84 protein-coding genes are annotated in these 85,862 nt (G+C 64.1%); 33 read left to right on the top strand and 51 right to left on the bottom strand.

From position 1 onward, the window contains the following. Window positions 1-54: 54 nt before the first annotated feature. Window positions 55-1,110, top strand: a complete 1,056-nt coding sequence (locus tag AC1DUR_RS15230) for an IS630 family transposase (protein ID WP_477719683.1) — start codon at window positions 55-57, stop codon at window positions 1,108-1,110. Between the two features lie 175 nt (window positions 1,111-1,285). Here AC1DUR_RS15230 and AC1DUR_RS15225 read toward each other — a convergent pair whose 3' ends face one another. Next, complete coding sequence (locus AC1DUR_RS15225) at window positions 1,286-1,924, bottom strand: NAD-dependent epimerase/dehydratase family protein (protein ID WP_477721725.1); 639 nt, start codon at window positions 1,922-1,924, stop codon at window positions 1,286-1,288. Continuing rightward, window positions 1,857-3,596, bottom strand: coding sequence for a DEAD/DEAH box helicase (locus AC1DUR_RS15220; RefSeq protein ID WP_477719681.1), 1,740 nt, complete (start codon window positions 3,594-3,596; stop codon window positions 1,857-1,859). Before AC1DUR_RS15220 ends, AC1DUR_RS15225 begins: the two co-directional genes overlap by 68 nt. A gap of 370 nt (window positions 3,597-3,966) precedes the next feature. Between AC1DUR_RS15220 and ettA the strand changes: the two genes are divergently transcribed. From ettA to AC1DUR_RS15205, 3 genes are all read left to right on the top strand, one after another. Beyond that, a complete protein-coding gene (gene ettA / locus AC1DUR_RS15215) occupies window positions 3,967-5,628 on the top strand; it encodes an energy-dependent translational throttle protein EttA (protein WP_477719680.1) in 1,662 nt (553 codons plus the stop codon). Window positions 5,629-5,772: 144 nt separating this feature from the next. Then, window positions 5,773-6,309, top strand: coding sequence for a DUF1415 domain-containing protein (locus tag AC1DUR_RS15210; protein ID WP_477719679.1), 537 nt, complete (start codon window positions 5,773-5,775; stop codon window positions 6,307-6,309). Window positions 6,310-6,478: 169 nt separating this feature from the next. Then, complete coding sequence (locus tag AC1DUR_RS15205; RefSeq protein ID WP_477721724.1) at window positions 6,479-6,865, top strand: hypothetical protein; 387 nt, start codon at window positions 6,479-6,481, stop codon at window positions 6,863-6,865. 175 nt (window positions 6,866-7,040) lie between these two features. Here the strand turns inward: AC1DUR_RS15205 and AC1DUR_RS15200 are convergent, their stop codons facing one another. From AC1DUR_RS15200 to AC1DUR_RS15155, 10 genes are all read right to left on the bottom strand, one after another. After that, entirely contained in the window at window positions 7,041-8,462 is a 1,422-nt protein-coding gene (locus AC1DUR_RS15200; protein ID WP_477719677.1) for a TAXI family TRAP transporter solute-binding subunit, read from the bottom strand. A 192-nt stretch (window positions 8,463-8,654) separates the two neighbouring features. Further along, complete coding sequence (locus AC1DUR_RS15195; protein ID WP_477719676.1) at window positions 8,655-8,981, bottom strand: copper-binding protein; 327 nt, start codon at window positions 8,979-8,981, stop codon at window positions 8,655-8,657. A 135-nt stretch (window positions 8,982-9,116) separates the two neighbouring features. Further along, window positions 9,117-9,413 carry a copper-binding protein gene (locus tag AC1DUR_RS15190; RefSeq protein ID WP_477719675.1) on the bottom strand — a complete coding sequence of 99 codons (297 nt, stop codon included), beginning with the start codon at window positions 9,411-9,413 and terminating at the stop codon, window positions 9,117-9,119. 11 nt (window positions 9,414-9,424) lie between these two features. Further along, entirely contained in the window at window positions 9,425-9,925 is a 501-nt protein-coding gene (locus AC1DUR_RS15185) for a DUF411 domain-containing protein (protein ID WP_477719674.1), read from the bottom strand. Further along, on the bottom strand, window positions 9,906-10,430 hold the full coding sequence (locus AC1DUR_RS15180) for a cupredoxin domain-containing protein (protein ID WP_477719689.1): 525 nt from the start codon (window positions 10,428-10,430) through the stop codon (window positions 9,906-9,908). The genes AC1DUR_RS15185 and AC1DUR_RS15180 overlap by 20 nt, the downstream gene beginning before the upstream one ends. A 79-nt stretch (window positions 10,431-10,509) precedes the next feature. Next, entirely contained in the window at window positions 10,510-11,922 is a 1,413-nt protein-coding gene (locus tag AC1DUR_RS15175) for a multicopper oxidase family protein (RefSeq protein WP_477719673.1), read from the bottom strand. A gap of 31 nt (window positions 11,923-11,953) precedes the next feature. Next, complete coding sequence (locus AC1DUR_RS15170) at window positions 11,954-13,369, bottom strand: TolC family protein (protein ID WP_477719672.1); 1,416 nt, start codon at window positions 13,367-13,369, stop codon at window positions 11,954-11,956. An 11-nt stretch (window positions 13,370-13,380) separates the two neighbouring features. Then, entirely contained in the window at window positions 13,381-13,719 is a 339-nt protein-coding gene (locus AC1DUR_RS15165; RefSeq protein WP_477719671.1) for a hypothetical protein, read from the bottom strand. Window positions 13,720-13,831: 112 nt separating this feature from the next. After that, on the bottom strand, window positions 13,832-14,278 hold the full coding sequence (locus tag AC1DUR_RS15160) for a hypothetical protein (RefSeq protein ID WP_477719670.1): 447 nt from the start codon (window positions 14,276-14,278) through the stop codon (window positions 13,832-13,834). Between the two features lie 97 nt (window positions 14,279-14,375). Further along, window positions 14,376-15,002 carry a cation efflux transmembrane domain-containing protein gene (locus AC1DUR_RS15155; RefSeq protein WP_477719669.1) on the bottom strand — a complete coding sequence of 209 codons (627 nt, stop codon included), beginning with the start codon at window positions 15,000-15,002 and terminating at the stop codon, window positions 14,376-14,378. A gap of 253 nt (window positions 15,003-15,255) precedes the next feature. On the opposite strand from AC1DUR_RS15155, the gene AC1DUR_RS15150 reads away from it, so the two are divergent. The 4 genes from AC1DUR_RS15150 (at window position 15,256) to AC1DUR_RS15135 (ending at window position 19,085) form a co-directional block, all read left to right on the top strand. Beyond that, window positions 15,256-16,314, top strand: coding sequence for a DMT family transporter (locus AC1DUR_RS15150; protein ID WP_477719668.1), 1,059 nt, complete (start codon window positions 15,256-15,258; stop codon window positions 16,312-16,314). 13 nt (window positions 16,315-16,327) lie between these two features. After that, window positions 16,328-16,798, top strand: coding sequence for a Cd(II)/Pb(II)-responsive transcriptional regulator (locus tag AC1DUR_RS15145; RefSeq protein ID WP_477719667.1), 471 nt, complete (start codon window positions 16,328-16,330; stop codon window positions 16,796-16,798). A 64-nt stretch (window positions 16,799-16,862) separates the two neighbouring features. Further along, complete coding sequence (locus tag AC1DUR_RS15140; RefSeq protein WP_477719666.1) at window positions 16,863-17,684, top strand: creatininase family protein; 822 nt, start codon at window positions 16,863-16,865, stop codon at window positions 17,682-17,684. Window positions 17,685-17,738: 54 nt separating this feature from the next. After that, window positions 17,739-19,085, top strand: coding sequence for a YVTN family beta-propeller repeat protein (locus AC1DUR_RS15135; RefSeq protein WP_477719665.1), 1,347 nt, complete (start codon window positions 17,739-17,741; stop codon window positions 19,083-19,085). Window positions 19,086-19,128: 43 nt separating this feature from the next. Here AC1DUR_RS15135 and AC1DUR_RS15130 read toward each other — a convergent pair whose 3' ends face one another. The 6 genes from AC1DUR_RS15130 to AC1DUR_RS15105 form a co-directional block, all read right to left on the bottom strand. Continuing rightward, the gene (locus tag AC1DUR_RS15130) at window positions 19,129-19,938 is read right to left on the bottom strand and encodes an amino acid ABC transporter ATP-binding protein (RefSeq protein ID WP_477719664.1); all 810 of its coding nucleotides are present in this window, start codon (window positions 19,936-19,938) and stop codon (window positions 19,129-19,131) included. Beyond that, the gene (locus AC1DUR_RS15125) at window positions 19,922-20,575 is read right to left on the bottom strand and encodes an amino acid ABC transporter permease (protein ID WP_477719663.1); all 654 of its coding nucleotides are present in this window, start codon (window positions 20,573-20,575) and stop codon (window positions 19,922-19,924) included. The genes AC1DUR_RS15130 and AC1DUR_RS15125 overlap by 17 nt, the downstream gene beginning before the upstream one ends. A gap of 94 nt (window positions 20,576-20,669) precedes the next feature. Further along, entirely contained in the window at window positions 20,670-21,332 is a 663-nt protein-coding gene (locus tag AC1DUR_RS15120; RefSeq protein WP_477719662.1) for an amino acid ABC transporter permease, read from the bottom strand. A 149-nt stretch (window positions 21,333-21,481) separates the two neighbouring features. Further along, window positions 21,482-22,282 (bottom strand): transporter substrate-binding domain-containing protein, encoded by an 801-nt coding sequence (locus tag AC1DUR_RS15115; RefSeq protein WP_477719661.1) that lies wholly within the window; start codon window positions 22,280-22,282, stop codon window positions 21,482-21,484. Beyond that, window positions 22,279-23,058, bottom strand: coding sequence for a GntR family transcriptional regulator (locus AC1DUR_RS15110; RefSeq protein ID WP_477719660.1), 780 nt, complete (start codon window positions 23,056-23,058; stop codon window positions 22,279-22,281). The genes AC1DUR_RS15115 and AC1DUR_RS15110 overlap by 4 nt, the downstream gene beginning before the upstream one ends. A gap of 375 nt (window positions 23,059-23,433) precedes the next feature. Further along, window positions 23,434-24,423, bottom strand: coding sequence for a Bug family tripartite tricarboxylate transporter substrate binding protein (locus AC1DUR_RS15105; protein WP_477719659.1), 990 nt, complete (start codon window positions 24,421-24,423; stop codon window positions 23,434-23,436). A gap of 300 nt (window positions 24,424-24,723) precedes the next feature. Here AC1DUR_RS15105 and AC1DUR_RS15100 point away from each other — a divergent pair, with 300 nt between their 5' ends. Further along, window positions 24,724-26,418: a long-chain fatty acid--CoA ligase gene (locus tag AC1DUR_RS15100; RefSeq protein WP_477719688.1), complete on the top strand. Its 1,695-nt coding sequence runs from the start codon at window positions 24,724-24,726 to the stop codon at window positions 26,416-26,418. 45 nt (window positions 26,419-26,463) lie between these two features. On the opposite strand, the gene AC1DUR_RS15095 is transcribed toward AC1DUR_RS15100, so the two are convergent. Continuing rightward, complete coding sequence (locus tag AC1DUR_RS15095; RefSeq protein WP_477719658.1) at window positions 26,464-27,021, bottom strand: YaeQ family protein; 558 nt, start codon at window positions 27,019-27,021, stop codon at window positions 26,464-26,466. A 147-nt stretch (window positions 27,022-27,168) separates the two neighbouring features. On the opposite strand from AC1DUR_RS15095, the gene AC1DUR_RS15090 reads away from it, so the two are divergent. Next, window positions 27,169-28,170 (top strand): LLM class flavin-dependent oxidoreductase, encoded by a 1,002-nt coding sequence (locus AC1DUR_RS15090; RefSeq protein WP_477719657.1) that lies wholly within the window; start codon window positions 27,169-27,171, stop codon window positions 28,168-28,170. A gap of 89 nt (window positions 28,171-28,259) precedes the next feature. Further along, window positions 28,260-29,279 (top strand): methionine synthase, encoded by a 1,020-nt coding sequence (locus AC1DUR_RS15085; protein ID WP_477719687.1) that lies wholly within the window; start codon window positions 28,260-28,262, stop codon window positions 29,277-29,279. A gap of 34 nt (window positions 29,280-29,313) precedes the next feature. On the opposite strand, the gene AC1DUR_RS15080 is transcribed toward AC1DUR_RS15085, so the two are convergent. Next, window positions 29,314-29,967 (bottom strand): TetR/AcrR family transcriptional regulator, encoded by a 654-nt coding sequence (locus AC1DUR_RS15080; RefSeq protein ID WP_477719656.1) that lies wholly within the window; start codon window positions 29,965-29,967, stop codon window positions 29,314-29,316. Window positions 29,968-30,025: 58 nt separating this feature from the next. Here AC1DUR_RS15080 and AC1DUR_RS15075 point away from each other — a divergent pair, with 58 nt between their 5' ends. The 8 genes from AC1DUR_RS15075 to AC1DUR_RS15040 all read left to right on the top strand — a co-directional run bounded on the left by AC1DUR_RS15075 (window position 30,026) and on the right by AC1DUR_RS15040 (window position 36,039). Next, window positions 30,026-31,165, top strand: a complete 1,140-nt coding sequence (locus AC1DUR_RS15075; protein ID WP_477719655.1) for a DUF2855 family protein — start codon at window positions 30,026-30,028, stop codon at window positions 31,163-31,165. A gap of 26 nt (window positions 31,166-31,191) precedes the next feature. Next, entirely contained in the window at window positions 31,192-31,710 is a 519-nt protein-coding gene (locus AC1DUR_RS15070; protein ID WP_477719654.1) for a cupin domain-containing protein, read from the top strand. 166 nt (window positions 31,711-31,876) lie between these two features. After that, window positions 31,877-32,530, top strand: coding sequence for a glycine zipper 2TM domain-containing protein (locus AC1DUR_RS15065; RefSeq protein WP_477719653.1), 654 nt, complete (start codon window positions 31,877-31,879; stop codon window positions 32,528-32,530). Between the two features lie 22 nt (window positions 32,531-32,552). Further along, window positions 32,553-33,005 (top strand): hypothetical protein, encoded by a 453-nt coding sequence (locus tag AC1DUR_RS15060; RefSeq protein ID WP_477719652.1) that lies wholly within the window; start codon window positions 32,553-32,555, stop codon window positions 33,003-33,005. A gap of 160 nt (window positions 33,006-33,165) precedes the next feature. After that, window positions 33,166-33,447, top strand: coding sequence for a DUF427 domain-containing protein (locus tag AC1DUR_RS15055; protein WP_477719651.1), 282 nt, complete (start codon window positions 33,166-33,168; stop codon window positions 33,445-33,447). A 147-nt stretch (window positions 33,448-33,594) separates the two neighbouring features. After that, window positions 33,595-34,311, top strand: a complete 717-nt coding sequence (locus AC1DUR_RS15050) for a class II aldolase/adducin family protein (protein WP_477719650.1) — start codon at window positions 33,595-33,597, stop codon at window positions 34,309-34,311. Window positions 34,312-34,361: 50 nt separating this feature from the next. Beyond that, entirely contained in the window at window positions 34,362-35,348 is a 987-nt protein-coding gene (locus tag AC1DUR_RS15045; protein ID WP_477721723.1) for a Bug family tripartite tricarboxylate transporter substrate binding protein, read from the top strand. 253 nt (window positions 35,349-35,601) lie between these two features. Beyond that, on the top strand, window positions 35,602-36,039 hold the full coding sequence (locus AC1DUR_RS15040; protein WP_477719648.1) for a universal stress protein: 438 nt from the start codon (window positions 35,602-35,604) through the stop codon (window positions 36,037-36,039). A gap of 74 nt (window positions 36,040-36,113) precedes the next feature. Here the strand turns inward: AC1DUR_RS15040 and AC1DUR_RS15035 are convergent, their stop codons facing one another. The 9 genes from AC1DUR_RS15035 to AC1DUR_RS14995 form a co-directional block, all read right to left on the bottom strand. Then, window positions 36,114-36,770: a dioxygenase family protein gene (locus AC1DUR_RS15035; RefSeq protein ID WP_477719647.1), complete on the bottom strand. Its 657-nt coding sequence runs from the start codon at window positions 36,768-36,770 to the stop codon at window positions 36,114-36,116. A gap of 102 nt (window positions 36,771-36,872) precedes the next feature. Beyond that, window positions 36,873-37,556, bottom strand: a complete 684-nt coding sequence (locus tag AC1DUR_RS15030; RefSeq protein ID WP_477719646.1) for an RluA family pseudouridine synthase — start codon at window positions 37,554-37,556, stop codon at window positions 36,873-36,875. A 64-nt stretch (window positions 37,557-37,620) separates the two neighbouring features. Continuing rightward, window positions 37,621-37,920 carry a VF530 family protein gene (locus AC1DUR_RS15025; protein WP_477719645.1) on the bottom strand — a complete coding sequence of 100 codons (300 nt, stop codon included), beginning with the start codon at window positions 37,918-37,920 and terminating at the stop codon, window positions 37,621-37,623. A gap of 7 nt (window positions 37,921-37,927) precedes the next feature. Further along, the gene (locus AC1DUR_RS15020) at window positions 37,928-38,068 is read right to left on the bottom strand and encodes a hypothetical protein (RefSeq protein WP_198140941.1); all 141 of its coding nucleotides are present in this window, start codon (window positions 38,066-38,068) and stop codon (window positions 37,928-37,930) included. 31 nt (window positions 38,069-38,099) lie between these two features. Then, window positions 38,100-39,422, bottom strand: a complete 1,323-nt coding sequence (locus tag AC1DUR_RS15015; protein WP_477719644.1) for an NAD(P)/FAD-dependent oxidoreductase — start codon at window positions 39,420-39,422, stop codon at window positions 38,100-38,102. Window positions 39,423-39,524: 102 nt separating this feature from the next. Next, window positions 39,525-40,649: an ABC transporter permease gene (locus AC1DUR_RS15010; RefSeq protein WP_477719643.1), complete on the bottom strand. Its 1,125-nt coding sequence runs from the start codon at window positions 40,647-40,649 to the stop codon at window positions 39,525-39,527. Further along, the gene (locus AC1DUR_RS15005; protein ID WP_477719642.1) at window positions 40,646-41,617 is read right to left on the bottom strand and encodes an ABC transporter ATP-binding protein; all 972 of its coding nucleotides are present in this window, start codon (window positions 41,615-41,617) and stop codon (window positions 40,646-40,648) included. Before AC1DUR_RS15005 ends, AC1DUR_RS15010 begins: the two co-directional genes overlap by 4 nt. Window positions 41,618-41,636: 19 nt before the next feature. Further along, complete coding sequence (locus AC1DUR_RS15000; protein WP_477719641.1) at window positions 41,637-42,617, bottom strand: HlyD family secretion protein; 981 nt, start codon at window positions 42,615-42,617, stop codon at window positions 41,637-41,639. Further along, on the bottom strand, window positions 42,614-43,258 hold the full coding sequence (locus AC1DUR_RS14995) for a TetR/AcrR family transcriptional regulator (protein ID WP_477719640.1): 645 nt from the start codon (window positions 43,256-43,258) through the stop codon (window positions 42,614-42,616). The genes AC1DUR_RS15000 and AC1DUR_RS14995 overlap by 4 nt, the downstream gene beginning before the upstream one ends. A 62-nt stretch (window positions 43,259-43,320) precedes the next feature. Here AC1DUR_RS14995 and AC1DUR_RS14990 point away from each other — a divergent pair, with 62 nt between their 5' ends. Then, window positions 43,321-44,577 (top strand): MFS transporter, encoded by a 1,257-nt coding sequence (locus AC1DUR_RS14990; RefSeq protein WP_477719639.1) that lies wholly within the window; start codon window positions 43,321-43,323, stop codon window positions 44,575-44,577. A gap of 40 nt (window positions 44,578-44,617) precedes the next feature. Here AC1DUR_RS14990 and AC1DUR_RS14985 read toward each other — a convergent pair whose 3' ends face one another. Both AC1DUR_RS14985 and AC1DUR_RS14980 read right to left on the bottom strand, forming a co-directional pair. After that, window positions 44,618-45,904, bottom strand: a complete 1,287-nt coding sequence (locus tag AC1DUR_RS14985) for a c-type cytochrome (protein ID WP_477719638.1) — start codon at window positions 45,902-45,904, stop codon at window positions 44,618-44,620. Continuing rightward, window positions 45,901-46,674, bottom strand: coding sequence for a c-type cytochrome (locus AC1DUR_RS14980; RefSeq protein ID WP_477719637.1), 774 nt, complete (start codon window positions 46,672-46,674; stop codon window positions 45,901-45,903). Before AC1DUR_RS14980 ends, AC1DUR_RS14985 begins: the two co-directional genes overlap by 4 nt. Before the next feature lie 190 nt (window positions 46,675-46,864). Here AC1DUR_RS14980 and AC1DUR_RS14975 point away from each other — a divergent pair, with 190 nt between their 5' ends. After that, window positions 46,865-48,319 (top strand): aminotransferase-like domain-containing protein, encoded by a 1,455-nt coding sequence (locus AC1DUR_RS14975; RefSeq protein ID WP_477719636.1) that lies wholly within the window; start codon window positions 46,865-46,867, stop codon window positions 48,317-48,319. 10 nt (window positions 48,320-48,329) lie between these two features. Here the strand turns inward: AC1DUR_RS14975 and AC1DUR_RS14970 are convergent, their stop codons facing one another. The 3 genes from AC1DUR_RS14970 to AC1DUR_RS14960 all read right to left on the bottom strand — a co-directional run bounded on the left by AC1DUR_RS14970 (window position 48,330) and on the right by AC1DUR_RS14960 (window position 50,699). After that, complete coding sequence (locus AC1DUR_RS14970) at window positions 48,330-49,133, bottom strand: alpha/beta fold hydrolase (RefSeq protein ID WP_477719635.1); 804 nt, start codon at window positions 49,131-49,133, stop codon at window positions 48,330-48,332. After that, a complete protein-coding gene (locus tag AC1DUR_RS14965) occupies window positions 49,130-50,227 on the bottom strand; it encodes a M14 family zinc carboxypeptidase (protein ID WP_477719634.1) in 1,098 nt (365 codons plus the stop codon). Before AC1DUR_RS14965 ends, AC1DUR_RS14970 begins: the two co-directional genes overlap by 4 nt. Before the next feature lie 136 nt (window positions 50,228-50,363). Continuing rightward, a complete protein-coding gene (locus AC1DUR_RS14960; RefSeq protein WP_477719633.1) occupies window positions 50,364-50,699 on the bottom strand; it encodes a 2Fe-2S iron-sulfur cluster-binding protein in 336 nt (111 codons plus the stop codon). 233 nt (window positions 50,700-50,932) lie between these two features. Between AC1DUR_RS14960 and AC1DUR_RS14955 the strand changes: the two genes are divergently transcribed. Further along, window positions 50,933-51,454, top strand: coding sequence for an N-acetyltransferase family protein (locus tag AC1DUR_RS14955; RefSeq protein WP_477719632.1), 522 nt, complete (start codon window positions 50,933-50,935; stop codon window positions 51,452-51,454). Between the two features lie 44 nt (window positions 51,455-51,498). Here AC1DUR_RS14955 and AC1DUR_RS14950 read toward each other — a convergent pair whose 3' ends face one another. After that, the gene (locus tag AC1DUR_RS14950) at window positions 51,499-51,666 is read right to left on the bottom strand and encodes a hypothetical protein (protein ID WP_477719631.1); all 168 of its coding nucleotides are present in this window, start codon (window positions 51,664-51,666) and stop codon (window positions 51,499-51,501) included. A gap of 292 nt (window positions 51,667-51,958) precedes the next feature. Between AC1DUR_RS14950 and AC1DUR_RS14945 the strand changes: the two genes are divergently transcribed. After that, on the top strand, window positions 51,959-52,300 hold the full coding sequence (locus AC1DUR_RS14945; RefSeq protein ID WP_477719630.1) for an ElaB/YgaM/YqjD family protein: 342 nt from the start codon (window positions 51,959-51,961) through the stop codon (window positions 52,298-52,300). A gap of 562 nt (window positions 52,301-52,862) precedes the next feature. On the opposite strand, the gene AC1DUR_RS14940 is transcribed toward AC1DUR_RS14945, so the two are convergent. Beyond that, entirely contained in the window at window positions 52,863-53,792 is a 930-nt protein-coding gene (locus AC1DUR_RS14940) for a LysR family transcriptional regulator (RefSeq protein ID WP_477719629.1), read from the bottom strand. Window positions 53,793-53,993: 201 nt separating this feature from the next. Between AC1DUR_RS14940 and AC1DUR_RS14935 the strand changes: the two genes are divergently transcribed. The 6 genes from AC1DUR_RS14935 to AC1DUR_RS14910 all read left to right on the top strand — a co-directional run bounded on the left by AC1DUR_RS14935 (window position 53,994) and on the right by AC1DUR_RS14910 (window position 63,742). Next, on the top strand, window positions 53,994-54,872 hold the full coding sequence (locus tag AC1DUR_RS14935) for an alpha/beta hydrolase (protein ID WP_477719628.1): 879 nt from the start codon (window positions 53,994-53,996) through the stop codon (window positions 54,870-54,872). A 37-nt stretch (window positions 54,873-54,909) separates the two neighbouring features. Continuing rightward, window positions 54,910-56,148: an efflux RND transporter periplasmic adaptor subunit gene (locus tag AC1DUR_RS14930; protein ID WP_477719627.1), complete on the top strand. Its 1,239-nt coding sequence runs from the start codon at window positions 54,910-54,912 to the stop codon at window positions 56,146-56,148. A gap of 31 nt (window positions 56,149-56,179) precedes the next feature. Then, the gene (locus AC1DUR_RS14925) at window positions 56,180-59,422 is read left to right on the top strand and encodes an efflux RND transporter permease subunit (protein WP_477719626.1); all 3,243 of its coding nucleotides are present in this window, start codon (window positions 56,180-56,182) and stop codon (window positions 59,420-59,422) included. A gap of 38 nt (window positions 59,423-59,460) precedes the next feature. Next, a complete protein-coding gene (locus AC1DUR_RS14920) occupies window positions 59,461-60,870 on the top strand; it encodes an efflux transporter outer membrane subunit (protein ID WP_477719625.1) in 1,410 nt (469 codons plus the stop codon). Between the two features lie 410 nt (window positions 60,871-61,280). After that, entirely contained in the window at window positions 61,281-62,642 is a 1,362-nt protein-coding gene (locus AC1DUR_RS14915) for a methyltransferase (RefSeq protein WP_477719624.1), read from the top strand. 29 nt (window positions 62,643-62,671) lie between these two features. Beyond that, complete coding sequence (locus tag AC1DUR_RS14910; RefSeq protein ID WP_477719623.1) at window positions 62,672-63,742, top strand: tRNA dihydrouridine synthase; 1,071 nt, start codon at window positions 62,672-62,674, stop codon at window positions 63,740-63,742. 81 nt (window positions 63,743-63,823) lie between these two features. On the opposite strand, the gene xth is transcribed toward AC1DUR_RS14910, so the two are convergent. The 7 genes from xth to AC1DUR_RS14875 form a co-directional block, all read right to left on the bottom strand. Continuing rightward, window positions 63,824-64,615, bottom strand: coding sequence for an exodeoxyribonuclease III (xth, locus tag AC1DUR_RS14905; protein WP_477719622.1), 792 nt, complete (start codon window positions 64,613-64,615; stop codon window positions 63,824-63,826). 20 nt (window positions 64,616-64,635) lie between these two features. Continuing rightward, window positions 64,636-64,854 carry a hypothetical protein gene (locus tag AC1DUR_RS14900; protein ID WP_477719621.1) on the bottom strand — a complete coding sequence of 73 codons (219 nt, stop codon included), beginning with the start codon at window positions 64,852-64,854 and terminating at the stop codon, window positions 64,636-64,638. Window positions 64,855-65,069: 215 nt separating this feature from the next. Further along, entirely contained in the window at window positions 65,070-66,509 is a 1,440-nt protein-coding gene (locus AC1DUR_RS14895; RefSeq protein ID WP_477719620.1) for an aldehyde dehydrogenase family protein, read from the bottom strand. 51 nt (window positions 66,510-66,560) lie between these two features. After that, on the bottom strand, window positions 66,561-67,895 hold the full coding sequence (gudD, locus tag AC1DUR_RS14890) for a glucarate dehydratase (RefSeq protein WP_477719686.1): 1,335 nt from the start codon (window positions 67,893-67,895) through the stop codon (window positions 66,561-66,563). A 54-nt stretch (window positions 67,896-67,949) separates the two neighbouring features. After that, window positions 67,950-68,921 (bottom strand): Bug family tripartite tricarboxylate transporter substrate binding protein, encoded by a 972-nt coding sequence (locus AC1DUR_RS14885; protein WP_477719619.1) that lies wholly within the window; start codon window positions 68,919-68,921, stop codon window positions 67,950-67,952. 26 nt (window positions 68,922-68,947) lie between these two features. Further along, entirely contained in the window at window positions 68,948-69,862 is a 915-nt protein-coding gene (gene kdgD / locus AC1DUR_RS14880; protein ID WP_477719618.1) for a 5-dehydro-4-deoxyglucarate dehydratase, read from the bottom strand. A 305-nt stretch (window positions 69,863-70,167) separates the two neighbouring features. Further along, the gene (locus AC1DUR_RS14875; protein ID WP_477719617.1) at window positions 70,168-71,211 is read right to left on the bottom strand and encodes a LacI family DNA-binding transcriptional regulator; all 1,044 of its coding nucleotides are present in this window, start codon (window positions 71,209-71,211) and stop codon (window positions 70,168-70,170) included. 230 nt (window positions 71,212-71,441) lie between these two features. Here AC1DUR_RS14875 and AC1DUR_RS14870 point away from each other — a divergent pair, with 230 nt between their 5' ends. Continuing rightward, window positions 71,442-73,901, top strand: a complete 2,460-nt coding sequence (locus AC1DUR_RS14870; protein ID WP_477719616.1) for a glycoside hydrolase family 5 protein — start codon at window positions 71,442-71,444, stop codon at window positions 73,899-73,901. A gap of 43 nt (window positions 73,902-73,944) precedes the next feature. On the opposite strand, the gene AC1DUR_RS14865 is transcribed toward AC1DUR_RS14870, so the two are convergent. Both AC1DUR_RS14865 and argE read right to left on the bottom strand, forming a co-directional pair. Continuing rightward, window positions 73,945-74,901: a tripartite tricarboxylate transporter substrate binding protein gene (locus tag AC1DUR_RS14865; RefSeq protein WP_477719615.1), complete on the bottom strand. Its 957-nt coding sequence runs from the start codon at window positions 74,899-74,901 to the stop codon at window positions 73,945-73,947. A 28-nt stretch (window positions 74,902-74,929) separates the two neighbouring features. Then, the gene (argE, locus tag AC1DUR_RS14860) at window positions 74,930-76,150 is read right to left on the bottom strand and encodes an acetylornithine deacetylase (RefSeq protein WP_477719614.1); all 1,221 of its coding nucleotides are present in this window, start codon (window positions 76,148-76,150) and stop codon (window positions 74,930-74,932) included. A gap of 217 nt (window positions 76,151-76,367) precedes the next feature. Here argE and AC1DUR_RS14855 point away from each other — a divergent pair, with 217 nt between their 5' ends. Next, complete coding sequence (locus tag AC1DUR_RS14855) at window positions 76,368-76,877, top strand: DUF1993 domain-containing protein (RefSeq protein ID WP_477719613.1); 510 nt, start codon at window positions 76,368-76,370, stop codon at window positions 76,875-76,877. A 145-nt stretch (window positions 76,878-77,022) separates the two neighbouring features. Here the strand turns inward: AC1DUR_RS14855 and AC1DUR_RS14850 are convergent, their stop codons facing one another. Both AC1DUR_RS14850 and hmpA read right to left on the bottom strand, forming a co-directional pair. Then, window positions 77,023-77,691: a hypothetical protein gene (locus AC1DUR_RS14850; RefSeq protein WP_477719612.1), complete on the bottom strand. Its 669-nt coding sequence runs from the start codon at window positions 77,689-77,691 to the stop codon at window positions 77,023-77,025. A 273-nt stretch (window positions 77,692-77,964) separates the two neighbouring features. Continuing rightward, the gene (gene hmpA / locus AC1DUR_RS14845; RefSeq protein WP_477719611.1) at window positions 77,965-79,146 is read right to left on the bottom strand and encodes an NO-inducible flavohemoprotein; all 1,182 of its coding nucleotides are present in this window, start codon (window positions 79,144-79,146) and stop codon (window positions 77,965-77,967) included. Between the two features lie 188 nt (window positions 79,147-79,334). Between hmpA and norR the strand changes: the two genes are divergently transcribed. Continuing rightward, the gene (gene norR / locus AC1DUR_RS14840) at window positions 79,335-80,969 is read left to right on the top strand and encodes a nitric oxide reductase transcriptional regulator NorR (protein ID WP_477719610.1); all 1,635 of its coding nucleotides are present in this window, start codon (window positions 79,335-79,337) and stop codon (window positions 80,967-80,969) included. Window positions 80,970-81,187: 218 nt separating this feature from the next. Here the strand turns inward: norR and AC1DUR_RS14835 are convergent, their stop codons facing one another. Both AC1DUR_RS14835 and AC1DUR_RS14830 read right to left on the bottom strand, forming a co-directional pair. Continuing rightward, window positions 81,188-82,012 carry a hypothetical protein gene (locus AC1DUR_RS14835; RefSeq protein WP_477719609.1) on the bottom strand — a complete coding sequence of 275 codons (825 nt, stop codon included), beginning with the start codon at window positions 82,010-82,012 and terminating at the stop codon, window positions 81,188-81,190. Between the two features lie 419 nt (window positions 82,013-82,431). After that, a complete protein-coding gene (locus tag AC1DUR_RS14830) occupies window positions 82,432-82,668 on the bottom strand; it encodes a hypothetical protein (protein ID WP_477719608.1) in 237 nt (78 codons plus the stop codon). 256 nt (window positions 82,669-82,924) lie between these two features. Here AC1DUR_RS14830 and AC1DUR_RS14825 point away from each other — a divergent pair, with 256 nt between their 5' ends. Continuing rightward, on the top strand, window positions 82,925-83,587 hold the full coding sequence (locus tag AC1DUR_RS14825; RefSeq protein WP_477719607.1) for an alpha/beta hydrolase: 663 nt from the start codon (window positions 82,925-82,927) through the stop codon (window positions 83,585-83,587). A gap of 119 nt (window positions 83,588-83,706) precedes the next feature. Here AC1DUR_RS14825 and AC1DUR_RS14820 read toward each other — a convergent pair whose 3' ends face one another. Beyond that, complete coding sequence (locus tag AC1DUR_RS14820; RefSeq protein ID WP_477719606.1) at window positions 83,707-84,960, bottom strand: MFS transporter; 1,254 nt, start codon at window positions 84,958-84,960, stop codon at window positions 83,707-83,709. Window positions 84,961-85,125: 165 nt separating this feature from the next. Further along, window positions 85,126-85,800, bottom strand: a complete 675-nt coding sequence (locus tag AC1DUR_RS14815; RefSeq protein WP_477719605.1) for a hypothetical protein — start codon at window positions 85,798-85,800, stop codon at window positions 85,126-85,128. Window positions 85,801-85,862: the final 62 nt, after the last annotated feature.

Here is an 85,862-nt window from a genome sequence, read left to right as displayed (position 1 = left end):
CTAGTGGACTGTAACGTTTAAAACGGAAGTATCATTGTGGCCATGGAGGTTGCGATGAAACTGACCAAAAGCGAACGCATGGAACTTCAACAGCAAGCTGCAGCGAGGAACGCCCGAGCCGATTCGGCGCGCCACGCCCGATTGATCCTGCTGCTGGCCGATGGGCTCACTTGGGCGGAGATTCGCACCAAGCTGGATTGCAGCGACAGCTACATCGATCGCTGGAGCAAGCGCTTTGAAAGTGATCGCCTGGCCGGCCTGTTCGCTCGTCATGCCGGGCGCGAGCGCTACAAGGTGACCGATCACATGGAAGCGCGGGTGCTGGCGCGCACCACCAAACACAAGCCTGCTGACGGCTCCACGCACTGGTCTTCGCGCAAGTTGGCGGCCGAACTGGGCGGCGACATCTCGCACATGACGGTGGCCAGAATCTGGGCCAAGCACGGCATCAAGCCGCATCTGCTCGAAGGCTATCTCACCTCCAACGATCCGGACTTCGAGAGCAAGGCGGCTGATGTCATCGGGCTGTACCTGAACCCGCCTCAGAACGCCGTGGTGTTCAGTGTCGATGAGAAGACCGCGATTCAGGCGCTGGATCGCCTGGACCCGGTGCTGCCGCTGTCACCGGGGCGCGCCGAGCGGCACGGCTTTGAGTATTTCCGGCACGGCACGCTCTCGCTGTACGCCGCCTTCAACACCAAGACCGGCGAGGTGATGGGCAAGACCGCAGCTCGGCACACCTCGGCCGAGTTCGTGGCGTTTCTCACCGACATCGTGGCCAATCAGCCCAAGGGCAAAGAGATCCACGTCATCGCGGACAACCTCTCGGCCCACAAGACAAAGCATGTTGACGAGTTCCTGGCCACTCACAGCAACGTTCATATGCATTTCACCCCGACGTACTCGTCCTGGCTCAACCAAGTGGAGTTGTGGTTTGCCAAGATCGAGCGCGATGTCATCGCCCGTGGCGTGTTTACGTCCTTGCCTGATCTCAAGAGAAAGCTCATGCGCTACATCCGTCAGTACAACGAGCAACCCAAACCCGTAAAGTGGAAATACTGCGATCTGTCACGGCGCATTACTCCCGATTCAATCGTTACAGTCCACTAGTGTGGTGTTGCATGCTTGACGGTACAAATAAAACCGATGGATTTTTGTTCAGGGCAAGGCGCAAACCATAGCAATAGTTCCGCTATTGCGCGGATTTGCAACGCCGACATGGGTAAAAAGACGCGGTTTTATGTACGGGATAGCGTGCAGCACCACACTGGAGGCCCGGGAAAACTCAGTGCGACCGCATTTCGCCTGAAAGCAGCACGCGAGGGCCGGGCCGGCCAAGCTGTACAGCGGTGATCAGGGCGGCGGCCACATCGTCCGCCGGGATGGCCCGGTAGTTGTTCGGGATCAATAATTTGAACAAAGCCATGGCGGCCAGCGCCCATTTTTCACCGGGGCGTTGCGCCTGCCTCAGCGAGGCGCGGTCGCCTGCGAGCAGGGAGGGACGCGCGATCACCACGGTCTCAAACCCCAAGCCCTTAACGGCATCTTCCATTTCGCCTTTGACGCGGTTGTAGAAAACCGGCGACTGGCTATCAGCACCCATGGCGCTGACGACACCCAGGCGGGTGGCGCCGGCGGCGCGAGCCGCGCGTGCCACTACCACCACCGCATCAAAATCAACGAGGCGAAAAGCCTCGCGGCTGCCCGCCACCTTGATCGTGGTGCCCAGCGCGATGAAGATGTCATCGGCCGCCGGTGCGGTAAATCCGTGGAACGAATCCGTCACCTGCACCACCAGCCGGGCGTGCTGCCGGGCTGGTGCGCGACGGCCCACCGCGTAGACCGTCGAGTAGGCCTTATCGGCCAGTAAACGAGCCAGGACCGCCTGGCCGACGAGGCCCGTTGCCCCGGCCACCAGCGCCACCCGAGCCGCCGCCACCGCCGGAGCGGTTGCCCCGGAAGTTGTTGCGGTTGCCGGTGGGTTGGCCGGATGATGGGAACCCGGAAGAGGCGTGGCTGGCGGGCTGATGGTTGTCAAAGTCATTGCGGGGCTCGCTGCGTGAGTCATTCCTCGGCGCACGGGGTTGCTCGTCGCGCTGACGCGCCTGCGCATGTCTCGGCTGGGCAGGCTGACCGCCTTGCGAATAACCCGAATTCTGGCGAGGCTGGCCTGGGTTGGGGGTGCGCGGGCCGCGCCCACTGCCATTGCCACTGCCATTGCCGCCACCGGCGGGGCCACGTCCGCGGCCGTTGCCGCCGCCATTACCGCTGCCGTTACCACCGCCATTCGCGCCACGCGCAGGCTGGGAGCCTTTGGTGTCACGAATGCGCTGCATCATTTCGCTGCGTGCTGCCTTGGCGGCAGCCTGCATCACTTCGCGGCTCGGGGGCTTGCCGAGGCCGCCCCAGATGGTCTGGCGACCCATGGCCAGCGGCTCGGCTCTTTCGCCGGGCTCGGCTTCAAAACCTGGCACCAGCACTTTTTCAATGTTCTGCTTGGTAAAGCGCTCAATGTCCTGCATGAAGCCTTCTTCGTCCAGACACACCAGGCTCACCGCCTCGCCGCTATTGCCGGCGCGGCCGGTGCGGCCGATGCGGTGCACATAGTCTTCACTGACGTTGGGGATCTCGTAGTTCACCACGTGCGGCAGCTCGTCGATGTCAATGCCGCGGGCTGCGATGTCCGTGGCGACCAGCGCGCGAATCGTGCCGTCCTTGAAACCCTGCAGCGCCTGGGTGCGGGCGGTCTGGCTCTTGTTGCCGTGCAGGGCCATGGCTTCGATGCCGTTTTTGGTCAGGTGCTCGGCCACATTGTTGGCGCCAAACTTGGTGCGGGTGAACACCAGCACCTGGCTCCAGTTGTGCTCGTTGATGATGTGGGTCAGCAGCGCCTTCTTTTTGCTGCGGCTCACCGGATGGATTGTCTGCGTGATGCGCTGCACGGTGGTGTTGCGCGGCGTCACCTGAATGTGCAGGGGGTCACGCAGCAGGCCATTGGCCAGTTCGCGGATCTCGTCGCTGAAGGTGGCGCTGAACAGCAGCGACTGCTTGTGCTTGGGCACCAGCGCCAGCACCTTCTTGATGTCGTGGATGAAGCCCATGTCGAGCATGCGGTCGGCTTCGTCGAGCACCAGGATCTGTACCTGGCTCAGGTCCAGCGTGCCCTGGCTTGCATGGTCGAGCAGGCGGCCGGGGGTGGCCACCAGGATGTCCACGCCGCGGCGCAGTTTGTCGATTTGGGCCCCCATGCCGACACCGCCGAACATCACCATGGAGGTGAGTTCCAGATACTTGCCGTAGGTGCGTACGCTTTCTTCGACCTGCGCGGCCAGCTCGCGGGTCGGCGTCATGATGAGGGCGCGCACGGCGTTGACGCCGCGCCGGTTGGTCAACCGGGGTTCGGTAGACAGGCGCTGCAGCAAGGGCAGGGTGAACGCGGCAGTCTTGCCGGTACCCGTCTGGGCGCCGCCGAGCAGGTCGCCGCCGGCCAGCACGGCGGGAATCGCCTGGGCCTGGATGGGCGTGGGGGTGTCATAACCTTGCTCAAGCACGGCTTTAAGAATGGCCGGGGCCAATTTCAATTCTTCAAATGTCATGGTGTTGCACCGCTGGGGTGCTATAGATCGGCCTGTTGGGCGCCTTGTTTGAAAGCAACCCGCCAGTCAAAGGCAGATGGGATCAGAAAATCGGGCCAAAAAACATCGTAAGTAAGTACTGAAAGTAATACCCGGGATGTGCCCAAATGTTGCAGGCAACTGGAGCCAGCAACCCGCGTATTGTCGCACGGAACGATAATCGGAGGGTTCACGCAAAAAACACGCCTTGCCAAAAGGCGTTGCCCCAGAGGCGCAGCGCGTGGTTTTAGCCTGCAGATGACCCTGCAAAAAGCCTGTAAAAATAGCGGTTACAGGCCGCGTGCAGCCCGTTTTTTTGCATTGTTTTTCATTTTTACCAAAGTTGATCCTGATGGCCCAGTACGTATTTACCATGAACAAGGTCGGCAAAATCGTGCCGCCCAAGCGCCAAATTCTCAAAGAGGTGTCGCTCAGCTTTTTCCCAGGCGCCAAGATTGGCGTGCTGGGCACCAACGGCTCCGGCAAGTCCACGCTGCTCAAGATCATGGCCGGCCTGGACACCGAGATCGAAGGCGAAGCCACCCCGATGCCGGGGCTGAACATTGGCTATCTGCCGCAGGAGCCCAAGCTCGACCCCGGGCACACGGTGCGCGAGAGTGTCGAGGCCGGCATGGGTGCGGTATTTGCCGCCAAGGCCCAGCTCGAAGCGGTGTACACGGCCTACGGCGAGCCCGATGCCGACTTTGATGCCCTGGCCGCCGAGCAGGCTCGCCTGGAAGCCATCATCGCCACCTCGGGTACAGATTCCGAGCACCAGCTCGAGATTGCCGCCGACGCGCTGCGCCTGCCGCCCTGGGACGCCCAGATCAGTGTTCTGTCGGGTGGTGAAAAACGCCGCGTGGCCTTGTGCAGCCTGCTGCTGTCCAAGCCCGACATGCTGCTGCTGGACGAGCCGACCAACCACCTGGACGCCGAATCGGTGGACTGGCTGGAGCAGTTTCTGCAGCGCTATTCGGGCACCGTGGTGGCCATCACCCATGATCGTTACTTCCTGGACAACGCGGCCGAATGGATTCTGGAACTGGACCGCGGCCACGGCATTCCCTGGAAAGGCAACTACAGCAGCTGGCTCGACCAGAAAGGTGAACGGCTGGCCCAGGAGCAAAAGGGTGAAGAGGCCCGCGCCAAGGCGCTGAAAAAGGAACTGGAGTGGTCACGCCAGAACCCGAAAGCGCGCCAGGCCAAGAGCAAGTCGCGTCTGGCACGTTTTGAAGAGCTGTCTGATTTTGAATACCAGAAACGCGTGGAGACCAACGAGATTTTCATCCCGGTGGCCGAGCGTCTGGGCAATGAGGTCATTGAGTTCAAGGGCGTCAGCAAGTCCTTCGGCGACCGCCTGTTGATCGACAACCTGAGCTTCAAGGTGCCGGCCGGCGCCATCGTCGGCATCATCGGCCCCAACGGTGCGGGCAAGTCCACGTTGTTCAAGCTGATTGCCGGCAAAGAGCAGCCGGACAGCGGCGAAGTGGCGATCGGCAAGACAGCGCGCATGGCTTTTGTGGACCAGCACCGTGATGACCTGGCCAACGAAAAAACCGTCTGGGAAGATATCTCGGGCGGCCTTGACCTGCTCACCGTCGGCAAATTCACCATGCCCAGCCGCGCGTATGCGGGACGCTTCAACTTCAACGGCGCCGACCAGCAAAAACGCGTCGGCATGCTGTCGGGCGGTGAGCGCGGGCGCCTGCACCTGGCCAAGACACTGATCGCCGGCGGCAACGTGTTGATGCTTGACGAACCGTCCAATGACCTCGACGTGGAAACCCTGCGCGCGCTCGAAGACGCACTGCTCGAATTCGCCGGCTCCGTCATGGTCATCAGCCACGACCGCTGGTTCCTCGACCGCATTGCCACGCACATCCTGGCCGCCGAAGGCGACAGCCAGTGGACCTTCTTCAACGGCAACTACCAGGAATACGAAGCCGACAAGAAAAAACGCCTGGGTGAAGAGGGTGCCAAGCCCAAGCGCGTGCGCTTTAAGGCATTGCATTGAGCCCCCACGCTTTTCACTTCGTGTAATGCGCTGCCCCCCGGGGGGGCCGCTGCGCCTGCGGCCCGGCTAAGCCGGTTCCGCGGCCCCTGCTGGGGTGAAGAATCCCCACGATCGCTCACTGCGTGTAGCTCCCTGGAGATAGGTATGACCGACGACGAAGTCCTGACTCAAACCCGTCACTGGCTCGAAAAAGCCGTGATCGGGCTTAACCTGTGCCCGTTTGCCAAGGCGGTGTACGTGAAGAACCAGGTGCGCCTGGTGGTGAGCCATGCCCGGCATGCGGACGACCTGCTCGAAGAGCTGGACCGCGAGCTGGACCTGCTGGTGGCCACGCCGGCCGAAGAGGTCGATACCACGCTGCTGATTCACCCCACGCTGTTCGAAGACTTCCTGGACTTCAACGATTTCCTGGAAATCGCCGAAGGCGTGGTGGACGAGCACGGCCTTGACGGCGTGGTCCAGCTGGCCAGCTTTCATCCGCAGTTCCAGTTTGACGGTACCGAACCCGACGACATCAGCAACTACACCAACCGCGCGCCGTTCGCCATCCTGCACCTGCTGCGCGAGGAGAGTGTGGCGCGTGCGGTGGCGGCCTTTCCCGAGGCTGATGCGATTTTTGAACAGAACATCGCGACGCTGGAAAAGCTGGGGCTGGACGGGTGGAAGGCCCTGGATTTGTAAGGCAGGCTGTCAGGGAAATCAGTCGACCACCTGCGCTGACGGGTTGATCTGTCGACAGCCTCTGCCTTCTGAACAGGATACTTCCTGAGGTCGGGGTCAACCGGTTGCCCCGGGCAGCTATACGCTGGTACTCACAGGATCGGGCCGCGCCACGGCCGTCGTCACCAGCGTGCCTGTGGTGACAGACACGGTGACGGCCCTCAATACCGCCGGCACCGCGCTCAACCCACCGGTTTCCGCCACCGGTACCGTGAACGGCACTGCACCGCTGGACACCCTGGTGCGTGCGCAACAGATCCTGACGGGCGGCACCACGGTGGAAGTGGCGGGGCGTTTTGTGGATGGCCTGGGCAACTATTCCTACCTGCTGCCCGTCGACGCGCCGCAAGTGGCGCCCTACGTGGCAGTACCCGGCCCGCTGGTATTTGTGGCCGATGCGGGCGCTGCCGGCAAATACACGCTGCGGGCAAGCCTGACCGGATTTTCGGACAAGACGGCCATGCTCCCCGTGTTGACGTCCGGCGCCACGATCACTACCAACTTCACTTTCCCCTGAATCATCAGGAGAGGATGGAAGAGGAAGCTGGCAGGCCCTGAAGCCTGAACAGCCAGGAAAAACGGCTTGAGCGCCTGCGCTCCACACGTGTTTACCGGAGCGCCGGCGGTCAAGCTTTCCTGTACCGCCACCGGGGTGGGCGATGCTTGACGGGCCGCTACTGTCGCCAGTGGCGCTACCGCTGTTGCAGCTTCTGGCGCACCAGCTGGATGTTGTTGCGCAGCGCATAGAGCTCGTCGGTGTAGGACAGCGGGACGACAATTTTTTCGGCGCGGCTTTCCATCTGGTTGAGCTCGTCAATCAGCGGGCCCGTAGCCTCTGCCTGCCCGGCCCGGCTCTCGATGTTTCGCAGCTGGCCATACCATCTGAAAATGCGCGAACGCACCCGAAACTCATAGAGCGGCGGCACGATGCGCGACAGCGGCAGCAGCACCGCGATGATGATGCCCATGACCAGCCACATGCGTTCGACCAGGTTGGCCACCCAGAAGGGCAGGTAGCGCTGCAGCAGCGGCGCACCGGCCTGAATGCTGCGCTCGGCCTCTTTGGCCACCGGCAATTCGTTGTTCTTCACATTCGGGTATTCGCGCGCCCGCTTGAACCAGCCGGCACTGCCATGGATCTCGTTGCCGGCCAGCGCAAACAGCTGCAGCAGCGCCGGATGCGTGCCGGCCCGCGTGAGCAAGGTGGTGGTGGGCGCGACCAGGCGGACATCCTGCGGTGGAATATTGGCGGCCAGATCCACCACGCCGCGCGGCAGCACCGCAGGACTCAGGAACTCAAAGCGTCGCGAGTAGGCTTCACTCTGCGCAAAGTCCATGAGCTTGACGCCGGGCGTTTGCAGCAGCATCTGCACCATGAGCGACTCGGGGGCCGACGCGAACACAATGGCGTCGAGCTCGCCGCCGAGAAAGGCGACGGTGGCGGGGGTTTGTTCGAGTCGGGAAATTTTCAGCGCGCTGCCGTCAATGCGGTTGCTTTCGAGCAGCTTGCTCATCAGGTTAGGCACACCGCTGCCGGGGGTGCCGACGTTGACGCGCAAGCCTTGCAGTTGCGTCAAGGCGCTCAATGTAGCCCCCACGCTTGCCGCTTCGCGTGCTGCGCTGCCCCCCGAGGGGGCTGAGCTTGCTTGGGGCGGCCCTGCGCTACGCTCGGTAGCCCCCATGCTTGCGTTGGCCTCTGACGTGACTTTGCGTGCAGCGGCCTCCCGGTAAAACAGCCATACCGGTTCCAGGAACAGGCTGCCCAGCGATTCCAGCTTTTCATCGTTGTCCACGCCCGCTTCGCCCGTGCCACCCTGCACGAATCCCAGGTCGGCCTTGCCCTCGCGCAGCAGCTGCAAATTGGCGGCCGATCCTTCGGAGGGCAGCAACACGACCTCGATGCCATCCTTCGCAAGAATGCGTGCGTAGCGCTTGCCAAACTCTTCATAGGCGCTCTGTGCAGGGCCTGTGGCCAGAACCACCCGCTTGGGCGGATTCGGATCCAGCCACCAGTAGGCCAGCACCAGCAGCGAGACGGCCAGCAAAATGAAAGGGCCGGCGGAGACGGCCAGATCGCGCAGCGATAGCAGCGTGTAGCGTATGGTTTTAGGCATGTTGCGAACCATAGCATGGAGGGCGTTCAAAACGCCTGCAGCAGAGGCTGCACAAAGGCAAACCAGCCGCCCACTGCGCAGACCGCCAGGCTGGCCAGGTAAACGCGGACGGAACTTGCGCGGATTCGCAGGCAGACGCGCCTCAGCGCAGGGTCGACGGGGCAGGGCGCGCTAGCGCATGGATGCCCTTCTTCATTTCGTCGCCCGGATCCGGGTGATGACCGGCTCGTCATCTTGCAGCTCCACTGAAAAGCGAATCTTGTCGCCGGCTTTGAGCGGCTTCAGCATGGCCGGATCTTTCACCTTGAAAGGCATGGTCATGGCGCCCATGTCGATGCTCTTGATGCGCTCGTGCCGAAGCGTCACGATGCCGCGGTCAGCGTCGACCTGGACGACCCGGGCGCTGACCACTTCTGTCTGGGTAGCCGGTGGCGGGCCGGCGTGCGCCGGTGCCAGGGTGACCGCCGCGAACAGCGCCGCCAGCACCAGTGTGGGCCGCGAAAATAGAAGTTTCCTCATTCCAGTCTCCAGAAGATGGGGCAGTGCATCGGTTGCCCTTTTTCAACACGTCCGCCGGGCTGCGGGAGGTTCAATTTCCAATTCGGAGAGATTGAACCGCAGGAGCAATGATCAATGGATAGATAAATAGACCGCTTACTTGAGGGCCTGAATGGACAACACGGTATACGCCCCGTTGATCTTGTCCGCGGTGAAGCTGACCTTGTCGCCAGCCTTTACCTGCTCCAGCAGGGCGCGGTCCTGGACCTGAAACACCATGGTCATGCCGGGCATCTCGAGGTTTTTGATCTCGCCATGCTTGAGCGTGATCTTGCCGGCATCCTTGTCGACCCTGCGGACCTCGGCCTCGGTCGTCGATGAGGGGGCCTGTGCAAAGGCGCTCAGGGCGCAAGCAGCCAGAAGAACGGTGATCAGGGGTTTAAAGCTTTGCATCGAATGATCCTTCAGGTGCGGTGGTAACTTTGATAAACACGGCTGCTGCCATCGCGGTTGATGAGGAGCACGTCATACGGGTCCTTGCGCCCGCCATAAACCGGTGCATCCATACCCGGTGAGCCGACCGGCATGCCGGGCACGGCAAGGCCGATGACCGATGGACGCTCTTTCAACAGACGGTGGATTTCCCGGGCGGGCACATGGCCCTCGATGGCATAGCCGCCCACCAGCGCGGTGTGGCAGGAGCCCAGCTTTTCAGGCACGCCGAGCCGGGTTCTGGCTGCGGTATTACCGCCGCTGTTCACCTGCACCTGAAAGCCACCGGCTTCCAGGTGCTTGACCCAGTCCTGGCAGCAGCCGCAGTCCGGGTCTTTCCAGACCGTGATCTGGGGCGGGCCGCTGCGTGCCAGCGCGTGCAGGGGTTGCGTGAGCAGCGCAGCCGCAAGTGCAGCCAGCGGCAGCCGGAGCGCCGCCCGGCGGGAAACGTTCTCAATGTTTATGGTCTGCATGGCCATCTCCTTTACCATTTTCTTTAATCAGTACCTTGCTGTTGGCTACATTCACCAGCCCCTTCATGCCGGCCTCATAGTGCCCGGGCTGCAGGCAGGCGAAGTCGACCTTGCCCGCCCGGGTGAATTGCCAGATGATCTCGCCGCTTTTGCCTGGCGCGACCGTCACCATGTTGGCGTCTTCGTGCTCCATCTCCGGGTTTTTTTTCATCACTTCGTAGTGCTCCTTCAGGTCTTTTTCCGAGCCCAGCACCAACTCGTGCTTGACCTTGCCAAGGTTCCTGGCGACGAAGCGGATCGTCTCGCCCTGCGTGACGGGAATTTTCGAGGTGTGAAAGCGCATGTCATCCGTCATGTCGACGACCACCGTGCGTGTCACCCGAGATGCGACGCCAGGCTTGCCGATCGCGTCGTCCGCGTGGGAACCGCTGTGGTTGCCCGCCGCCAGCGCCGACAGGGACAGCAACGCGCAAGGCAGCGCGAGCAGGGTGTTACGTAATTTCATGGAATGCCTTTTCAACGATATTGGTAAAAAAATGTATGCGTGCTTCATATCGATGCCTGGTTTGTCAGTGTCTGGTATGTCAGTGTTTCATGGCGCCCATGGGCTTGCGGACCTGGACTTCGACTTCTTTCATCGGCATGTTCTGAACGGGCATTGATTTTCCTCCCTCTGCGGCAAAACGTGCGGGGTTAGGCAGAGAGCCCGTCCATTCATAGGCGACTTCACCGGCCGGGTGCTTGTGCCAGCCTGGGTCCTTGTAGTCACCGGGCTTCTGGTCCTTGCGCACTTTCAGCACTGAAAACATGCCGCCCATCTCGACAGAGCCGAAAGGTCCCGTGCCTGTCATCATGGGCGCGGTGTTGTCGGGCAGGGGCATTTCCATCTCGGCCATGTCGGCCATGCCGCGTTCGCCCATCACCATGTAGTCGGGAATCACGTTGGTGATGTCCCGTGCGACCTGGCGGTGGTCCACGCCAATCATCGTGGGCACGTCGTGGCCCATCGCATTCATGGTGTGGTGGCTCTTGTGGCAATGAAAGGCCCAGTCCCCTTCCTCGTCGGCCAGGAACTCGATCTGCCGCATCTGGCCCACGGCCACGTCGGTCGTCACCTCATGCCAGCGCGCCGCTTTCGGTGTGGGGCCGCCATCGGTGCCGGTCACGACAAATTCATGCCCGTGCAGATGGATGGGATGGTTGGTCATGGTCAGGTTACCCATGCGGATGCGCACCTTGTCATTCTTGCGCACCACCAGCGGGTCAATGCCCGGAAAGACCCGGCTGTTCCAGCTCCACAGGTTGAAGTCGAGCATGGTCATGATTTTGGGTGTGTAGGCGCCCGGGTCGATGTCGTAGGCGTTGAGCAGGAACACAAAGTCACGGTCCACCTCGTCAATCAGCGGGTGCTTCGCCTTCGGGTGGGTGATCCAGAAGCCCATCATGCCCATGGCCATCTGCGTCATCTCGTCGGCATGCGGGTGGTACATGAAGGTGCCCGGGCGCCGGGCCACGAATTCGTAGACAAAGGTCTTGCCCGGTGCAATGGCGGGTTGGGTCAGGCCCGACACGCCGTCCATGCCGTTGGGCAGGCGCTGCCCGTGCCAGTGCACGCTGGTGTGCTCCGGCAGTTTGTTGGTGACAAAGATGCGCACCCGGTCGCCTTCCACCACCTCGATGGTCGGGCCGGGCGACTGGCCGTTGTAACCCCACAGATGGGCCTTGAAGCCCGGAGACATTTCGCGCACCACCGGCTCGGCCACCAGGTGGAACTCCTTGACGCCGTTGTTCATGCGCCAGGGAAGCGTCCAGCCATTGAGCGTGACGACCGGGTTGTAGGGGTGGCCGGTAGTGGGCACCAGCGGCGGCATGGTGTCGGGTTTTGTCTGCAGGACCGGCTCCGGCAGCGCCGCCATGGCAACTCTGCTGACTGCCGCGGCTGCGACTGCCGTAGTCAGTGCGCCAGCGCCTGTCAGAAAATTTCTTCTGTTTGTCATGTCAATTCCGATTCATCAGTTTGTGCGGCCATCAGTGACCGGCCGTTTCGCCGCCGCCGGAAGTGGGTGCGGCCATCATCAAGGTGGTGGGCTTGCCGGTCATGGACGCGGCAAGCGCGGCATCGGCCAGCCAGAACTGCTGGTAAGCATTGATCGCCGCCGTCACGCTGGCGATCTGCTCGCGGGTGTCGGCCAGGAGCTCGAACACCCCGATCAGCATGCCGTTGTAGCGCAGCACGTTTTCTTCGGCCATGGTCTTGCGCAGCGGCACAATCTCGTCGCGGTAATGCCGGGCCACGTCGTAGGCGGTGCGGTAGGCCGAGTAGCTTTCGCGCAACTGCGACGAGGCGCTGCGCACGGTGCTTTCATAGCGGTTGGCGGCGGCCAGTGATTGCGCATTCATCGCGTCACGCTGGGCTGAGCCCCAGTCAAAAATCGGCAGGCGAATGCCCAGCTCATAGCCCTTGCGCGGCGTGCTGGTACCCGCCGCGTTGTCGAACACCGTGTCTCGGCGTATGCCAAGTTCCACGTCAACCAGACTGGCGATCAAGTTCAAGCCTTGTGATTTACCGGCGATCTCGAGCTGGTTGCGCGCCATCTGCACGTCCAGGCGTTGCTGCGTGGCGTTGGTGCTCACCATACCGGCTTGGCGCGGCTCTTTGGGCAAGTCGGGCAGGCGCTCAGGCAGCTTGAGTTGCGCGGCTTGCGCGTCCGTCAAACCCAGTTGGCGCGTCAGTTCTTCACGGGCGGCCGTAGCCGCATGCTGGGCGGATGCCAGCTGCGCCGCGCTATCGGCATAAAAGCTTTGCTGGCGTGCCCGCTGCAGCTTGGTGAAATTGCCCACCTGCTGCATGCGCCGCGCCAGTTCCGCGCTCACCTGCGCGGTGTTGTTGACCTGGTTTGCATAGTGCAAGGTCTGCTGTGCGGCCACGGCGCGTACCCAGGTCTGGCGTACCTGGGTCACCTGCTCAACCACATTGGCGCTGAGCTGCACCTTGGCCTGCGCGACCTGGCCACGTGAAATCTCCTGGCGCCGGGGCAGGGTCAGCAGATCCAGCAATCCAAACGACAGCAGCCGGCCCAGTTCCAGTTCGTCAGCAAAGCGGATTCGCTCAAACGTGAAGACGGGGTTGGCAATGCGGCCGGCCTGGTTGGCCTGAGCCATGTCGGCCCAGCTTTGCGCCAACAGGGTCTGCACGGCCGGGCTGTTCGCCAAAGCGAGCTGTACAGCCTCGTCCATCGTTAAAGGCTTGGCCAGCAGCTCGCTGCTCAGCTTGGCTCTGGCTTTCCCCTGCTGCTCGGTACGACTGAGCTCCAGCTTGCCTTGGGTAAAGGTGTTGGTCGTGTCATTGGTGTCACGCACGGCCTGATCAACGTTGACCGAGGCGCAGCCTGCCAGCACCAGGCTTGCCGCGGCCAGGGCGCTCAATCGAAAAATCGTTTTCATGCTTTTTCCTGTCACGGTTTGGCTGGCACTGCGCGGGGATCGGGCTTGGCTGCCGCATCTGGCGTCTGCGGCTGCCTCGCCTCTTTGGCGTACTCACGCCAGCCACCGATCCGGCCGGTGGTGTCGTTGGCCTCTTTCCAGTTGACGGTTTTTTCGTCGGTGTAAGGCTGGTAGCCCTCCAGCGCCGAGCGAAACGCGGCTGGCGTGGTGCCCGGCATGGCCGTTGCAGGTGCGTCCGGTGCCGCCGGTGATGCGGCCTGTCCATGGGCGGCGCTGGTCCACAAGGCCAGCGCCAGCACGGGCAGTGCGACCAGCCCTGGGGCGGGGTTTGAAATGAAACGAATGCTCACAAAAATCTCCTGAATGACATGCTGAGGCGACGGCGACATCGCGCTTAGGCCGGCTGGACGGATGCTGAAGACCGTGCCGGCTGCAAGTACAGGCCCACTATGGGCCTGAAGATCAGGAAATGGGTGGTTTTTGGCCGAGTGCGGCTTCGGCACTGGCAAATTGCGCTGCCGCTGAAGCGGGCAGGGTGAAGGGATGAAAGACCGGTCGCAGCGTCAGTGCGGCGAAAGACAGCGCCACCGTATGACAGGCCTGGCAGGCCGGGCAGGACCCGCACTGTCCGTGAGATGCTGCATCAGTGGCATGGTCAAGGCAGTCAGGGTTCGATGGCGAGGCAGATGGCGTGTCCAGTTGCGCGTCTGGTTGCGTGGCCTCCGGTGCGGTCATTTCCTGGTGAAAATGATTGGTTTCCCCCGCACTGTGGGCATGGGATGCCATGGTTTTTGCGGCAATTTGACGGGCCTGCCCCTGGCTGGCTGCCATTTCGGTTGCCATCACGTCACCCATCCATCCGCGCAGGGGCAGCAGGGCGATCATCAGGGCAAGGAGCAAAAAACGCATCGTTGAATGATAGGGGATGTGGTGAAAAGTTCCGGCCGATTCAAAATGCAGCCTGAGTACGCAGCTTCAGTAGGCAGCTTTACATTAGTACGTAGCGTCAGGATGTCGCGGTTTTGAACTCTTGAAGGCCCTGCCGCAGCACCGCCCAGCCGCTGGTGATGGCCAGGCCCGCCATCACCGTCGCCACCGCCAGATCGGGCCAGGCCGTGCCGGTGCCGAACACGCCGAGCGCCGCCAGCATCACCGCGATGTTTCCGATGGCGTCGTTGCGTGTGCAGAGCCAGACGCCGCGCATGTTCGCGTCGCCGTCGCGCCAGGCGTACAGCATGGCGGCCACGCCGCCGTTGGCCAGCAGCGCAAGCAGGCCGATGGCGCCCATGGTGAACGCCTCGGGCGTGCCACCTTGTGTGAGCATCCACAGCGCCCTGGCCACCACAAACACGCCAAACAGCAGCATGCTGGCACCCTTGAGCAGGGCGGTGCGGGCGCGCCAGAGCAGGCCTGCGGACAGCACTGCCAGTGTGATGCCGTAATTGGCCGCATCGCCAAAAAAATCAATTGCGTCAGCCAGCAGCGACACCGAGCCGGAACGCAGGCCCGCCCCTACCTCCACGCCGAACATGGCCAGGTTGATGGCGAGTGCCATCCAGAGGATTTTTCTGTAACGCGGGCTGTGGGCCCTGTTGACGGCGTTGTGGTCATCGTGGCAGCAATGGGCCGACATGGGGGCTTCTCCAGATTCAGGGTTGATGGCAAGATTGGAAACCCTGAACCCACTTCAAGGTCAAGCCTCGCGTTTGAATGGCCCGGCCGTTACCGGGGACAAGCGGCTGCGCAGTGGACGGCGTTGTTGCAAGCTGTGTCCAATGATGGTGTTGGCCCGGTGTTGTCCGCTTGAATGTGGCTGAACGTGGCCGAATGTGACCGAAGATAGTGAATGGTTTAAGGGTTGGTTTAAGGGGATCAGGAACTTGAATATGCAAATTGCGCGTTGGCAACCGGGGATTGTTGCGGCGCTGGCGTCGGCTTTCCTGTTTGGCGCAGGCACACCGCTGGCCAAGTGGCTGCTGGACCAGGTCAGCCCGTGGATGCTGGCCGGGCTGCTGTATCTCGGGTCTGGCTTGGGCCTGGGCCTGTATCGCTGGCTGCGGCGGGCCGCTACCCCCCGCCTCAATCCGGGTGAAATAGGGTGGCTGGTCGCGGCGGTAGTGTGTGGCGGCGGTATCGCTCCCGTCCTGCTGATGTGGGGCCTGTCGGCGATGCCGGCCAGCCATGCGGCCTTGCTGCTCAATGCGGAAGCGGTGCTGACGGCGCTGCTGGCCTGGGTGGTGTTTCGCGAGAACTTCGACAGGCGCATTGCCCTCGGCATGGCGGCCATCGTGGCGGGCGCCTTGTTGTTGAGCTGGCCTCAGCAGGAGGATGTGCCCGGTGCAATGGCGCTGACCTCGCTGTGGCCCGCGCTCGCGGTGACGCTCGCTTGCCTGTTCTGGGCGCTGGACAACAACTTCACGCGCAAGGTCGCGTTGGCCGATGCGTCATGGATTGCCTGCGTGAAGGGGCTGGCCGCCGGCGCCACGAATCTGCTGCTGGCTTTTCTGGCCGGTGCGGCGCTGCCCGGGCTGGCCAAGGTGCCGGTTGCCATGCTGGTCGGTTTGCTGGCTTATGGCGTCAGCCTCGCGCTGTTTGTGGTGGGCCTGCGGCACCTTGGCGCTTCGCGCGCCGGCGCTTATTTCTCCACCGCGCCATTTGTCGGCGCGCTGTGTGCGGTGATTTTTCTGGGCGAACCCGTCACCTGGCAGTTGCTGGCCGCCGCCGCCCTCATGGGCCTCGGAATCTGGCTGCACCTGACCGAACACCATGCGCATGTGCACCAGCACGAGGCGCTGGAACACGAGCACCTGCATTCGCATGATGAGCACCATGCGCATGAGCATGTACCTGCGGTTGAGGGGCCGCATTCGCACCGCCACCGCCACGAGCCCATGACCCACAGCCATGCGCATTACCCCGATGCCCATCATCGCCATGACCACTGAAAGGAGTAGCGACATGCGCACTGACAGCACGACCCCGGCACCGTACCGCATCAGCGAGGCGGCCGCCCTGAGCGGCGTGCCGGCCACCAACATACGGTTTTATGAAAAGGAAAAGCTCCTGAGCCCGCATGGAAGAAGCGAGAACAGCTATCGTTGTTATAGCAATGGCGATGTGCACCGGCTGCGCTTCATCCGCCTGTGCCGCGCCATGGACATGTCGCTGGACGAGGTGCGTACCCTGCTGGCGCTGGACCTGACCCGCAAGGCGGACTGCGCCACGGCACGCGAATCGCTGGATGGGCACCTGGTCCATGTGCGCGCGCGCCTGGCGGAGTTGAGGACCCTTGAAAAAGACCTGAAGGCCTTGCGCGACCGCTGCGACGGCACCGATGCGCTTTGCCACACCATTGAAGCGTTGCATGAGCGGGCCGATGCCTTGCCTGTGCAGGCAAAGCCGACCGCAGCGGTCAAGCGGCACGTCTGAGGTCACGCTTGCGTTACGCTCTCAGGTCAGTGTGCGTTTGTTGTCAAAAATCAGCGGGAGTTTTATGGTGAAAAGTTACGGGCGCAAGGCGCTGGCCTGCTTGTGTCTGGCAGGCCTGGCCTGCCTGCCGGCCATGAGCGCTGCACAGGGCAGTGTGTTTATTGAAGACCTGACCACCCAGGAGGTCAGTGCTGCGCTACGCGCCGGAAAAACCACCCTCATCATTCCGGTGGGCGGCACCGAGCAAAACGGGCCCCACATGGCGTTGGGCAAGCACAATACGCGGGCCAAAGCGCTGGCCGGCAAGATTGCGGTGTCGCTGGGCAATGCGCTGGTGGCCCCGGTGCTGTCTTACACCCCAGAAGGCTCGGTGGAGCCGCCCACCGAGCACATGCAGTTTGCTGGCACCCTCTCTGTGCCCGAGGACGCCTTCAAAAGCATTTTGCGCGGGGCCGCGCGCAGCTTCAAGAAGCACGGCTTCAGCGATGTGGTGCTGGTGGGCGACAGCGGCAACTACCAGGCCGCGCTGGCCGCCGTGGCGCAGGGCCTGAACAAGGACTGGGCCAAAACGCCGGTACGCGCGCACTACATTGGCGAGTATTACCGCGCCACGCAAACTGCCTACGTGGCGGCGCTCAAGGCCAAAGGCCTGAGCGAGGCTGAAATTGGCACTCATGCCGGGTCAGCCGATACCTCTTTGCTGATGGCGATTGACAGCACAATGGTCAAGCCGGAGCGCTTTGCCGAGGCGGCGCGTGCGGGCTGGCGTGGCGGCACCCTCGGGGACCCCCGTGCGTCCAGCGCGGCCAATGGGCAACTGGGGGTGGACGCGGTCGTTAAAATTGCCACTGAGGCCATTAAAAAAGCGGTGGCCTTGCCGCGCTAGATTTTGTTTTTTTGAGCCTTGGGCCAGTGACCCGTTTTGAAAGTGAAAAGTAACATGCTGAAGCAAATGCGTAAAAATTATGGCGTGGCGGCAGCGCTGCTTGCTGCAGGTTTAGCGGTGGCCGGGTCGTGGGCGCTTGCCCAAACCGCCACCAAGGCGGTAGCACCAACGGCTGGGGCATCGGCCACGGCAGCCGCTAGCCCAGCGGCCAAACCCGGTGGGCCTATCGACATGGTGAGCGGCATGCCCGCGGCCCTGGACAAAACCAATCTTTATAGCGAAATTGCGCCTGGCCGCTGGAGTCCTGCGGTGAGCGGCGCGCTGGAGCGGGTCTATGTGCCCAACCGGAGTGACAACACGGTGTCGGTCATTGATCCCAACACGCTGAAAGTCATCGACACCTTCAAGGTCGGCGTCCACCCGCAACACGTGGTGCCCGCCTGGGACTTGCGCACCCTGTGGGTGGCCAACAATGCCGAGGGCCGCACCGATGGCAGCCTGACGCCGATTGACCCTAAAACAGGCAAGCCCGGCAAATCAGTGCTCGTGGACGACCCCTACAACCTGTATTGGTCGCCCGATGGGCAATACGCCATTGTGGTGGCCGAGGCCTACAAGCGGCTGGACTTTCGCGATGCGCGCACAATGGTCATGAAGTTTTCCATTCCCACGCCCCAGTGCGCAGGCATCAACCATGCCGATTTTTCCATCGACGGAAAATATGCCTTGTTTACCTGTGAGTTCAACGGTTCGATGACAAAAATCGACCTGGTGAACCGAAGCGTGATGGGTACGATCAAGCTCTCCCCTTACTTTGACCGCCCGGATGCGCTGGCCGCCATTGCCGCGCCAGGCAAAAAACCACGCTACATTGCCGACCCCGGCAAGCCAGGGTCCGACATTTGCACCACGCCGGGCATGCCGCAAGACGTGCGCATCTCGCCAGACGGCAAGACCTTTTTTGTGGCCGACATGATGGTCGATGGCGTTCATGTGGTGGATGGCGAAACCTTCAGGCAGATCGGCTTTATTCCTACCGGGGTGGGTGCCCACGGCCTTTACCCCAGCCGCGACGGCAAGAGCCTGTACGTGGCCAACCGCGGCAGCAACAAGATTCGCGGCACACCGGGCGGCAAAGGCAGCGTGTCGGTGATTGACTTTGCCAGCCGCGCCGTGACCAAAAACTGGACCATTCCAGGCGGCGGTAGCCCCGACATGGGCAACGTCAGCGGCGACGGCAAATACCTCTGGCTGGGCGGGCGCTACGACAACGTGGCCTACCGCTTCAATACCGACACAGGCGCGGTGGAAAAAATCAAGGTGGGGCGCGAGCCGCACGGCCTGACCGTGTGGCCACAGCCGGGCCGCTTTTCTTTGGGCCACACGGGCAACCTGCGCTAAGGGGCTGCAGGGTGGCAGTCCTGCCTCCTTGCCGCCTCCTTGCCTAATCGTGCAGTGACGACAAAAACTGTTTGAGTTCAGGCGTCTGCGGGTTGCCAAACACCTCCGCAGGCGGGCCCATCTCATGCACGCGGCCCTGGTGCATAAAGATCACGCGGTCTGAGACCTTGCGGGCAAAGTTCATTTCGTGCGTCACCATCAGCAGCGTCATGTCTTCGTCGGCCAGGCTTTCGACCACGCGCAGCACTTCGCCGACCAATTCCGGGTCCAGCGCCGAGGTGATTTCGTCGCACAGCAGCACGCCGGGTTCCATGGCCAGCGCCCGTGCGATGGCCACGCGTTGCTGTTGGCCACCGGAGAGCTGATCGGGCATGGCATCAAATTTTTCTGCGAGGCCCACGCGGTGGAGCAGTTTGCGTGCCTGCTCGGTGGCTGCGGCACCGTCTTTCTTTTTCACCAGCGACGGGGCCAGCATGATGTTTTTGCCCACGGTGAGGTGAGGAAACAAATTGAAGCTCTGGAAGATCATTCCCACGCGTTGGCGCAACTCGCGCATGGCCATGGCGCTTTCATGCAGCAAAGGCTTGCCATCTACTGTGAGCGCGCCTTGCTGAAACACTTCAAGACCATTAATACAGCGCAGCAGCGTGCTCTTGCCCGAGCCGCTTTTGCCGATGATGGCGATTACTTCGCCCTGCGAAACTCGCAGGTCAATACCCTTGAGCACTTCATTCGTGCCATACGATTTGCGCAGGGCCGTGATTTGCACAATGGCACGGCCAGAAGCGGGCGCCACATTGATGGCAGCTTCTTCAATGGTTGTTTCTTCAACGGTGTTATTGGCGGTTTGCATTGATTTTTCTCTCCAGTGTCTTGGCGTACAGGCTGATGGGGAAGCACAGCGCAAAGTACAAAAGGGCCACACAGCTGTACACCACAAAGGGCTTGAAGGTGGCGTTGGTAATCATGGTGCCCGCCTTGGTCAGTTCGATAAAACCAATCACCGAGGCGAGAGCGGTTCCCTTCACCACTTGCACCAGAAAACCGACCGTGGGTGGAATGGCGATTTTGATGGCCTGCGGCAGGACCACATGCAGCAGCAGCTCGCGAAAACTCAGCGCCAGGCTTTGGCCCGCCTCCCATTGCCCCTTGGGGATAGCCGCCACACAGCCGCGCCAGATTTCGGTCAGAAAAGCGCTGGTGTACAGCGTGAGCGCGACCGACGCGGCAACCCAGGCAGAGGTTTTGATGCCAAACAGCGCAAGGCCGAAGTAAGCCAGAAAAAGCTGCATCAACAGCGGCGTGCCCTGAAACAGCTGCACATAGCCACCGACCAGCGTGTTCATGCCGCGTAGTTTGGAAAGCCGGGCCACCAGCAAGAGCAGGCCAACAATGCCGCCGCCGACAAAGGCGATCAGTGACAGCACCACCGTCCAGCGGGCGGCCAGCAAAAGGTTGCGAAAAATGTCCCAGACGGAAAATTCAACCATGGTCAGGCCTCGCGCCGGGCTGCCCCAAGCAGGCCTGCGACCCCTCGGGGGGCAGCGAACTACATGTAGTGAGTAAGTGTGGGGGCATATTTATTTATCTGCCAAAAAGGAAACGCGGACCCAGCCAGTTGAGCAGTTGTCTTACCCCGACAGCCAGCGTCAGGTAAACCAGCGTGGCCAGGATGTAAGCCTCAAAGGCGCGAAAGTTGCGGCTTTGAATCAGGTTGGCGGCGTAGCTCAGCTCTTCGGTCGAAATCTGCCCGCACACCGCCGAGCCCAGCATCACGATGATGATCTGGCTGACGAGTGAAGGCCATACTTTTCGGAGTGCGGGCGGCAAGACCACGCGCACAAAGGTCTGCATGCGGTTCAGCGCCAGGCTCATCGCGGCCTCAATTTGCCCTTTGGGCGTGGCGTCAATCCCGGCACGAATGATCTCTGTCGCGTAGGCGCTCAGGTTGATCACCATGGCGATGATGGAAGCAACCTCGGGCGAGAGCTTGACGCCCGCCGCGGGCAGGCCAAAGAATACAAAGAAGAGCTGCACGATGAAGGGCGTGTTGCGGATGAGTTCCACATAGGTACCTACGATCCATTTCAGCCAGGGTGCGCCGTGCGATCGGACCCAGGCAAACGCCACGCCCGCTACCACGCCCATCATCGCAGAGATGACCGTCAGGCCCACCGTCCAGAGCACACCCTTGGCGAGCAAGGGCCACTGGCTCAAGACCGCGATGAAGTCCAACTCAACCCGCATCTGGCTTCACTCCTTTTAAAAAATAACGACAGTCTCTTCTGCATCTCTACCAAGGCCGCCGTGGAACCGGCTTTGCCGGGCCACCAGCGGCGCCCCCTGCAAGGGGGAGGGGGCTACGCAAAGCGAGCCCCAACGGGGGTGTGCAATATTTACTGTGGCAAATCACCGGCAGGGCGACCCAGCCATTTCACGGCCATCTTGTCAATGTCGCCTGCCTTTTTGCCCGTTGCGATGATTTCATTGACCTTCAGGCGCAGCTTGTCTTCGCCCTTGCCCACGCCAATGAAGTTGGGCGAGTCCTTGAGCAGCAGTTTGTACTCGGCAGCGAGTTGCGGGTTTTTGGCCATCATGTTGCCGGCGACTGAGGCACCCGTGGCAATCAGTTGCACCTGGCCTGCGACGAACGATGACACGGTGGCGTTGTTGTCTTCAAAGCGTTTGATGTCTGCGCCCGCCGGGGCGAGTTTGGTCAGTTCCTGGTCTTCAATCGCGCCGCGCGTCACGCCAATGCTTTTGCCCGCCAGATCGGCAAAGCTCTTGATGCTCATGGACTTGGGCGCAAAGACAGCCTGAAAGAAAGGCGAGTAAGCGGCCGTGAAGTCGATGACTTTTTCGCGCTCGGCGTTTTTGCCCAAGGTGGAGATCACCAGGTCAGCCTTGCGGGTTTGCAGGTAGGGCACGCGGTTGGCACTGCTGACAGGTGTCAGCTCAATCTCGACGCCGAGCTTGGCGGCGATGTAGTTGGCCATGTCGATGTCCAGGCCTTGCGGCTTGAGGTCGGTGCCGACAAAACCATACGGCGGAAAGTCGGTCGGAATGGCGATGGTGATTTTTTTGGCCTTCATCACGTCGTCCAGCGCCGTTTGTGCCTGCACGCCCGCGGTTACCAGCAAGGCGGCCGACATCATGCTCAGGGAAAACAGGCGTTTGGAGAGTTGGGATAACTTCATAGCAGGGCTCCTAGATAGGTTGAGGATTCTTCAGAGGGTTTGGCCGGGCGCCGGCCGGGTTTGCGAACACTGGTGGGCAACTCTTGTGCCGATTTGGCTTTTGCGGGCGAAAGCGGGCTCAGCGCGCTGCGCAGGTGCGCCAGCGGATCGCCGCCCGCAGCCTGTAGCTGCAGGCCCGCCTGCACGCTGCCGATATGCGCGTGCATGAGTTGTTCGGCCAGCACGAGGTCGCCTTTTTCAAGGGCCTGCACAATGCGCACATGCTCCTCGCAGGACTGGGCCGCATCGTGCGAGGACTGGTACAGCATGGCGATCAGGGTGGTGCGTGCGGTGAAGTCGCGCAGGGTGTCAGCCAGCAGGTTGTTGCCCAGGCATTCGGCCAGGCACACATGGAAGTCGCCCAGCAGAAAACTGCGCAGGCCGACGTCTTCCCCCTTGACCGCCGCTTTTTCGCGGGTCAGGTGGCTCTTGAGCTGCTTGAGGGCGGACTTGCTGACGTCGCGGGTGCAGCGAATCAGCCCCATCTCGATCACGCGCCGCGCCTCGAAGGCTTCACGCGCTTCCTCCCTGGAGGGCTCAATGAGATACCAGCCCCGCCGCGCACTGACCGTGACGATGCCGCGCGCGGCCAGGTGGGTCAGGGCTTCCCGCACGATGGTGCGGCTGCAGTCAAACAGCATGGCCAGCTGCTGCTCACCCAGACGCGCGCCGGGCGCCAGCTTTTGCGCCATCACGGCTTCAATGATGCGATTGCTGATGTGGGAAGCCGTGGTCATGCAGGAAGCAGTGCATATCCCGTGCCAGGATCTGGACTGATTTGGCTGGCTGGTATACAAGATATGTGCACCTCAGTGGTGTGCTGATGCATCAAATTGCAGCTTTTGGGGCCGGCCCCGCACCAAACGCAGGCATTGCAGGCCGGGAGCGGCCGCGCTAGCATTTTTTGGCGCTTGAGTGATCAGGCGACAGGAGGCGCCCATGGAACATCCCAATCGTCCCAATCGCGGTGGCTGGAAAACCTGCAGCCGCGGGCACAAGTACCGTGGCCCGGGTCCTTGCCCGATTTGCTGGCCGGGTGGAGTGAAGCGTCGCGCCAAGGCATCGCCCGCGCGGTGATCGCGTGCCTCCTCCTCCTCCTCCTCCTCCGCGGGTCAGTCGAGCTTCGCGCCCGAGGCCTTGACCGCCTGGGCCCAGCGCGGCATTTCAGCCGCCAGAAACTGGCCAAACTCTTCACTGCCCATGAACGCCGGGTCGGCGCCCTGGGTCACCATGCGGTTGCGGATGTCGGGGCTGCTCATCACCTGTTTGAACGCATCGCTCAATTTGGCCGTGATGTCTTTGGGCAGGCCGGCAGGCGCCAGGAAGCCGTAAAAGCCCACCACCTCAAAACCCTTGAAACCCGATTCGATAACGGTGGGCACATCGGGCAGGGCGGGGTTGCGCTCACGGCTGGTGACGGCCAGCGCCCGCACCTTGCCTTGCCTGTGGTAATTGGCCGCCTGGGGGATTGACTCGCCCATGAACTGCACCTGCCCGGCCATCAGGTCGGTGAAGGCCGGCGCGCTGCCGCGGTAGGGAATGTGAACCATGAAGAGCCCGGTGGCGTTCTTGAACATTTCGGGCACCAGGTGGCTGATGCCGCCGTTGCCGGCAGAGCCGTAGTTGACCTGGCCGGGCCGCGCGCGCGTGTAGTCCACAAACTCCTTCAGCGTGTTAACCGGCAGTTTGGGGTTCACCAGCAGCGCCAGCGGCTGCATGGCGGTGCGCGCGATCGGCGTGAAGTCTTTCAGCGTGCTGTAGGGCAGGCGGGTGTACAGGGCCGGGTTGATGACCATCACGCCGGTGTTGGCGAGCATCAGCGTGTAGCCGTCCGGCGCTGCCTTCATGACATCCTGGGCGCCCACCGTACCGCCGGCGCCCGACTTGTAGTCAATCACGATGGGCTGGCCCAGCACCGCCTGCAGCCGCTCGGTCAGCAGTCGCGCATGCTGGTCAAGCGGGCCGCCCGCCGGGAAACCGATCACCACGCGGATCGGCTTGTCGGGAAATGCGGCGAACGCCGTGGCGCTGGCGAGCAGCAGCGCCGCCACGAGGATGCGGGGCAGGGTCGAGAAAGCGGCGGGCAGGGTAATGTGGCGCATAGTGTGTCTTTGTTTCTCTGTTTTTCGTGTGGATCGATGCACAGGGGCCAGCGATGGATGGATGGATGAATGGATGGATGAAAAAAACAAGGCTTTCACGTTCTGTGCGCAGCGCTCAGGGCGCTTTCATCATAGAGACGCCGGGTCACGCAGGTGACACTGTTTTATCGGGAGCTTCCCCGATGCAGGCGGCGCGAAGTGCGGGTAGGCTGTGGTGAACCGAGCCTTATCCGGAGCCCATCCTTGTCTTCACACCCGCCTGCCGACGCCTCCCTGCCCGATGCGGCCCCGCGCCACGACCTGCACTACCAGGTCTGGCCCAGGCGCTTGCCGCGCAGCATCACGCCTCCGGCCACATCGCTGTGGCACAACCTCGCCGTCAGCGCGCTGCGTTTTCCCGACAAGCCGGCGCTGGTGTTTTTTGACCGGGTGCTCAGTTATGCCGAAGTGCTGCGGCAAGCCGAGCGGCTGGCCGCCACCTTGCACCGGCTGGGCGTGCGCAAGGGCGACCGCGTGGTGCTCAATATGCAAAATTGCCCGCAGTGGGTGATTGCGCACTTTGCCATCCTGCGGGCCAATGCCGTGGTGGTGCCCGTCAACCCGATGAACCGGGCCGAGGAACTCAAGCACTACATCACGGACCCCGACGCCAGGGTCGCAATCACGGCGGCTGACCTGGCCCCCGAACTGGCCCGGGCCAACGCCGAACTGGCGCCCGGTGAACGGCTGGCGCACCTGATCGTGACGCACTACAGCGATGCCTTTGATGCCAGTGCTGGCGAAAACGGCGGCGCCCTGCCTGAAGCCTGGCGCGACTGGCTGGGCAGCCGGCATGCGTTGCCCGCGCTCGAGGGCGGCTCGGTGATGCACTGGGCCGATGCCCTGGCCGATGGCGCTGGTGAATTGCCGGCGCACACGGCCACCCCGCAGGATTTGGCGGTGCTGCCCTACACCAGCGGCACGACAGGCCTGCCCAAGGGCTGCATGCACACGCATGCCAGCATCATGCACAACGCGGTGGCCAGTATTTTGTGGGGCAACAGCACCTTTGAAAACGTGACGCTGTCGGTGGTGCCCATGTTCCACATCACCGGCATGGTATCGGTGCTGCATGCGACGATTTATGGCGGCGGCACGCTGGTCATCATGCCGCGCTGGGACCGCGAGCTGGCCGGGCGATTGATCTCGCACTGGCACGTGACGCACTGGACCAACATCCCGACCATGGTGATTGACCTGCTGGGCAGTCCCAACTTCGCCAGTTTTGATTTGAGCAGCCTTGTGTACATTGGCGGTGGCGGCGCGGCCATGCCGCAGGCCGTGGCCCAGCGTTTGTGGGAGCAGTACGGCTTGCGCTATGCCGAAGGCTATGGCCTGACCGAAACCGGCGGGCCGTCGCACAGCAACCCCTATGATGCGACCCGGCAGCAATGCCTGGGCGTGCCGTTTGTCAGCACCGATGCGCGCGTGATCGACCCCGAGACGCTGCAGGAAGTCCCGCAGGGCGAGCAGGGCGAAATCATCATGTGCGGGCCGCAGAACTTCCAGGGCTACTGGAAGCGCCCGGACGCCACGGCCGCCGCGTTCATCGAACTGGACGGCAAACGTTTTTTTCGCTCCGGCGACCTGGGGCGAATGGACGAGCAGGGTTACTTCTTCCTCACCGACCGGCTCAAGCGCATGATCAATGCGTCGGGTTTCAAGGTCTGGCCGGCCGAGGTGGAGGCGCTGATGTTCCGCCACCCGGCCATCCAGGAGGCCTGCATCATTTCGAGCAGCGATGCCTACCGCGGCGAAACCGTCAAGGCGGTGGTGGTGCTGCGCGCCGAGGCCAGGGGCAAGACCAGCGAGGACGACATCATCAACTGGTGCAAGCAGAACATGGCGGCGTACAAATACCCGCGCATCGTCCAGTTCGTCGATGCATTGCCGAAAAGCGGCTCGGGCAAGGTCATGTGGCGCACGCTGCAGGAAGCCGAGACCGGAAAAGCCTGAATCGGCCGCCGGAAATCCTGATGAGCAGGGGGCAGGGGAAAGGGATCAACCGCCGTTGGTCAGCCTGCGCGGCGTGATCTCCACCGACTCCGCGCCGGTGCTCATCCAGACCGTGCCATCCTGGATGGTGACCTGCAGCTGCATGCTGCGTTCGGCCAGCCTGGCCAGCGCCTGGCTTTGCGCCGCCTCGATCTGCCACACCACCAGGTTGGCTGCGCGTGTGAGCTTGGTCTCGATATTTTTCCACCACACGGGTGTGCTGCTGGAAAAACTGTAGGCGCTCACGCGTTCGGCCCGGCCGGCAGCGCGCATCAGGCGCTTGTCGTCGGGCTGACCCACGTCGATCCAGTGCTGCACGGCATCGGTGTAGTCCTTGTGCCAGAGCGCCGGCTCGTCCACGTCCCACAGGTCCTTGGCAAATTCCAGCTTGCCCCGCTTGTCGTCGGCGGGCACATTCAGCGCAAAAGCCAGCAGGCGGATCATCATGCGTTCATCCGTCTCGGACGGATGGCGGGCAATGATGACGCCGTGGTCGGCGTACACCGCACGGTCCATGTCGGCGATTTGCAGCTGCGCTTTGTAGATGGTGGCTTTGAGTGCCATGAGAAGGGGTTCCAGGTACGGCCCCGGTAGACATGGGGCCTGCATTTAAACCCTCTATTGGAACAGCCTTTTGCGGGGTTGTTCCGACAGGACTGTCAGGGCGGACCTTCGCCGGCAAGGTTTATCGATGCTGGCTATAGTTTGCCGATGCCAAGTTTGTCTGTTCTCGACCAGTCGGTTGCCGTCAGCGGCCGTACTGAAGATGCCTCCATCCGCGAAACCCTTGCGCTGGCCCGTTATTGCGAATCCTTGGGCTACCGCCGTTTCTGGGTGAGCGAACACCATAGCCACCCCAGCATCGTCGGCTCGGCCCCCGAGGTGTTGATGGCGGCGATTGCCGCCACCACCCAGCGCATACGCGTGGGCAGCGCCGGCGTCATGCTGCCGCACTATGCGGCGCTCAAGGTGGCCGAGCAGTTTCGTGTGCTGGAGGCGCTGGCGCCCGGGCGCATTGACCTGGGCGTGGGGCGCGCGCCGGGTTCGGACATGCGCACCGCGCGGCTTTTGAGGGCTGACCCGCACCAGTCGGCGGAAAATTTTCCGGCGCAGGTGCGCGAGTTGCAGGCCTGGGTGTCGGGTGTCGATTTGCCGGAAGGTCATCCCGGGCACGGCGTCACCGCCAACCCCATGGGGCCCACCACGCCCGAGTTGTGGATGCTGGGCAGCTCCGACTATGGCGCGCAGCTGGCGGCGCACTACGGCCTGCCCTACGCCTTTGCGCACTTCATCACCGACGGACGGGGTGCGCAGCAGGCGCTGGATTTATATCGCCGGCTGTACCGGCCCAGCCCGCGCCATCCCCAGCCGCAGGCCGTGCTGTGCGTCTGGGCCCTGGCGGCCGATACCGAGGCCGAGGCCTGGCATCATTTCTCGGGCCGCGAGCGCTGGAAAATCGACAGGAACAAAGGCGCGCTGGGGCCGCTGCTTTCTCCGGCCGAGGTGGCGCTGCGGCCCTACAGCGAAGCCGAGCAGCCGGAGCTTGCCCAACTCAGGCAGACTGCGCTGGTGGGCAGCGGGCCACAGGTGGCCGCCAGGCTGCGCAGCCTGGCCGATACACTGGAGGTTGAAGAACTGGCGGTGATCACCTGGACCCACGACCCGGCGGCGCGCCGGCGTTCCTATGAGTTGCTGGCGCGCGAGTTGGTGTGAGGCCGGAATTCAAGCCGAAAAATAACGGACCGAAAAAAATATCAACCGAGAAAAACCGAGACAACCAAGGCCCCTGAATGACATCTCCCCTGTTTAGCGCCACCATTGCCGGCAGCCTGCCCAAACCCGCCTGGCTGTCGGAAACCAACAAACTCTGGCCGCAGTGGAAGGCCGAAGGCGATGAGCTCAAGCAGGCCAAGGCCGACGCCACGCTGCTCTGGATCAAGGCGCAGGAGGACGCGGGCCTGGATGTGATCGGCGACGGCGAGCAGTCGCGCCAGCATTTTGTGCACGGCTTTCTGGAGCAGGTCGCCGGCATCGATTTTGATCACAAGGTCAGGATGGGCATACGCGATAACCGCTATGACGCCATGGTGCCGCAGGTGGTGGCTGAACTGAAACTCAAAGGCCGTGTGCATGCCACCGAGGCACGCCTGCTGCGCGCCCACACCGCCAAAAAAATCAAGTTCACCTTGCCTGGCCCGATGACGATCGTCGACACGGTAGCCGACCAGTTTTACGGCGACAAGGTCAAGATGGCCATGGCATTTGCCGAGCTGCTGAACCAGGAAGCGCTGGCCCTGCAGGCCGACGGCGTGGACATCATCCAGTTTGATGAGCCGGCCTTCAATGTCTACATGAAGGAAGCCGCAGACTGGGGCGTGAAGGCGCTGGAGCGTGCCGCGCAGGGCCTGACCTGCACGACGGCCGTGCACATCTGCTACGGCTACGGCATCAAGGCCAATACGGACTGGAAGGCCTCATTGGGCGAAGAATGGCGCCAGTATGAGACCGTGTTTCCGGCGCTGGCCAAAAGCAGCATCCAGCAGGTGAGCCTGGAGTGCTATCACTCGCATGTGCCGCCGCACCTGATGGCATTGCTCGAAGGCAAGGATGTGATGGTCGGCGTGATCGACGTGGCCAGTGACGAGATTGAAACGCCGGAGCAGGTGGCCGACACCATTGGCAAGGCGCTGCAGTATGTGCCGAAAAACCGCCTGCTGCCTTGCACCAATTGCGGCCTGGCGCCGATGGACCGTGAGGTGGCGCTGAAAAAACTGCAGGCACTGGCGCAGGGCGCCGCACTGGCACGCGAGCGCTACAAGTAGTAGCCGGAACATCAGACACCGGAAGGCGGGCGCCTCAGGGTTGGCCGGCTTCCACCATCGCCAGGCACAGGCGCTCCATCTGCAGGGCCCATGGGGCGGTTTCCGCGTCGCTCAGGCCAATCAGCAGCCCGTAGCGCCTTGCACCCCAGACCGCCAGGTGCATGGCCTGGATCGCTTCGCGCGAGGGCCGCGCGGGCAGGTCGTCGCAGGCATCAAACACCCGGGTCCACGCCGCGAGCAGTTCTTCGTGCACGCGCCGGTGATGCTTCACTTCGGCAATGCCGGCTTCCAGGGCCAGCATGTCCGCGTCAAACCAGGGCAGTTCCGGCGCGTTCACACCACAGACCAGGCGGACCAGCGTCTGCAGCCGTGCCTGCCACGGGAGGTGAGGCGGCGCCACCGCCTGCTGCTCAATGGCCTGCAGCAGCTGCTCCATGCAATGGCGCACATAGCCTGAGAGCAACGCCGTCTTGTTGGGGAAATAGTCATACAGCGTGCCGACCGACACGCCGGTTTCCAGCGCCACCGCACGGGTGGTCACGCCGGCCCATCCGTGCTGGCGCCAAATCCGAACAAAAGCGTCGTAAATCGCCTGCACGGTGAACACCGCGCGGGCCTGCGTGGGGCGTTTGCGGGGTTTGGCTGCAGCGGGTTTTCCGAACCCGGAAGAAGGTGGCCGGCTATACATTGGTTGTCATGTACTGATCGCTTGATCAAATTCCAGATGATCCAAAGGAAAAACCTCCATGAACAATCCGGCCACGCTGACACGACTGCTCACGCGCAAAGATGCATTGAATCACACCCGCATTGCGGTTGAACAGCCCGCAGGAGACACCCTCCACGCGGCTGCCGGCGAGGCGCTGCTGAAAATCCGGCGCGTCGCCCTCACCACCAACAACATCACCTACGCCGCGTTCGGCGAGGCCATGCAGTACTGGGAATTTTTCCCGACCGGCGAGGCCGGGTGGGGCCATATGCCGGTCTGGGGCTTTGCCGACGTGGTCAGCTCCAGCGTGCCCGGCGTGGAAGTGGGCGAGCGCTTTTATGGCTACTTTCCCATCGCCAGCCATCTGCGCGTGCAGCCGCAGCGGGTGACGGAGCGGGGGTTTTATGATGGCGCCGCACACCGCCAAACCCTGACGTCGGCCTACAACCAGTACATGCGCTGCAGCGCCGATGCCGCCTGGCGCGAGGCCGACGAAAACTGYCAGATGCTGGTGCGGCCGCTGTTCATCACTTCGTTCATGCTGGCCGATTTTCTGCAGGACAACGCTTTCTTCGGGGCAGCGCAGCTGGTCTTTTCCAGCGCGTCCAGCAAAACAGCCTATGGCACAGCCTTTTGCCTGGAGGCGTATCCAGCGATCCAGCGCGTGGCGCTGACCTCGGCGCGCAACCAGCGCTTTGTCGAAGGCCTGGGCTGCTATGGCGAGGTCGCCAGCTATGAGGCGCTGCCGCGGCTTGACCGCAGCAGGCCCACTCTGTATGTCGATTTCTCGGGTGACGAAGACCTGCGCCGGGCGGTGCACGAGCACTTTGGCGAATCGCTGGTGTACGACTGCTATGCCGGTTCGGCGCAGAACACGCAGTTCCTGCGCCCGCTCAACCTGCCAGGGCCCGCACCGCAGTTTTATTTTGCACCGGTACAAATCCGCAAACGCAATGCCGACTGGGGACATGCCGTGGTGAACCAGCGCTTCAACGAAGCGCAGCTGGCCTTCATCCGGCGCATCAGCGATGCGCAGCAGCCCTGGATGCAGGTGGTGGAACACCGTGGATTTGAAGCCGCGCAGGCCTTGATTGATGACCTGCATGGCGGCCGTCTGGATCCGCAGCAGGGTCATGTGGTGGTGCTGGACGGAGCGCCTGAGGATGGTGTACGCTGACAATCTGCACATCACTGGCGGCTGACATGAGCATTGATCACACACACGGCCCCCACGACCCTGCGCATACGCACGAAGCACCGGAGCCGGCCTGGAAGCACGATGGCGTTCGGGTGATTCCGGGCAACCAGCTCGACGGCAATACCGCGCAAACGCCGGGCATGGACCGCCGCGCGGCGATCAACTTTGCTCGCGTGGGCGCCCAGAAGTTGTGGGCCGGCACCGTGACGATTCATGCGAATGCCAAGACCGGCGCCCACCATCACGGCCATCTGGAAAGCGTGATCTATGTGATCAGGGGCAAGGCCCGCATGCGCTGGGGCGAGCATCTGGAGTTCACGGCCGAAGCCGGGCCGGGTGACTTTATTTATGTACCGCCCTATGTGCCGCACCAGGAAATCAATGCCAGCCCGACCGAAACACTGGAATGTGTGTTGTGCCGCAGCGACGGTGAGGCGGTGGCCGTGAATCTGGACATTGAACCGGTCGAGAAGCCCGTCACCGTGTTGTGGGTGGACCCTACCCATCCCCACGGTGGTGTGTAGACGCGGCGTAGCGTTCGTTTGAGGGCCGGTTGCAAGGGCGGATAAGCCGCGTAAAAGCGCAGCTTGTCCGGAACGATTGCAAACTTTACTTACGATTGTCACCTTCTCCTACATGGCGGATTGGCCGCGTTTGTTACAAATGGGACTCATCAACAGGAGTCCCTTTGTGGAGAACAACAAACAAGCAGTCGGTCAGCCAGCCAACGAGCCAGCTTTTGGCGATAAATTGCGTCATAGCAAGGCGCTCATTCCGACCATGGCGGTTATGGGCGTGACCGTGCTGGCACTGGCGGCCGCGCTGGTGGTGAGCCGTACCGAGGCGCAGCCCGGCGGTACCGAAGCCATTGCCCAGACCCAGCAGCAGCCAGCCAAAACCGATCACATAGCGACAACCGGCGCCAGGCACGCACCCGTCGTGGTGGCCAAAGCGCCCAAGGCCGAAAGTTGCGCCAATTGCGGCACGGTGGAGTCGGTCGTCGCGGTAGAACGCCAGGGCCAGGTCAACGGCGTTGCCGTTGGCGGCACCACGGTGGGCCTGGGCACCGTCGCCGGCGGTGTCGTCGGTGGCCTGCTGGGCAACCAGGTCGGCGGCGGCAATGGCAAGACCGCCATGACGGTGCTCGGCGTCGCAGGCGGCGCGTACGCCGGCAACACCATCGAGAAAAACATGAAAAAGGTCACCGTCTACCAGACGCGCGTGCGCATGCACAACGGGTCCGTACGCACCCTTGAACATGGGAGCGCGATCGCTATCGGTTCGCGGGTGGTCGTCGAAGGCAACACGCTTCGGCTGGCATCGACCGCATCGGCCGCCGGCTGATTAACCCAGAAAGAACAACACTGTGAACACAACAATCAGACCCCTGCTGCTGGGCGGGCTTCTCGCCCTGTCGGTGCTGGCAGGTGGGGCCGTCCAGGCCGCTACGCCGTACGTGAGCGCCACCGTCGAAGGCGCGCTGGCGCCGGGCGTGTACGGCCGCATTGACATCGGCAATGCGCCGCCGCCTCCGTTGATCTACACCCAGCCCGTCATCATTCAGCGCTCGCCGGTGATGGTGCAGCAGCCGCTGTATTTGCACGTGCCGCCCGGGCATGCCAAAAAATGGTCCAAGCATTGCGCCAGGTACAACGCCTGCGGCCGGCCTGTGTACTTCGTCAGGGTTGATGGCGACGACGACTACGAGCGCGTCAAGTACAACAGGGAATACGGGGAACACAAGGACTACAAGGACCATAAGGAAAAGAAGGACAAGCATCATGGCAAAGGCCATGGCAAGGGCAATCACGACGACTGAGTCGCGACGTTCACGCAGCCTTCATGAAGGTGCCGGTGCCCAGTCACCGGCACCTTTTTTCATGGGCTCGGCGTTTGCGCCTGCAGCCCCGGTCAGCTGCGGTTTTGGGCCGGCATTGTGCGAAGATTGACTGCACTTCAGCAAATTTGAGGAAAAATCAATGAAAGCAATCTGGAACGGCGTAGTGATTGCGCAGAGCGATGACACCGTGGTGGTCGAGGGCAACCACTATTTCCCCGAAACCTCGCTCAACCGCGACTACGTGACGTTCAGCAATCACCACACCATGTGCGCCTGGAAAGGCCAGGCCAGCTACTACTCGCTGCTGGTCAATGGCGAAATGAATACCGACGCGGCCTGGTATTACCCCGACCCCAAGCCCGAGGCGGAAGAAATCAAAGGCCGCGTGGCGTTCTGGAAAGGCGTGAAGATCGAGCCCTGAGTGGCGCGTCGCGCGCGCAAGCTCCCGCAGCCCCGGGGGTGGGTTTACCCTCTGCCGGTAACCACGGTTTCGGCTGGTCAAGCGGTAAAGTAATATGTATACTTATTAAAAATGGCCGATGGTGGCCAGGTTGAATAAGGACTCCGCATGACCCTTCCCAAGCCCGATCCTGCGCTGGTTGAAAAACTCGCTATTGCCAACCGCATCCTGTACGACCAGGGCGTCGTCGACGGTTTTGGGCACGTCAGTGTGCGCCACGACGCATCGCCCTCCCATTTCCTGCTGTCCTGCAACCGGGCGCCCGGTTTGGTGCGTCCCGAAGACATCCTGACCTATGACCTCAACGGCGACCTGGCCGTGACGTCGGACAAGCGTTCCTATCTGGAGCGCTTCATCCACAGCGAAATCTACAAGGCGCGCCCCGATGTGGTGGCGGTGGTCCACAGCCACTCGCAAAGCGTGATCCCGTTTGGCGCCACGGGCCAGCGTCTGCGGCCCATTTTTCACATGAGCGGTTTTCTGGGCAGTGGCTCGTCGCTGTTCGAGATTCGCGATGCTGGCGGCAACACCGACCTGCTGATTCGCGACAGCGGCCTCGGCAAGGCACTGGCCGAGTCGCTGGGCCGGCACAACTGCGTGCTGATGCGTGGCCACGGCTCCACCACGGTGGCGCCCTCCCTGGAGTTGGCGGTGTACCGGGCCATTTATGCCGAGGTCAATGCCAAGTTGCAACTCCAGGCCGCAGCGCTCGGCCCGATCAACTTCCTGAACGAGGAGGAAGCGGCATTGGCAGCAGCCAGCACGGAAGGGCAGGTGGTCAGGGCCTGGGATTTGTGGTCCCGGTCCATCGCGCCGTTCGCCTGAAGCCGGTTACAGCAGCTCGACAACATCAGATCAACAACATGAGTCCCAACATGAAGACACGCATGTCGCTTCGCACTTTCGTGGGTTTGCTGGGCCTGGCCGCCGCCACGCACTTTTTTGCCCCCCAGGCATGGGCAGACACTTACCCTGCCCGTGCTGTCAGGATCATTGTTCCCTACGGCACCGGCGGCGGCTCCGACGTGCTGGCGCGCCAGATCAGCGCACGGCTGCAGACCGTGTGGGGGCAAGGCATCGCGGTGGACAACCGGGCCGGCGCATCGGGCAACATCGGCACCGAGGCGGTGGTGCGGTCCCCGGCAGACGGCTACACGCTGCTGCTGCAAAACAGCACCATGGTGGTCAACCCGGCTGTTTCCGGCAAGCTCAATTACGACCCGGAAAAAGACCTCACACCCATCATGCTGCTAGGACTCACGCCGATTGCCCTGGTCGCGCACCAGGGCACCGGCATCAAGACGCTCAAGGAACTGGTGGACTACGCCAGGGCCAACCCGGCGGCGCTGAGCTACGGCTCCTGCGGCATAGGCACGCCGCAGCATTTTGTGATGGAGCTTGTCAAGCAGAAGTCCGGCGTGAGTGCCACGCATGTGGGCTACAAGGGCTGCGCACCGGGGCTCACCGATGTGGTGGGCGGCCAGGTGCCGCTGGCCATCCTCAGTGCCAACCTGGTGGCGCCGCACATCAAGAGCGGCAAACTCCATGGCATCGGCGTGTCGACTGCGGCGCGATACCCGCTGATGCCCCAAATCCCTTCCTTTGAAGAGCAAGGCCTCAAGCCGCTGGATTTTTCCATCTGGTATGCCCTGATGGGACCGGCCAAAATACCGCCGGAAGTGGTGGCCCGCATTCGCGCGGATGTTCAGAGCGTGTTGGCGGAGCCTGCCATTCGCGAGAATCTCTCGGCCGCAGGCGTGGAGCCCTATGCGGGCAATGGGGCTGACCTGGCCAGGCTGATCAAGGCCGATCTCGCACGCTATGCGCAGCTGGCCAGGTCTGCCAATATCAAGGCCGAATAGTCAAGGCCGAATAGGAAAGTCCGGGAACCCTGCTTTTCGCATTCACTTTTCGCTGCGGCATCGGCTTTTCGGCATCAGGTCTGACGGTGGTTGCCGGCGCAATCACCTGCAGTGATGAGGGTTGTAATGATCGCTGGTAATGATCTGTAAGTAACACAGGACAACATCCCTATTCAGGCCGGTCGGCACAGGCATTGACCGGACTACGGTTCGTGCCTCAGAATCTTCCCATGGCTCTCAAGGAGATTCCGTCATGTTCAAGCATATCTTGGTGCCCGTAGACGGTTCGTCTACCGCTCGTCAGGCTACCGGGAAGGCGATTGCGATTGCCGAGGCGTTCAAGAGCGCAGTGACGGTCATATACGTCATCGATCCTTATGCCTTTACCGGAGTGGGAAATGATTTCTCCTATGGGCAGGCCGAATACCTCAGTGCAGCCACCTCCGAGGCCAATGAAGCGATCAGTGCCGCCAAGCAGGCCTTCCTGGACCATGGCATCACCGTGACAGCGTCCATCGTCGAGGGCCACGCGATTTACCGCGGCATCCTTCAAACAGCGGAATCGGTGGGTGCAGATCTCATCGTCATGAGTTCCCACGGCCGGCGTGGGCTGGAAAAATTGGTGCTGGGCAGTGTCACGGCCCAAGTGCTGTCCCATGCCCATTTGCCGGTGCTGGTGGTACGCGAGTAGTGCATCGAGACCGCCGCGGCGAAAGTTCCCGGTGCCCTTCATGCGGGGGCTGTGTCAGCGGGCTGCCGGATGCCTCAGACCTCCACCACCAGCGGGAACTGCGCCCGCAGCCCGTCCGGAACGGGGGTGAACGGTATGGTGAGCGCCGCTCGGGCATCATCGTCCCGCAGGTTTCGCCATAAAAAATCACGCTGGTTCAGCGGCTCACCGGCCACATAGAGTTGCGTCGTCAGCAACTCGCGGCCGCCGAGCTTGACCTTCACATGAATATGCGGTGCGCGGCTGCCATAAGCCACCGGCCGAATGGTGCGAAAGCGGTACTCGCCCTGCGCATTGACCGTCACCCGGCCAAAGCCCTGAAACGCCTTGTCGATATGACCGCCGTCGCCGGGGTGATCGTAGTGGCCGGCGTGGTCGCATTGCCAGATTTCAACCTGGGCGCCGCGCAGGGGCTTGCCGCTCAGGTCGGTGACCGAGCCTTCGAGCCAGCTTGCCTGGCCTTGCGTGTAATTCAGCGCGCCGTTGCGCAGCAGGTCGAAGTCTGCATCCTGCGGCAGGGTGAGCGGGTAAAACGGGCCTTCGGTCTGGCTGGGGGTTGCGCGCCGCGGCCGGGCCGGCTGGGCGCGGGCGCCCGTCCAGACCACAGGCGAGGCAACCAGCGCCAGCGCAACGGCGCGGCGGTTCCAGCCCGGTGGGGCCGGCCGGTCAGGAGGCTTTGGCTTTAGAGGCATGGCAATTCTCCTATTTCGAAATCCGGAGATCGCGAACCCGCCCGAGCCCATCCCGCTGACGCCGCCAGAGCAGGCGACCTGGAAAAAAGGCACGCAGGAGGCTCAGAACGGCGGCGGGCTTTCGAATTGCATCCATTGTCCGCCCAGCGGATGGGCAAAGGCAAGCAGGCAGGCGTGCAATAACAGCCGGCTGGCACCTGCCGCCACGGCCGGAGGTGCGTAGAGCATGTCGCCAACGATGGGATGGCCCATTGCCTGCAGATGGACGCGCAGCTGGTGCGAGCGGCCCGTCACAGGCTCAAGATCCAGGCGGGTGGTATTGCGCTGCCGATCATGATGCCGGATCTGCCAGCGCGTCACACTGGGTTTTCCGCGTTCGGTGTCGATCACCCGCAAGGGCCGCCGGACCCAGTCCACGATGATGGGTAAATCGATCCGGCCCCAGCCGTCGGGGGAATCAGCGGGCGCTGTGACCAGGCCGTCGACCTCCGCCACATAGCGTTTGTGCACGGCGCGTTCAGCAAAGGCCTTGCTGAGGGCGCGCTGCGCTTCGCGGCTGCGCGCCATGACCACCAGGCCGGAGGTGCCCATGTCCAGCCGGTGCACCACCAAGGCCTCGGGATGCTGCTGCTGCACGCGCGTGCTCAGGCAGTCCTGTTTGTCTTCGCCGCGCCCCGGCACCGCGAGCAGGCCGCTGGGTTTGCGGAGCACCAGAAAAAGATCGTCGGTGTGGACGATTTCCAGTGGTGCAGACAGGGAGTCGGTGATCGGCATCAAGAGGGGCATGTCGCGGTGCGGCGGACTGAGGAATGCCGGCTCTCCCGCGTTTGGCGTTTGGGTGCAGTGTGTGTCAGGTCCGCGGGGGCGGAAAGTTGTGCACGGGCGGGCTGGCACGCCGGTTTTCGCGCAGCATGAAGAGGTAAAGACTTTCGACCTTCTCGCGCGCCCAAGGTGTCTTGCGCAAAAACTTCAGGCTCGATGCTACGCTGGGTTCGCTGGTGAAGCAGCGGATATTGATGCGCTGCCCGAGGTTTTCCCAGCCGTAGTGATCGGCCAGCGCGGTGACGATGGCTTCCAGTGTGACGCCATGCAGCGGGTTGCCCGGCTGCGGTGGAACGGCCGGAGGCGCAGCGGAGGAGGGCGCAGCCATGGTTGGCCTACTTTTTCAGCTTGCCCCGCAGCGGTACCTGGGTCACGATGGTCGGGCGAACCGCATCGGGTGACACCGGTTTGGGTGGTGACGAGTCCTTCTTGGGCTTCTTGACCATCTTGTTGCTGTTCTGTTGACCTTTTGCCATGGCATTCTCCGGTTAGATTGAGTCCTGATTATCAATGCAACTTTATGCGTGGCCGGTGCGTCCGGTCAATCATTTCAGACAGTGTGATCAGCATGGTTTTCTTCAGGCCCCCGAGTGCCAGCTGGTGCTGTTTGTGCAGCGCCCAGTACATCAGTTTGGCCAGCTGGCCCTCGACGAAAAAGCTGCCATGGGAGAGGCTGCCCATCAGGCTGCCCACCGACGAATATTCGGCCAGCGACACCAGCGAGCCCTGGTCCTTGAAGACAAAAGGCGCCACTGTCTTGCCCGCGCCCAGCAGCGGCAGCGCCCGGGTCAGGTACATGGCCTGCTGGTAGGCGGCCTGTGCGCGCGGCGGCACCCAGGTGCCATCGGGCTGCTGGCAGGCGGCGCAATCGCCAAAGGCATAAATGCTCGGGTCGCGCGTGGTCTGCAGATTGCCGTTGACCATCAGCTGGTTGAGCCTGCTGGTTTCCAGCGGCTCCGTGCCGTCGGGCCCCGCGCCGATGGTCTTTAAAAAATCGGCGGCCTTCACGCCGGCCGCCCACACGGTGATGCTGGACGGCACCACCTTGCCGCTGGCCATCTTCAGGCCGTCCGCGGTGACCTCAACCACTTTCTCATTGGTGTGCACTTCAATTGCCAGCTTGCGCAGCTCGCGCAGGGCCGATTCGCTCAGGCGTTCCGGCAACTGCGCCAACAGGCGCGGTGCAGCCTCCACCAGCACAATCTGCAAATCCTTTTCGGGATGAATATGGTCAAAGCCGTAGTTGGCCAGCACGCGCGCTGCGGCGTGCAGCTCGGCCGCCAGCTCCACGCCGGTGGCGCCGCCGCCCACAATCGCCACCGTCAGGCGCCCGCTGCCGGCCGTGCGCGGCACGGTTTGCGCGCGGATGAAGGCGTTGATCAGGCGGTCATTGAAGTGCTGGGCCGCTTTCGGGCTGTCCAGCTTGATGGTGTGCTCGGCAGCGCCGAGTGTGCCGAAGTCGTTGGTCTGGCTGCCCACGGCAATCACCAGCGTGTCGTAGCCCAGTTGCTGGGCTGGCGTGATCTCGCGGCCCGATGCGTCATGGCTGGCGGCCAGCTGCAGGGTTTTGTTCTGGCGGTCAATCCCGACCAGGCTGCCGAGCCGGAACTTGAAGTGGTTCCAGCGGGCCTGCGCCAGGTATTCGATTTCTTCGGCATGCGTGTCAAAGCTGCCAGCTGCCAGCTGGTGCAGCAGCGGCTTCCAGACATGGGTGCGCGCCGCATCCACCAGGGTGATTTCGGCCAGCCCTTTTTTGCCCAGGCGTTTGCCCAGTTGGGTAGCCAGGGCCAGCCCTCCCGCGCCCCCGCCGACGATGACGATGCGTTGCATAAAATTTCCTCCTCGGCCCAGGGTCTGTTGACCTTGTTCGTTGACCTTGTTATGTATGACGCCATATTAACTGGCTGGCTTCAACCTGCGCGCAGCCCGCGCTCAGTCCACGGTCTGCCGGTAGCGCTTGAGGGCCACGAGCCCGGCCACCAGCATGAAAAGCGCGATGGGCCACAACTGCGCCGATACTTCCACGATGCCGTTTCCCTTGAGCATGATGCCGCGCACGATGCGCAGGAAGTGCGTGAGCGGCAGGAGCTCGCCGATGGCTTGTGCCCAGGCCGGCATGCCGCGAAACGGAAACATGAAGCCGGTCAGCAGCATGGACGGCAGGAAAAAGAAAAACGTGAGCTGCATGGCCTGCAGCTGGTTGCGTGCGATGGTGGAAAACGTGAATCCCACGGCCAGGTTGGCCGCGATGAACAGCACCAGCACAACCGAGAGCAGCGCCAGGCTGCCGACCATGGGCACGTCGAAAAGCAGCCGCGCGGCCACCAGGATCACCGTCACCTGCACGTAGCCGATCAGGATGTAGGGCACGATCTTGCCGAGCATGACCTCCAGCGGGCGTGCGGGCGTTGCCAGCAGGTTTTCCATCGTGCCGCGCTCACGCTCGCGCGTCATCGCCAGCGAGGTCATCATCACCATGGTCATGGTCAGGATCACGCCGATCAGGCCGGGCACCACGTTGTAACTGGTCAGGCCCTCCGGGTTGTAGCGGCGCTGCACGCGTATTTCGAACGGCGCCTCGGCCGGGCGCAGCGAAGCCAGCGGACCGTACAGCTCGCGGCCAATGGCGCGCTGGCCGATGCCGTTGAGCGCCGCAATGGCGTTGCCCGTGGCGGACGGATCGGTCGCATCGGCGGCGAGCAGCATGGCCGGACGTTCGCCGCGCAGCAGCTTGCGCGAGAAGTCCGGCGGCACCACGAGGACGAACTGCACCTCGCCGGTGGCCAGCAAGGCATCGCCTTGCGCCTCGCTGGCCAGCCGGTGGGTGATGCGGAAGTATTCCGAGTTCTCCAGGCCCGCCACAAAGCTGCGTGAGAACTCGCTCTGGTCGGCCACCACTATGGCGGCGGGCAAATGTTTGGGGTCGCTGTTGATGGCGAAGCCGAACAGCAGCAACTGGATGATGGGCACGCCCACCATCATGCCGAAGGTCAGGCGGTCGCGGCGAACCTGGCGAAATTCCTTGATCAGGATGGCGAGAAAGCGGGACCAGCTCATGCCACTGCTCCTGTTTTTTTGCCGGTCTTTTCTTCTGCAAAATTGTCTTTTGCGTCCTGCATGAGCGCAATGAACACGTCTTCCAGGCTGGGCTCGATAGCCTCGGCCGCCAGCCCTTCAAAGGGCAGCGCGGCCAGCGCATCTTCGATAGCCTGCGTGCTGGAGGCGCTGATATGCAGCGTGGAGCCGAAGGGCGCTACCGTGCGAATGTCCTTGGCTTCGCGCAGGCGATGTGCCACATCAATCAGGTTGGCGCCCGAGACGGCCCAGGTCACGAGCCCGGCGCCGGCGATCACCTCGGCCACGGTGCCGCGCGTGAGCAGCTTGCCGTAGGCGATATAGGCCAGCTCATGGCAGCGCTCGGCTTCATCCATGTAGTGGGTGGAGACCAGCACGGTCAGCCCGGCGGCGGTCAGGTCGTGGATCTGGTCCCAGAAGTCGCGGCGTGCGGCCGGATCCACCCCCGCGGTGGGCTCGTCCAGCAGCAGCAGCCGGGGGTCGTGGATCAGGCAGGCCGCCAGCGCCAGCCGCTGCTTCCAGCCGCCCGACAGCGCGCCGGCCAGCTGGTCGCTGCGCGTGGACAGGCCCAGTCGCTCCAGTGTTTCGCGCACCCTGCGGGGGCGGTCCTGCACGGCGTAGACGCTCGCAATGAAGTCAAGGTTTTCCGCGATCGTCAGGTCTTCATACAGGCCGAAGCGCTGCGTCATGTAGCCCACCTCGCGCTTGATCAGCGCGGCCTGGGTGCGGATGTTGTAGCCCATGCAGGTGCCTTCGCCCGCATCGGGGGTGAGCAGGCCGCACAGCATGCGGATGGTGGTGGTCTTGCCGCTGCCGTTGGGGCCGAGGAAGCCGTAGATGCGGCCTTTGGGAACGCGCATGTCGAAGTTGTCGACCACCACCCGGTTGCCGTAGCGTTTCGTCAGGCCCCGTACGTCAATCAGCGGGGGCGGATCGACCTCGGCGCTCATGGGGTAACCTCCGCGCGGCTCATGGCGCCCGCCCCGCGGCTTTACCCGCCAGGCGTACCTCCAGCGGCTGGCCCGGGTGCAGGCGTTGCGCGTCGGGCAGGCCGGGTTGCGCCTCGACCATGAAGACGAGCTTGGCGCGGTTTTCCTTGCTGTAGATGAGGGGTGAGGTGTACTCGGCCTCGCGCGCGATGAAAGTGATTTTTGCCGCCATCGTGGCGCCGCAGCCGTCGCACTGCAGCTGCACCGCCTGACCGATGGCGATGGCGCCGAGCTGGTTTTGCGGCAGGAAAAAGCGCGCCTTGATATTGGCCGGCGGCAGCAGGGTCAGCACGGCCGCGCCAGCGGGCACCCATTCGCCTTCGCGGTACAGCACGTCGACCACCTCGCCCGCCACCGGGGTGCGCTGGGTTTTCTGGTCGACCCGCCAGCCCGCCTGCTGCAGTTGCGCCTGGGCGGCCTTGACCTCCTGTTCGGCGGCACTGATCTCGGGGCTGCGCGCACCCTGCATGGCCTGGCGCAGTTGCGCGTTCAGTTCATTGACGCGGCCCTGGTCGCGCGCCACCGCGGCGCGGGCCTGGTCCAGGCTGGCTGGCGAGAGGAACTGCTGCGCCACCAGGCGGTTGCTGCGTGCCAGTTCGGCGGATGACAAGGCCAGCGCGGCCTCGCCTTGCGCCAGTTGCGCGCGGATGGCTGCCAGTTCATCGGGGCGCTTGCCCTGGCGCAGATTGGCCAGGTTGTCCTGCGCGCGCGCCACCCGGAAAGCGGCCTCCTCGCGCGCGGCCCGTTCACTTTCCTGCTCCAGCACGAAGGCGGCCGCCGATGCGGGCGCCGCATCGCCGCGTTTGAGGTGCAGCCGGGCCAGGGTGCCGCTGATGGGTGCCGCCAGCCGGACATATTCGGCCTCGGCATAGCCGGGGAAGGTGTCCGTCTGCTTGCTGTCGCATGCCGCCAGCAGGCAGGCGGCCAGCAGGGCGCAGGTGCAGTACCGCAGTGTCTTCATCGTGTGCCCCTCATGTCTCTTGTGTCCCCGGAAGTCGGCGTCAGCCCGCGCAGGGCAAACTCGATGCGTTGGGCCAATGCCTCCTCCGAGAGCACCATCTGGGCCACGGCCTGCGCGCCCGGGTTTTGCTGCAGGGCCGTGGCAGCCAGCACGGGGGCCGCGACGGCGCCAGCCATGAAGGCGATGACCTGGGGCACCGGGGCCTTGACCATGCTGCCTTCCCACTGGGCCTCCTGGACCAGCGAGGCAATCACTTCGACATGGCGTGGCAGGTTGGCCTTGAGGAAGTCGGCGGCCAGCGGCTCGCCATTCATGGCGTCGCCCATGATGCGCACCAGCAGGCGGCCGTTTTTTATGCCAAAACTGCCCAGCACGCCCAGCGCGTCGCGCAGGTTTTGCATGGGTGGGTGCGCGGGATTGACGCGCAGCGTCAGCGCCGAAAACATCTCTTCGTAGGTGCGCTCCAGCACCGCCTTGATGAAGTTCTCTTTGGTCTTGAAGTGGTAGTGGAACATCCCGAGGTTGACGCCCGCATGCTGCGTCAGCCGCCGCACCGACAAACCGGCGCAGCCGGTGACGGGCAACAGCTCCAGGCCGGCGTCAAGCAGCAGCTGGTCGATGTACTGGGAGGGGCGCACCATGCGATTATTATACGTTCGTATAGTAATTGGTCAACCCGAATTGGCGACAATCGCCGGGCCCTATGTCCCTACACAGCCTCCCCGTTTACACCGCCTCCGATCTCTTTGACCAGCGAGCCTTCATGCGCATGTGGTTTGCGCGGCTGTTTGCCACCACGGGCAACCAGATGCTGATGGTGGCGGTGGGCTGGCAAATGTATGAGCTGACCGGCAGCGCCTGGGATCTGGGTCTGGTCGGCCTGTACCAGTTTGTGCCGGCGCTGCTGTTCACGCTGATCGCCGGCCATGTGGCCGACCGCGCGCACCGCGGCCGCATCATCGCCGCCTGCCTGGTCGCCCAGGCCGCTATGGCGCTGTTGCTGGTTGCTGCCACACAGGGCTGGGCGCACCCGGGCACGTCGTCGAGCTGGGTGTCGCGTGAATTGCTGCTGGGGGTGTCAGTGGTGCTGGGTGTGGCCAGGGCCTTCCAGATGCCGGCGCAGCAGGCCCTCACCCCCATGCTGGTGCCGCCTGCCATGCTGCCGCGCGCCATGGCCTTCAGTTCGGCCGGCATGCAGGCCGCCGTGATGGGCGGGCCGGCGCTGGGGGGCGTGATCTTCGTGGCTGGCGCCACGGCGGTGTATACCGCCTGCGCTGTCCTTTTCGCCACGGGCTGCGTGCTGATCGCGGTCCTTCGCTACGACCATGTCCCGCCGCCGCGCGAGCCTGTCTCGCTGCGCACGCTGCTGGCCGGTGCGGAGTTTGTGTGGCAACGCAAGGCCTTGCTCGGCGCGGTGTCGCTGGACCTGTTTGCCGTGCTGCTGGGCGGCGCTGTGGCGCTGCTGCCCATGTTTGCCAAAGACATCCTGCACGTGGGGCCCTGGGGCCTGGGCTTGCTGCGTGCTGCACCGGCGGTGGGCGCCTTGCTGACTTCGGTGGTGCTCGCGCGCTGGCCGCTGGTGCGGCGCGTCGGGCATACGATGCTCGCGGCGGTGGCGCTTTACGGGGTGTGCATGGTGGTGTTTGGCCTGTCCACCAGCTTTGCACTGTCGCTGGGAGTGCTGGCTCTCTCGGGCGGCGCGGACATGGTGAGCGTGGTGGTGCGGCAGACGCTGATGCAGATCGAAACACCCGACGCCATGCGCGGCCGGGTCAGTGCGATCAACTCGGTGTTTATTGGCGCGTCCAACCAGCTCGGCGAGTTTGAGTCAGGCGCAACGGCCGCGCTGCTCGGCCCCGTGGGCTCGGTGGTGGCCGGCGGCATCGGGACCTTGCTGGTGGCCGCGTTGTGGCTGAAGTGGTTTCCCGCGCTGGCTCACCGCGACCGGATGACTTCCTGAGGACGTAGTGCCCGGCATCCGGCATCTACCGGATGCGTCTTCACCGCCCCTGGTTGGCGCGCATGCGGTTCACTTCGATCGGCGTGATTTCGCTGGCCTGGTTGCCCCATGAGCCGCGGATATACGTGAGTACCGCCGCGATTTCACTGTCGCCCAGAACCAGCACAAACGGAGGCATGCCGTAAGGGCGCGGATTGCCGGCGGTGGCGGGTGCGTATCCGCCATTGAGCACGATCTGCACCAGGTTGACGCCAGAGGGCATGGTCACTGCGCGGTTGCCCGCCAGCGCCGGGTAGGCATGGGGCACGCCCTGGCCCTTGGCGCCGTGGCACTGGGCGCAATGCAGCTCGTACAGTTTGGCGCCCCGCGCTCCAGGAATGGCTGGAGTGCGGGAAGCAGGCGCTGTTCCATTCGCCGACGGGGCTGCCGCAAGATCCTTGAGAAACAGCGCCATGGCGCCCAGGTCGTCGTCGTTCAGGTACTGTGTGCTGCGCAGCACGACTTCGGCCATCGGCCCGGTGGCCGAGGCGCGCGGCGAGACGCCGTTTTTGAGCAGGCTCACGATGTGCTCGCGGTCCCATTCGCCCACTCCGGCTTCAGCGGATGACGTGAGCGAGGGGGCATACCAGTTCTGCATCGGGATCAGGCCGCCCGCGAGGTCAACGCCCTCGTCGCTGGCCCCCATCACGTTGCGTGCGGTGTGGCAGGCGCTGCAGTGGCCCAGGCCTTTCACCAGGTAGGCGCCGCGGTTCCATCCGGCGCTGCGGCGGGTGTCGGGCTCGTAGACGCCGGGCTTGAAATACAGTGCCCGCCATACCGCCAGTGCCGCTTGCGACTGGTAGGGAAAACGCAGCTCGTGGGGGCGGTTGGCCTGCGCCACGGGGGGCAGGCTGTTCAGGTAGGCAAAGATCGCGTCCGAATCCTCGCGCGTGACCTGCGTGTAGCTGGGGTAGGGAAATGCCGGGTACAGCAGGCGGCCGTTTTTGGAACGCCCGTTGTGCATGGCGCGCCAGAAGTGCGCGGACGACCAGGTACCGATGCCGGTCTTGTCGTCGGGCGTGAGGTTGGAGGTGAACACGGTGCCAAAGGGTGTGGCGATGCCGAGCCCGCCCGCATAGTTCTGGCCGCCGCGCGCCGTGTGGCAGGTCATGCAGTTGCCGGCACGCGCCAGGTAGGCGCCACGGGCGATCAGGCTGTCGCTGGCTCCGGCAGTCGCCATGGGCGCCTTCACGTCCACCTCGTCACGCACATTCAGGGTCCAGACCAGCGCGGCAAGACCGGCGACCAGCAGGCTCACCGCGAGCACGGGCTTGATTATTTTTTTCATTTCACGGCCTTCGGTGGCGCCGTATTGACGGACAGCGCTTGCGGCGCGCTTCCGCAGTCGATGGCCCTGGCACCCGGCGCCAGGGCGGGCAAGGCGCTTGCCGGTTTGCTGCTGGCGGGCAGCGGCTGCGCGGCCAGCCAGCTCGAGGCCGCGTTGATGTCTTCCAGGGACAGGCGTGCCACCACGTCCTTCATGCAGTCAGGCGCGTGGGCACGGCGCTGGCCGGCTTTCCAGGCGCCCAGTTGGGCATTGAGGTAGTCGCGCGGCAGGCCGAGCAGGCCCGGAACGTTGGGCGCCACGCCGGTCATGGCCTGGCCGTGGCACTGCACGCAGGCCGGCACTTGCCGCGCTGCGTCGCCCTGCATCACCAGGCGCTCGCCCTGGCGCAAGACCTCGACGGAGGCCTTGGTGGGCAGCGGCGCGGGGTAGGGCACGTCGAGCGTTGAAAAGTACTGCGCGACCTCCATCAGGTAGGCGTCGCTCAGCGGGTCCAGCAGTTGCGTCATCAGGCCATAGTGGCGCCGCCCGTCGCGGAAATTGAGCAACTGGTTGTAGAGGTAGCCGGCGGGTTTCCCGGCCAGGCGCGGGTAGTAGCCGTCGGGTGCGGCACGGCCTTGCGGGCCATGGCAGGCGGTGCAGGCCAGGGTGCGCTGGGCGATGGTGTCTTCAAATGGCGCGGCGGCCAGGGTGGGGCCGGCGGCGATCCAGACCATGCACGCCATGAAGCCGTGCGCCACCCGCGTGCGTGCAAAGGAGAGCGTTTTTGCCATGGCGCAATCATGCCTCACATGGGGCCGCAACGTAAGCATCAGTTGCGATTGAAAAAACCATATCAGATCAAAAATCCGTGAAAATTTGAGTATCAGATGGATTGGATGGGGTAGATGGCGCGGGCTTGCCGGGAGAACCTGGAGACAGCCGATAGACGTTCATCGCCCACAAGGACAAGGACAGGATTTGATGAAGCGCTACGAACAACTGGTCGAACTGCTGGCAAGCGACATCCGCAATGGCCGCCTCGCCCCGGGCACCCGTTTGCCGTCCATTCGCACGCTGACGGCCCGGCACGGCCTCAGTGCTTCCACCGCCTTCAAGGCCTATTACCGGCTGGAGGAAAAAGGCCTGGTGCGCGCCCGTCCACGCTCGGGCTATTACGTGACGGCCCTGGCCATGCAGCAGCTGGCGGCGCCCGCGCGGGGTCGGGCCACCCGCCATGCTGGCAAGGCATTGGCCCGGGTCGCGCCCCGGCTGGACGTCAGCGAGTTGGTATTTTCCGTGCTGGGTGCCGCGCAGGACCCGGACATCGTGCCGCTGGGCTCGGCGTTTGCCGCGTCCACCCTCTTTCCGCTGCAGCGCTTGGGCAAGTCGCTGGCCCGCACGGCACGTCACATCCATGGGCAGGATGCGGTCGCCCACCTGCCGCAGGGCGACCCGGTGCTGCGCGAACAGATAGCGCTGCGCTACCTGGCGCTGGGCATGCGGCAGGCTGCCGAGGAGGTGATCGTGACGAGCGGGGCGCTGGAAGGGCTCAACCTGTGCCTCACCGCCGTGGCCCGGCCGGGCGATCTGGTGGCGATCGAGTCGCCGGGGTTTTATGCGGGCCTGCAGGCGCTGGAGCGGCTCAGGATGAAGGCACTGGAAATCCCGGTGCATCCGCAGGGCGGCCTGGACCTCGGCGCGCTGGCCGAAGCGCTCAAGCACCATCCGGTCAAGGCCTGCTGGTTCATGACGTCCTTCCAGAACCCCATGGGCGCCAGCCTGTCGGAGGAAAAAAAGCAGGCCCTGGTCGCGCTGCTGGCCAGCCATGACATTCCGCTGATTGAAGACGACGTGTACGGCGAGCTTTACTTTGGCAACCGCTGCCCCCTGCCGGCCAAGGCCTTCGACCGCAAGGGCCTGGTGATGCATTGCAGCTCCTTCAGCAAAACGCTGGCGCCCGGTTACCGGGTAGGCTGGGTTTCGCCCGGGCGCTTTGGCCAGCAGGTGGAACGGCTCAAGCTCATGACCACCCTGTCGGCCAGCCTGCCCGCGCAACTGGCCATTGCCGACTACCTGCAGCATGGCGGCTATGACCAGCACCTGCGCCGCTTGCGCCATGCCATGGAGTCGCAGCTGTCCAGCCTGCTGGCCGCCGTGGCGCGTCATTTTCCCGAGGGGGTGCGTGTTTCGCGTCCTGCAGGAGGTTATTTTGTGTGGGTGGAATTTGCCGAAGGCTTTGACGCACTGGCCCTGCATGAGGCGGCGCTGGCGCACGGCATCAGCGTGGCGCCCGGGCCGATTTTTTCAGCGCGGCGTCAATTCCGGCACTGCCTGAGGTTGAACTATGGCCATCCGTGGGACGCGCGGTTTGAAGCGGCCATGCAGATGCTGGGCGCACTGGCGGGGCGGCAAAGTCCGTATGCGGCAGCGGCATGACCGCAGGCTGTCAATGGCCAGCAGCGGGAGGGATGCTGCCGGGCCCGTCCGCAAGCCAGTCCGCAATGCGCCCGCAGACCCAGTCGGCATCGTCATGCGGCAGGTCGTGGCCGGCCCAGGGATGGATGTGGTGGACCGCCTGCCAGGCGTTGGCCAACCGGGCCGAACAGCGCGGGTGGACCAGCCGGTCCGTAGCCGACGACAACACCAGCGTGGGGCAGGGCGGGGCCGAGGCTGCCGTGGCAAAGCGGGCGGCGGCCCAGAGCTGGCGCCACGCATTGGCCGCGCTCACCGGCGCACTGTTGCGAATGGTTGTCCAGGCTGCCACCTCCTCGTCGCGCCGGGTGGTGCGCTCGCAGGTGAGCTGATGGATGGCACGCTCCGAGTAGCCGGCATCGCGCCAGCGCGCGGCCAGCAGGGCTAGTGGCAGCCAGCTGGCGGGACGCAGGCGCTCTGCGGCATGGCTGTAGGGTCGCATGCTGGTGTTGATCAGCACCAGCCGGGTCACCTCCGAGGGATAGCGCAGCGCCCAGTCAGTGGCCACCATGCCGCCCAGCGACATCGCCAGCAGGTGGTAGGGCGGCGAATGCCCTTGGGCGCGCAACTGCCGGCGCGCAAAGTCCACCATGCCGCGCACCGACAGGGGTGACGCTTCCTGGCAAAACTCGCCATTGCCGGGTAAATCCGTCGCCACGACCTGCGCGCTGCCAAGCGGCGCGGCGTCAGCGGCTGGCGCAAGCCGGGCAAGCTGCCGCGGCAGCGGGCCCCAGTGCCGCGCCTCACGCGTCAGGCCCCTCAACAGCACCCAGGTCACAAGGCCCGCCTCGGCCGCCAGTGGGCGATGGCCAGTTGCTGGAGCTGGGCGCGGTGATCGGCCGGCGGCAGCCAGCGCGGCGCGGCAAAAGCGGCCCGCGTGAGGAAATCCAGCAGGTCGGCATGGCGGCGCAGCACGCGCTTGATGCGGTGCGCCTTGATCGGGTTGAAGATGCCGTGCCGTGAAAACAGCTGGCGCGGATTCTTGCGTATCCAGAGCCATGAACCCAGCTCCAGCGTCATGGGCAAAAACACATGGTCGGGCGGCGCGTGGTCATACGCGTAATCCCACAGGTCGCCATGCAGCAGGTACTGGTTGCTTTGCGGCTCAAAGCTGTAGGCGTGGTGCGGGTGTGACTGCTCCAGCATGGTCTTGAGGGCAAACATCTCTGGCAGGTGCATCATCAGCCGCCGTGTTTTGGCATAGGGAAACCAGAGGCTGTCGTCAAAGCCGTAGCCGGAGTGGCAGTCCAGCGCGAGGCTGAAGGGGCGGCAGGCCAGTTCGTCGTGCACGACCTGCAGCAGCGCTGCACTTTCCACTTCCATGGGCGCGCCCGGCCGGCCGCAGTACCAGGGCAACCGTGGGCTCAAGGTTTGCCCGCCCGCGAGAAAGGGCACTTGGCCCTCGGCTCTTTGCGGCGCATTGCGCATCAGGTCCACGCCACGCGGGTTGGCGCGCTTTTGCGCCCACATGCCGCCAGGATTGACGAGGGGCATGAACACCAGCCGGACTTTTTGCAGCTGCTGGTGCAGCAGTTCGTCCCACTCCAGCCTGAACAGCAGCGCGCGCATGTAGTGCAGGATGAGTTGCGTGCCGATGCGTTCCAGCCCATGGATGCCGCCGAAAAAACCGACGGCCGGCGCCAGCGGGTCGCGCGAACCTATGCTGGCGGTGTAGAGCGGAAAGGACGGCCCGGCCGTGTGCGTCTCAGCCACGACGGCCACCTCAAAGTGGGCGCTGCCCGCGAGCAAAATCGCCTTGAGCTCCTCCAGCTCCGCAAAGCTCGCGGCCACGTCGCGCGCCGGCGTCAGGCTGTAGGGGCTGTGAAGGCTGCGGGGACTCTCCGTGGCGGCGGTCGGTGGCAGGATTTCCATCCGGACATGCTGGCACAGTTGTTTGACAGCACGCTACATGCCTGCCGGGTTTTTTTCCATCAAATGCTGATTTACAGCCCTCGTCACCCGCGGGCCTACCCTTGGGGCCGCTGCGGGCCGCTGCGGGCCGCAGCCCTCAGTCCGCCGGCGCGATCACCACATCCGACAGCGGATACGCCACGCAGGGCAGGATATAGCCCGCCTGCTTTTCCTCGGCGCTCAGTCCCGGCCAGTCAATGCGGTACACCACTTCGCCGCTGGTCAGCTCGCAAATGCAGCTGCGGCAAGTGCCGTTGCGGCAGGAACTGGCCATTTCGAGCCCCGCGATCTGGGCGGCCTGCAGCAAGGAGAGCGAAGCGGGCGCCTCAAAGCTGGGGCCTGCCGGGCCAATGCGTGCCGTGAACACAGCGCCGGCCGTCGCTGTGAGACCAGTCAAAGGGGGAGCAGGTGCTATCGGGTCGCTGGCAGGCATGGGTGGAAGCTATCGGGTACGGGGAGGAGATAGGAAGTGGGAAGTGGGAAGTGGGAAGTGGGAAGTGGGAAGTGGGAGATGTGCGGGGTGGCCGGCTGGTGCAGAAAAGGCCAAAAGCGAACACGGAATTTACCCCAGAAGGCAATGGCCCTGTGGGGGAGGGGCATGATTTGGGCGACAATCCTGCTCCTCCCGAAGTTTTCCCGACCGATTCACAAGCGATTTTATTTTTCATGTCCAGCTACTCCGTTCGTCCTGCCACCGCCCGCGATGCCAAAGCCATTGCCGAAATTCATGTCGCCACCTGGCAAGTCGCCTACCAGGACCTGATGCCGGAGGAGTTTCTGCAAAAGGCCACGGTGGAAAAGCGCCTGGCCTACTGGCGCGAAGCGATTGAATACAGCGAGCCTCAATTGCTGGTGGCCACCGATGGCGACGAGGTCGTTGGTTTTGTGGGTTTCGACCGCTCACGCGATGCAGGCACCAAGTCCACCACTGGCGAGATCTGGGCGATGTACGTGGCACCAGCCCATTGGGGCAAGGGCGCCGGTCTGGCGCTGTGGGACGGCGCGCGCGAGGGCTTGAAGGAAGAAGGCTGCACGCAGGTCACCCTCTGGGTGTTGCTGCGCAACGAACGCGCGCTGCGCTTTTACGAGCAGGCGGCAGGCTTCAAGCGTGAAATGCCGTCGCTCAAGACGGTAGCCTTCGGCAGCGTCAAGCTCGAAGAAATACGCCTCAAGCGCACGGTGGACTGATCACCGGGCGGGATCGCGGCGCGGCCGCTGCCCCTCGCCGCCCCTCATGACGGCACATTGATCACACGCTCATCGTCCGGAATCAGCGGTTGTCCCTCATCAGGGTTCACCGGCAATTCCAGGCCGTCGTCGTCTTCCGGTTCGTCTTCCGACGCCGGCCCTGTTTGGGGCCGGCCAGCATCCCCGGCTTTGCGGGCGCGTCTTGCGGTCATGGTCAATCTCCTTGAAGATGCCATGATCATGTTCCCATCAGCGCTGTTTGTCAGGTGAAATCAGCGTTGTGCTGTCAGTGCAGGCTGACAGCGCGGGGTGCAGGCGGCCTCGCCCCAGGCGTGAGGCCGGCGTCGCTAAAACCCCTCTCTTGCTCTCTTGTCTCTGTTGTCCTACATGCAGGCCCTCCCGCTCCGCACACCCGTTGGTGGAGGCGTTTTCTATGATGGGGTCTCAGCCTGTCGATCCCCCGATCCTCCCTTTTTTTGATTTGTTCTTTTGAAGGAAACCATCATGGAAAACGCCACAGCAGACCCTCCAAGTGACACCTCGGGCAACCCCATCCAGCGTGGGGTGGAGTCGGCGGGCGCGGCGCTGCACAGCACCATCGACAAGCTGGCAGACCCGGCACGCAGCACGGTGGACCGCGTGTCCAGTGCAGCCCATCAGTCTGTCGACAAACTGGCTGGCAATGCAAGCTATGTCGCCGAGCGGTTTTCAGACCAGACACGCCGCGTGACCGAAGCGCCGGCGCACGCCCTGGAATATTCCAAATCCTGGGTTCAGGAGCGGCCTTTTGAAGCCGTGGCCGCCGCACTCGCGATCGGTTTCATCGTGGGCCGGCTGACGCGGTAACGGCTGGCTGCCCGGCTGGCTGCTGTTCGCAGCAGCCGGGAAATCCTCAACCGCCTGCGGGCGGTTTTTTCATGCGTAGGTCGTTCGACCCCGCATCGGCCATCAGCCGTTAACCATCAGCCATCGGAATGGACCAGCGATGGTTTGAACGCCCGTGACCTTGTGCTTACGGCTGCCCCTGGGGTTTGCCCGGCTGAACAGGCGGCTCGGGCTTGTCCGCGTCAGGGCCGGCGCCAGCGGCAGGCGCGTTGCCTGCGGGCTGATTCACGGGAAAAGGCCACCGTCCTTTTTCCTGGGGAACGGTGGGCTGCGTGGCTTCTCTGGCGCGCTTCTCCAGGGCTTTTCGGCTATTGCTGTCGGGTGGACAGAGTTGGGACGGATCATTGAGTCTCGGCATCGGTATCTCCAAAGTATGGATTGAAAGTAACCGGTATGCCGGGTGTCCGATGTAGGTTTGGGTTGACGCCGGGTGTAGGAAGGCCCGCGCCGGGTGTCCGGTCATCCCTGCGATCCGGGGCTTCTGCGGGCCCGGCCCGAGCCGGCCGCGGCCGGGGGCATGGGCTCAGGCGGGCAGCGTGCTCTTGCGCTGTATCAGGTCGTGTTTCGCAAACAGCTCGGCGATCCAGTCGACGAAGACACGCACCTTGTTGCTCAGGTGGCGGTTGGGCGGGTAGACCACATGCAGCGGGATCGATTCGGTGCACCAGCCATTGAACAGCGGCTCGAGCGCGCCCGTGCTGATGTAGTCCTGCACCTGAAAAGTCGCGGTGTGCAGCACACCCAGTCCGGCCAGCGCGGCGACCACGCCGGCGCGCGAATCGTTGACCGACAGCAGATAGTTGCCGCCGACTTCGACGGTTTCGCCGTCCTTGTAGTACTCGAACGAAAAAAGCTTGCCGTTGCGTGGAGAGGCGTAACGGATCATGCGATGGCTGTCCTCGAGTTCGGCCGGATGCCGGGGTGTGCCATGGCGCTTGAGGTACGCGGGCGAGGCACATGAAATCAGATAGAACTCTCCGATGCGGCGCGCGACCAGCGACTGGTCGATCAGTTCGCCGCCGCGTACCACGCAGTCGACGTTCTCGGCAATGATGTCTACGGGCCGGTCGCTCACGCCCAGTTCGAGCTGGATATCGGGATAGCGCGCATAAAAATCGGGCAAGGCCGGAATGATGACAGCGATGCCCAGCGAGGCGGGAATATCCACCTTGAGCCGCCCGCGCGGGCTGGCCTTGGCGCGCGACATGCTCGCCTCGAGTTCTTCCATCTCGCTGAGCAGGCGGCCGGCGCGTTCGTAGTAGGCCGCGCCGTCCGCCGTCACCGTGACCTTGCGGGTGGTACGGTTCAGCAGCTTGGTGTCCAGTTCCTTTTCCAGGGTCTGGATCAGGCGGGTTATCGTCGGCTTGGGCATGGCCATCGAATCGGCGGCCTTGGTGAAGGTGCCGGCTTCCACGACCCTGACGAAAGCCTGCATGGCTGAAAACTTGTCCATGAGAAGTCCTGTTCAGACGTAGGGGAAAGGGTTTACCCCGATGATGACGGGCTTGCGATGGGCCTGCTTTTGGCTGGTTTTCCATCGATTGTTGCTTTAGTGAAATAAAGTATAAGCAAAACGGCTATTTATTAAGTAGCCTGCTGAGCATATCTTCTGTTGCATCGCAACAAACATGGGGCCGCTTGCCGGATCCAGAAGATGACCAGCCACCCGCCCGCCCGCTCCGGCACCGAAAAAGCTCCGCCCGCCTGGGTGGACAAGCAGATCCAGCTTGCGCTGAAAAAGCCGCTGGATGTGCGCTTTTACGGCCGCCGCCCTGTCGGCGCCGTGTCGCCGCTGGTGGTGCACTTTCATGGCGGCGCCTTTGCCGGCGGTTCGCTGGACGGCGGCTCCTGTGTGGCGCGGCTGCTGGCCGATACCGGCGCCGTGGTCTTGTCGCTGGACTATCCGTTGGCGCCCACCCATCCTTTTCCGGCGGCGGTGGAAACCGGTTATGCCGCGTTGCTGTGGGCCTGGAAGGCCCGCCACAAACTGGCCGGGCAGGGCGCGCCCGTGTATGTCGCAGGCGAGGAAGCTGGCGGCAACATTGCGGCCGCCGTCTCGCTCATGGCGCGCGACCGGCAGGAGCCGGCGCTGGCCGGGCAAATCCTGCTGTCGCCCATGCTGGACCCTTGCCTGGCAACGGCTTCCCTGCGCGATGCCGAGGCCGGCCCGGTCGGGTGTGTCTGGGCCGATGGCTGGCACCACTACCTGCCCCGTCTGGAGGACGCCAGCCACCCTTATGCCGCGCCGGGTTCGGCCCTGCGTCTGGCAGGCTTGCCGCCCACGCTGCTGGTGACCGCCCAGGATGATCCGCTGCGCGACGAGACGCTGGAGTATGCGGAGCGCCTGCGCGCCGCAGGGCTGGTAGCGCAGCACAGCGTGCTGCCGGGGGTGACCGGCTGGCCTTGCAGCTACCTCCAGCCTGTCAGCCACGAGGCGGCGTGGGCGCCGGCGGTGCAGCGGCTGTTCACCGAATTTTTCGCTAGCACCACTGCGCTGCAGGCCGGGCACACCCATTCGTCTTCCGTTTCCTGAATCCGTTTTTCAATTGTTTTTTTTGAGGGAGTTCACCATGCAATCGTTTCAACTACCGGCCAACAAGCGCCGACTTCTGGCCATTGCCCTGGCCGTGCTGGCCGTGGCCGGCATTTCCGCCGCCGTCTTCGGCGTGTCCAGCCCGCGCGCCCAGCCCGGGGCAGCGGCCGAGCCGCCCGCCACCCCGGTGTCGGTGGCGACTGTCGTGCAGAGCGATGTGGCCGCCTGGGACGAGTTCTCCGGCCGTCTGGAGGCCGTCGAGCGGGTGGACATCCGTTCGCGCGTGGCGGGCACCATCCAGGCCGTGCATTTTCGCGAAGGTGCGCTGGTCAAAAAGGGCGACCTGCTGTTGACGATTGACCCGGCCCCTTATGCCGCCGATGTGGAACGCGCCGATGCGCAGGTCGCGGCCGCCCAGGCCCGGGTCACCCAAGCCAAGGGCGAGCAGGAACGCTCGCAGCGCCTGTGGAGCGAGCAGGCCATCTCCAAACGTGAATTTGACGAGCGCACCAACGGCAAGGGCGAAGCCGACGCCAACCTGCGCGCCGCGCAGGCGGCCTTGCAGACGGCGCAGCTGAGCCTGGGCTACACGCAGGTGCGCGCGCCGGTGTCCGGGCGGGTCGGCAAGCTCGAAGTCACCGTGGGCAACCTGGTGGCAGCGGGCCCCGGCGCCCCCGTGCTGACCACGCTGGTGTCCGTGAGCCCCATCTACGCCAGCTTTGACGCCGACGAGCAGGTCGTGGCCAAGGCACTGAAAGACGTGCAGGGTTCCGCCGCCGGCGCCGCAGGTAGCCGTAACCTGGACCGCATCCCGGTGCAGATGGGCACGGCCGCCAGCACCGACACGCCGTTTGAGGGCAAGTTGCAATTGGTCGACAACCAGGTCGATGCGAAGAGCGGCACCGTGCGTGCGCGCGCCGTGTTTGACAACAAGGATGGCCAGCTCATGCCCGGCCAGTTTGCCCGCATCCGCATGGGCCAGGCCACCAAAGGCACGGCCTTGCTGATCAACGAACGCGCCGTCGGCACAGACCAGAACAAGAAATTCGTGCTGGTGGTGGGCGCCGACAACAAGGCGGTGTACCGCGAAGTCACACTGGGCGCCTCCATCAATGGCCTGCGCGTGGTCAAGGGCGGCCTGGCGGCCAACGAACGCATCGTCGTCAATGGCCTGCAGCGCATCCGCCCGGGCGCGCTGGTGGCGCCGCAACCGGTCGAGATGTCGGCCAAGACAGAGCTCAATGCCAAACCGGTGCAGGTAGCTGCCAAGTCCTGAGCGGCGCTGAAAACTGAAAAAAGAACATCGTATGAATCTCTCTAAATTTTTCATTGACCGGCCGATCTTTGCCGGCGTGCTGTCGCTGCTCATGCTCATCTCGGGCCTGATTGCGCTGCGCTCGCTGCCGATTGCCGAATACCCCGACGTGGTGCCGCCCACCGTGGTCGTGCGCGCCCAGTACCCTGGCGCCAACCCCAAGGTGATTGCCGAGACCGTGGCCACGCCGCTCGAAGAAGCCATCAACGGCGTCGACGGCATGCTCTACATGAGCAGCCAGGCGACCACCGACGGCCTGATGACGCTCAACGTCACCTTCAAGCTGGGCACCGACCCCGACAAGGCGCAGCAGCTCGTGCAAAACCGTGTCTCGCAAGCCGAGCCGCGCCTACCGGAAGAAGTGCGCCGCCTCGGCATTACCACCATCAAGAGCTCACCCGACCTCACGATGGTGGTGCACCTGCTGTCGCCCAGCGGCCGCTATGACATGACCTATCTGCGCAACTACGGGGTGCTCAATGTCAAGGACCGGTTGGCCCGCATCAACGGCGTGGGCCAGGTGCAGCTGTTCGGCTCGGGCGACTACTCGATGCGCGTCTGGCTGGACCCGCAAAAGGTGGCCGAGCGCGGCTTGTCCGCCGGTGACGTGGTGCGCGCCATCCGCGAGCAGAACATCCAGGCTGCGGCCGGCGTGGTGGGTGCGTCGCCCGGATTGCCCGGCGTGGATATGCAACTGTCCATCAATGCCCAGGGACGCCTGCAAAGTGAAGAAGAATTCGGCGACATCATCGTCAAAACCGAAAAGGCCGAAAAAGGCGGCGCAGTCACGCGCCTGCGCGACATTGCCCGCCTGGAGCTGGGCGCCTCCGACTATGCGCTGCGTTCGCTGCTCGACAACAAGCAGGCCGTGGCCGTGCCGGTGTTCGCCGCGCCGGGCTCCAACGCCATCCAGATCTCCGACGACGTGCAGGCCGTGATGAAGGACCTGAAAAAGAACATGCCCGAAGGCGTGGACTACGAGATCGTTTACGACACCACGCAGTTCGTCCGCTCCTCCATCACGGCCGTGGTGCACACCCTGCTCGAAGCGGTGGCACTGGTGGTGCTGGTCGTGATCATCTTTTTGCAGACCTGGCGCGCTTCCATCATTCCGCTGCTGGCCGTGCCCATCTCGGTCATCGGCACCTTTGCAGTGATGCATCTCTTCGGCTTTTCCATCAATGCGCTCAGCCTGTTCGGGCTGGTGCTGGCCATCGGCATCGTGGTGGACGACGCCATCGTGGTGGTCGAAAACGTGGAGCGCAACATCGAGGCGGGCCTGAGTCCGCGTGACGCCACCTACCGCGCCATGCGGGAAGTGTCCGGGCCCATCATCGCGATTGCCCTGGTGCTGATCGCCGTGTTCGTGCCGCTGGCTTTCATCACCGGCCTGTCGGGCCAGTTCTACAAACAGTTCGCGCTGACGATTGCGATTTCCACCGTGATCTCTGCCATCAATTCGCTGACGCTGTCGCCAGCGCTGGCCGCCTTGCTGCTCAAGAGCCATGACGCACCGAAAGACGCGCTGACCCGCGGCATGGACAAGGTGTTCGGCCGCTTCTTTGCCGCCTTCAACAAGGCCTTTGGCCGCGGCTCTGACAACTACAGCCGCGGTGTCAAGGGTGCGATCTCGCGCAAGGCCGTGATGCTGGGCGTGTACCTGGTGCTGGTGCTGGCCACGGCAGGCCTATTCAAGGCCGTTCCCAGCGGTTTTGTGCCCGGGCAGGACAAGCAGTACCTGATCGGTTTTGCCCAGCTGCCCGACGGCGCGACGCTGGACCGCACCGAAGACGTGATCCGCAAGATCAGCGACATCGCCATGAAACAACCCGGCGTGGAACACGCGATTGCTTTCCCCGGCCTGTCGATCAACGGCTTCACCAACAGTTCCAACTCGGGCATCGTGTTTCTCTCGCTCAAGCCGTTCGATGAGCGCAAGAGTGCGGACCTGAGCGCAGGCGCCATCGCCGGCCAGCTCAACGGCAAATTCGGCGGCATCCAGGAAGCGTTCATCGCCATGTTCCCGCCGCCGCCTGTGCAAGGCCTGGGCACCACCGGCGGCTTCAAGCTGCAGCTGGAAGACCGCGGCTCGCTCGGCTATGCCGCGCTGGACGCCGCCACCAAGGCTTTCATGGCCAAGGCTTATCAGACGCCTGAACTGGCGGGGCTGTTCTCCAGCTTCCAGGTCAACGTGCCGCAGCTCTATGCCGACATCGACCGCACCAAGGCGCGCCAATTGGGTGTGCCGATAACCGATGTGTTCGACACCATGCAGATCTACCTGGGCAGCCTGTACGCCAACGACTTCAACAAGTTCGGCCGCACCTATTCCGTGCGGGTCCAGGCCGACGCGCCTTACCGCGCCCGTGCCGAAGACATCGGCCAGCTCAAGGTGCGCTCGACCACCGGCGAGATGGTGCCGCTGTCGGCGCTGATGAAAGTCACGCCGAGCTTCGGGCCGGAACGCGCCATGCGCTACAACGGCTTCCTGTCGGCCGACATCAACGGCGGCGCCGCACCCGGCTACTCGTCAGGCCAGGCGCAGGACGCGGTCGCGCGCATCGCGGCCGAGACGCTGCCGCCCGGCATCAGCTACGAGTGGACGGACCTGACCTACCAGGAAATCATTGCCGGCAACTCGGCCATGTGGGTCTTCCCGCTGGCGCTGCTGCTGGTGTTCCTGGTGCTGGCCGCGCAGTATGAAAGCCTGACCCTGCCGATCGCCATCGTGCTGATCGTGCCCATGGGCTTGCTGGCCGCCATGCTGGGGGTGAAGCTGACCGGCGGCGACAACAACATCTTCACGCAGATCGGCTTGATTGTGCTGGTGGGGCTGTCGGCGAAGAATGCCATTCTGATCGTGGAGTTTGCGCGCGAGCTGGAGTTTGCCGGGCGCACGCCGCTGCAGGCTGCCATTGAAGCCAGCCGCCTGCGCCTGCGTCCCATTCTGATGACCTCGCTGGCCTTCATCATGGGCGTGCTGCCCCTGGTGCTGTCGACCGGCGCCGGTGCCGAGATGCGCCACGCCATGGGGGTCGCCGTGTTCTCGGGAATGATTGGCGTGACGGCTTTCGGCCTGTTCCTCACACCGGTGTTTTACGTGACCCTGCGCCGCCTCACGGGCAATCGTCCGCTCAAGCTGCACGGCGAAGTGCCGCATCTCGAGGCTTTTGCGGGCAGCGGTGGTGCCGGCGCGCATGCCCAGCCGGCGGCGCCCCTCAAGCATCACGAATAACAAGAAACAAGAAAACAAGAAAGTTAAAGGAGTTCGTCATGAACCGCATTCATTCAACACTGCGCATGTCGCTGGCGCCCCTGGTGGCAGCACTGGTGCTGGCCGGCTGCGCCACCAGCGCCTCGATTGACGCGTCCAGCCTGCCGAAGGCGCCGCAAGCCTTCAAGGAAAACGCCAGCCAGGTCGCCTCCGCAACGGCCACCTCCGCCCAGGTGCAATCCCAGGGCACCTGGTGGAAGGTGTTTGCCGACCCCGTGCTGGACCAACTGGTGGAGCAGGCAGGCCGCAACAACAACAGCGTGCAGGTTGCGGCAGGGCGCCTGGCCCAGGCGAGGGCGATTGCCCGCAACACCGACGCCGACCGCCTGCCCCAGGTCGGCCTGGGCGCCGGCGCCACGCGCCAGAGCAACGCCACCACCGGCAATGTGCCGCAAACCGTGGTGAGCGCCAACGCCAACTTCTCTTACGAAGTGGACCTGATCGGCAAGCTCTCGCTGAATTCCGACGCGGCCTCGCTGGACGCCCAGTCCCGCGAAGCGCTGCTGCGCAGCACGAAATTGCTGGTGCAGGCCGATGTGGCCCAGACCTACCTGAACCTGCGCGCACTCGACACCGAACGCTCGCTGGTGCGTGACACGCTGCAGGCCTACCGCAACACGCTGCGCCTGACCGAAGTGCGCTTCAAGGAAGGCGACGTGGCCGAACTCGACGTGGCCCGCGTGCGCGCCGAAGTCGCTTCCACGGAATCGGAGGCGCTGGCCCTGGACCGGCGCCGCGCCGAACTCGAGCATGCGCTGGCCGTACTGGTGGGCGAGGTCGCCTCCAGCTTCCAGGTGGCGCCCGCCGAATGGACCACGGCGCTGCCGGTGATCCCGGCCGGCGTGCCCAGCACCGTGCTGGTTCGCCGCCCCGATGTGTCGGCGGCACAAAGCACCATGCAGGCCGCACAGGCCCGCGTGGGTGTGGCCAAGGCCGCCTGGTTCCCCACGTTCTCGCTGACCGCCACGGGCGGCTATGCGGCGCCGGAGATCAGCGACCTGTTCAAACTCTCCACCCGCGCCTGGGGCGTGGGCGCATTGTTGTCGCTGCCGATCTTTGACGGCGGCCGCCGCGAAGCCGGCGTGCAGAACGCCAATGCCGAACTCGATATCGCATTGGCCAACTACCGCGAACAGATCCTGGTGGCCTTCAAGGACGTGGAAGACCAGCTGGTGGCCCTGCGCTTGCTGGCCGACCAGTCCGAAGCGCAGTCGCGCTCGGTGGCCTCGGCCACCCGCGCCACGGTGCTGTCGGACTCGCGCTACCGCAACGGCTTCGTCAGCCAGCTCGAGTTGCTGGACGCCCAGCGCAGCGAACTGCGCAACCGGCGGCAGGCGTTGCAGGTGAAGACGTCGCAATATCTGGCCACGGTGGGGCTGATTCGCGCGCTGGGTGGTGGCTGGGCTTGACTGTTGCACACCCCTGTTGAGGCTCACTGCGTGTAGCCTCCTCTCCCCTTGCAGGGGACAGGCGCCTGTGGGCCGGCGAAGCCGGACCCCGGCCCCTGCTGGGGAAGAGGGGCGCAGCTCCGAGCACACCCCTATTGGCGCTCACTGCGTGTAATGCCCTTTCCCCTTGCAGGGGACGGCGCCTGCGGCCTGGCGAAGCCAGTTCCGCGGCCCCTGCCGGAAAACTCTCCGGGCGCTCTTGTTTTGCTGGAGGCGTATAAAAAATGGCTTTGCGGGCCGTTTTTTTCGTTTCGGCGGTGTTTTGAGCTCTGCGGCGGCCTGAAATGGCCCCAGGCAGGCCGGAAGAGGGCGCCATCTGTTAAAACAGTTGGCTGTTTTTTGCTTTCACCTTCTTTACCTGTCTGCCCCTGATGTCTGTTTCACCTGCCGCTCCTGCCACCTCTGCCACTGCCCATCCCCTCATTCACTGGACCGAGGGCAAGGAAAACCAGGCCCATTCGGCGCGCTGGCGTTCCGAGCGCGGGGCCGCGCCGCCCAAGCGCGTGGTGATTGCAGATGACAGCATGGCGGCCGACACCGCTTACCGGCTGGCTTGTGAGGGTACCGGCCTGCTCTGGCGGGGTGACTTCCAGAACGCGCGGCTGCTGCTGCAGGCGCTGGCGCGCCGTGTCGACAAGCCGGCCAAACCCAAGCGCGAGAAGCGCGTCAAGGACCAGAAGGCTGGAGAGCCCAGCGTCCAGGTTGAAGCGCCTGCGCCGGTGTTCCCGGAAGCCTTTCACCTGCACCGCCAGGCACAGGCGCAGCGCGCCCGCGTGCTGGGCATGGTGCTGATCCCGTTTGACGCGGACTACAGCATTCCCCTGCGCCGCGCGCCCGATGCAAAGAAGGCTTGTTCTGAAGCGTGGGGTCCGGCTTCTTCTGCCCCCACGCTTGTCGCTTCGCGTGCCTCCGGCGGTACGCTGCCCCTTTCACCGGCGGAAGGGGCTGTTCCGCCTAAGGGCGGCCTGTCGGCGGAACTTGCTTCGGCCTCAAATATCGCATCGGTCGCATCGTTGCGCGAGCTGATGGGCTTCATCAGCGCGCACGAGTGGCGCCGCAAGGGCGTGCCCATCCCGGCCCTTGGTGAAGACGGGCCGCACAACCGCATCCATCCGCATTACGGCGTTTTCTCGCCGGTGCGCGGCGAATACATTGACCTGGTGGCCCAGGCCCCCGTGCGCGAGGGCACCGAGGACCTGCTGGCTTTTGACATCGGCACCGGCACCGGTGTGCTGGCCGCCGTGCTGGCCCTGCGCAGCGGCGTGCAGCGCGTGGTGGCCACAGACCAGGACCCGCGCGCGCTGGCCTGTGCGCGGGACAACCTCAAACGGCTCGGATTTCCGCAGGTCGAAGTGCGCGAGGCCAACCTGTTCCCCGAAGGCCGGGCCCACATCATCGTCTGCAACCCGCCGTGGTTGCCGGCGCGTCCCGGCTCGCCGGTCGAGCACGCGGTGTATGACGAAGACAGCCGCATGCTGCTGGGTTTTCTGGGCGGTCTGGCAGCGCACCTGGAACCGAAGGGCGAGGGCTGGCTGATCCTGTCGGACATTGCCGAACACCTGGGCCTGCGCACGCGCGCGTGGCTGCTGGCTGCGATTGACGCTGCAGGACTCAAGGTGGTGGACCGGCTCGACGCGCAACCGCATCACCCCAAAGCCTCGGACCCGACCGACGCGCTGCATGCAGCGCGCGCGGCAGAAGTCACGTCCTTGTGGCGATTGGCTGCCAAATAGATAGAAGTTTGAGATAGAAGTTTGACGAGATGAAGGCTGCACCACACGCAACAATTTTGCTGGCCCCGATGGAGGGCCTGCTGGACTTTGTCCTGCGCGACATCCTGACGCGGGTCGGCGGCATAGACCGCTGCGTGTCCGAATTCATCCGCATCACCGACCAGCTCCTGCCCGAGCGCGTGTTCACCCGCATCGTGCCCGAGCTGCACAACGGTGGCCGCACGCTGGCCGGCGTGCCGGTGCGCGCGCAACTGCTGGGTTCCGACCCGGGCTGTATGGCCGAGAACGCGGCGCGGCTGGCCACGCTCGGGCCCGCGGGCATTGACCTCAACTTTGGCTGTCCGGCCGCCGTCGTCAACCGCCACGGCGGCGGTGCATCCCTGCTCAAGGAGCCCGAAACCCTGACAGCCGTCGTCGGCGCGGTACGCCGCGCCGTGCCGGCCGGCATGCCGGTCTCGGCCAAGATGCGGCTGGGCTACAGCGACGACTCGCGCGCCGTCGAATGTGCGCTGGCGATCGAAGAGGGTGGCGCCGGCGAGCTGGTGGTGCACGCCCGTACCAAGGCGCAGGCTTACAAACCGCCGGCCTACTGGGAGCGCATCGCCGACATCCGCGCCGCGGTCAAGATCCCGGTCGTGGCCAACGGCGAAATCTGGACGGTGGAGGACGCACGCCGCTGCCGCGACGCTTCGGGCTGCAGCATGCTGATGATTGGCCGCGGCGCGGTGGCCGACCCCGGCCTGGGCCTGGCCATCAAGGCGGCTATGGGTCACCCGGCCGCTGGCGGGCACGAGCCGGGCATCACGTGGGCGGAGCTTGTACCGCTGCTGGCGGATTTCTGGCACGTGGTCTGCAGCCGCCTGGATGCGCGCGCCCGGCCCGGCCGGCTCAAGCAGTGGCTGAATTTTTTGCGCCGCCGTTTTCCGGAAGCCGAAGCCGCCTACCAGTTGCTCAAGACCATCACCGACCCGGCCTTGATTGACGAGTGGCTGGCGGCCCTGCTGCAGGCCCGGCGCGGCGCTGACCTCCGCGTTGACCTCCGGGTTGCGGGTGCGTTTCAGCCCGCCCTGCGGATGGAGCAGGCTGCGCTGTCGGGCTGATGCCTTGATGACATCGGTTCATCATCGGTTCACTATCGGTTCACCATCGGGTCAGGATCGCGAAGGTTTTGTGCCTGAAGGTTACGCCTGTGCCGCGTCCTGTTCAGCGAGCTCAACCCAGGCCGGTGCGTGGTCGCTGGCGTGCTCTTCCCCGCGCACCCATCGGTCTACCCCGCCGCCTTTGAGGCGTGGCGCCAGTTCGGCGTTGAGCAGGATATGGTCGATGCGCAGCCCCGAGTTCTTTTGCCAGTGCTGGCGAAAATAATCCCAGAAGGTGTAGATGCGCTCGTCGGGATGCAGGTGGCGCAGGCTGTCGATCCAGCCCTGCGATAGCAGGCGTTTATAGGCGGCGCGGCTTTCCGGCTGGAGCAAGGCGTCCTTCAGCCACGACTTCGGGTTGTAGATGTCAAAGTCGGTGGGCACCACATTGAAGTCGCCGGCCAGCGCCACCGGATGACCGGAGCGGTAAAGCCCCAGCGCGTGCTGGTTCAGGCGTTCGAACCATGCGAGCTTGTAGTCAAACTTGGGGCCGGGTTGCGGATTGCCGTTGGGCAGGTACAGGCAGGCCACGACGATGCCGTTCACCGCGGCTTCCAGGTAGCGGCTGTGGTCGTCGGCGGGGTCGCCGGGCAGTTCTCGCCGGATCGCCAGCGGGTTGGCGCCTTTGGCCAGAATCGCCACGCCGTTCCAGGAGCGCTGGCCCTTCCACAGGGCGCCATACCCCGCCTCACGCAGTTCAGCCTGGGGAAAAACGCTGTCCAGCGCCTTGAGTTCCTGCAGGCAGACCAGGTCGGGAGACTCTTTCTCCAGCCAGGCCAGCAGATTTGGCAGCCGGGTCTTGATGCCGTTGACGTTGAAGGTGGCCAGCTTCACGGGACGCTGCGTGGCGCGGCTCAGTTTTGCTTGCGGCGATAGGCTTCCGCGCCGCCGCTGCCCCCGCCATCGGGAAAGTCATGCTGGACCAGTTTGCCGCCGCCGGGCGGCACGGGCGACTCGATCAGCGTGCTGGCGCTGGTGTCATCGCCCGCTTCGTGGTCGGGAGGGTGCGGATGCGGGCTGGGGAGTGTGTCGCCGGTCTTCGCGCGTGTCAGGCTGGTGTTGCTGCGTGACATGTCAATGCTCCAGAAAGTTCATCCTCCGAAGGATGTCCTTTCAAGCTACCAGTTTTGCGGCGCGCAGTGTGTCGGACAAGGCCGCAAGCCTCTTGCCTACGCGGGTATTCGCCTTGCAGCGGAGGCTGTCTTCACAGCGTCCATGGCGATGCCTGAGCGACTACCTGGCGGCAGGTGCTCAAGCCCCGGGGATCGGGACTGGGGCTCAGGCCTGCTCAGGCCTGTGTATAAGCCGTTTTGACCGTGGTGTAAAACTCGGCCGCATGGCGGCCCTGCTCGCGCGGGCCGTAGCTTGACCCTTTGCGGCCGCCGAAGGGCACGTGGTAGTCCACCCCGGCCGTCGGCAGGTTGACCATCACCATGCCGGCCTGCGAGTGGCGCTTGAAGTGCGTGGCGTACTTGAGCGAAGTGGTGGCAATGCCGGCGGCCAGGCCGAAGGGCGTGTCGTTGGCCAGGTGCAAGGCCTCGTCGTAGTTTTTGGCGCGCAGCACGCTGACCACCGGGCCAAACACCTCTTCGCCGTTGATGCGCATGCCGGCCGTGGTGTCGGTGAACAGTGCGGGCCGCATGTAGAAACCGGGCTGGCCGTCGGCGTTGTGCTCGAGGGCTTCGCCGCCATAGGCCAGCGTGGCGCCTTCGCCGCGGGCGATCTCGACGTACTTCAGGTTTTGCGCGAGCTGGCTGGCGTCAACCACGGGGCCGAGGTCGGTGCCGGTCTTGCGGGCGTCGTCGACCTTGAGGCTGCGCAGTTTCTCCACCACGGCAGCCACAAAGCGGTCGTGAATGCCTTCCGTCACGATGACGCGTGAGGACGCGGTGCAGCGCTGGCCTGTCGAGAAGAAACCGCTTTGCACCGCGCAGTTGACGGCCACGCCGAGGTCGGCGTCGTCGAGCACGACCATGGGGTTTTTGCCGCCCATCTCGAGCTGGAACTTGGCCATGCGCCCGACGCAGGCCGCGGCAACGCGCTTGCCGGTGCCGACGGAGCCGGTGAAGGTGATGGCGGCGATGCGGGCGTCGTCGAGCAGGGTGGCACCGACTTGTGAGCCGGGGCCCATCACGAGGTTGAACACGCCCTTGGGCAGGCCGCTGCGCGAGAGGATGTCGGCCAGCGCCCAGGCCGAGCCGGGCACCAGTTCGGCGGGTTTGAAGACGACGCAGTTGCCGTAGGCCAGGGCTGGCGCAATCTTCCAGGCCGGAATGGCGATGGGAAAATTCCACGGCGTGATGATGCCGACCACGCCCACCGGTTCGCGCGTGATCTCGACACCGACACCGGGGCGCACGGAAGGCATGACTTCACCGCCCGGACGCAATGCCTCGCCGGCAAAGAACTTGAAGATGTTGCCGGCGCGGGCGACTTCGCCAATGGCCTCCGGCAGGGTCTTGCCTTCCTCACGGGCCAGCAGATCGCCGAGTTCGGCGCGGCGCGCCAGGATCTCGCTGCCCACCGCGTCGAGGATGTCGAAGCGCTGCTGCGGCGTGCTGAGCGACCAGGCCGGGAAAGCCGCCTGTGCGGCGGCAATGGCGTCCTTCGTCTGGGCGGCGTCGGCCTTGGCGTATTCGCCGATCAGGTCTCGCGTGTCCGACGGGTTGATGTTGCGCGTGACGCCCGGGGCTTCGACCCAGTCGCCGTTGATGAGGTTTTTAAACATCGGTTGTCGTCTTTCGGTATGTTTCGGTGGCCAATTTTGAGCCACCAATTTTCAGCGGTCGAACGCAGGGCGCTTGGGGTTGAATTTCCAGCCCGGAATCAGGCTTTGCATGGCGACAGCGTCATCGCGTGCACCCAGGCCGTGCTGCTTGTAGAGCTGGTGGGCTTTCTCCACCTCGGCCATGTCGAGCTCGACACCGAGGCCGGGCTTCTTCGGCACCTGTACCAGGCCGCCCACGATCTGCAGCGGCTCCTTGGTGAGGCGCTGGCCGTCCTGCCAGATCCAGTGCGTGTCGATGGCCGTCACGCGGCCTGGCGCGGCTGCGCCGACATGGGTGAACATGGCGAGCGACACGTCGAAGTGGTTGTTGGAGTGTGAGCCCCAGGTCAGGCCCCAGTCGCGGCAGGTCTGTGCCACGCGTACCGAGCCGGCCATGGTCCAGAAATGCGGGTCGGCCAGCGGAATGTCCACCGATTGCAGCGACAGGGCGTGTTGCAGTTGCCGCCAGTCGGTGGCGATCATGTTGGTGGCGGTGGGCAGGCCGGTGGCGCGGCGGAACTCCGCCATGACCTCGCGGCCCGAGAAACCCTCTTCAGCGCCGCAGGGGTCTTCGGCGTAGGCCACCACATTTTTCATGTCGCGCATCAGGCGGATGGCGTCCTTGAGCAGCCAGCCGCCGTTCGGGTCCAGCGTCACCCGCGCGTTCGGAAAGCGCTCGTGCAGCGCCGTCACGGCCTCGATTTCTTCCTCGCCGCGCAGCACGCCGCCCTTGAGCTTGAAGTCGTTGAAACCGTAGCGCTCCTGCGCCGCTTCGGCCTGCCGCACGATGGTCTCGGGGGTCAGTGCTTCTTCGTGGCGTATCCGTGACCAGGCGTTGTCGGCATTTGGTTCGCTGTTGTAGGGCAGGTCCGTCTTGCTGCGGTCGCCCACAAAGAACAGGTAGCCCAGCATCTCGACCGCCTCGCGCTGCTGGCCTTCGCCCAGCAATGCGGCGACCGGCACATCCAGGTGCTGGCCCAGTAAATCCAGCAGTGCCGACTCAACGGCCGTCACCGCGTGGATGGTGGTGCGCAGGTCGAAGGTTTGCAGCCCGCGCCCGCCGCTGTCGCGGTCGGCGAACTGTTGCTGCATCTGCTGCAACACGCGCTGGTGGGCGCCTATCGGCTGGCCCACCACCAGCGGGCGCGCGTCTTCGAGGGTCTGGCGTATCTTCTCGCCGCCAGGCACCTCGCCCACGCCGGTGCGCCCGGAATTGTCGGTGAGGATCAGCAGGTTGCGTGTGAAGAAGGGGCCGTGCGCGCCGCTCAGGTTGAGCAGCATGCTGTCGCGGCCGGCGACCGGGATCACGCGCAGCTCGGTGATCAGGGGTGTGGAGGTGTTGGGCATGTTGGACATGGAAGGGGTCTCAATCGCTTTGAATCTTGAATCGTTGAATCAGCCTCAATCGGCGGTAATTTTTCCAGTGTCTATGACTTTCTTCCAGCGCGCAAACTCCTGCTGCTGGAAGGCGGCGAACTGGGCCGGCGTGTTGCCGACGATTTCAAAGCCGACGGACACGAATTGCTGCTTGACCTGCGGGTCATTGAGCGCGGCAATGACGGCGGCATGGGCCTTGTTGCGCACGTCGGCGGGCAGGCCCTTGGGCGCCACGACGGCTTGCCAGGAGTACACCTCCAGGCCTTTCACGCCGGCCTCGCCGAACGTGGGGACGTCGGGCAGGATCGCGGAGCGCTTTTGCGAGGTGATGGCCAGGGCTTTCAGCTTGCCGGACTTGATGTGCTGCACCACGGCATTGATGTTCTGGAACGAGACGTCGACCTGCCCGCCAAGCAGGTCGGTGATGGCCGGTGCCCCGCCCTTGTAGGGAATGTGTGCGCCGCTGGTGCCGGTCAGCTGCCAGAACAGCTCGGCCGTGAGATGGTCGCTCGACCCGTTGCCGGAGGAGGCGAAGGACATCTTGCCGGGATTCATCTTGTTGTAGGCCACCAGCGCGCCGACGGTCTTGTAGGGCGAGTTGGCCGGCACCACCAGCACGTTGGGCGCCTGGACGGCGACGGTGATGAGGTCAAAGTCTTTCAGCGCGTCGTATTGCATGCCCTTGATCAAATGCGGTGCAATGACCAGCGGGCCGAGTGACGTCACGAGGAAGGTGTAGCCGTCGGGCGCCGCGCGCTTGACCAGTGTGGCGCCAATGGTGCCGGTCGCGCCGGCCTTGTTGTCGACGACAAAAGGCTGGCCCAGGCTCTGGGTGAGCTTGGGGCCGATGGCACGGGCGACGGTGTCGGTCGAGCCGCCGGCCGGGAAGGGCACCACCAGCGACACGCTCTTGGTGGGCCAGGTTTGGGCCTGTGCGCCTGCGGCGATGGCCGCTGCGGCCAGACCCATCACGAGGGTAGATAAAAGTTTTTTCATGAAGATGTCTCGTGGGATGGCGGCGCTCACTGGGCGCCGAGTTTGGCGATCAACTGGCCGAGCTGTTCCATCTCGGCGGGCTTGAGGTCCGACAGCGGCGGGCGCACCGGTCCGGCGGTGTGGCCCACCAGCGTGGCGCCGGCCTTGACGATGCTCACGCCGTAGCCCTGGCCCTGGTTGCGCAGCGCAATGTAGGGCAGGAAGAACTCGTCCAGCAGGCGGTTGGTGGTGGCGGTGTCGCCGGCATGGTGCGCGTTGTAAAACTCTATCGCCGTGCGGGGAATGAAGTTGAACACGGCAGACGAATAAACCGGGCAGCCCATGGCCTGGTAGGCACCGGCAAAGACCTCCGCCGTGGGGAGCCCGCCGAGGTAGGCGAAGCGGTCGCCCAGCTTGCGGCGAATGGTGACGAAGGACTCGATGTCGCCGATGCCGTCCTTGAAGCCGATCAGGTTGGGGCAGCGGTCGGCCAGTATCAGCAGGGACTCCGGCGTCAGGCGGCAGCCGGCGCGGTTGTAGACGATCACGCCGAACTTGACGCTCTTGCACACCGCCTCGACGTGGGCCACCAAGCCCTCTTGTGTCGCCTCAGTCAGGTAGTGCGGCAGCAGCAAAATGCCCTGGGCGCCCAGCCGCTCGGCTTCCTGCGCGTAGCGAATCGCCAGCGTGGTGCCGCCGCCCGCGCCGGCAATGATGGGCATGCGGCCCTGGCAGGTCTGGATCGCGGTGCGCACGACGTCGCTGTACTCTTGCGGCTCCAGCGAGAAAAACTCGCCGGTGCCGCCGGCTGCAAACAGCGCCGTGGCGCCGTAGGGCATGAGCCACTCCAGCCGCTCGGCGAAAGGCTTTGCGGCAAAGCGCAACTGGCTGTCGAAGTCGGTCAGGGGGAACGAGAGCAGGCCGTAGGAGATGATTTTCTTGAGTTCTTGCGGGGTGGTCATGCGAAAGAGGTCCATGAAGAAGTGGATGGTTAGACAGACTCGGCGCCTTGATCATTGCAAGGTAGCGCTACCATCTGAGATCTGAATGGTAGCGCTACCGTTTTAAAAAATCAAGCAAAAATTGATGAGGGGTATTACGTATCAGGTATCCATCAGGCCCATATCCGGCCTGTCGGGCAGATCCGCGCATCTCCAGACATTTCCTGACCTCTTCAGGCATCTCCAGACCTTTGTGGGCCTGTCCGGTCGTCCGGTCATGGGCGGGGGCAAATACCGGCCGCTATCCGGCCGCTGCCCGGCGTCCATCAGGCGCTGTCGCGCTCGACAATCGTGAAGCCGATGTCGATGACCCGCTGCTCCACCGGCCGGCCTTCCGCCCGTTCCACAATGAAGCGGGCGGCTTGGCGGCCGATGGCCGTGCCATCAATGCGCACCGTTGTCAGGGCGGGGTTCAGGTCGGCGGCAAATTCCAGGTCGCCAAAGCCCACGACGGCCAGTTGCCCCGGCACCGCGATGCCGCTGGCTTGGGCCTGTGTCAGAACGCCCAGCGCCAGCAAGTCGGAACTGCAAAAGACGGCATCAATGCCGCCTGCGTTCTGCATCAGCTCGATCAGCGCATTGCGGCCGCTTTTCACGGTGGTGGGGGCGGGCACGGTCACCATCCGGACCTCGGGCAGGCCCGCCGCCCGTGCCGCCGCCTGGAAGGCCTGGTGGCGGCGCGTCGAACGCTCGTCGTCGCCCGCCACGATCGCCAGGCGGCGCCGTCCCTTGGCATAGAGAAAATCAACCACCGCGCGCCCGACATCGACGTGGGAAAAGCCGACCAGCATGTCCAGCGGGGTGGGCGTGAGGTCCCAGGTCTCGACCACGGGTATGCCGGCGGCCAGCAGGCGTTTGCGCCCCTCGGGGGAATGCATGATGCCAGTCAGCACAATGCCATCCGGCCGGCGGCCAATGATGGCGTCCAGCAGGGCATCCTCGCGCGAATCCACATAGCCGCTCTGGCCGAGCATCAACTGGTAGCCCTGTTCGGCCAGGGCATCCGTCAGGGCCTGCACGGTTTCCAGGAACACCGGGCCGTTGAGGGTGGGCACAACCGCCGCGACCAGGCGGCTGCGCGATGAAGCCAGGCCGCCGGCGAGCCGGTTGGGCACGTAGCCGGTACGCTCCACCGCGTCGGTGACCTTCTTCAGCACCTCGGCCGAAACCTGGGCGGGGGTGTTCAGGGCGCGCGATGCGGTGATGGGCGCCACGCCGGCAAGCTTGGCCACGTCATGCAGGGTGACGGCGCCGCTGCCCCGGCGGGTTCGTCGCGTCTGGGTGTCCGTTGGCGTGTCCTCATGGTTCATGGGCCGATTCTATCGACGATAGCGCTACCAGTCATGCGGGCAATTTGCCGGCACCATGTATACATGGCGCCAGCGCTGCCGGGAATTGTTGCGGGTGTTTCATTTGCCAGACCGGGGCTTGGCATCAAACTAAGGTTCAGACCAGTACAGACCAAGGTTCAAACCAAGGTCCAAACCAATATCCCGATGGGCCCGGCTTTTCGGCCAGCCCAGGAAGAAAAACAAGCTCCATGCAAAGACGTGAATTTTCGCAAGCCGCCGCCGCGGTGGCCACGCTGGCCACCTTTGGCTCCCTGATCCCGGCGGCGCGGGCAGCACCGGCGGGCCCTCTGCCGGACAAGGGGGCGGCGCAGCCCGACGGCAGAAACACCGCCCGGGTGGCGATGGGCACCAATCTTTCGGGCATGGAATGGGCCAAGCCAGGGCTGCGCTATGGCATGAGCAGTGCGCCCAATCTGCATTTCACCGTCCCGCGCAAGGTCGATGTGGCCTACCTGGCGGCCTGTGGCTACACGAGAAACCGCTTGCCCATCCAGTGGGAGCTGTTGCAGCCGATGCTGCACGACACCCCGGCCAACGCAGCGGCGAAGGCGGCGATTGGCAACCCGGGCGCCTTTCACCCCACGTATGAGGCCTACATCACGGGCGTGCTGGATGCCCACGCGGCGGTCGGCATGAAATGCATCATTGACAACCACAACTATGGCCGTTACCAGGACTTCCGGTTTCAGCCCGACGGGTCCGTCATCGGCCTGACCACGCCGCCGAATCCCTTGCTGCGGCCCTACACCACCGAGGCGGCCCAGGTGCAGGTGCGGATTTTTTCGCTGGCGCCTGGCGCCACGCTCACACAGGCCCACTTCGTGGATTTCTGGGCGCGCGCCGCGACGAAATGGCGGAATCACCCGGGGTTTGGCGGCTATGGCCTGATGAACGAGCCCCACGACATGCCCAAGCCCGGCGGGGTGATTGCGTCGAATGAAGAAGCCGTGAAGGGGGCGGAAGACCTCACCATCTGGCCCGCCTATGCGCAGGCGGCGATCGAAGCCATTCGCGCCATCGACACGGCCAATCCCATTTATGTGGCGGGAAACCAGTACAGCTCGGCCATGGTCATCGGAACCAAAAATCCCGGCTTTCCATTGCGTGGCAACAACCTGATTTATGAAGTTCACATGTACCTGGATGCGTTCAGCAATGGCGCCTCGTTTGACTATGACGCCGAGGTGGCGAAGAACTTCAGTGCAGGATTCGGCGCCGGCGCCATCCACCCCGGCACCGGCCTGGAGCGGCTCAAAAAGGCCACCGGCTGGGCCAGGGCCGCGGGTGTCCGGCTGGCGCTGACCGAGATCGGGATGCCGATAGACGACCCGCGCTGGGAGCCGATGTTCCTGCGGGCCATCACCCATGCCTATGAATCAGGTTGCGAGATCTACAGCTGGATGGGGGGCAATCATTGGCCCATCCACAACTACGCCATCAACCATGTGCCGGGCTGGCACCAGAACCAGACGCTGGAGCCGCTGGTGTCCGGCGTCCTCAAGGCCTCTGCCGGCATGGAACAGGCCCTGCTCTTCGACGATGGCCCGGGCTATGCGCTGGCCGGCGCGCCCCTCACGATCACCGTCTATGCTCGTGGCAACCTCGGCCGGCCCGTCTCACTGGCGGTGGCTTTGAAAGGGAAGGGCACGCTGAGCAAGTCGCGGCTGACACTGCCGGCCGGGCCGAATGGCCAGGACAGCTTCACCTACACGCCGGCGGAGAGCGAGGTCGCCACGCTCAGCTACACGGGCGCCGGCCAGTGGACGGGCCCGCTGCCGCCGCCGCGCAAGGTGTTCTCCCTGGCCGACCCGGCGGCCTACGCTGCCACCAGCCTGGCCGATGCCGCACTGGCCATCATTGCCAAATACGGTGCCTGCAAGTGGGAGCTTGCCGACGGGCACACCGATTACCTGCTGGGTGCACCCGCTGCGGCGGGCCAGGTGGTTCGCGCCATTTCGGACTCCGGCTATGGCTCCAGCCCGGGCAATGCGATGGAAATGATCAACTGGACCAACAAGGACAGCAGCACCATGGGTGCGATGTCATTGCCCGTCCTGCGCGTGACGAACGGCCGGAGGAGCTCGGACCACACGGCGCCCGATACCTTCGGCTTCTGGTGCAAGAAATCGGCCCCGGCAGCGGGCGTGCAGCCTCGCCCGAAGAACCGGGTTCCTTACAACATCGAGGACGCCCACTTCGCCCTGGCTTGCGTGAGCATCCCGGGGAAAAGCAACACCGGCGTGGTGTTCCAGGCCTCAAAGGCAGAGGCGCGCCAGGCCTCGGAGCTCGGGTTCACCAACGGCCAGCCGCGGGCCAGCTGGCTGGATGCCAAGGGCCAGACGGTGCAGCTGATCGGCGCGGACCGCCTGCCGGCCGATACGCCTGCGGTGCTGGCATTCACCTCGGCGCCCGGTGCGCAAAAGCTGCGCGTCAACGCGCAGGAGGTCGCGAGCAACAACGCCACATTCGCCCCCAGCGTTTATTCCCAGATGCTGATCGGCTGGGGCTACGTTGGCTATTACCCGCGTGAAGGTTTCAGGGGCCATGTGTACGCGGTGATCACCGGAAAGGGCGCACCGACGCCGGAGGAGATGACGGTGCTTGAACGTTACCTGGGCACCACGGCGGGCATGGCCAGCCTGAAGTAAGGCGACACTGTCGGGACAATTCGGTTGGGACGCGTTCGTCCGCCTATTCGATCCTGGCGCCTGATGCCTTGACGACATTGGCCATGCGTTCGTAATCCACCGCCAGCAGCTTGGCAAAGTCCGCGTTGCTCATGGCCTGCGGCTCAATGCCCTGCTTGTCCAGACGCTCCAGGATGATCGGATCTTTCAGCAGCCTGGCCATGGCCGCATTGACGCGGGTGATGTCGGCCGCCGGCGTGCCGGCAGGGCCCAGCAGGCCAAACCAGGAGTTGAACTGGTAGCCCGGCAGTCCGCTTTCGGCAATGGTCGGAACGTCGGGCAGATACTTGGACCGCTTCGGCGACGTCACGCCCACCAGACGGATGCGGCTGTCCTTGGCAAACGCCAGCGCGCCTATGCTGGCGGCAATCACGGCCTGCGCACGGCCGGAAATCACCTCGTTGATGGCCTCGCCCGTGGCCTTGAGCGGCACATGCACCACATCGATGCCGGCCAGGCCGTTGAAGTAGGCCATCGAGAGGTGCGTCGCGCTGCCGACGCCGGCGGTGGCGTAGTTCATCTTGCCGGGGTTGGCCTTGGCATGACGGATGAATTCGCCCGCGGTTTTGGCCGGCACATCGGGGTGGATCATCAGCACATAGTCGGCGGTGCCGATGTGCGCCATGGGTGCAAAGTCTTTCTGCGGGTCGTAGCTGAGTTTGGTGTAGAGCGAGCCGGCGATGTTGTGGCTGGCCGCCGCCAGCACCATGGCGCCGCTGTCAGCCGGGGATTTGGCCACATAGCCGGTGCCCACCGTACCGCCGGCGCCAGGCCGGTTTTCCACGATCACCGTCTGGCCCAGCGCGACGCCCAGTTCGGTAGACATCGATCGGGCCAGGATGTCCTGCACGCCGCCCGGGGCGAAGGGCACCACGATGCGTGCCAGTTTGGGATTCGCCTGTGCCAGCACGGTGCCTGCGCCAAGTGCCAGGCCTGCGGCCATGAAATCTCTGCGGTCCATTGCTTGTTCTTTCTGTTGGTTACTGGAGTCAGTTCACGCAGATTTCGTCAGCCAGGCGGCGCATGAAGCGCTCGCACCAGGCCAGTTGCTCCAGCGTGACCCATTCATTGGGTTGATGCGCCTGCGCGATATGGCCGGGGCCGCACACGATGGTCGGCACACCAGCCTGGTGGAACAATGCAGCTTCCGTGCCAAACGACACCTTGCCGGCACCAGTGCTGCTGTCCACGCCTGCGCATCTGAAGCACAGCTGCGCAATCGCGCTGTCCGCATCGGTGGCGAAACCGGGCAGCACCGAGTTGAGCTTGTGGGTGATGCCGGTCCCGGGGGCCACGGCCTGCATGGCCGGCAGCAGGCTGTCGGCAAATGCCTTGGCCTCATGGAACAGCGCCTCCGGCGAGTTCATGTGGTGGTGACGAATTTCCCAGGTCACATCGCAGTCGCGCGGAATGATGTTGAGCGCGGTGCCGCCGGCAATCACACCGGTGTGGATGGTGGTGTGCGGCACGTCGTAAATCGCATCGAACGGCCCCTCGGCAACCAGCCTGCGGTGCATGGACTTGAGGTGGGCGACGAATTCGCAGGCGATCTCGACGGCGTTGACGCCCAGCGGCGTGAGCGAGGAGTGCGCCTCGAAGCCGCGCACTGACGTCTTGTAGGCATGCTTGCCCTTGTGCGCAATCACCACCTGCATGCCGGTGGGCTCGCCCACGATGCAGCCGGCGGGCGTGTAGCCCTGGGCCACCATGTCGGCGATCAGGCGGCGCACGCCGATGCAGCCGACTTCCTCGTCATAACTGAAGGCCAGGTGCACGGGGCGCTTGAGCTTGCGCCTGAGCAATTCGGGCACCATCATCAGCGCCGTGGCGCCGTAGCTCTTCATGTCCGTGACGCCGCGGCCATAGAGCCGGTCACCCACGATCTTTGCGGCAAATGGATCGGTATCCCATGGCTGGCCATCGACAGGCACCACATCGGTGTGGCCCGACAGCACCAGTCCGCCCGCTTTCGTTTCACCGTTTTCCGCCGGGAGCGTGGCCCACAGATTGGCCTTGTTGCCGCTGTCGTCGTACGTCAGCCGGCATTGCACACCGAGCGCTTCCAGCTGCTCGCGTGTCCATTCGATGATGGGCAGGTTGCTGTCGCGCGACACCGAGGCAAACGAGACCCATTTTTCGATCAGGGGCAGGGCGGCCAGGTCGGCGGCCAGGACAGATCGCATGGCACTGCTGGAAAGGGGGGCGTTCATGGGAGAGCCTTTGTGAAAAGTCCGCGGGCGGGACTGGCGAAAAGGATGGTGGGTCGTCAAAATCGTGAGACATCTTATCTTTTTCCGCGGAAGCCCGTGGCCTGCGGCGGGCGGTCTGCGTGCGGTGCCAGGCGCTCGCCCCCGAACCTGGCGATAACAGGCGAGAATCCAGGGTTCCCTCCCGGGTTTCCGTTTCCATCCCTTCACGAAAGAATTCATGACCAGTCCCATGTACACCACCTCCATTCCCGTCTTCAAGCAGATGCTGGGCGGACTCAGGGAGGTATTGAGCAAGGCAGAAGCGCACGCGGCCGCCAGAAAGATCGAGCCCGCCGCCTTGCTGCAGGCGCGCCTGTTCCCCGACATGTTCCCGCTGCTGCGCCAGGTGCAGGTGGCCACTGACTTCGCCAAAAGCGTGTCAGCGCGGCTGGCCGGCGTGGAGGTGCCCAAGCTCGAAGACAGCGAGCAGACCTTTGCAGACCTGCAGGCGCGTGTTGCCACGGTGCTGGCGTTTCTGGAAGGGCTGGATGCGGGGAAGTTTGACGAGGCCGCCACGCGCGAGATCGTCACGCAGGCCGGCACCCCCAAGGAAAAGCGGTTTACCGGACAGTCTTACCTGCTCAATTACGGCTTGCCGCATTTCTTTTTCCACACCACCACGGCCTATGCCATCCTGCGCCACAGCGGTGTGGAAGTCGGCAAGAAAGACTACATCGGCGCGTATTAAGCAAGAAGCCAGAAGCAGGACGCAGGAAGCAGGAAGCAGGAAGCAGGAAGCAGGAAGCAGGAAGCAGGAAGCAGGAAGCAGGAAGCACGAACGAAGCAGCAAGCTGCAAGCAGCCATGGGGCGGGGCGCAGGCCCCGGGTCCCCATCAGTGGTTGGGCAGCTTCTGGGGTACCGTTTTTGCGTAGGAGCTCGCCGGGTGGCTGGCCTGTTCTCCGCGCATCAGCATGTCTGAGTCGCGTATCGCAAAAATGCGCTCCAGATCGGTTTTCAGTTCGCTCTGGGGGTCGGGCTCATGGGATGGTTTTTGGGCCGGCTTTGGGGTCGGCGCGTGGGTAGGCGCGTGGGACGGCTCGTGGAACGATTTTCGGGCCGGCTCTTGCCACACCGAGCGGTCCGGCAGTTCCTTGTAAGGGCAGGTGTCGCCGACTTCCAGCTGCCATGAGATGCCATACAGCCACTCGGCGGCATGCGGCTCAAAACGCATGATGTCGACCATCAGCGCTTTCTGGAAAGCGACCGCATAGTTCAGCAGGCGGGAGTCCCAGTGCTTCATGACGAGGCGCACATACATGCCCTCCCCACGGCTGCGGCTGGAGACGACCAGCATCTGGCAGTCCAGCCAGCCCGGTGGAATGCCATGGCGGCGCATGACATCGCGCAGCAGAACCTGGACCAGCTGGCGCCGCAAGGAATTGGCCGACCCATCTTCGATGGTGGGCGGGCCTTCGGCGGCGATGGCCCTGGTCTTGGCCTTGGGTTTGACCGGCAGCGGTTTGGGACGGCTTTTCAGGCCAAACAGATCGTGGAAATTCATGGTGCATGCTCCCATCTGGTTGATGGCCGATTTGATATTTGTCACATCAAGTCGGCTCGCCCCTCTGCAAAACGGCTTGTAGGGCGTTACAAGGTGTTAGTGATGGTCTGCCTCCCCAACATGCGCGTCAAGTGACTTTGTTCCGCAGTGCACCAATTTTTTGCGTTATTGCCTTGTTGCAGCGCTGTGTAATCGTGTTTTTTGTGAATATTTACACGCACGTCAACATGCCGGCGGCATGCTCCGCCGGCATGGCTTCGCGATGGCGCGGCCTCAGTCCAGCGCGCTGGCCGGGCCAAAAAACTCGTAACGGGTCTGCGATTCAGGCACGCCCAACTCGCGCAGCTGTTGCCTGACCCGTCGCATGAAGGGCTTGGGGCCCAGGAAATAGGCGTCCACATCGCGCGAAGCCGGCAGCCATTGGGCCAGTTGCCCGCTGTCGACGAGGCCGGTGGCGTGAGGCCTGTCTGCCTCGCCGGCATGCTCGTCATAGACGTAAAAGTGCTGCAGTTGCGCGTGCCGCGCCTGCCGCGTGGCCAGCGCGTCGCGGAACGCATGGACCGATTTGTTGCGCGCAAAGTGGATGAAGTGCACCGGCCGCTGGCTCTGCAGTGCGGCGTCCAGCATGGCCAGCGTCGGTGTAATGCCGACGCCGCCGCTGATCAGCACCACCGGCTTGTCGCCGTCCGCCAGCACAAACTCGCCGGCGGGCGGAAACACGTCCAGCCCGCCGCCTTCCTGCAGCTCGTCATGCAGGTAGCACGACGCCACGCCGCCCGGCTCACGCTTCACGCTGATGCGGTAGTCGCGGCCATTGGGGGCTGCCGAGAGCGAATAGTTGCGGCGAATTTCCTCGCCGTTGATCACCAGCTTCAGGCCGAGGTACTGACCCGGTTGAAAGTCTGCCACCGCTGCGCCGTCTTCGGGCCGCAGGTAGAACGAGGTGATTTCTGCGCTCTCGGGGACCTTGCGCGCCACGATAAAACGGCGCGCACCGCGCCAGCCACCCGGCGCCCCGGCTGTTTCCGCATAAATTTTCTCTTCGGCGCCGATCAGGATGTCGGCGAGTTGCCCATAAGCGGCGCCCCAGGCGGCCAGCACCTCGTCGGTGGCGATCTCCGCACCCAGCACCTCGCGAATTGCGCGCAACAGGCAGGCGCCGACGATGGGGTAGTGCGCCGGCTCGATCTGCAGCGACACATGCTTGTTGATGATTTGCGCCACCAGCCCGCCCAGTTGCTCCAGCTTGTCGATGTGGCGGGCGTACATCAGCACACCGTTGGCCAGCGCCCGGGGCTGGTCGCCACTGGCCTGGTGCGCCTGGTTGAAGAACGGCCGCACCTCGGGGTGTTCGGCCAGCAGGATTTGGTAGAAATGGGTGGTCAGTGCCTCGCCGCCGCTTTCCAGCAGCGGTACGGTGGATTTGACGATGGCACGTTGTTGCGCGGTCAGCATGGGCTCTCCAGTAGGGGCAGGGCGCCCCGCACGATGCGAAGCGGACCCCTGCCGGCTATTTATTGCCAATACCCTGTACTCAATACTTGTGCCAGCTCATCCAGCTATATGAATCAACAACTTGGGACAAGCTGGAGTCAAAAAGATGCCATGCTAAAGTAGTCAATCAGATACTTGAAAGAGTCAATATGATTGCTCAGCCGATGCTGAAAGCCCTGGTCCCGCTGGTGGACGACCTGTCCCGCGAGATGCCCGACGGCGAGCGTTACCGTCGCCTGCTTGAAGCCGTGCGTGCCTTGCTGCCGTGCGACGCCACCGCGCTGCTGCGGCTCGATGGCGCTGCCCTGGTGCCTCTGGCCGTGAACGGGCTGAGCAGCGACACGATGGGGCGGCGCTTCAAAGTCGAAGAGCACCCGCGTTTCAAGCGCTTGCTGGAGGCTGACGGCCCGACGCGCTTTCCGGTGGACTGCGAGCTGCCCGACCCCTATGACGGTTTGGTGGAGGGGCTGCATGGGCACCTGGAGGTGCACGACTGCATGGGTTGCCCGGTGCAGGTCGGTGAAAAAACCTGGGGCGTGCTGACCATCGACGCGCTGAACAGCCAGCAGTTTTCAGCGGTGGACCTGGGCGACCTGCAGGCCTTTGCCAGCCTGGCGGCCGCCACCGTCAGCGTGGTGCAGCGCATGGAGCGCCTGGCCCTGCGTGCGGAAGATGAGCGCCAGCGTGCCGACACCTACCGGGAGCTGGCCGCGGAAAGCACGCCACCCGCATTGATCGGCCAGAGTGCCGCGCACCAGCGGCTGCTGGAGGAAATCGCCGTGGTCGGCAACAGCGAACTCACCGTGCTGATAACCGGCGAAACCGGCGTCGGCAAGGAACTGGTGGCGCAGGCACTGCATGCCGCATCGCCCCGCGCGGCGCGTCCGCTGATCAGCCTTAACTGCGCGGCGCTGCCCGAGACGCTGGTGGAGAGCGAACTGTTCGGCCACGTACGCGGCGCATTTTCAGGCGCGGTGACAGACCGGCGCGGCAAGTTCGAGCTGGCCAATGGCGGCACGCTGTTTCTCGATGAAGTCGGCGAGTTGTCCTTAGCTGTGCAGGCCAAGCTGCTGCGTGTGCTGCAGAACGGGCAATTGCAGCGCCTGGGCTCTGACCGCGAGCACCAGGTCGATGTGCGGGTGATTGCCGCCACCAACCGCGACCTGGCGCACGAGGTGCGTGCCGGACGTTACCGTGCCGACTTCTACCACCGGCTCAGTGTCTATCCGCTGGTCGTGCCACCGCTGCGCGAGCGCGGGCATGACGTGCTGCTGCTGGCGGGCTGCTTCCTCGAGCAAAACCGTTCGCGTCTGGGGCTGGGCAGTTTGCGGATGGACGCCGATGCCCAGGCCGCCCTGCTGGCACACGACTGGCCGGGCAATGTGCGGGAACTCGAACACCTGGTGGGGCGTAGCGCGCTGAAAGCGCTGGCGGGTATGTCGGGGCGGCCACGCATCCTGAGCCTGACGGCTTCGCATTTTGACTTGCCCACCCCGGCCAGCTGGGGTGCGCCGGCGCCTGACGCGCCCGCCAGCAAGAACGCCACAGCCCTGGAAGGGATTCCCGCCGCGGACGGCGCAGCGCCGACGGTGGATTTACATACCTCGATGGAGTCGCACCAGCGCCAGCGCATAGCGGCCAGCCTGGCGCGGCATCACAACAACTGGGCTTCGGCTGCGCGCGAGCTGGGCCTGCACCGTGCCAACCTGGTCAGGCTGGCGAAAAGACTGGGCCTTCGCGGGGAAGCCGGGAGCCCGCCTGGCAGGCTGCGTCCGGGCGCCTAAAACGCGCCGAAATAGGGAATTTGAAAGCGGACAGCGGTTCGGCCCAGGACTGGGCAACGCCCTCGGGGTTATCAGATTCCTGCCGTGTGCCGCGCGCCGGAGGCCCCGTTTTCAGCAAAGGTTGTCCGAAGACGGCCCGAAAAAAGCCGCCAGGACCTTGCAGTCCTGGCAGCTTCTGGATGGGAGTCTGTTGTAGATGGGTACCTGAGGCGGAAGGCTTACTTGTTCCCGCCGCCACCACCGCCGCCGCCGCCGCCACCACCGCCGCCACCACCGCCGCCGCCACCACCATTACCTCCGCCGCCGCCGCCGCCGTTACCGCCGCCATTGCCGCCGGCGTTACCGCCACCGCCGCTACCGCCGCCTTTGCCGCCACCGCTGCCCGCGCCGGTACCACCGCCTTTGCCCGCCGCGTTGCCGCCTTTTGCGTTGCTGGCGGTGCTGCCCGTGGTTTTGCCGGCGCGATCGGCTTTCGCGACGCTTTCAGCTTTGGCTGACTTGTTGTCAGATTTCTTGCCGGCCTTGTCGGTCTTGGAGGCGCTCACGATGGAGCCCAGCTTGACGCCCATGCTTTGGGCGATCTTTCCCCAGCCCATGCCCTGGCTTCTCATCCCCAGGATGCCGGCCATGGTGATGGGTCCGTTGGCCGTCGTGATCACGCCGCCATTCAGCGCGGCCGCAAGTTGCGCGGGGGTGGGGTTGGTGATGCCCTCTTTGGCCAGGGCAGTCTGGGCCAATGAAAGCGCAATGTTGATATTGCCGTAGCCCATCTTGCTGGTCGAGGGAGAAAAGCTCGCAGGCGGCGCACCGGTGGTGGACTCCAGGGTGATGCTGGAGCTGGTACGAAGCCCGTTGACCAGAGACCGGGCATTTTTGTCGGAACCGGCAAAGGAGCTGTAGCTGCTGGCCAACTTGTCGCCAGCCGCGCTGGTGGTCGTTGTTGCTGTGGTTGTTACGGTAGCGGTTTGCGCCCCGACCAGCCCGCCGGCCAACAGAACGAAGCTGGCGGCGCCCAACGCCACGATGGTTTTTTTGATCAACATTGGCATGACCTCACTTGAATAAACGGAGCTGCGAACTGCAGTTCTTCAGAATTCCGATCTTAGAGGCGCAATCCATGCCGACGGGTAGTCCGACAGCGCTGTTTCACATTGACACCTTTGACCGGAAAAGTAACATGTCGGTCGCTCAGGATGCAGCGCTCCAGGGTGCAGCACCGCAGCGCCATGGCGCGCGCTCGCACTATCTCATGCGCGTTCTATCAATTTGATTTGTACAGGGACATGTACAAGGACAAGGACAAGGACAAGGCAAACGACCCGTTTGCCCGGCGCCCGATGAGTTCAACGCAGGGACGGCCGCACGCGGGCGTGCACGGCTGCTTGCGGCGCTGCAGCGCCCATGTGAAGTTTCAGCCGGTTACAAGAATCTATTCAAGCCAGATCAGACCAGATCGGACACCCTAGATCCCAAGCAGTTTTTTGGCGCTGTCCAGGGCTTTCAATGAGTCGTCGTGCTTGCCTTCCTTGTGAAGCTTCTCACCCTGGGCGCGCAACTCCTTGACCTTGCCCATGTCTGCCGCCGACAGGGTGGGGTTGGTGGCAAGTTTGGCGTCAATCGCCTTCATCTCGTTCGGGCAGTGATAGGCAAAAGCCAGAGAAGAAGTCGCCAGGGTTAAGGCCGCAATGATGAATTTCATCCGGATCTCCCGCTTGCGTCAGAAAATGCTGACGGTTGATGCTAGCAAATACAGGCGCGGCGCAAAAGTGTTGTCGCCCGCAGGGTCAAGCCCATGTCCGGCCTCCCTGTAAATGTCTGCAGGGGGCGCGCCGGCAAAAAAGCGGGCGCGGGCACCCTCTAAAATCCAAGGTTTGTTACAGCGTTTGCAATTGCATGGCGATGCCAGACGGTCCTTGCGCTGTTCCGCCACCAACCTCCTGCAACCGGTAAGCCCCATGTCCCTTGAAGTTATTGAAGCCCAGACCGGCGACAACCCGGTCGCCACCATTGTCATCATGCACGGCCTGGGGGCCGACGGTCGCGACTTTGTGCCCATTGCCGAGCAACTGGACTTGTCGAGCGTGGGCCCGGTGCGCTTTCTCTTTCCCAGTGCACCTGTCATGCCCGTCACCATCAATGGCGGCTATGTCATGCCAGCCTGGTACGACCTCCTGGGCGTCGATCTGGTCAAACGCGAGGACGAGGCCGGGCTGCGCCAGTCACAGGCTTCCATTGAGGCGCTGCTTGCGCATGAAAAGTCGCGCGGCACGCCGTCCCACCGCATCGTGGTGGCCGGATTTTCGCAGGGCTGCGCCATGGCCCTCATGACGGGCTTGCGGCACGGCGAACGGCTGGCCGGCATTGCGGGCCTGTCCGGCTACCTGCCACTGGCGGACAAGACCGCTGCCGAGCGCAGCGCCGCCAACCGGGACGTTCCGATCTTCCTGGCGCATGGCTCGCGCGACGGCGTGGTCATGCTGCCGCGTGCCACGGCCTCGCGCGACGCGCTGCTGGCGCTGGGTTACCCGGTCGAGTGGCACGAGTACCCGATGGAGCATTCAGTCTGCCCCGAGGAAGTTGTTGATCTGGAGCGCTGGCTGCGGCGCGTGCTGGCCTGATTCACGATTGAAAACGGCTGCAGCCTTTGTTTTGCGGTCCTTGCTTGATGCGCGCAGGCAGCCAGGCAGCTATGAGGCTATTGATTTATAGCGAGCCCCGCTCGCGTCCTGCGCGGCGCTCAGGCCGCCTGCGCGATGCCGCTTGGCGGGCGCACCCGCCAGAGCAGGAACAACGCAATGCCCAGGTTCAGCAGGTTCCACGCGATGCCGTTGAGGAAGGCCGCCTGGTAGGAACCGGTCAGGTCAAACACCTTGCCCGACATCCAGCCGCCCAACGCCATGCCGAACATGGTTGCCATGATCACCGTTCCCACCCGCGCGCCAGCCTCGGCCGGCACAAAGTATTCACGCACGATGATGGCGTAAGACGGCACGATGCCTCCCTGGAACAGCCCGAACAGCGCGGCGATGAGGTACAGCGACACCAGCCCGTTGAACGGCAAAAACATCAGCAACGCAATGCCCTGCAGGGCCGAGCCCAGCAGCAGCGTGCGCAAGCCGCCGATGCGGTCGCAGATGACGCCCGAGACCAGCCGGCTCACCACCCCGCAGGCCAGCATCAGCGAGAGCATTTCGGCGCCCCGCGCGGCGCCGTAACCCAGGTCGGTGCAGTAAGAGACGATGTGCACCTGCGGCATGGCCATGGCCACACAGCACGCCACGCCGGCAATGCACAGCAGCGCCTGCGCCTTGCCGGGCGGCAGGCCAAAGGGCAGGCTGCTGGGGCTGGCCGCGAAGTTGCGGTTGATCGGCGCGGCCACGGCCATCGGCGGGCGCTTGCGCATCAGCAGCGCCAGCCCCGCCATGGTGATCACGCTGAAGAGCCCCAGACCCAGGTAGGTGTGGCGCCAGCCCACGGTTTCCACGAAATGCTGCACGACAGGCGGCCAGATCGCGCCGCCGACGTAGTTGCCGCTGGCGCATACCGCCACCGCAATGCCGCGCCGCCGTACAAACCACAGGGACGTGTCGGCCAGCAGGGGCGCGAAGGTGGCCGAACTGCCCAACAGGCCGATCAGGAAACCATGCGCCAGCGTGAACATCCAGATGTTGCAGGCCATCGCCGCGGCGGCGTAACCCAGGCCCAACCCTACCGCCCCTATCAGCAGCGGCACCATCACGCCGAATCGGTCAGCCAGCCGCCCCATCAGCACGCCGCCCAGGCCAAACCCGATCATCAGCAGGGTGTAGGGCAGGGAGGCGTCGGCGCGCGCCACGCCAAAATCGGCCTGCACGGCCGGCAACACCACCGGCACCACGTACATGCCGCTGGCGCCCACCGTCATGAGCGCCAGCGTGATCATCAGGCGCCCCACGGCGTAGCGTGAATCAGCCAGGGCAGAGGGGTCGTGCGATGCAGGCAGGGGGGTCATCCGGAGAAGCGTTGAGTCAGCCCGGCCGTACAGACCCGGTCGGGTCGGCGTGCGGCCTGTCAGGTGATGTTAACGCCGTCAAAAATTTCTGAGCGATGAGCGATGACCGATGGATGGTGGGCGATGGGCATGGTTGGCCATGAAATGAGCGCAAAAGACACTGCTCTATAGTGGCGATGGTTTGGTCTTTTCATAGCCCGCGGGCGTCTTGCCATCGGCCATCTGCCTGCCGATCTCCTGGTCGCGGATCAGGAACAGGCGTTCCAGATCCTGCAGCGCCTCCTGCTCCGAAAGAGGCATGGGCGGTGGGGCTGCCGCGGTTACGGGAGCCGCCGCCGGTGCTGGTGCTGGCGCTACCGCCGGTGCTGCTGGTGTTGCCGCCGGTGCAATTGCGGCCGCTGGGGTCGCCGGCTTTGTCGGTTCCTGCCAATAAGCCTTCTGGGGCAGGGCGGTGTGCGGGCAGCTGGCGTCCACGTCGAGTTGCCACGAAACGCCATGCAGCCAGTCGAAGGCGCGCGGCTCAAAGCGGGCAATGTCGGCAAGCAGGGTGTTCTGCAGGGCGAAGGCGTGGGTCGCCAGCCGATCGTCCCAGTGCCTCATGATCAGGCGCACGTACATGCCGGTGCCGCGGCTACGGCTGGCTACCATCAGCAGCTGGGACTCAACCCAGCCGAGCGGTATGCCGTGCCTGCGCAGCACGTCGCGCAACAGGACTTGCACGAGCTGGCTGCGGGTGGCGTTTTCCGAACTATCGTCCTGACTCAGGGGCATCGCGCGGCTCACGGGGGCTGAATTCGGGACCGGCTTGGCTGCAGTTCGGCCGCCTAACAGCATGCGCATCAGTTTTTTCATTCTTCTTACAGGCTCTCAAACGTCGCTTTGTCTTTGACTTTTTTGCGGGG

It is taken from the genome of Polaromonas sp. P4_F4, from assembly GCF_056401355.1.
This window is presented reverse-complemented; position numbering and strand designations above follow the sequence as displayed.

Coding starts and splice junctions, on each gene's coding strand:
- AC1DUR_RS15230 (WP_477719683.1), top strand. CDS start 55: ATGAAACTGACCAAAAGCGAACGCATGGAACTTCAACAGCAAGCTGCA.
- AC1DUR_RS15220 (WP_477719681.1), bottom strand. CDS start 3,596: ATGACATTTGAAGAATTGAAATTGGCCCCGGCCATTCTTAAAGCCGTG.
- ettA (WP_477719680.1), top strand. CDS start 3,967: ATGGCCCAGTACGTATTTACCATGAACAAGGTCGGCAAAATCGTGCCG.
- AC1DUR_RS15210 (WP_477719679.1), top strand. CDS start 5,773: ATGACCGACGACGAAGTCCTGACTCAAACCCGTCACTGGCTCGAAAAA.
- AC1DUR_RS15200 (WP_477719677.1), bottom strand. CDS start 8,462: ATGCCTAAAACCATACGCTACACGCTGCTATCGCTGCGCGATCTGGCC.
- AC1DUR_RS15195 (WP_477719676.1), bottom strand. CDS start 8,981: ATGAGGAAACTTCTATTTTCGCGGCCCACACTGGTGCTGGCGGCGCTG.
- AC1DUR_RS15190 (WP_477719675.1), bottom strand. CDS start 9,413: ATGCAAAGCTTTAAACCCCTGATCACCGTTCTTCTGGCTGCTTGCGCC.
- AC1DUR_RS15185 (WP_477719674.1), bottom strand. CDS start 9,925: ATGCAGACCATAAACATTGAGAACGTTTCCCGCCGGGCGGCGCTCCGG.
- AC1DUR_RS15180 (WP_477719689.1), bottom strand. CDS start 10,430: ATGAAATTACGTAACACCCTGCTCGCGCTGCCTTGCGCGTTGCTGTCC.
- AC1DUR_RS15175 (WP_477719673.1), bottom strand. CDS start 11,922: ATGACAAACAGAAGAAATTTTCTGACAGGCGCTGGCGCACTGACTACG.
- AC1DUR_RS15170 (WP_477719672.1), bottom strand. CDS start 13,369: ATGAAAACGATTTTTCGATTGAGCGCCCTGGCCGCGGCAAGCCTGGTG.
- AC1DUR_RS15160 (WP_477719670.1), bottom strand. CDS start 14,278: ATGCGTTTTTTGCTCCTTGCCCTGATGATCGCCCTGCTGCCCCTGCGC.
- AC1DUR_RS15155 (WP_477719669.1), bottom strand. CDS start 15,002: ATGTCGGCCCATTGCTGCCACGATGACCACAACGCCGTCAACAGGGCC.
- AC1DUR_RS15150 (WP_477719668.1), top strand. CDS start 15,256: ATGCAAATTGCGCGTTGGCAACCGGGGATTGTTGCGGCGCTGGCGTCG.
- AC1DUR_RS15145 (WP_477719667.1), top strand. CDS start 16,328: ATGCGCACTGACAGCACGACCCCGGCACCGTACCGCATCAGCGAGGCG.
- AC1DUR_RS15140 (WP_477719666.1), top strand. CDS start 16,863: ATGGTGAAAAGTTACGGGCGCAAGGCGCTGGCCTGCTTGTGTCTGGCA.
- AC1DUR_RS15135 (WP_477719665.1), top strand. CDS start 17,739: ATGCTGAAGCAAATGCGTAAAAATTATGGCGTGGCGGCAGCGCTGCTT.
- AC1DUR_RS15130 (WP_477719664.1), bottom strand. CDS start 19,938: ATGCAAACCGCCAATAACACCGTTGAAGAAACAACCATTGAAGAAGCT.
- AC1DUR_RS15125 (WP_477719663.1), bottom strand. CDS start 20,575: ATGGTTGAATTTTCCGTCTGGGACATTTTTCGCAACCTTTTGCTGGCC.
- AC1DUR_RS15120 (WP_477719662.1), bottom strand. CDS start 21,332: ATGCGGGTTGAGTTGGACTTCATCGCGGTCTTGAGCCAGTGGCCCTTG.
- AC1DUR_RS15115 (WP_477719661.1), bottom strand. CDS start 22,282: ATGAAGTTATCCCAACTCTCCAAACGCCTGTTTTCCCTGAGCATGATG.
- AC1DUR_RS15110 (WP_477719660.1), bottom strand. CDS start 23,058: ATGACCACGGCTTCCCACATCAGCAATCGCATCATTGAAGCCGTGATG.
- AC1DUR_RS15105 (WP_477719659.1), bottom strand. CDS start 24,423: ATGCGCCACATTACCCTGCCCGCCGCTTTCTCGACCCTGCCCCGCATC.
- AC1DUR_RS15095 (WP_477719658.1), bottom strand. CDS start 27,021: ATGGCACTCAAAGCCACCATCTACAAAGCGCAGCTGCAAATCGCCGAC.
- AC1DUR_RS15090 (WP_477719657.1), top strand. CDS start 27,169: ATGCCAAGTTTGTCTGTTCTCGACCAGTCGGTTGCCGTCAGCGGCCGT.
- AC1DUR_RS15080 (WP_477719656.1), bottom strand. CDS start 29,967: ATGTATAGCCGGCCACCTTCTTCCGGGTTCGGAAAACCCGCTGCAGCC.
- AC1DUR_RS15070 (WP_477719654.1), top strand. CDS start 31,192: ATGAGCATTGATCACACACACGGCCCCCACGACCCTGCGCATACGCAC.
- AC1DUR_RS15055 (WP_477719651.1), top strand. CDS start 33,166: ATGAAAGCAATCTGGAACGGCGTAGTGATTGCGCAGAGCGATGACACC.
- AC1DUR_RS15050 (WP_477719650.1), top strand. CDS start 33,595: ATGACCCTTCCCAAGCCCGATCCTGCGCTGGTTGAAAAACTCGCTATT.
- AC1DUR_RS15045 (WP_477721723.1), top strand. CDS start 34,362: ATGAAGACACGCATGTCGCTTCGCACTTTCGTGGGTTTGCTGGGCCTG.
- AC1DUR_RS15040 (WP_477719648.1), top strand. CDS start 35,602: ATGTTCAAGCATATCTTGGTGCCCGTAGACGGTTCGTCTACCGCTCGT.
- AC1DUR_RS15035 (WP_477719647.1), bottom strand. CDS start 36,770: ATGCCTCTAAAGCCAAAGCCTCCTGACCGGCCGGCCCCACCGGGCTGG.
- AC1DUR_RS15030 (WP_477719646.1), bottom strand. CDS start 37,556: ATGCCCCTCTTGATGCCGATCACCGACTCCCTGTCTGCACCACTGGAA.
- AC1DUR_RS15025 (WP_477719645.1), bottom strand. CDS start 37,920: ATGGCTGCGCCCTCCTCCGCTGCGCCTCCGGCCGTTCCACCGCAGCCG.
- AC1DUR_RS15020 (WP_198140941.1), bottom strand. CDS start 38,068: ATGGCAAAAGGTCAACAGAACAGCAACAAGATGGTCAAGAAGCCCAAG.
- AC1DUR_RS15015 (WP_477719644.1), bottom strand. CDS start 39,422: ATGCAACGCATCGTCATCGTCGGCGGGGGCGCGGGAGGGCTGGCCCTG.
- AC1DUR_RS15010 (WP_477719643.1), bottom strand. CDS start 40,649: ATGAGCTGGTCCCGCTTTCTCGCCATCCTGATCAAGGAATTTCGCCAG.
- AC1DUR_RS15005 (WP_477719642.1), bottom strand. CDS start 41,617: ATGAGCGCCGAGGTCGATCCGCCCCCGCTGATTGACGTACGGGGCCTG.
- AC1DUR_RS15000 (WP_477719641.1), bottom strand. CDS start 42,617: ATGAAGACACTGCGGTACTGCACCTGCGCCCTGCTGGCCGCCTGCCTG.
- AC1DUR_RS14995 (WP_477719640.1), bottom strand. CDS start 43,258: ATGGTGCGCCCCTCCCAGTACATCGACCAGCTGCTGCTTGACGCCGGC.
- AC1DUR_RS14990 (WP_477719639.1), top strand. CDS start 43,321: ATGTCCCTACACAGCCTCCCCGTTTACACCGCCTCCGATCTCTTTGAC.
- AC1DUR_RS14985 (WP_477719638.1), bottom strand. CDS start 45,904: ATGAAAAAAATAATCAAGCCCGTGCTCGCGGTGAGCCTGCTGGTCGCC.
- AC1DUR_RS14980 (WP_477719637.1), bottom strand. CDS start 46,674: ATGGCAAAAACGCTCTCCTTTGCACGCACGCGGGTGGCGCACGGCTTC.
- AC1DUR_RS14975 (WP_477719636.1), top strand. CDS start 46,865: ATGAAGCGCTACGAACAACTGGTCGAACTGCTGGCAAGCGACATCCGC.
- AC1DUR_RS14965 (WP_477719634.1), bottom strand. CDS start 50,227: ATGGAAATCCTGCCACCGACCGCCGCCACGGAGAGTCCCCGCAGCCTT.
- AC1DUR_RS14960 (WP_477719633.1), bottom strand. CDS start 50,699: ATGCCTGCCAGCGACCCGATAGCACCTGCTCCCCCTTTGACTGGTCTC.
- AC1DUR_RS14955 (WP_477719632.1), top strand. CDS start 50,933: ATGTCCAGCTACTCCGTTCGTCCTGCCACCGCCCGCGATGCCAAAGCC.
- AC1DUR_RS14950 (WP_477719631.1), bottom strand. CDS start 51,666: ATGACCGCAAGACGCGCCCGCAAAGCCGGGGATGCTGGCCGGCCCCAA.
- AC1DUR_RS14945 (WP_477719630.1), top strand. CDS start 51,959: ATGGAAAACGCCACAGCAGACCCTCCAAGTGACACCTCGGGCAACCCC.
- AC1DUR_RS14940 (WP_477719629.1), bottom strand. CDS start 53,792: ATGGACAAGTTTTCAGCCATGCAGGCTTTCGTCAGGGTCGTGGAAGCC.
- AC1DUR_RS14935 (WP_477719628.1), top strand. CDS start 53,994: ATGACCAGCCACCCGCCCGCCCGCTCCGGCACCGAAAAAGCTCCGCCC.
- AC1DUR_RS14930 (WP_477719627.1), top strand. CDS start 54,910: ATGCAATCGTTTCAACTACCGGCCAACAAGCGCCGACTTCTGGCCATT.
- AC1DUR_RS14925 (WP_477719626.1), top strand. CDS start 56,180: ATGAATCTCTCTAAATTTTTCATTGACCGGCCGATCTTTGCCGGCGTG.
- AC1DUR_RS14920 (WP_477719625.1), top strand. CDS start 59,461: ATGAACCGCATTCATTCAACACTGCGCATGTCGCTGGCGCCCCTGGTG.
- AC1DUR_RS14915 (WP_477719624.1), top strand. CDS start 61,281: ATGTCTGTTTCACCTGCCGCTCCTGCCACCTCTGCCACTGCCCATCCC.
- AC1DUR_RS14910 (WP_477719623.1), top strand. CDS start 62,672: ATGAAGGCTGCACCACACGCAACAATTTTGCTGGCCCCGATGGAGGGC.
- AC1DUR_RS14900 (WP_477719621.1), bottom strand. CDS start 64,854: ATGTCACGCAGCAACACCAGCCTGACACGCGCGAAGACCGGCGACACA.
- AC1DUR_RS14895 (WP_477719620.1), bottom strand. CDS start 66,509: ATGTTTAAAAACCTCATCAACGGCGACTGGGTCGAAGCCCCGGGCGTC.
- gudD (WP_477719686.1), bottom strand. CDS start 67,895: ATGCCCAACACCTCCACACCCCTGATCACCGAGCTGCGCGTGATCCCG.
- AC1DUR_RS14885 (WP_477719619.1), bottom strand. CDS start 68,921: ATGAAAAAACTTTTATCTACCCTCGTGATGGGTCTGGCCGCAGCGGCC.
- kdgD (WP_477719618.1), bottom strand. CDS start 69,862: ATGACCACCCCGCAAGAACTCAAGAAAATCATCTCCTACGGCCTGCTC.
- AC1DUR_RS14875 (WP_477719617.1), bottom strand. CDS start 71,211: ATGAACCATGAGGACACGCCAACGGACACCCAGACGCGACGAACCCGC.
- AC1DUR_RS14870 (WP_477719616.1), top strand. CDS start 71,442: ATGCAAAGACGTGAATTTTCGCAAGCCGCCGCCGCGGTGGCCACGCTG.
- AC1DUR_RS14865 (WP_477719615.1), bottom strand. CDS start 74,901: ATGGACCGCAGAGATTTCATGGCCGCAGGCCTGGCACTTGGCGCAGGC.
- argE (WP_477719614.1), bottom strand. CDS start 76,150: ATGAACGCCCCCCTTTCCAGCAGTGCCATGCGATCTGTCCTGGCCGCC.
- AC1DUR_RS14855 (WP_477719613.1), top strand. CDS start 76,368: ATGACCAGTCCCATGTACACCACCTCCATTCCCGTCTTCAAGCAGATG.
- AC1DUR_RS14850 (WP_477719612.1), bottom strand. CDS start 77,691: ATGAATTTCCACGATCTGTTTGGCCTGAAAAGCCGTCCCAAACCGCTG.
- hmpA (WP_477719611.1), bottom strand. CDS start 79,146: ATGCTGACCGCGCAACAACGTGCCATCGTCAAATCCACCGTACCGCTG.
- norR (WP_477719610.1), top strand. CDS start 79,335: ATGATTGCTCAGCCGATGCTGAAAGCCCTGGTCCCGCTGGTGGACGAC.
- AC1DUR_RS14835 (WP_477719609.1), bottom strand. CDS start 82,012: ATGTTGATCAAAAAAACCATCGTGGCGTTGGGCGCCGCCAGCTTCGTT.
- AC1DUR_RS14830 (WP_477719608.1), bottom strand. CDS start 82,668: ATGAAATTCATCATTGCGGCCTTAACCCTGGCGACTTCTTCTCTGGCT.
- AC1DUR_RS14825 (WP_477719607.1), top strand. CDS start 82,925: ATGTCCCTTGAAGTTATTGAAGCCCAGACCGGCGACAACCCGGTCGCC.
- AC1DUR_RS14820 (WP_477719606.1), bottom strand. CDS start 84,960: ATGACCCCCCTGCCTGCATCGCACGACCCCTCTGCCCTGGCTGATTCA.
- AC1DUR_RS14815 (WP_477719605.1), bottom strand. CDS start 85,800: ATGCGCATGCTGTTAGGCGGCCGAACTGCAGCCAAGCCGGTCCCGAAT.